The organism is Enterobacter sp. R-25 (genome assembly GCF_049913205.1).
Lineage (GTDB): Bacteria > Pseudomonadota > Gammaproteobacteria > Enterobacterales > Enterobacteriaceae > Enterobacter > Enterobacter ludwigii.
The window spans coordinates 228393-343735 of the sequence record NZ_CP183982.1 but is presented as its reverse complement, the minus strand read 5'-3'; the positions used below and the strand labels follow the sequence as shown (position 1 = coordinate 343735).

At 55.8% G+C, this 115343-nt stretch carries 105 protein-coding genes, 1 tRNA gene, 3 rRNA genes, 1 pseudogene and 1 riboswitch (2 of these 111 cut by a window edge); of the genes and pseudogenes, 52 read left to right on the top strand and 58 right to left on the bottom strand.

What is annotated here, in order from left to right; genetic code table 11:
- The 16 genes from ACN9MQ_RS01635 to phnP form a co-directional block, all read left to right on the top strand.
- On the top strand, positions 1-263 hold the 3' portion of the coding sequence (locus ACN9MQ_RS01635; RefSeq protein WP_020882810.1) for a zinc ribbon domain-containing protein YjdM. The gene continues 73 nt to the left of window position 1, outside the view; only the last 263 of its 336 coding nucleotides appear in the window; its start codon lies beyond the left edge, outside the window; the stop codon is at positions 261-263.
- 80 nt (positions 264-343) lie between these two features.
- Positions 344-781 (top strand): VOC family metalloprotein YjdN, encoded by a 438-nt coding sequence (gene yjdN, locus ACN9MQ_RS01630; RefSeq protein ID WP_014168269.1) that lies wholly within the window; start codon positions 344-346, stop codon positions 779-781.
- A gap of 136 nt (positions 782-917) precedes the next feature.
- Positions 918-1706 (top strand): phosphonate ABC transporter ATP-binding protein, encoded by a 789-nt coding sequence (gene phnC, locus ACN9MQ_RS01625; RefSeq protein WP_014168268.1) that lies wholly within the window; start codon positions 918-920, stop codon positions 1704-1706.
- Positions 1707-1730: 24 nt separating this feature from the next.
- Positions 1731-2747 (top strand): phosphonate ABC transporter substrate-binding protein, encoded by a 1017-nt coding sequence (gene phnD / locus ACN9MQ_RS01620; protein WP_014168267.1) that lies wholly within the window; start codon positions 1731-1733, stop codon positions 2745-2747.
- A gap of 52 nt (positions 2748-2799) precedes the next feature.
- Positions 2800-3579: a phosphonate ABC transporter, permease protein PhnE gene (gene phnE / locus ACN9MQ_RS01615; protein ID WP_025206369.1), complete on the top strand. Its 780-nt coding sequence runs from the start codon at positions 2800-2802 to the stop codon at positions 3577-3579.
- 20 nt (positions 3580-3599) lie between these two features.
- Positions 3600-4325, top strand: a complete 726-nt coding sequence (gene phnF, locus ACN9MQ_RS01610) for a phosphonate metabolism transcriptional regulator PhnF (RefSeq protein ID WP_020882813.1) — start codon at positions 3600-3602, stop codon at positions 4323-4325.
- A complete protein-coding gene (gene phnG / locus ACN9MQ_RS01605) occupies positions 4326-4778 on the top strand; it encodes a phosphonate C-P lyase system protein PhnG (RefSeq protein ID WP_020882814.1) in 453 nt (150 codons plus the stop codon).
- Positions 4775-5359 (top strand): phosphonate C-P lyase system protein PhnH, encoded by a 585-nt coding sequence (gene phnH / locus ACN9MQ_RS01600; RefSeq protein WP_014168263.1) that lies wholly within the window; start codon positions 4775-4777, stop codon positions 5357-5359. The genes phnG and phnH overlap by 4 nt, the downstream gene beginning before the upstream one ends.
- Positions 5359-6423, top strand: a complete 1065-nt coding sequence (locus ACN9MQ_RS01595; RefSeq protein WP_244047600.1) for a carbon-phosphorus lyase complex subunit PhnI — start codon at positions 5359-5361, stop codon at positions 6421-6423. Before phnH ends, ACN9MQ_RS01595 begins: the two co-directional genes overlap by 1 nt.
- The gene (gene phnJ, locus ACN9MQ_RS01590; RefSeq protein WP_244047599.1) at positions 6416-7261 is read left to right on the top strand and encodes an alpha-D-ribose 1-methylphosphonate 5-phosphate C-P-lyase PhnJ; all 846 of its coding nucleotides are present in this window, start codon (positions 6416-6418) and stop codon (positions 7259-7261) included. Before ACN9MQ_RS01595 ends, phnJ begins: the two co-directional genes overlap by 8 nt.
- Positions 7258-8013, top strand: coding sequence for a phosphonate C-P lyase system protein PhnK (gene phnK, locus ACN9MQ_RS01585; protein ID WP_426021610.1), 756 nt, complete (start codon positions 7258-7260; stop codon positions 8011-8013). The genes phnJ and phnK overlap by 4 nt, the downstream gene beginning before the upstream one ends.
- A gap of 9 nt (positions 8014-8022) precedes the next feature.
- Positions 8023-8703 carry a phosphonate C-P lyase system protein PhnL gene (gene phnL, locus ACN9MQ_RS01580; protein ID WP_020882817.1) on the top strand — a complete coding sequence of 227 codons (681 nt, stop codon included), beginning with the start codon at positions 8023-8025 and terminating at the stop codon, positions 8701-8703.
- Positions 8700-9836, top strand: coding sequence for an alpha-D-ribose 1-methylphosphonate 5-triphosphate diphosphatase (gene phnM / locus ACN9MQ_RS01575; protein WP_014168258.1), 1137 nt, complete (start codon positions 8700-8702; stop codon positions 9834-9836). Before phnL ends, phnM begins: the two co-directional genes overlap by 4 nt.
- Entirely contained in the window at positions 9833-10384 is a 552-nt protein-coding gene (gene phnN, locus ACN9MQ_RS01570) for a ribose 1,5-bisphosphokinase (protein WP_040018699.1), read from the top strand. The genes phnM and phnN overlap by 4 nt, the downstream gene beginning before the upstream one ends.
- Positions 10377-10811: an aminoalkylphosphonate N-acetyltransferase gene (gene phnO / locus ACN9MQ_RS01565; protein WP_014168256.1), complete on the top strand. Its 435-nt coding sequence runs from the start codon at positions 10377-10379 to the stop codon at positions 10809-10811. The genes phnN and phnO overlap by 8 nt, the downstream gene beginning before the upstream one ends.
- Positions 10812-10820: 9 nt before the next feature.
- Positions 10821-11579 carry a phosphonate metabolism protein PhnP gene (gene phnP / locus ACN9MQ_RS01560; RefSeq protein WP_040018698.1) on the top strand — a complete coding sequence of 253 codons (759 nt, stop codon included), beginning with the start codon at positions 10821-10823 and terminating at the stop codon, positions 11577-11579.
- A gap of 55 nt (positions 11580-11634) precedes the next feature.
- Here phnP and yjdP read toward each other — a convergent pair whose 3' ends face one another.
- Both yjdP and ACN9MQ_RS01550 read right to left on the bottom strand, forming a co-directional pair.
- Positions 11635-11958 (bottom strand): DDRRRQL repeat protein YjdP, encoded by a 324-nt coding sequence (yjdP, locus tag ACN9MQ_RS01555; RefSeq protein ID WP_014168254.1) that lies wholly within the window; start codon positions 11956-11958, stop codon positions 11635-11637.
- A gap of 69 nt (positions 11959-12027) precedes the next feature.
- Complete coding sequence (locus ACN9MQ_RS01550; RefSeq protein WP_426021609.1) at positions 12028-14310, bottom strand: ATP-binding protein; 2283 nt, start codon at positions 14308-14310, stop codon at positions 12028-12030.
- Positions 14311-14491: 181 nt separating this feature from the next.
- On the opposite strand from ACN9MQ_RS01550, the gene ACN9MQ_RS01545 reads away from it, so the two are divergent.
- From ACN9MQ_RS01545 to ACN9MQ_RS01520, 6 genes are all read left to right on the top strand, one after another.
- Positions 14492-16012 carry a sugar ABC transporter ATP-binding protein gene (locus tag ACN9MQ_RS01545; protein ID WP_020882824.1) on the top strand — a complete coding sequence of 507 codons (1521 nt, stop codon included), beginning with the start codon at positions 14492-14494 and terminating at the stop codon, positions 16010-16012.
- Positions 16009-17004 (top strand): ABC transporter permease subunit, encoded by a 996-nt coding sequence (locus ACN9MQ_RS01540; protein WP_014168244.1) that lies wholly within the window; start codon positions 16009-16011, stop codon positions 17002-17004. Before ACN9MQ_RS01545 ends, ACN9MQ_RS01540 begins: the two co-directional genes overlap by 4 nt.
- A gap of 30 nt (positions 17005-17034) precedes the next feature.
- The gene (locus ACN9MQ_RS01535; RefSeq protein WP_014168243.1) at positions 17035-17976 is read left to right on the top strand and encodes an ABC transporter substrate-binding protein; all 942 of its coding nucleotides are present in this window, start codon (positions 17035-17037) and stop codon (positions 17974-17976) included.
- A gap of 86 nt (positions 17977-18062) precedes the next feature.
- Positions 18063-18749 carry a D-lyxose/D-mannose family sugar isomerase gene (locus ACN9MQ_RS01530; protein ID WP_059306578.1) on the top strand — a complete coding sequence of 229 codons (687 nt, stop codon included), beginning with the start codon at positions 18063-18065 and terminating at the stop codon, positions 18747-18749.
- 10 nt (positions 18750-18759) lie between these two features.
- Positions 18760-19620 (top strand): ketose 1,6-bisphosphate aldolase, encoded by an 861-nt coding sequence (locus tag ACN9MQ_RS01525; protein ID WP_044857685.1) that lies wholly within the window; start codon positions 18760-18762, stop codon positions 19618-19620.
- The gene (locus ACN9MQ_RS01520; RefSeq protein ID WP_086462941.1) at positions 19617-20624 is read left to right on the top strand and encodes a carbohydrate kinase family protein; all 1008 of its coding nucleotides are present in this window, start codon (positions 19617-19619) and stop codon (positions 20622-20624) included. Before ACN9MQ_RS01525 ends, ACN9MQ_RS01520 begins: the two co-directional genes overlap by 4 nt.
- Here ACN9MQ_RS01520 and ACN9MQ_RS01515 read toward each other — a convergent pair.
- Positions 20621-21352, bottom strand: a complete 732-nt coding sequence (locus ACN9MQ_RS01515; RefSeq protein ID WP_426021608.1) for a response regulator — start codon at positions 21350-21352, stop codon at positions 20621-20623. The genes ACN9MQ_RS01520 and ACN9MQ_RS01515 overlap by 4 nt on opposite strands.
- Before the next feature lie 255 nt (positions 21353-21607).
- Between ACN9MQ_RS01515 and fdhF the strand changes: the two genes are divergently transcribed.
- Positions 21608-23755 carry a formate dehydrogenase subunit alpha gene (fdhF, locus tag ACN9MQ_RS01510; protein WP_078774721.1) on the top strand — a complete coding sequence of 716 codons (2148 nt, stop codon included), beginning with the start codon at positions 21608-21610 and terminating at the stop codon, positions 23753-23755.
- A 324-nt stretch (positions 23756-24079) separates the two neighbouring features.
- Positions 24080-24754: a tetratricopeptide repeat protein gene (locus ACN9MQ_RS01505; protein ID WP_014168236.1), complete on the top strand. Its 675-nt coding sequence runs from the start codon at positions 24080-24082 to the stop codon at positions 24752-24754.
- A gap of 74 nt (positions 24755-24828) precedes the next feature.
- Here the strand turns inward: ACN9MQ_RS01505 and gltP are convergent, their stop codons facing one another.
- The gene (gene gltP, locus ACN9MQ_RS01500) at positions 24829-26142 is read right to left on the bottom strand and encodes a glutamate/aspartate:proton symporter GltP (protein ID WP_013095082.1); all 1314 of its coding nucleotides are present in this window, start codon (positions 26140-26142) and stop codon (positions 24829-24831) included.
- A gap of 423 nt (positions 26143-26565) precedes the next feature.
- Between gltP and acs the strand changes: the two genes are divergently transcribed.
- The 3 genes from acs (at position 26566) to actP (ending at position 30556) form a co-directional block, all read left to right on the top strand.
- Positions 26566-28524, top strand: coding sequence for an acetate--CoA ligase (acs, locus tag ACN9MQ_RS01495; RefSeq protein WP_346590245.1), 1959 nt, complete (start codon positions 26566-26568; stop codon positions 28522-28524).
- A 71-nt stretch (positions 28525-28595) separates the two neighbouring features.
- On the top strand, positions 28596-28910 hold the full coding sequence (locus ACN9MQ_RS01490; RefSeq protein ID WP_014168233.1) for a DUF485 domain-containing protein: 315 nt from the start codon (positions 28596-28598) through the stop codon (positions 28908-28910).
- Positions 28907-30556 (top strand): cation/acetate symporter ActP, encoded by a 1650-nt coding sequence (actP, locus tag ACN9MQ_RS01485; RefSeq protein ID WP_014168232.1) that lies wholly within the window; start codon positions 28907-28909, stop codon positions 30554-30556. The genes ACN9MQ_RS01490 and actP overlap by 4 nt, the downstream gene beginning before the upstream one ends.
- Positions 30557-30588: 32 nt before the next feature.
- Here actP and ACN9MQ_RS01480 read toward each other — a convergent pair whose 3' ends face one another.
- A complete protein-coding gene (locus ACN9MQ_RS01480; protein ID WP_032679394.1) occupies positions 30589-31278 on the bottom strand; it encodes an LrgB family protein in 690 nt (229 codons plus the stop codon).
- Positions 31271-31681: a CidA/LrgA family protein gene (locus ACN9MQ_RS01475; RefSeq protein WP_032679393.1), complete on the bottom strand. Its 411-nt coding sequence runs from the start codon at positions 31679-31681 to the stop codon at positions 31271-31273. The genes ACN9MQ_RS01480 and ACN9MQ_RS01475 overlap by 8 nt, the downstream gene beginning before the upstream one ends.
- A 102-nt stretch (positions 31682-31783) precedes the next feature.
- Between ACN9MQ_RS01475 and ACN9MQ_RS01470 the strand changes: the two genes are divergently transcribed.
- Entirely contained in the window at positions 31784-32665 is an 882-nt protein-coding gene (locus tag ACN9MQ_RS01470) for a LysR family transcriptional regulator (protein WP_025206385.1), read from the top strand.
- A 48-nt stretch (positions 32666-32713) separates the two neighbouring features.
- On the opposite strand, the gene ACN9MQ_RS01465 is transcribed toward ACN9MQ_RS01470, so the two are convergent.
- The 4 genes from ACN9MQ_RS01465 to soxR all read right to left on the bottom strand — a co-directional run bounded on the left by ACN9MQ_RS01465 (position 32714) and on the right by soxR (position 37591).
- Positions 32714-34360: a Na+/H+ antiporter gene (locus tag ACN9MQ_RS01465; protein WP_014168228.1), complete on the bottom strand. Its 1647-nt coding sequence runs from the start codon at positions 34358-34360 to the stop codon at positions 32714-32716.
- A 152-nt stretch (positions 34361-34512) separates the two neighbouring features.
- Positions 34513-35862, bottom strand: coding sequence for a guanine/hypoxanthine transporter GhxP (gene ghxP / locus ACN9MQ_RS01460; protein ID WP_020882835.1), 1350 nt, complete (start codon positions 35860-35862; stop codon positions 34513-34515).
- A gap of 296 nt (positions 35863-36158) precedes the next feature.
- Entirely contained in the window at positions 36159-36830 is a 672-nt protein-coding gene (locus ACN9MQ_RS01455; protein WP_025206386.1) for a glutathione S-transferase family protein, read from the bottom strand.
- 302 nt (positions 36831-37132) lie between these two features.
- Positions 37133-37591, bottom strand: a complete 459-nt coding sequence (soxR, locus tag ACN9MQ_RS01450) for a redox-sensitive transcriptional activator SoxR (RefSeq protein WP_014168225.1) — start codon at positions 37589-37591, stop codon at positions 37133-37135.
- Between the two features lie 98 nt (positions 37592-37689).
- Here soxR and soxS point away from each other — a divergent pair, with 98 nt between their 5' ends.
- On the top strand, positions 37690-38016 hold the full coding sequence (gene soxS, locus ACN9MQ_RS01445; protein WP_013095071.1) for a superoxide response transcriptional regulator SoxS: 327 nt from the start codon (positions 37690-37692) through the stop codon (positions 38014-38016).
- Between the two features lie 6 nt (positions 38017-38022).
- On the opposite strand, the gene ACN9MQ_RS01440 is transcribed toward soxS, so the two are convergent.
- Together ACN9MQ_RS01440 and ACN9MQ_RS01435 are read right to left on the bottom strand one after the other, a co-directional pair.
- Positions 38023-39588, bottom strand: coding sequence for an EAL domain-containing protein (locus ACN9MQ_RS01440; protein ID WP_025206387.1), 1566 nt, complete (start codon positions 39586-39588; stop codon positions 38023-38025).
- Positions 39589-39927: 339 nt separating this feature from the next.
- Entirely contained in the window at positions 39928-41328 is a 1401-nt protein-coding gene (locus tag ACN9MQ_RS01435; RefSeq protein ID WP_244047595.1) for a sensor domain-containing diguanylate cyclase, read from the bottom strand.
- Positions 41329-41817: 489 nt separating this feature from the next.
- On the opposite strand from ACN9MQ_RS01435, the gene ACN9MQ_RS01430 reads away from it, so the two are divergent.
- Positions 41818-42099 (top strand): YjcB family protein, encoded by a 282-nt coding sequence (locus ACN9MQ_RS01430; protein ID WP_020882839.1) that lies wholly within the window; start codon positions 41818-41820, stop codon positions 42097-42099.
- 63 nt (positions 42100-42162) lie between these two features.
- Here the strand turns inward: ACN9MQ_RS01430 and ssb1 are convergent, their stop codons facing one another.
- Complete coding sequence (gene ssb1, locus ACN9MQ_RS01425) at positions 42163-42690, bottom strand: single-stranded DNA-binding protein SSB1 (protein WP_020882840.1); 528 nt, start codon at positions 42688-42690, stop codon at positions 42163-42165.
- A gap of 251 nt (positions 42691-42941) precedes the next feature.
- Between ssb1 and uvrA the strand changes: the two genes are divergently transcribed.
- A complete protein-coding gene (uvrA, locus tag ACN9MQ_RS01420; protein ID WP_014168220.1) occupies positions 42942-45764 on the top strand; it encodes an excinuclease ABC subunit UvrA in 2823 nt (940 codons plus the stop codon).
- A 3-nt stretch (positions 45765-45767) separates the two neighbouring features.
- Here the strand turns inward: uvrA and ACN9MQ_RS01415 are convergent, their stop codons facing one another.
- The 8 genes from ACN9MQ_RS01415 to dnaB all read right to left on the bottom strand — a co-directional run bounded on the left by ACN9MQ_RS01415 (position 45768) and on the right by dnaB (position 52985).
- Complete coding sequence (locus ACN9MQ_RS01415) at positions 45768-46121, bottom strand: MmcQ/YjbR family DNA-binding protein (protein ID WP_426021606.1); 354 nt, start codon at positions 46119-46121, stop codon at positions 45768-45770.
- 2 nt (positions 46122-46123) lie between these two features.
- Positions 46124-46540 (bottom strand): secondary thiamine-phosphate synthase enzyme YjbQ, encoded by a 417-nt coding sequence (locus ACN9MQ_RS01410; RefSeq protein WP_014168218.1) that lies wholly within the window; start codon positions 46538-46540, stop codon positions 46124-46126.
- Between the two features lie 113 nt (positions 46541-46653).
- Entirely contained in the window at positions 46654-47367 is a 714-nt protein-coding gene (gene aphA, locus ACN9MQ_RS01405) for an acid phosphatase AphA (protein ID WP_426021605.1), read from the bottom strand.
- A 253-nt stretch (positions 47368-47620) separates the two neighbouring features.
- A complete protein-coding gene (tyrB, locus tag ACN9MQ_RS01400; RefSeq protein ID WP_032679391.1) occupies positions 47621-48814 on the bottom strand; it encodes an aromatic amino acid transaminase in 1194 nt (397 codons plus the stop codon).
- Between the two features lie 75 nt (positions 48815-48889).
- On the bottom strand, positions 48890-49900 hold the full coding sequence (locus ACN9MQ_RS01395; protein WP_014168214.1) for an AAA family ATPase: 1011 nt from the start codon (positions 49898-49900) through the stop codon (positions 48890-48892).
- Positions 49897-50454, bottom strand: coding sequence for a nicotinamide riboside transporter PnuC (pnuC, locus tag ACN9MQ_RS01390; protein ID WP_426021604.1), 558 nt, complete (start codon positions 50452-50454; stop codon positions 49897-49899). The genes ACN9MQ_RS01395 and pnuC overlap by 4 nt, the downstream gene beginning before the upstream one ends.
- A 22-nt stretch (positions 50455-50476) precedes the next feature.
- A complete protein-coding gene (gene alr, locus ACN9MQ_RS01385) occupies positions 50477-51556 on the bottom strand; it encodes an alanine racemase (RefSeq protein ID WP_426021603.1) in 1080 nt (359 codons plus the stop codon).
- Positions 51557-51572: 16 nt separating this feature from the next.
- Positions 51573-52985, bottom strand: coding sequence for a replicative DNA helicase (gene dnaB / locus ACN9MQ_RS01380; protein ID WP_008503375.1), 1413 nt, complete (start codon positions 52983-52985; stop codon positions 51573-51575).
- A 66-nt stretch (positions 52986-53051) separates the two neighbouring features.
- On the opposite strand from dnaB, the gene ACN9MQ_RS01375 reads away from it, so the two are divergent.
- A complete protein-coding gene (locus tag ACN9MQ_RS01375; protein WP_014168211.1) occupies positions 53052-54035 on the top strand; it encodes a quinone oxidoreductase in 984 nt (327 codons plus the stop codon).
- 185 nt (positions 54036-54220) lie between these two features.
- Here the strand turns inward: ACN9MQ_RS01375 and pspG are convergent, their stop codons facing one another.
- From pspG to ACN9MQ_RS01355, 4 genes are all read right to left on the bottom strand, one after another.
- Positions 54221-54463, bottom strand: a complete 243-nt coding sequence (pspG, locus tag ACN9MQ_RS01370; RefSeq protein WP_020882842.1) for an envelope stress response protein PspG — start codon at positions 54461-54463, stop codon at positions 54221-54223.
- Between the two features lie 136 nt (positions 54464-54599).
- Complete coding sequence (dusA, locus tag ACN9MQ_RS01365) at positions 54600-55595, bottom strand: tRNA dihydrouridine(20/20a) synthase DusA (protein WP_104440757.1); 996 nt, start codon at positions 55593-55595, stop codon at positions 54600-54602.
- Between the two features lie 82 nt (positions 55596-55677).
- Positions 55678-56937 (bottom strand): conjugal transfer protein TraF, encoded by a 1260-nt coding sequence (traF, locus tag ACN9MQ_RS01360; protein WP_426021613.1) that lies wholly within the window; start codon positions 56935-56937, stop codon positions 55678-55680.
- A 221-nt stretch (positions 56938-57158) separates the two neighbouring features.
- The gene (locus ACN9MQ_RS01355) at positions 57159-57647 is read right to left on the bottom strand and encodes a cupin domain-containing protein (protein WP_032679386.1); all 489 of its coding nucleotides are present in this window, start codon (positions 57645-57647) and stop codon (positions 57159-57161) included.
- Between the two features lie 115 nt (positions 57648-57762).
- Between ACN9MQ_RS01355 and zur the strand changes: the two genes are divergently transcribed.
- Positions 57763-58275, top strand: a complete 513-nt coding sequence (gene zur, locus ACN9MQ_RS01350) for a zinc uptake transcriptional repressor Zur (RefSeq protein ID WP_014168206.1) — start codon at positions 57763-57765, stop codon at positions 58273-58275.
- 48 nt (positions 58276-58323) lie between these two features.
- Here zur and ACN9MQ_RS01345 read toward each other — a convergent pair whose 3' ends face one another.
- The 4 genes from ACN9MQ_RS01345 to ACN9MQ_RS01330 form a co-directional block, all read right to left on the bottom strand.
- On the bottom strand, positions 58324-58533 hold the full coding sequence (locus tag ACN9MQ_RS01345; protein ID WP_014168205.1) for a CsbD family protein: 210 nt from the start codon (positions 58531-58533) through the stop codon (positions 58324-58326).
- Between the two features lie 119 nt (positions 58534-58652).
- Positions 58653-59990 (bottom strand): MATE family efflux transporter DinF, encoded by a 1338-nt coding sequence (gene dinF, locus ACN9MQ_RS01340; protein WP_063925901.1) that lies wholly within the window; start codon positions 59988-59990, stop codon positions 58653-58655.
- A gap of 63 nt (positions 59991-60053) precedes the next feature.
- Positions 60054-60662 carry a transcriptional repressor LexA gene (gene lexA, locus ACN9MQ_RS01335; RefSeq protein ID WP_014168203.1) on the bottom strand — a complete coding sequence of 203 codons (609 nt, stop codon included), beginning with the start codon at positions 60660-60662 and terminating at the stop codon, positions 60054-60056.
- A gap of 108 nt (positions 60663-60770) precedes the next feature.
- Positions 60771-61139, bottom strand: coding sequence for a diacylglycerol kinase (locus ACN9MQ_RS01330; RefSeq protein ID WP_014168202.1), 369 nt, complete (start codon positions 61137-61139; stop codon positions 60771-60773).
- A gap of 154 nt (positions 61140-61293) precedes the next feature.
- Here ACN9MQ_RS01330 and plsB point away from each other — a divergent pair, with 154 nt between their 5' ends.
- Entirely contained in the window at positions 61294-63714 is a 2421-nt protein-coding gene (gene plsB / locus ACN9MQ_RS01325; protein ID WP_228176271.1) for a glycerol-3-phosphate 1-O-acyltransferase PlsB, read from the top strand.
- A 64-nt stretch (positions 63715-63778) separates the two neighbouring features.
- Here plsB and ubiA read toward each other — a convergent pair whose 3' ends face one another.
- From ubiA to malK, 5 genes are all read right to left on the bottom strand, one after another.
- Positions 63779-64648, bottom strand: coding sequence for a 4-hydroxybenzoate octaprenyltransferase (ubiA, locus tag ACN9MQ_RS01320; RefSeq protein WP_025206398.1), 870 nt, complete (start codon positions 64646-64648; stop codon positions 63779-63781).
- Positions 64649-64660: 12 nt separating this feature from the next.
- The gene (gene ubiC / locus ACN9MQ_RS01315; protein WP_014168199.1) at positions 64661-65158 is read right to left on the bottom strand and encodes a chorismate lyase; all 498 of its coding nucleotides are present in this window, start codon (positions 65156-65158) and stop codon (positions 64661-64663) included.
- A gap of 180 nt (positions 65159-65338) precedes the next feature.
- A complete protein-coding gene (gene malM, locus ACN9MQ_RS01310) occupies positions 65339-66292 on the bottom strand; it encodes a maltose operon protein MalM (protein ID WP_032681924.1) in 954 nt (317 codons plus the stop codon).
- A gap of 114 nt (positions 66293-66406) precedes the next feature.
- Positions 66407-67717: a maltoporin gene (locus tag ACN9MQ_RS01305; RefSeq protein WP_020882848.1), complete on the bottom strand. Its 1311-nt coding sequence runs from the start codon at positions 67715-67717 to the stop codon at positions 66407-66409.
- Between the two features lie 42 nt (positions 67718-67759).
- Positions 67760-68869, bottom strand: a complete 1110-nt coding sequence (gene malK / locus ACN9MQ_RS01300; protein WP_014168196.1) for a maltose/maltodextrin ABC transporter ATP-binding protein MalK — start codon at positions 68867-68869, stop codon at positions 67760-67762.
- Positions 68870-69241: 372 nt separating this feature from the next.
- Here malK and malE point away from each other — a divergent pair, with 372 nt between their 5' ends.
- From malE to malG, 3 genes are all read left to right on the top strand, one after another.
- On the top strand, positions 69242-70432 hold the full coding sequence (gene malE, locus ACN9MQ_RS01295; protein WP_020882849.1) for a maltose/maltodextrin ABC transporter substrate-binding protein MalE: 1191 nt from the start codon (positions 69242-69244) through the stop codon (positions 70430-70432).
- 66 nt (positions 70433-70498) lie between these two features.
- Positions 70499-72043, top strand: coding sequence for a maltose ABC transporter permease MalF (malF, locus tag ACN9MQ_RS01290; protein WP_020882850.1), 1545 nt, complete (start codon positions 70499-70501; stop codon positions 72041-72043).
- A 14-nt stretch (positions 72044-72057) separates the two neighbouring features.
- A complete protein-coding gene (gene malG, locus ACN9MQ_RS01285; RefSeq protein WP_014168193.1) occupies positions 72058-72948 on the top strand; it encodes a maltose ABC transporter permease MalG in 891 nt (296 codons plus the stop codon).
- Between the two features lie 96 nt (positions 72949-73044).
- On the opposite strand, the gene psiE is transcribed toward malG, so the two are convergent.
- Complete coding sequence (psiE, locus tag ACN9MQ_RS01280; RefSeq protein WP_020882851.1) at positions 73045-73455, bottom strand: phosphate-starvation-inducible protein PsiE; 411 nt, start codon at positions 73453-73455, stop codon at positions 73045-73047.
- A 129-nt stretch (positions 73456-73584) separates the two neighbouring features.
- Here psiE and ACN9MQ_RS01275 point away from each other — a divergent pair, with 129 nt between their 5' ends.
- Both ACN9MQ_RS01275 and ACN9MQ_RS01270 read left to right on the top strand, forming a co-directional pair.
- Positions 73585-74100, top strand: a complete 516-nt coding sequence (locus ACN9MQ_RS01275) for a GNAT family N-acetyltransferase (protein WP_063925897.1) — start codon at positions 73585-73587, stop codon at positions 74098-74100.
- An 8-nt stretch (positions 74101-74108) separates the two neighbouring features.
- Entirely contained in the window at positions 74109-74564 is a 456-nt protein-coding gene (locus tag ACN9MQ_RS01270) for an acyltransferase (protein ID WP_020882853.1), read from the top strand.
- A gap of 38 nt (positions 74565-74602) precedes the next feature.
- Here ACN9MQ_RS01270 and ACN9MQ_RS01265 read toward each other — a convergent pair whose 3' ends face one another.
- The 5 genes from ACN9MQ_RS01265 to pgi form a co-directional block, all read right to left on the bottom strand.
- A complete protein-coding gene (locus tag ACN9MQ_RS01265; RefSeq protein ID WP_014168189.1) occupies positions 74603-76699 on the bottom strand; it encodes a YjbH domain-containing protein in 2097 nt (698 codons plus the stop codon).
- Positions 76699-77436: a capsule biosynthesis GfcC D2 domain-containing protein gene (locus ACN9MQ_RS01260; protein WP_047954910.1), complete on the bottom strand. Its 738-nt coding sequence runs from the start codon at positions 77434-77436 to the stop codon at positions 76699-76701. The genes ACN9MQ_RS01265 and ACN9MQ_RS01260 overlap by 1 nt, the downstream gene beginning before the upstream one ends.
- Positions 77433-78071, bottom strand: a complete 639-nt coding sequence (locus ACN9MQ_RS01255; protein ID WP_025206403.1) for a YjbF family lipoprotein — start codon at positions 78069-78071, stop codon at positions 77433-77435. Before ACN9MQ_RS01255 ends, ACN9MQ_RS01260 begins: the two co-directional genes overlap by 4 nt.
- Before the next feature lie 118 nt (positions 78072-78189).
- Complete coding sequence (yjbE, locus tag ACN9MQ_RS01250) at positions 78190-78432, bottom strand: exopolysaccharide production protein YjbE (RefSeq protein WP_014168186.1); 243 nt, start codon at positions 78430-78432, stop codon at positions 78190-78192.
- A 367-nt stretch (positions 78433-78799) separates the two neighbouring features.
- A complete protein-coding gene (gene pgi, locus ACN9MQ_RS01245) occupies positions 78800-80449 on the bottom strand; it encodes a glucose-6-phosphate isomerase (RefSeq protein ID WP_151887084.1) in 1650 nt (549 codons plus the stop codon).
- Positions 80450-80824: 375 nt separating this feature from the next.
- Between pgi and lysC the strand changes: the two genes are divergently transcribed.
- The 3 genes from lysC (at position 80825) to ACN9MQ_RS01230 (ending at position 83534) form a co-directional block, all read left to right on the top strand.
- Positions 80825-82174 (top strand): lysine-sensitive aspartokinase 3, encoded by a 1350-nt coding sequence (gene lysC / locus ACN9MQ_RS01240; RefSeq protein WP_014168184.1) that lies wholly within the window; start codon positions 80825-80827, stop codon positions 82172-82174.
- A 92-nt stretch (positions 82175-82266) separates the two neighbouring features.
- The gene (gene panS, locus ACN9MQ_RS01235; protein ID WP_014168183.1) at positions 82267-83211 is read left to right on the top strand and encodes a ketopantoate/pantoate/pantothenate transporter PanS; all 945 of its coding nucleotides are present in this window, start codon (positions 82267-82269) and stop codon (positions 83209-83211) included.
- Positions 83212-83261: 50 nt separating this feature from the next.
- The gene (locus tag ACN9MQ_RS01230) at positions 83262-83534 is read left to right on the top strand and encodes a DUF3811 domain-containing protein (RefSeq protein WP_014168182.1); all 273 of its coding nucleotides are present in this window, start codon (positions 83262-83264) and stop codon (positions 83532-83534) included.
- Here the strand turns inward: ACN9MQ_RS01230 and rluF are convergent, their stop codons facing one another.
- From rluF to metH, 3 genes are all read right to left on the bottom strand, one after another.
- Positions 83535-84404, bottom strand: a complete 870-nt coding sequence (gene rluF, locus ACN9MQ_RS01225) for a 23S rRNA pseudouridine(2604) synthase RluF (RefSeq protein WP_086462946.1) — start codon at positions 84402-84404, stop codon at positions 83535-83537.
- Positions 84405-84538: 134 nt separating this feature from the next.
- A complete protein-coding gene (locus ACN9MQ_RS01220) occupies positions 84539-86170 on the bottom strand; it encodes a Na/Pi cotransporter family protein (protein WP_014168180.1) in 1632 nt (543 codons plus the stop codon).
- A 114-nt stretch (positions 86171-86284) separates the two neighbouring features.
- Positions 86285-89968 carry a methionine synthase gene (metH, locus tag ACN9MQ_RS01215; RefSeq protein ID WP_426021601.1) on the bottom strand — a complete coding sequence of 1228 codons (3684 nt, stop codon included), beginning with the start codon at positions 89966-89968 and terminating at the stop codon, positions 86285-86287.
- A 194-nt stretch (positions 89969-90162) separates the two neighbouring features.
- On the opposite strand from metH, the gene iclR reads away from it, so the two are divergent.
- Positions 90163-90990, top strand: coding sequence for a glyoxylate bypass operon transcriptional repressor IclR (iclR, locus tag ACN9MQ_RS01210; RefSeq protein ID WP_020882862.1), 828 nt, complete (start codon positions 90163-90165; stop codon positions 90988-90990).
- 43 nt (positions 90991-91033) lie between these two features.
- On the opposite strand, the gene aceK is transcribed toward iclR, so the two are convergent.
- From aceK to ACN9MQ_RS01165, 9 genes are all read right to left on the bottom strand, one after another.
- The gene (gene aceK / locus ACN9MQ_RS01205) at positions 91034-92761 is read right to left on the bottom strand and encodes a bifunctional isocitrate dehydrogenase kinase/phosphatase (RefSeq protein ID WP_410389148.1); all 1728 of its coding nucleotides are present in this window, start codon (positions 92759-92761) and stop codon (positions 91034-91036) included.
- Between the two features lie 88 nt (positions 92762-92849).
- On the bottom strand, positions 92850-94154 hold the full coding sequence (aceA, locus tag ACN9MQ_RS01200; RefSeq protein WP_040018675.1) for an isocitrate lyase: 1305 nt from the start codon (positions 94152-94154) through the stop codon (positions 92850-92852).
- A 31-nt stretch (positions 94155-94185) separates the two neighbouring features.
- On the bottom strand, positions 94186-95787 hold the full coding sequence (gene aceB, locus ACN9MQ_RS01195) for a malate synthase A (protein ID WP_032681929.1): 1602 nt from the start codon (positions 95785-95787) through the stop codon (positions 94186-94188).
- 270 nt (positions 95788-96057) lie between these two features.
- Positions 96058-96987, bottom strand: a complete 930-nt coding sequence (gene metA / locus ACN9MQ_RS01190) for a homoserine O-acetyltransferase MetA (RefSeq protein ID WP_014168174.1) — start codon at positions 96985-96987, stop codon at positions 96058-96060.
- Between the two features lie 208 nt (positions 96988-97195).
- Positions 97196-97630: an IS200/IS605 family transposase gene (tnpA, locus tag ACN9MQ_RS01185; protein WP_041162689.1), complete on the bottom strand. Its 435-nt coding sequence runs from the start codon at positions 97628-97630 to the stop codon at positions 97196-97198.
- A 165-nt stretch (positions 97631-97795) separates the two neighbouring features.
- A 5S ribosomal RNA gene (rrf, locus tag ACN9MQ_RS01180) occupies positions 97796-97911 on the bottom strand.
- A 63-nt stretch (positions 97912-97974) separates the two neighbouring features.
- Positions 97975-100879 (bottom strand): 23S ribosomal RNA (locus ACN9MQ_RS01175).
- 192 nt (positions 100880-101071) lie between these two features.
- A tRNA-Glu gene (locus tag ACN9MQ_RS01170) sits at positions 101072-101147 on the bottom strand.
- A gap of 85 nt (positions 101148-101232) precedes the next feature.
- A 16S ribosomal RNA gene (locus ACN9MQ_RS01165) occupies positions 101233-102772 on the bottom strand.
- Together the 16S, 23S and 5S rRNA genes with 1 tRNA gene alongside form the textbook arrangement of a ribosomal RNA operon.
- A 562-nt stretch (positions 102773-103334) precedes the next feature.
- Here ACN9MQ_RS01165 and purH point away from each other — a divergent pair.
- Positions 103335-104924 (top strand): bifunctional phosphoribosylaminoimidazolecarboxamide formyltransferase/IMP cyclohydrolase, encoded by a 1590-nt coding sequence (purH, locus tag ACN9MQ_RS01160; protein ID WP_032679371.1) that lies wholly within the window; start codon positions 103335-103337, stop codon positions 104922-104924.
- 15 nt (positions 104925-104939) lie between these two features.
- Positions 104940-106232 carry a phosphoribosylamine--glycine ligase gene (gene purD / locus ACN9MQ_RS01155; RefSeq protein WP_020882989.1) on the top strand — a complete coding sequence of 431 codons (1293 nt, stop codon included), beginning with the start codon at positions 104940-104942 and terminating at the stop codon, positions 106230-106232.
- A 43-nt stretch (positions 106233-106275) separates the two neighbouring features.
- On the opposite strand, the gene ACN9MQ_RS01150 is transcribed toward purD, so the two are convergent.
- From ACN9MQ_RS01150 to hemE, 5 genes are all read right to left on the bottom strand, one after another.
- Entirely contained in the window at positions 106276-106968 is a 693-nt protein-coding gene (locus ACN9MQ_RS01150) for a DUF1481 domain-containing protein (protein WP_279260802.1), read from the bottom strand.
- An 11-nt stretch (positions 106969-106979) separates the two neighbouring features.
- A complete protein-coding gene (hupA, locus tag ACN9MQ_RS01145; RefSeq protein WP_002445246.1) occupies positions 106980-107252 on the bottom strand; it encodes a nucleoid-associated protein HU-alpha in 273 nt (90 codons plus the stop codon).
- A gap of 186 nt (positions 107253-107438) precedes the next feature.
- Positions 107439-108029, bottom strand: a complete 591-nt coding sequence (locus ACN9MQ_RS01140) for a YjaG family protein (protein ID WP_014168169.1) — start codon at positions 108027-108029, stop codon at positions 107439-107441.
- Between the two features lie 44 nt (positions 108030-108073).
- On the bottom strand, positions 108074-108742 hold the full coding sequence (gene nfi, locus ACN9MQ_RS01135) for a deoxyribonuclease V (RefSeq protein WP_025206412.1): 669 nt from the start codon (positions 108740-108742) through the stop codon (positions 108074-108076).
- 9 nt (positions 108743-108751) lie between these two features.
- Positions 108752-109816 (bottom strand): uroporphyrinogen decarboxylase, encoded by a 1065-nt coding sequence (gene hemE, locus ACN9MQ_RS01130; RefSeq protein WP_020882986.1) that lies wholly within the window; start codon positions 109814-109816, stop codon positions 108752-108754.
- A 1-nt stretch (position 109817) separates the two neighbouring features.
- Between hemE and ACN9MQ_RS01125 the strand changes: the two genes are divergently transcribed.
- Complete coding sequence (locus tag ACN9MQ_RS01125; RefSeq protein WP_373457285.1) at positions 109818-109988, top strand: LEPR-XLL domain-containing protein; 171 nt, start codon at positions 109818-109820, stop codon at positions 109986-109988.
- Here the strand turns inward: ACN9MQ_RS01125 and nudC are convergent.
- Positions 109924-110628: pseudogene (nudC, locus tag ACN9MQ_RS01120) on the bottom strand (NAD(+) diphosphatase); the annotation flags it as partial. The gene ACN9MQ_RS01125 and the pseudogene nudC sit on opposite strands and share 65 nt — an antisense overlap.
- A 95-nt stretch (positions 110629-110723) precedes the next feature.
- On the opposite strand from nudC, the gene ACN9MQ_RS01115 reads away from it, so the two are divergent.
- The 6 genes from ACN9MQ_RS01115 to thiG form a co-directional block, all read left to right on the top strand.
- Positions 110724-111221 carry an Rsd/AlgQ family anti-sigma factor gene (locus tag ACN9MQ_RS01115; RefSeq protein ID WP_014168165.1) on the top strand — a complete coding sequence of 166 codons (498 nt, stop codon included), beginning with the start codon at positions 110724-110726 and terminating at the stop codon, positions 111219-111221.
- Positions 111222-111319: 98 nt separating this feature from the next.
- A riboswitch (TPP riboswitch) is annotated at positions 111320-111429 on the top strand.
- 77 nt (positions 111430-111506) lie between these two features.
- Positions 111507-113402 (top strand): phosphomethylpyrimidine synthase ThiC, encoded by a 1896-nt coding sequence (gene thiC, locus ACN9MQ_RS01110; RefSeq protein ID WP_149376851.1) that lies wholly within the window; start codon positions 111507-111509, stop codon positions 113400-113402.
- Positions 113402-114037, top strand: coding sequence for a thiamine phosphate synthase (gene thiE, locus ACN9MQ_RS01105; RefSeq protein WP_219372595.1), 636 nt, complete (start codon positions 113402-113404; stop codon positions 114035-114037). The genes thiC and thiE overlap by 1 nt, the downstream gene beginning before the upstream one ends.
- Positions 114030-114785, top strand: a complete 756-nt coding sequence (locus ACN9MQ_RS01100; protein ID WP_032679364.1) for a HesA/MoeB/ThiF family protein — start codon at positions 114030-114032, stop codon at positions 114783-114785. The genes thiE and ACN9MQ_RS01100 overlap by 8 nt, the downstream gene beginning before the upstream one ends.
- Complete coding sequence (gene thiS, locus ACN9MQ_RS01095) at positions 114769-114969, top strand: sulfur carrier protein ThiS (protein WP_014168161.1); 201 nt, start codon at positions 114769-114771, stop codon at positions 114967-114969. Before ACN9MQ_RS01100 ends, thiS begins: the two co-directional genes overlap by 17 nt.
- A 1-nt stretch (position 114970) precedes the next feature.
- Positions 114971-115343: the beginning of a thiazole synthase gene (gene thiG / locus ACN9MQ_RS01090; RefSeq protein ID WP_014168160.1), read on the top strand. 398 nt of this gene lie beyond the right edge of the window; 373 of the gene's 771 nt are visible here — the first part of the coding sequence; it begins with the start codon at positions 114971-114973; its stop codon lies off the right edge, out of view.

Genomic DNA, 115343 nt, shown 5'->3' with positions numbered 1-115343 from the left:
AATGCGCTCACGAATGGAATGACGCCGAACCGTCGCACGATACTGATACGCTTGTTGTAAAAGATGCGAACGGTAATCTGCTGGCTGATGGCGACAGCGTCACCGTGATTAAAGATTTGAAGGTTAAAGGCAGCTCTTCCATGCTGAAGATCGGCACTAAAGTGAAGAATATCCGTCTGGTAGAAGGCGACCATAATATTGACTGCAAAATTGACGGCTTTGGCCCGATGAAACTGAAATCAGAGTTTGTGAAAAAGAACTGATTTACCCGCCCGGTGGCGCTTCGCTTACCGGGCTGGCGAGAACTACACTTAACGGGCTCTTCTTACGTGAGGTATAGATTATGCCGTTAAGTCCCTACATCTCTTTCGCCGGTAACTGTGCCGAGGCCTCCGCCTTTTATCAGCACGCCGTCGGCGCAGAGCTCCTCTATAAAATCACCTTCGGTGAAATGCCAAAAGGCGACAGCAGCGAAGAAGGCTGTCCGTCTGGCATGCAGTTTCCGGATTCGGCGATCGCCCACTCGAATGTTCGCATTGCGGGCAGCGATATCATGATGAGTGATGGGCAGCCGCCCGGCAGCAAAGCGCAGTATGCCGGGTTCACGCTGGTGCTGGACACCCAGGACGTGGCAGAAGGCAAACGCTGGTTCGACAATCTGGCCGCGGAAGGCCATATCGAAATGGCCTGGCAGGAGACCTTCTGGGCGCACGGTTTCGGTAAAGTCACCGACAAATACGGCGTGCCGTGGATGATTAACGTCGTTAAGCAACAGCAGTGATCTTCTGGCGGTGGGCAGTCTGCCCCCGCCTGTCATCAAACTCCCCTCAACTCTTCAAACTCCCGCAACCGAGACTTAACCCAAATGTCATATTGATGCGCCAGCATGAGGCCACATTTATTGTGAGGCCCAGCATATGCAAACTGTTATCCGCGTCGAGAAACTGAGCAAGACCTTTCATCACAACAAGGCCCTGCATGCCGTTGATCTGACCGTCCAGCAGGGCGAAATGGTGGCGCTCCTGGGGCCATCCGGCTCTGGTAAATCCACCCTTATGCGTCATTTAAGCGGCCTTATCACCTGTGATAAGACCTCAGAAAGCCACGTCGAGCTGCTGGGCAACACCGTGCAGCGTGCAGGACGCCTGGCGCGGGATATCCGCAAAAGCCGCGCCCAGACGGGCTATATCTTCCAGCAGTTCAACCTGGTCAATCGCCTGACGGTACTGGAGAACGTGCTGATTGGCGCGCTCGGCAGCACCCCGTTCTGGCGTACCTGTCTGCGCTGGTTCTCCCCCTCTCAAAAGCAGGAAGCGTTGCAGGCGCTGACCCGCGTCGGAATGGCGCATTTCGCCCACCAGCGCGTCTCCACACTTTCCGGTGGACAGCAGCAGCGCGTGGCTATCGCCCGAGCCCTGATGCAAAAAGCGCAAATCATTCTTGCCGATGAACCCATCGCCTCGCTGGACCCGGAATCGGCTCGCATCGTGATGGAAACCCTGCGCGACATCAACCTCAACGACGGCATCACCGTGGTGGTGACGCTGCACCAGGTGGATTACGCCCTGCGCTATTGCGAGCGCATCGTCGCGTTGCGTCAGGGGCATGTGTTCTTTGATGGCCCAAGCCATCAGTTTGATAACGACCGTTTCGACCATCTCTACCGCAGCATTAACCGCGTCGAAGAGAACGCGCAGGCTGCTTAATTAAAACCGATCCGAGGAAAGTACATGAGCTACAAAGCCGTTGCCGCGCTGGCGTTTACCAGCATGTTCAGCATAAGCACTCTGTTAAGCCCTGCGTACGCCCAGGAGCAGGAAAAAGCGCTGAACTTTGGCATTATTTCGACGGAATCACAGCAGAACCTGAAACCTCAGTGGGAACCGTTCCTGAAAGATATGGAAACCAAACTGGGGATCAAAGTGAACGCCTTCTTCGCCCCGGACTATGCGGGCATCATCCAGGGGATGCGCTTTAACAAAGTCGACATCGCCTGGTACGGCAACCTCTCCGCCATGGAAGCGGTGGATCGCGCGAACGGCCAGGTCTTTGCCCAGACCGTTGCCGCGGATGGCTCCCCGGGTTACTGGAGCGTGCTGATCGTCAATAAAGACAGCCCCATTAACAACCTGAACGACATGCTCGCCAAACGTAAAGAGCTGACGTTTGGTAACGGCGATCCCAACTCCACCTCTGGTTTCCTGGTGCCGGGCTATTACGTCTTTGCAAAAAACAACGCCTCTGCCAGCGAGTTTAAGCGCACCGTGAACGCCAGCCATGAAACCAACGCGCTGGCCGTGGCCAATAAGCAGGTGGATGTCGCCACGAACAACACCGAGAACCTCGACAAGCTGAAAACCTCGGCACCGGACAAGCTGAAAGCGCTGAAGGTTATCTGGAAATCCCCTCTGATCCCGGGCGACCCCATCGTCTGGCGCAAAAACCTGTCTGAGACCACCAAAGACAAGGTGTACGACTTCTTTATGAATTACGGCAAAACGCCGGAAGAAAAAACGGTTCTGGAACGCCTGGGCTGGGCACCTTTCCGCCCGTCAAGCGACCTGCAGCTGGTCCCGATTCGCCAGCTGGCGCTGTTTAAAGAGATGCAGGGCGTGAAGGACAACAAGGGCCTGAAGGAGGAGGAGAAGAGCAGCAAAGTGGCTGCGATTCAGGCTCAGCTCGAAGACCTTGACCGCCTGACCGCCGCGCTCGGCGCCATGAGCAGCGTGAATAAAGCGGTGCAATAACGCTTACCGCCCTCTCCCGGTGGGAGAGGGAATTCAGACCAAAGGGGCACACATGCAAACCATCACCCTCCCACCGCCGAAACGCAGCTGGTTCTCGCTTTTTAGCTGGGCCATTTTGCTTGCGGTGCTCGTTATCTCCTGGCAGGGCGCGGAAATGGATCCGCTGCTGCTGTTTAAAGATGCCGGCAATATGGCCACTTTTGCCGCCGACTTCTTCCCGCCTGATTTCAGCCAGTGGCAGGATTACCTCAGCGAAATGGCGGTCACTCTGCAAATCGCCGTCTGGGGCACCGCCCTGGCCGTCATCCTTTCTGTTCCGTTCGGCCTGATGAGCGCCGAGAACATCGTTCCGTGGTGGATTTACCAGCCGATGCGTCGCCTGATGGACGCCTGCCGCGCCATCAACGAAATGGTCTTTGCCATGCTGTTCGTGGTGGCCGTCGGCCTGGGTCCGTTCGCCGGGGTGATGGCGCTGTTTATTCATACCACCGGCGTGCTCTCCAAGCTGCTCTCCGAGGCGGTGGAAGCTATTGAGCCGGGCCCGGTCGAAGGGATCCGCGCAACGGGCGCCAACAAAATTGAAGAGATTCTCTTCGGCGTACTGCCCCAGGTGATGCCGCTGCTGATCTCCTACTCCCTGTACCGTTTCGAATCCAACGTTCGTTCCGCCACCGTCGTCGGCATGGTGGGCGCAGGCGGTATTGGCGTCACGCTGTGGGAAGCGATTCGCGGGTTCCAGTTCCAGCAAACCTGCGCCCTGATGGTGCTCATTATCATCACCGTCAGCCTGCTGGATTTTATGTCTCAACGTTTGCGTAAGCACTTCATCTGAGAAGCGAGGCTTTGATTTGTATGCACTTATCCAGACATCCGACCAGTTACCCCACCCGCTGGCAAGAGATAGCGGCAAAGCTCGAGGTGGAACTTCGCACCCACTACCGCTGCGGAGACTACCTGCCTGCCGAGCAGCAGCTTGCCGACCGCTATGAAGTGAACCGACACACGCTGCGCCGCGCCATTGATCAGCTGGTCGAGCGCGGCTGGGTGCAGCGCCGTCAGGGCGTCGGCGTGCTGGTGTTGATGCGTCCGTTTGACTATCCGCTCAATGCGCAGGCGCGTTTTAGCCAGAACCTGCTGGATCAGGGCAGCCACCCGACCAGCGAAAAACTGCTGTCGGTGCTGCGCCCGGCCTCAAGCCACGTTGCGGACGCGCTGGGCATTCAGGAGGGCGACAATGTCATCCACCTGCGTACCCTGCGTCGGGTCAACGGCGTGGCGGTGTGCCAGATAGACCACTACTTCGCCGACCTGGCGCTGTGGCCGGTGCTGCAAAATTTCTCCAGCGGCTCGCTGCATGATTTTCTTCAGGATGCCACGGGCATCGCGCTTAAACGTACCCAGACGCGCATCAGCGCCCGCCGCGCGCAGGCCAAAGAGAGCAAAGTGCTGGAGATCCCCAACATGGCTCCGCTGCTCTGCGTTCGCACCCTCAACCACCGTGACGGCGAGATCGACGCGACGGAATACTCCGTCAGCCTGACCCGCGCCGACATGATCGAATTCACTATGGAGCACTGAATGCATTTCGACACCTCCACCCGCCAGCGCTGGATGGGCGTTCTGGCGCACAGCCAGCCCGCAGCGCTTTCGGATCGCATGCAGGCGCTGAATCTGACGCCGGAATATGACCTCATCCGCGCGCCGGAAATCGGTCTGGTGCAGATTCAGGCGCGTATGGGCGGTACCGGTGAGCGCTTCTTCGCCGGCGATGCCACCCTCACCCGCGCAGTGATCCGCCTGAACAGCGGCACGCTGGGCTACAGCTACGTGCTCGGGCGCGACAAACCACACGCCGAACGCTGCGCGGTGATTGACGCCCTGTTACAGGAACAACCTCATTTCCAGACCCTGATGGAAACCCTTATTGCCCCGCTGGAAGCCGACCGTGCCGCACTGATTGCCGCCCGCCAGGCCCAGATAAACACCAGCCGGGTCGACTTCTTTACGCTCGTTCGCGGAGATAACGCATGACGCTTCAACCCGCTTTTACCCTGGCCGTCCAGGATGCCCAACAAAGTTTTCGTCGCCTGCTGAAAGCCATGAGCGAGCCGGGCGTCATCGTCTCGCTGCATCAGCTCTCTCAGGGCTGGCTGCCGCTGAATCTGGCGACCACCAGCGTACTGCTGACGCTCGCCGACAACGACACCCCGGTGTGGCTCTCTGGCGCGTTATCGAATGATATCGCCAGCCAGAACCTACGCTTTCACACCAACGCCCCGCTGGTTGAACAACCCCGGCAGGCGGTGTTTGCCGTGGCCGACGAGCAAATCAGCCACGAGCAGCTTAATGCCCTGAGCGAAGGAAGCGCGGTGGCACCGGAGACCAGCGCCACGCTGATTTTGCAGGTATCAAGCCTGAGCGGTGGCCGCATGCTGCGCCTCACGGGGGCGGGTATTGCCGAAGAGCGCATGGTCGCGCCACAGCTACCGGAGTGCATCATTCATGAACTGACCGAACGCCCGCACCCGTTCCCGCTCGGTATTGACCTGATCCTCACCTGCGGAGAACGCCTGTTGGCCATCCCTCGTACCACTCATGTGGAGGTGTGCTGATGTACGTTGCCGTCAAAGGGGGCGAGAAGGCTATCGCCGCCGCCCATGCCTTGCAGGCGCACAGACGACGGGGTGATGACGCGCTTCCCGAGCTCAGCGTCACCCAGATTGAGCAGCAGCTCAATCTGGCCGTCGACCGGGTAATGACTGAAGGCGGCGTCGCTGACCGCGAACTGGCGGCGCTGGCGCTGAAACAGGCCAGCGGCGACAACGTCGAAGCCATTTTCCTGCTGCGCGCTTATCGCACCACGCTGGCGAAACTGGCGGTGAGCGAACCGATCAATACGGCAGAAATGCGTCTGGAACGTCGTATTTCGGCGGTCTATAAAGACATCCCCGGTGGTCAGCTGCTTGGGCCCACCTATGACTACACCCACCGTCTGCTGGATTTCACCCTGCTGGCGAACGGCGAAACGCCCCAGCCGAGCACCACGGATGCAGAGCAGGTTCCCTCCCCGCACGTTTTTAGCCTGCTGGCGAAACAGGGTCTGGCGAAGGCCGAAGACGATACTGGCGCGCAACCTGACGACATCACCCGCACGCCGCCGGTTTACCCCTGTTCACGCTCGTCGCGCCTGCAGCAGCTGATGCGCGGCGACGAGGGGTATTTACTGGCGCTGGCCTACTCCACCCAGCGTGGCTACGGCCGCAACCATCCGTTCGCGGCGGAAATTCGTAGCGGCTACCTTAACGTCGAGATCGTGCCCGAAGAGCTGGGTTTTGTGGTGAACGTCGGCGAACTGCTCATGACCGAATGCGAAATGGTGAATGGATTTGTCGCCCCCGAGAACGAGGCCCCGCATTTTACCCGCGGTTATGGGCTGGTGTTCGGCATGAGTGAGCGCAAGGCAATGGCGATGGCGCTGGTCGACCGTGCCCTGCAGGCACCGGACTACGGCGAAGTGGTCTCCGGCCCGGCGCAGGACGAGGAGTTCGTGCTGGCCCATGCGGATAACGTCGAGGCCGCGGGCTTCGTTTCCCACCTCAAGCTGCCGCACTACGTCGATTTCCAGGCCGAACTGGAACTGCTGAAACGCCTGCAACGGGAGCGCGCACATGACTAACTTAAGCGGCTACAACTTTGCTTATCTGGATGAACAAACCAAACGCATGATCCGCCGCGCCATTTTGAAAGCGGTGGCTATCCCCGGTTATCAGGTGCCGTTCGGCGGCCGCGAAATGCCCATGCCTTACGGCTGGGGTACCGGCGGCATTCAGCTGACCGCCAGCGTCATTGGCGAGTCGGACGTGCTGAAGGTCATCGACCAGGGGGCTGATGACACCACCAACGCCGTGTCGATTCGCCAGTTCTTTCAACGCGTGACGGGCGTCAATACCACCGAAAAAACCGAAGATGCGACGCTGATCCAGACCCGTCACCGCATTCCGGAAACGCCACTGACGGAAGATCAGATTTTGATTTTTCAGGTGCCTATTCCGGAGCCCCTGCGCTTTATCGAGCCGCGTGAAACGGAAACCCGCACCATGCACGCCCTGGAAGAGTACGGCGTCATGCAGGTGAAGTTGTATGAGGATATCGCCCGCTTCGGCCATATCGCCACAACCTACGCCTATCCGGTCAAGGTCAATGGACGCTACGTGATGGACCCGTCCCCCATCCCCAAATTCGACAACCCGAAGATGGACATGATGCCTGCCCTGCAGCTGTTTGGTGCCGGGCGTGAAAAACGCATCTACGCCGTACCGCCTTACACCCGCGTGGAGAGTCTCGATTTCGACGACCACCCGTTTACGGTGCAGGAGTGGGACGAGCCGTGCGTCATTTGCGGCTCAAAACACAGCTATCTGGACGAAGTGGTGCTGGATGACACGGGCAAACGGATGTTTGTCTGCTCCGACACCGACTTCTGCCGCCAACAGAGCGAGGCGAAAAGCGAATGAAACCGCTGCTTTCGGTTAATAACCTGACCCACCTTTACGCGCCGGGCAAAGGCTTCAGCGACGTCTCGTTTGAGCTGTGGCCGGGCGAGGTGCTGGGCATTGTCGGCGAGTCCGGCTCGGGCAAAACCACCCTGCTGAAATCTATCTCTGCACGACTGACGCCGCAAAAGGGCGACATTTTATATGAGGGCCGGTCGCTGTACGGCATGAGCGAGGCCGAACGCCGTCGCCTGCTGCGCACCGAATGGGGCGTGGTGCATCAACATCCCATGGACGGCCTGCGCCGCCAGGTCTCGGCCGGAGGCAATATCGGTGAAAGGCTGATGGCCACCGGCGCACGCCATTACGGCAACATCCGCGCCACGGCACAGCAATGGCTGAGCGATGTGGAGATCCCCACCTCGCGCATTGATGACCTGCCCACCACCTTCTCCGGCGGTATGCAGCAGCGCCTGCAGATTGCCCGCAATCTCGTCACTCACCCGAAGCTGGTGTTTATGGATGAACCCACCGGTGGGTTAGACGTCTCCGTTCAGGCGCGTCTGCTCGACCTGCTGCGCGGCCTGGTGGTGGAACTGAACCTGGCCGTGGTGATTGTCACCCATGATTTAGGCGTTGCCCGCCTGCTGGCGGACCGTCTTCTGGTGATGAAGCAGGGCCAGGTGGTGGAAAGTGGGTTGACCGACCACGTACTCGACGATCCCCACCATCCGTACACCCAGCTGCTGGTGTCATCGGTATTGCAGAATTAAGAGGCCCCCATGATCCGCGTAGAAAATGTCAGTAAGACCTTTGTGCTCCACCAGCAAAACGGCGTGCGCCTGCCGGTCCTGCACAGCGCCTCTCTGGAGGTTAGCAAGGGTGAATGCGTGGTGTTGCACGGCCATTCCGGCAGCGGCAAATCGACGCTGCTGCGCTCCCTGTACGCCAACTATCTGCCGGACGAAGGCCACATCTATATTCGTCATGGCAATGAATGGGTCGATCTGGTGCAGGCGCCGGCGCGTAAGGTGCTGGACGTGCGCCGCTCGACGATCGGCTGGGTCAGCCAGTTTTTGCGGGTGATCCCACGGATCTCCGCCCTGGACGTGGTCATGCAGCCGTTGCTGGACCTGGGCGTTCCGCGCGAGACCTGCGCCGCGAAAGCCGCCGGCCTGCTCACGCGCCTGAACGTGCCGGAACACCTCTGGCACCTTGCCCCATCGACCTTTTCCGGTGGCGAGCAGCAGCGGGTGAATATCGCCCGCGGGTTTATCGTCGACTACCCGATTTTACTGCTTGATGAACCCACTGCCTCGCTCGACAGTAAGAACAGCGCGGCGGTGGTTGAACTGATCGAACAGGCCAAAGCACGCGGCGCGGCGATCGTGGGGATCTTCCACGACGACACCGTTCGCTCCCGCGTCGCAGACAGGCTGCACCCGATGGGGACGCTCGCATGATCGTGAATAACGTAAAGCTGGTGCTGGAAAATGAAGTCGTTGATGGCTCGATTGAGATCCAGGCCGGAGAGATCCGCGCCTTTGCGGAAACCCAGAGCCGCGCCCCGGAAGCGATGGACGGTGAAGGAGGCTGGCTGCTGCCGGGCCTTATCGAACTGCACACCGATAATCTGGATAAATTCTTTACCCCGCGTCCGAAAGTCGACTGGCCAGCTCATTCCGCAATGAGCAGCCATGACGCGCTGATGGTCGCCAGCGGCATCACTACCGTGCTGGACGCCGTAGCGATTGGCGACGTGCGCGACGGCGGCGACCGTCTGGAAAACCTCGAGAAGATGATCAACGCCGTGGAAGAGACGCAAAAACGCGGCCTTAACCGCGCCGAGCATCGTTTGCACCTGCGGTGTGAACTCCCGCATCACACCACTCTGCCGCTGTTTGAAAAGCTGGTGGACCGCGAGCCGGTCTCACTGGTCTCGTTGATGGACCACTCGCCGGGGCAGCGTCAGTTCGCCAGAATAGAGAAATACCGCGAGTACTATCAGGGAAAATACGCGCTGACCAACGAGGAAATGGCGCGTTATGAAGAGGAACAGCGACAGCTTGCTGCCCAGTGGTCTCAACCAAACCGGCTCTCCATTGCCGCCATGTGTCGGGATCGCAACATTGCCTTAGCCAGCCATGATGATGCGACGCATGAACATGTGCGCGAATCGCACCAGCTTGGCAGCGTAATCGCTGAATTTCCCACCACGTTTGAAGCAGCAGAAGCCTCACGCACCCACGGCATGAACGTCCTGATGGGGGCGCCGAATATAGTGCGCGGCGGCTCCCACTCCGGCAACGTGGCGGCAAGCGCGCTCGCGTCGCTAGGTCTGCTGGATATCCTCTCGTCCGACTACTACCCCGCCAGCCTGCTGGACGCCGCCTTCCGGGTCGCGGCTGACGAAAACAATCGCTTTACGCTGCCGCAGGCGATTCGTCTGGTAACGAAAAACCCGGCAACGGCACTTAATCTTCACGATCGTGGAGAGATAGCTGAAGGTAAACGGGCGGATCTGGTGCTGGTTCACCGTAAGGGCGAGCACATCCATATCGACCACGTCTGGCGTCAGGGAAAACGGGTGTTCTGATGGGAAGACTAATCTGGCTAATGGGGCCGTCAGGCTCTGGTAAGGACAGCCTGCTGTCCGCGTTACGGCAGCGGGAACATCCCCAGCTTCTGGTTGCGCACCGCTATATTACTCGTGCGGCAAATGCCGGGAGTGAGAACCATATCGCCCTGAGCGAGCCGGAATTTTTCACGCGCGCCGGGCAAAATCTGCTGGCGCTCAGCTGGCACGCCAACGGTTATTACTACGGGATAGGCATCGAGACAGACCTGTGGCTGCACGCCGGGTTCGACGTGCTGGTCAACGGCTCACGCGCACACCTTCAACAAGCGCGCGCCCGCTATGAAGCAGCGCTGTTGCCGGTCTGTCTGCAGGTCTCGCCTGATGTGCTGCGCAGCCGGTTGCAGAGCCGGGGTCGCGAAAACGCCAAAGAGATCGAGCAGCGGCTTGAACGTGCGGCGCGCTATACCCCATCGAACTGTCATATCCTCAATAACGACGGAAGTTTGCTACAGTCAGTCGATAACTTTTTAACGCTTATCCGTCAGAAGGAGAAACAGCATGCCTGACTGCCAGCTTCGCCCCGCCACTGCCGACGATGCGCAGATTGTTTACGCGCTGATTTGCGAACTCAAGCAGAGTGAGTTTGATCATCAGGCGTTCCACGCCGGGTATCTTGCCAATCTGCAGGACCACAATATGCGCTACCAGCTGGCTGAATTAAACGGCCAGGTGGTGGGCATGATTGGCCTGCATATGCAGTTTCACCTGCACCACGCCAGATGGATTGGCGAGATCCAGGAGCTGGTGGTCATGCCGCAGGCGCGCGGTCTCAGGGTGGGCAGCCAGCTGTTGGCCTGGGCGGAGAACGTGGCGCGGCAGGCGGGCGCTGAACTGACAGAGCTATCCACCAGCGTGAAGCGCCTGGACGCTCACCGTTTTTATGCGCGTGAAGGGTATACGCAGAGCCATTTTCGTTTCACCAAACTGTTGTAGAGGTGCACGATGAGTCTGACGATTACGTTAACGGGAACCGGTAGCGCTCAGCTGGTGCCGGTGTTTGGCTGCGACTGCGCCGCGTGTCGCCGGGCGCGTCTGCAGGATAACCATCGCCGTCGCCCCTGTAGCGCGGTAGTCAAATTCAACGATGCGGTAACGCTGCTGGACGCCGGTATCCCGCACCTGATGGACGACTGGCCGGCAGGCAGCTTTCAGCAGTTTTTACTGACCCACTACCATATGGATCACGTCCAGGGGCTGTTCCCCCTGCGCTGGGGCGTCGGTGCCCCTGTTCCGGTGTACGGCCCACCAGACGAGGCGGGGTGTGACGACCTGTTTAAACACCCGGGGATTCTGGATTTCAGCCATACGGTAGAGCCGTTTGTGGTGTTTGAACTGCAGGGCCTGCGGGTCACACCGTTGCCGCTGAATCACTCGAAAATCACCTTTGGCTACCTGCTGGAGTCCGCCCACAGCCGTGTGGCCTGGCTTTCCGACACCGCCGGATTACCCGATAAAACGGTAAAATTCCTGCTCAATAACCGGCCGCAGGCGATGATCATCGACTGCAGCCACGAGCCGCGTGACGAAACGCCGCGCAACCATTGCGATCTGAATACGGTTATTGCCTTAAATGAGATCATCGGCTGTCCACAGGTGATCCTGACCCATATCAGTCATCAGTTCGACGTATGGATGATGGATAACCCGCTACCCGACGGGTTCGAGGCGGGATATGACGGAATGACGTTGTTGCTGGATTAGGTTCTCCCCCTCTCTGGATGAGAGGGCGAGGCGTATGGATGCTAAACCGCGCGTATCAGCGATCGTAATCGTCTTCTAACCGGCGCTCATCTTCTTCTAACTGACGTCTGTCATCATCCAGCTGGCGTTGACGCTCATCCAGACGGCGACGGCGATCCTCCAGTTGCCTGCGGCGATCGTCATACTGACGGCTGTCGGTCTGGCGGCTGCGATCGTAGCGATCGTCGTCGTCATCGCTACTGCGACTGCTGCTGGGGTTATAGGCATCGTTGATCGCCTGCTGAATATTGCCAATGGCCTCATCAATAACATCGGCGTGAGCCAGTTGGCTGGTAAGTGACAGCAGACCAAATAACAGAGCGGTAGAGTAACGTTTCATAAGGCCAGACTCGCAGGTGGACTGGCCTTACGGTAATGAACAACAGCTGGCTGGGGTAGCGGAGGAATCTCAAATTACCATCACCTTGCGCAACGCATGCGCCAGCTGTACACGGGTAAAAGGCTTACGCAGTAACGCCACGTCCGGCAGTTGCGGGTTATGCGTCGGACGCAGATCCTGGCCGCTGATCAGCAACACCGGAAGCTGCGGATAATGGCTGCGCACATGGTTGATCACCTCAGCACCGCTGAGGTTGCCGGGCAGCATTAAATCGCTAATAAACATGCCAATATCCGGTGACGCGTCCAGCATCTTCAGGGCCTGTTCGCCGTTGTCCGCTTCAAGCGTCAGATAGCCCAGCTGATGCAGTTGCTCGCACAGGGTCTGGCGGACATCGGCTTCATCTTCCAGCACCAGTACCAGACGTTCATTTTCAACGGCAGCCGCGGCGGCCTGGGTCTCATCAGCAGAACGAACAGGCAGCGTCGAGCGTGGCAGATGCAGCCGCACGGTGGTCCCCTGCCCTGGCGCGCTTTCAATCTCCACGCGCCCACCGGACTGGCGCACAAAACCGTAGACCATCGACAGGCCTAATCCGCTACCGCTTCCGGTTTGCTTGGTCGTAAAGAACGGTTCGAAGACCCGGGATTTGACCTCCTGCGACATTCCACTTCCCCGGTCAATAACCTCCAGCGCCACCATATCCTGCCTGCGTCCGTCACTGCGGGTCACGCGCTGATTCCACGTGCGGATCTTAATAACCCCCGTCTGTCCCTCCATCGCATCGCGGGCATTCATCACCAGGTTAATAATGGCGTTTTCCAGCTGGCTGACGTCTATCCACGCCGGCCACGCCGGTGATTGCGCTTCAATTTCCAGCGTCAGGGTGGCCGGCAGCGAGTGGTACATCAACTCCCGCAGGTTCTCGAGCAGCGGTTTCATCTCTACCGCGTGCGGGGTCAGGGATTGCTTGCGGGAAAACGCCAGCAGGCGCTGGGTCAGCACCGCACCACGCTCGGCGGCCTTGAGTGCCCGGGTGATACGCGGGGCGTCATGTGAGTCAGGATCGGTGAGTTCCAGACTGCCAATGATCACCGCCAGCAGGTTGTTAAAGTCATGCGCCAGACCGCCCGTCAGCTGCCCGACGGCCTTCATCTTCTGGCTGTGCACCAACGCCTCTTCCAGCCCCTGACGCTCGATGCGGTCGATCTCCATCTGCGTGGTTTTTTCTTTCAGCAGGCGGGTGGTGTGGACAAGCGAGGCGGTGTTGCGGGCAAAAACGTTAAACGCTCGCGCCAGCTCACCCAGCTCATCACGACGCTGCAGCCCGGGGACGGAAACATCCTGCTCGCCGTGGGCAAGGCGCGACATCGCCCGGGAGATGGCCGTCAGGTTGGAGGCCAGATTACGGTAGATATACCAACAGGCGCACCCGGTGATGATCAGCGCCAGCACGGCGAACACGCTGATAAATACGCTGATGGAGCGCAGCTCCTGGTGACTCTGGGCAGTGCGCAGCCGGGAGGCCTGCGCCACCTGTTCAACGTACTGATTGATGTCGCTGTTTAATATCGCCACCAGCGCCTTGATGTGGAACATATACCAGCTGATCGCCAGATCGCTCTCCTCCAGCTGCGTCGAGAGCGGAACAAGCTTGTGAAGCTCGGCATTAAAATCGGGCAGGATAGCGTTCACCACGGGCTGCGTCACGCTCCGGGGCAGCGTTGCCGTCACGGCATCCAACTGCTGAACCGTGGCGCGCGGCGAGGGCGTTTCAATAGCGGCGATGATTAGCCTGTCCATTTCCATAAGCTGTTGCGCATCCGGGACGTTGCTGGCGTAACGGCGGTTGATGTCCTGCAGATGGCGCAAATAGCTCTGGCTTTGATAGAGCGCGCTGAGAAGCGCATTACGCTCCAGATGACGCCGCTGCCCGCGCTCAAGCATGCCCGTCACGCTCTGCTGTAACTCATTACTTCTCTGAATAATTCGCGCCACCAGCGCGGGCTCCTGTTGCGCCAGTGGCGCATCGGCAAGCTGTTCCAGCGAGTGACGCAGCGCCATCTGCGTCTGCTTCAGGCGCTCGGCTTCGCCCTTGTATTCCAGCGCGCCTACAACTTGCGAGAGCCGCACCGCCGCCGTTGCCACATTGGCGGTATCGCGGGCGAGGTTCATGCTGCCGGTCATGTCATCCAGCGTCTGCTGCTGCACCTGTTCCTGGATCTGGCTGGCATGACGAAAGCCGAGCACCGCCACGCCGCTGACCATCAGCGTCACCGCCACCACCAGCAGATTAAAAATCAGCAGGCGACCACGGGCGCTGGCAAAGAAGGGCGGACGGTGTGATGGCATACGGTAAGCTCCGGTGCAATGTGATGCCCTCACCCTGGCCCTCTCCTGCTGAGAGGGAAAAAGCGGGGAATTGTGATGTAAGTTAACTATTCATAACTATGACAAATATGAACGGCTTCTGACATTTTGCATTTACCAACCTGTGATGAAGTGCGGATATCGACATTCAAGGAGATCCGCCATGAGCAGAACCCCGGTACTGGAGATGCGCAACATTGCCAAAACGTTTGGCCATTTCCACGCGCTCAAGGGTGTGGATTTGACGGTATACCCCGGTGAGATCCACGCGCTGATGGGGGAAAACGGCGCAGGAAAGAGTACCCTGATGAAGATCCTCGCGGGGGCCTATACCGCCACCAGCGGCGAGATCCTGATTGACGGACAGCCGTTTCACATCAAAGGGCCAAAGGATGCGCTGGCCGCGGGTATCACCCTCATTTATCAGGAGATGCAGCTTGCCCCCAATCTGACCGTCGCTGAAAACATTTTCCTGGGTAGCGAGCTGTCGCGCGCGGGGCTGGTACAGCGCAAAGAGATGGCCGCACAGGCGCAGGCGGTGATTGACCGTCTGGGCGCGCACTTCAAGGCGACCGACCTGGTAATGAGGCTGACCATCGCCGAGCAGCAGCAGGTTGAAATTGCCCGCGCGCTGCACCGCAACAGCCGCATTCTGGTGATGGATGAACCCACCGCCGCCCTCTCCTCACGTGAAACCCATCGCCTGTTCGAGCTGATACTGCGCCTGCGAGAGGAAGGAATGGCGATTATCTATATCAGCCACCGCATGGCGGAAGTGTATGAACTCTCCGATCGCGTCAGCGTTCTGCGTGACGGGCAGTACGTCGGTAGCCTGACGCGCGACAAACTGAACGCCTCTGAGCTGGTGAAGATGATGGTCGGCCGTCCGCTAAGCGATCTGTTTAACAAAGAGCGCGATATCCCGCTCGGCAGCCCGCGTCTTAACGTGCATCACCTTACCGACGGCAAGAAAGTGCTCCCCTGCAGTCTGCAGGTGCGTTCCGGAGAAATTGTCGGGCTGGCAGGTCTGGTGGGCGCCGGACGTTCCGAACTGGCGCAGCTGATCTTCGGCGCGCGCAAAGCCACGGGCGGCATGATTGAGGTCGACGGCGAACCGGTGGTGATCCACTCCCCGCGTGCCGCCATCGACAACGGGATCGGTTTTCTCACCGAGAACCGCAAAGAACAAGGGCTGTTCCTCGAGCTGGCCGCCCAGGAGAACATCACCATGGCGACGCTGGAGCGCGACGCCACCTTCGGCATGCTGAACCGCAAAAAAGCGCAGACCATTTCTGACGATGCAATCGCCCTGCTTAACATCCGCGTGCCGCATTCACAGGTCCGCGCGGGCGGCCTGTCCGGGGGCAATCAGCAAAAGCTGCTTATCTCCCGCTGGGTGGCCATCGGCCCACGCATTCTGATTCTGGACGAACCGACGCGCGGCGTCGACGTCGGGGCGAAAAGTGAAATCTACCGCATCATGAACCAGATGGCGCGCAAAGGCGTGGCGATCCTGATGATCTCCAGCGAGCTGCCGGAAATCGTCGGCATGAGCGACCGCGTCTATGTCATGCGTGAAGGCAGCATTGCAGGTGAACTTCACGGAGCAGAAATTTCTCAGGAAAACATCATGACGCTGGCGACCGGCGTGAACGACTCTCATCATCAGGCGGTGCAACTATGACAAATTCAACCCATCCGCAGCAGGTGGCGAAGTCCGCCTCTGCCAAAAAAATGCTGATGAGCGATCTGATGCAGACGGTCGGCATTTTGCCCATCTTGATCCTGATTGTGGCGGTATTTGGTTTTATCGCGCCTAACTTCTTTACCGAAAGTAATCTGCTCAATATCACCCGCCAGGCGTCGATCAACATCGTGCTGGCCGCAGGGATGACCTTCATCATTCTGACCGGCGGGATCGACCTCTCTGTCGGCTCCATTCTGGGCACCACGGCCGTGGCGGCGATGGTGGTGTCGTTAATACCTGAGTTCGCCATGCTTTCTATTCCGGCAGCGCTCATGCTCGGCCTGGTGCTGGGTTTGTTCAACGGCGCGCTGGTGGCTTTTGCCGGGCTGCCGCCGTTTATCGTGACGCTTGGTACCTACACGGCACTGCGCGGTGCGGCTTACCTGCTGGCGGACGGTACGACCGTCATTAACTCCAACATTAACTTTGAGTGGATCGGCAATAACTACCTCGGCCCCATTCCGTGGCTGGTGGTGATCGCGCTGGCGGTAATTGTGCTGTGCTGGTTTATTCTGCGCCGCACCACGCTTGGCGTTCACATTTATGCGGTTGGCGGCAACATGCAGGCGGCGCGTCTGACAGGCATTAAGGTCTGGCTGGTGCTGTTGTTTGTGTACGGCATGAGCGGACTGCTCTCGGGCCTGGGCGGCGTGATGAGCGCCTCGCGTCTCTACAGCGCCAACGGCAACCTGGGCATGGGCTACGAGCTGGATGCGATTGCGGCGGTGATCCTCGGCGGCACCAGCTTTGTCGGCGGGATCGGCACGATCACCGGCACGCTGGTGGGGGCGCTGATCATCGCCACGCTTAACAACGGTATGACGCTGATGGGCGTCTCCTACTTCTGGCAACTGGTGATCAAAGGGGCGGTGATCATCATAGCGGTGCTGATCGACAAATACCGTACCCGACACCATCAAAGTGCATAACAACAATACCCTACAAGCGAGGAAGAGAAGATGCGTTTGAAACCGTTAGTGACCGCGCTCTGTGCTGGCGCGCTGCTTGCCGCAACGCCGTTTGCGCAGGCGAAAGATCTGAAGTCCATCGGCGTGACGGTGGGCGACCTGGCCAACCCATTCTTCGTGCAGATCACCAAAGGTGCCGAGCTGGAAGCGCGCAAACTGGCGGGGGATAACGTCAAAGTGACGCTGGTCTCCAGCGGTTACGATCTCGGCCAGCAGGTGGCACAGATTGACAACTTTATTGCGGCCAAAGTGGACATGATCATCCTTAACGCTGCGGATTCCAAAGGGATCGGCCCGGCGGTTAAACGCGCGAAAGAGGCCGGGATCGTGGTTGTCGCGGTTGACGTCGCGGCGGAAGGGGCGGATGCCACCATCACCTCCGATAACACCCAGGCGGGGGAAATGGCTTGTAAATACATTACTGATCGCCTGAAAGGCAAAGGCAACGTGGTCATCATCAACGGGCCGCCAGTGTCCGCGGTGCAAAACCGCGTCGAAGGCTGCCAGACCGAGTTCAAAAAACATCCGGATATCAAGGTGCTCTCTGATAACCAGAACGCCAAAGGTAGCCGTGAAGGCGGTCTGGAAGTGATGACCTCACTGCTGGCGGCCAATCCGAAGATCGACGGCGTGTTCGCGATTAACGATCCGACGGCGATCGGTGCCGATCTGGCAGCAAAACAGGCCCAACGCAATGAATTCTTTATCGTTGGCGTAGACGGCAGCCCGGACGGCGAGGAAGCGCTTAAGCGTGAAAACTCCCTGTTTGTCGCAACGCCGGCTCAGGATCCGCAGGTAATGGCAGCAAAAGCGGTTGAGATCGGCTATGACATTCTGCAGGGCAAACCTGCGCCTAAAGAGCCTGTGCTGATCCCGGTGACGATGATCGATAAAAAGAACGTCGGATCCTATAAAGGGTGGACAGTTAAGTGATGTAGTGCGGTTTGATGCCCTCACCCTGATCTTCTCTTCGCGCGAGAGAGTTGGGGTGAGGCCTGACATAGCGTCCAGGGGGCCCGATGAAACGCTCCGAAATCAATGAAATCCTTGGCCACACGCGGCAGTTCTTCTCCATGCACGATGTGCATCTCCCTCCCTTTGCCAGTTTTCCGCCAACGAAATGGCAGCAGCTTGATCCGGCCGCCTGGCAGGAAGTGTTTGATCTCAGGCTTGGCTGGGACGTAACGGCATTCGGCGGCGACCATTTTGCCGCACAGGGGCTAACGCTCTTTACCCTGCGCAATGGCTCACCGAACGGCGTGCCCTATGAAAAGTGCTATGCCGAAAAAATCATGCACGTCCGGGATGGTCAGGTAACGCCCATGCATTTTCACTGGCGTAAACGGGAAGACATCATCAACCGTGGCGGCGGAAACCTGATCGTCGAGTTATGGAATGCCGATGCACATCAAGAACCTGAAAATACCGACGTGACCGTTACCCTCGACGGCTGTCTGCAAACCCACGCGCCCGGCAGTCAGTTACGCCTGCAACCCGGGGACAGCATCTGCCTCACCCCCGGTCTGTACCACAGTTTCTGGGGCGAACGCGGTTTTGGCGACGTACTGGTGGGGGAAGTGTCATCGGTGAATGACGATGAACACGATAACCATTTTTTACAGCCCATTGCCCGCTATAACAATATCGAAGAAGACGAACCGGCGGTGCTGGTGTTGTGCAACGAGTACAACCTGTTTCGGAAATAAGGAGTAAATAATGCCATTGATTTCTCTTGCCGACGGTCTTGAGCACGCCAGGAAACACCGCTACGCGCTCGGCGCGTTTAACGTTCTCGACTCCCATTTTTTGCGCGCGCTGTTTGCTGCCGCGAAACAGGAACGCTCGCCGTTTATCATTAATATTGCGGAAGTCCACTTTAAGTATGTCTCCCTGGAGTCGCTGGTCGAAGCGGTCAGGTTTGAAGCCGCCCGTCATGATATTCCGGTGGTGCTCAACCTCGATCACGGCCTGCATTTCGAGGCGGTGGTACGTGCGCTGCGCGTAGGCTTCAGCTCCGTGATGTTTGATGGCTCCACCCTGAGCTACGAAGAAAACATTCGCCAGACGCGGGAGGTGGTGAAGATGTGCCACGCGGTTGGCGTATCGGTAGAAGCGGAACTGGGTGCGGTAGGCGGTGACGAAGGTGGCGCGTTGTATGGCCAGGCGGATGAAGCGTTGTTTACGGACCCGCTGCGGGCGCGCGAGTTTGTCGATGCCACCGGCATTGATGCGCTGGCGGTCGCCATTGGCAACGCGCACGGTAAATACAAAGGCGAGCCAAAACTCGATTTCCCTCGTCTGGACGCCATTCGCCAGCAGACCGGCCTGCCGTTGGTCTTACACGGCGGCTCCGGCATCAGCGATGCCGATTTTCGTCGCGCCATCGAACTGGGGATCCATAAAATCAACTTTTATACCGGCATGTCACAGGCCGCGCTCTCCGCCGTTGAGCAACGGATGGCAAAACGTCAGCCTCTGTACGATGAATTTGCAGAACTGCTGCTGGGTATAGAAGAGGCGATTACCGATACGGTCGCCGCGCAAATGCGCATCTTTGGCAGCGCGGGGCAGGCATAATGGAACGTAAAGGGATTATCGCAGCCGGCAATATGCTGGTGGATCACGTCCACCAGATTGTGCAATGGCCGGAGCGCGGCTGGCTGGCGGAGATTACCCACAGCGAACGTTCAACCGGCGGTGCGCCGCTGAACGTCCTGCTGACGCTGGCCAAAATGCACGTTGGCCTCCCGCTGCAGGCCGTCGGCCTGATTGGCGAAGATAGCGACGGCGATTACATCCTGGCGATGCTCGACCAGTATCACGTCAACCGCCAGCGGGTGCAGCGCACGACCTTTGCGCCAACCTCTATGTCGCAGGTTATGACCGACCCCAGCGGGCAGCGCACTTTTTTCCACTCCCCGGGCGCCAACCGTCTTCTGGATCTGCCCGCCTTCGACCGCCTCGACGGCGCGATGAAGATTTTCCACCTCGGCTACCTGTTACTGCTCGACAGCCTGGATATGCCCGATGACGAGTACGGCACCCGCAGCGCACGGCTGCTGGCCCAGATGCGCGATCAGGGGTATGAAACCTCGCTCGATCTGGTCTCGCGAAAGGGTGACCCGCGCTACCAGCCGCTGGTCCTCCCTGCCCTGCGCCATCTTGATTATCTGGTCATCAACGAACTGGAAGCCGGCGAGTTTAGCGGGCTGGAAATGCGCGACGAGAACGATGCCCCGCACATTGCCCATATCGCGGAAGCCGCCTCACAGCTTCTGGCGGCTGGCGTGCGTCAGCGGGTGGTGATCCACTGTCCGGAAGGGGCGTGGGGGTTAACACCGGACGATGAAGGGCGCTGGATCCCCTCCTGGTTGCTGGAGCGGGAAGAGATTATCGGCAGCGTCGGGGCGGGTGATGCCTTCTGCGCAGGCTTCTTATACGGCTGCCATGAAGCGTTGCCGCTGGTCGAGAGTATTTATCTGGCCCATGCCTGCGCGCGGGCAAGCCTGCTGGCTGCGAACGCCATTGATGGGGCAAAAACGCTGGCCGAGTTGCAGCTGTTTATTAAAGAGAATATTTAAGCCGCTTTCTCGCTGTGAGACACATCGGCAGCAAAGACGTAGCCCAGCCCCCGGACGGTTTTAATGAGTGCGGGCTGATGCGGGTTGGCTTCTATTTTACGGCGCAGGCGCATGATCAACACATCGATTGTGCGGTCGAACACCTCGGCACTTTCGCTGTGCGTCAGCTCGAGCAGTTGTTCCCGGCTGAGCACCCGCCGGGCGTTCTGGGTGAGCGCCAGCAGCAGACCATATTCTCCCTGGGTCAACGGTACGGGATTACGTTGCGGATCGCTGAGTTCACAGCGGGAGGTATCCAGCGTCCAGCCATTGAACGTCACGCCCGCCACGCGTGGCACCGGGGTGTCTGCGGCCAGCGCCCCGGTCCGGCGAAGCACGGCTTTAACCCGGGCAACCACCACGCGCGGGTTAAACGGTTTGCCAATATAATCGTCGGCCCCCATCTCCAGCCCCACCACCACGTCTGACTCACTGCCCAGCCCGGTCAGCATCACCACCGGCAGCTCCGGACGTTGCTTTTGCAGGTGCAGTAATACCTGCAGGCCGTTGATATCCGGCAGCATCATATCCAGCAGGACAAGGGTGATGTGTGGCTCATGCTGAACCAGACTCAGCGCGTCCTGGCCGTTATGGCAGACGAGCACGCTAAAGACGTGCTCACTCAGCACATCCTGCAGCAGCTCGCAGACTGCGGTATCGTCATCAACCACCAGAATCGCCGGTTTCATCGCATGCTTCCATCAGGGGATTATGTTAAGTCTGAACTATTCTGCCGTCGGCTCCAGCCAATTTGACTTTTACATGACGGAATTACAACCCATGTCACATCCACTGCCCATTCGACACGTCAATTTTGACGATTGGCTGTTTTTCGTCAGGGTTTTGCCCCTCTTTTGGCCGTAAAGTCTGCTGATACCCACAATAAAAAAATGGCATAGAAGCTGCATAGTGGGGCGTAAGCATTGATTAACTGGAGCAGACTGATGAAAAAAGTCGTCACGGTTTGCCCTTATTGTGCCTCGGGTTGCAAGATCAACCTGGTGGTCGATAACGGCAAAATCGTCCGGGCGGAGGCCGCCCAGGGGAAAACCAACCAGGGCACGCTGTGCCTGAAAGGCTACTACGGCTGGGATTTTATTAACGATACCCAAATCCTTACCCCACGCCTGAAAACCCCTATGATCCGCCGCGAGCGCGGTGGCAAGCTGGAAGCCGTCTCCTGGAGCGAGGCGCTGGATTATGTCGCCACGCGCCTGAGCGCCATCAAAGCCAAGTATGGCCCGGATGCGATCCAGACTACCGGCTCTTCACGCGGTACCGGTAATGAAACCAACTATGTAATGCAAAAATTCGCGCGCGCCGTTATTGGTACCAATAACGTCGACTGCTGCGCTCGCGTCTGACACGGCCCATCGGTTGCAGGTCTGCACCAGTCGGTCGGTAACGGCGCTATGAGTAATGCGATCAACGAGATAGATAACACCGATCTCGTGTTTATTTTTGGCTATAACCCGGCGGATTCTCACCCTATCGTCGCGAACCACGTGATTCGCGCCAAACAGAATGGGGCGAAAATCATCGTCTGCGATCCGCGCAAAATTGAAACGGCACGTATTGCGGATATGCACATTGCACTGAAAAACGGCTCGAATATCGCGCTGTTGAATGCGATGGGCCACGTCATTATCGAGGAGAATCTGTACGACCAGGCGTTCGTCGCGACCCGTACGGAAGGGTTTGACGAGTATCGGAAAATTGTCGAAGGCTACACGCCGGAGTCCGTTGAAGCGATAACCGGCGTAAGCGCGCAAGAGATCCGTCAGGCAGCGCGGATGTACGCCGGGGCGAAAACCGCGGCCATTTTGTGGGGCATGGGCGTAACCCAGTTCTATCAGGGCGTGGAAACCGTACGCTCCCTGACAAGCCTCGCGATGCTGACCGGAAATCTGGGCAAACCGCATGTGGGCGTGAACCCGGTACGTGGTCAGAATAACGTGCAGGGTGCGTGTGACATGGGCGCACTGCCGGATACCTATCCGGGCTATCAGTACGTTAAGTTCCCGGAAAATCGTGAGAAATTCGCGAAGGCCTGGGGCGTGGAGAGCCTGCCGGAACATACCGGGTATCGCATCAGCGAGCTGCCGCACCGTGCGGCGCACGGTGAAGTGCGTGCCGCCTACATTATGGGTGAAGATCCGCTGCAAACCGACGCCGAGCTGTCAGCGGTGCGTAAAGGCTTTGAGGATCTCGAACTGGTGATTGTCCAGGATATCTTTATGACCAAAACCGCGGCGGCGGCGGATGTGATTTTACCGTCAACGTCATGGGGCGAGCATGAAGGTGTTTACACGGCGGCAGACCGCGGCTTCCAGCGCTTCTTCAAAGCGGTGGAGCCGAAGTGGGATCTGAAAACCGACTGGCAGATCATCAGCGAAATCGCCACCCGCATGGGTTATCCGATGCATTACAACAACACCCAGGAAATCTGGGACGAGTTGCGCAAACTGTGTCCGGACTTCACCGGTGCCACCTATGAGAAAATGGGTGAGCTGGGGTATATCCAGTGGCCGTGCCGCGATGAGTCAGAGGCCGATCAGGGCACGTCGTATCTCTTTAAAGAGAAGTTCGACACCCCGAACGGACTGGCGCAGTTCTTCACCTGCGACTGGGTCGCGCCAATCGATAAACTCACCGATGAGTATCCGATGGTGCTCTCTACCGTGCGTGAAGTGGGCCACTACTCCTGTCGCTCTATGACCGGTAACTGTGCTGCGCTGGCGGCACTGGCGGATGAACCGGGCTATGCGCAGATCAACACCGCTGACGCAGAGCGTCTGGGTATTGAAGATGAAGCCCTGATCTGGGTGCACTCGCGTAAAGGACGCATCATTACCCGTGCGCAGGTCAGCGACCGACCTAACAAAGGGGCGGTCTATATGACCTACCAGTGGTGGATTGGTGCCTGCAACGAACTGGTGACGGAGAACTTAAGCCCGATAACCAAAACGCCGGAGTATAAGTACTGCGCCGTACGCGTGGAGCCGATTGCTGACCAGCACGCCGCGGAACAGTATGTGATTGACGAATATAGCAAGCTGAAAGCCAGACTGCGTGAAAGCGCGTTGGGTTAATGCTGTTAATTAATCGATGAATAAAAGGGGGTGACTTATTCACCCCTTTTTTATTTCTTAATAAGCTATTTATATTATCAATATATATTGTGCACGCTGCCCCGCAGCAATAATGTCATTAGCACCGAAATAAATACCCGGCTTTGTATTTTAATTCAGTGAGAGAATCTCTCCCGCGAGCGTCTAATGCCCTCTTTCACAAGTATTATTGTGAGACGAAACGCGGCGGACGCCTGGAAATGTTCATTCACCTTTACCGCGCCCGTTTTTTTCTTCTGCGACGACGATTATACTGCGCGGCGTGTACCCAGATGATAAGAATCCATGAAATCAATTTTTCTGATGTTGTTATTTTTTACGTCACTCGTCCACGCGGATGAGATTGGCAGCCAGTACAAGCAACAGGCGGAAGCGGGTGACGCCCGCGCCCAGTATTACCTTGCCGATACCTACTTCAGTTCCGGCGACAGCAAGCAGGCCGCGCAGTGGGCAGAGAAAGCAGCAAAAGGGGGCGATGTCGACGCCATGGCGTTGTTATCGCAAATCCAGTTTACACAGGGCGATTACGCGCAGGCCAAAGCGCTGGCGCAGCAGGCCACTATCGCCGGCAGTAAACGTGGCGCAATTATGCTGGCACGCGTGCTGGTCAACACCCAGGCAGGGAAAACTGACTACCCACAGGCCATCGCACTGCTGCAAACGGCAACCGAAGATATCGACAACGACTCCGCGGTGGATGCGCAAATGCTGCTGGGGATGATTTATGCCAACGGCGTTGAGGTGGCGCAGGACGACGTCAAAGCCGCGTCGTGGTTCAAACGCAGCTCCTCCCTTTCGCGTACGGGTTACGCGGAGTACTGGGCCGGAATGCTGTTCCAGCAGGGCGAGAAAGGCTTTATAACGCCGAATAAGCAGAAAGCGCTCTACTGGCTGAACCTGAGCTGTACCGAAGGGTTTGATACGGGATGTGAAGAATTTGACGCGTTGAGTGGGGAGTAAAGCCTCTTACACGGCCCTCTCTTTTGGACAGAGAGGGAATGCGAAAAGGCCGGGTTAACCCCGGCCTTTTTATTTTACTGGTCTGCGGTCTTATCAAAACGACCCAGCACTTCGCGTTCATACGCCAGCGCTTTTTTACGGTCGAATTTGTGCTCCCACTTAGCGATAACCAGCACCGCCAGGGCGTTACCCACCACGTTCAGCGCCGTACGCGCCATGTCGAGGATACGGTCGACACCGGCGATAAACGCCAGACCTTCCAGCGGGATCCCTACGCTGCCCAGGGTGGCCAGCAGGACGACAAAGGAGACGCCAGGTACGCCTGCGATGCCTTTTGAGGTCACCATCAGGGTCAGCACCAGCACGATCTCCTGCCACAGAGACAGGTCAATGCCGTACAGCTGAGCAATAAAGATAGCCGCAATACTCTGGTACAGCGTTGAGCCGTCCAGGTTAAAGGAGTAGCCGGTTGGCACCACAAAGCTGGTAATCGACGCCGGCGCGCCGTAGGCCTCCATCTTCTCGATAATACGCGGCAGTACGCTTTCAGAGCTTGCCGTGGAGTACGCCAGAATCAACTCATCTTTGAGAATACGGATCAGGATCCAGATGCTCAGCCCACACAGGCGCGCCACAATTCCCAGCACCACCAGCGCGAAGAACAGGATGGCGAAGTGAACCAGAATCACCAGCTTCGCCAGCGGCCACAGGGAGGCGAAACCGAAGTTCGCCACGGTTACCGCGATAAGCGCAAACACCCCAACCGGCGCGTAGCGCATCACCATGTGAGTCACTTTGAACATGGTTTCAGAAATTGAGCGGAACACGGTGACCAGCGGTTCACGGTGCGTGGCAGGCAGGGAGGAGAGGCCCAGACCAAACAACACCGAGAAGAAGATGATCGGCAGCATCTCGCCCTTCGCCATGGAAGCCACGATGTTGGTCGGCACCAGCGAAAGGATGGTTCCCATCAGGCCATGCGCGTGGCTCTGTACTTCAGCGGTAGTGCTTTGATATTTCGAAATATCCACCGTCGCCAGCTGCGACATATCGATCCCGGACCCTGGCTGGAACACGTTCGCCAGTGTGATGCCCAGAATGATGGCAATCGTCGTGATCACTTCGAAATAAAGAATTGTCTTCGCGCCGATACGGCCTAACTGTTTTGCATCCCCCACACCGGCAATGCCGACGACCAGCGTTGAGATAACAATTGGTACGACAATCATCTTGATCAGATGAATAAAGATATCCCCTGCCGGGGAGAGCAGGTTCGCAATCAGCCACTCGCGGCTGTCGCTGTGATAATGCAGGTAGCTACCCAGCAGGATACCCAGCACAAGGGCTAGCAAGATTTGCCAGGCCAGGCTGACTTTAACGTTTTTCATAGAAACTGACTTCCTCAATGAAGCGCCCTATTCACATAAACTGCATGAATATGGATACATACTGAAAGGGTATGAATTGTGTTGCGTTGGTTTATGGGATTTTTTAACGCGGCGTATGAGTATCATTTGCGCGGCATGTTGCGCAAGCCTTAAAGAACGGCACATTTCGCTGCAAAAAGCGGTCATGACGTGAGTTTGTCACAATTCCCATCAATAACTTTTTGTTATAAAAAGGCTTTTTTAATGGAAATTGTGAATAATCGGTACGGTGAATTATTTTCCTTCAAAGTTTCATTCGCTCATTTTTCATACTCTTCAAACAATGCGTGATCTGTAGCCCAAATAATAAACAAAGCTTGTAAAGCCCCTACTATTAACGTTTTTGCGACATATTATTAACATCTTACAAGGAGAAAAAAAGCCATGAGCCAAGTACATAAACACGACATTCCCGCAAACATTGCGGACCGTTGCCTGATAAACCCGGAGCAGTACCACGAGAAGTATCAGCAATCCGTCTCCAGCCCGGACGTCTTCTGGGGTGAGCAGGGCCATATTCTTGACTGGATTAAACCTTATCAGAAGGTGAAGAACACCTCCTTTGCGCCCGGCAACGTCTCCATTAAATGGTACGAAGACGGCACGCTGAACCTGGCAGCAAACTGTCTTGACCGCCACCTTGCCGAACGCGGTAATGAAACGGCCATTATCTGGGAGGGCGACGACGCCTCTCAAAGCAAACACATTACTTATAAAGAACTGCACCGCGATGTGTGCCGCTTTGCCAACGTTCTGCTGGAAAGGGGCATTAAAAAAGGCGACGTGGTGGCTATCTATATGCCAATGGTGCCTGAAGCGGCGGTAGCCATGCTGGCCTGCGCGCGCATCGGTGCGATTCACTCGGTGATTTTTGGCGGCTTCTCACCGGAAGCGGTAGCCGGACGTATTGTCGATTCCAGCTCGAAACTGGTGATCACGGCCGATGAAGGCGTGCGCGCTGGCCGTGGCATTCCCCTGAAGAAAAACGTCGATGAAGCGCTGAAAAATCCGAACGTGAAAACCGTCAGCAACGTCATCGTTCTCAAGCGTACCGGCGGCAAGATCGACTGGAATGAAGGACGCGACCTGTGGTGGAGCGATCTGATTGAAAAAGCCAGCGACCAACATCAGCCGGAAGAGATGAACGCGGAAGACCCGCTGTTTATTCTTTACACCTCCGGCTCAACCGGCAAACCGAAAGGCGTGTTGCACACCACCGGCGGCTATCTGGTCTATGCCGCTACCACCTTCAAGTACGTATTCGACTACCATCCGGGCGACATTTACTGGTGTACTGCCGACGTAGGCTGGGTCACCGGTCACAGCTACCTGCTTTACGGCCCGCTGGCCTGTGGTGCCACTACGCTGATGTTTGAAGGCGTACCGAACTGGCCAACGCCGGCACGCATGTGTCAGGTGGTCGACAAACACAAGGTCAATATTCTCTATACCGCCCCAACGGCGATCCGCGCATTAATGGCGGAAGGCGATAAGGCCATTGAAGGCACTGACCGCTCTTCGCTGCGCATCCTTGGTTCCGTTGGCGAGCCCATCAACCCGGAAGCCTGGGAGTGGTACTGGAAGAAAATCGGCAACGAAAAATGCCCGGTGATGGACACCTGGTGGCAGACCGAAACCGGCGGCTTTATGATCACCCCTATGCCGGGTGCGACGCAGTTAAAAGCCGGTTCAGCAACTCACCCGTTCTTCGGCGTACAACCTGCGCTGGTGGATAACGAAGGCAATCCGCTGGACGGGGCCACCGAAGGCAATCTGGTGATCACCGATTCCTGGCCGGGCCAGGCGCGTACCCTGTTCGGCGACCACGAGCGCTTTGAGCAGACCTACTTCTCGACCTTTAAAAACATGTACTTTAGCGGTGACGGCGCCCGGCGTGACGAGGACGGTTATTACTGGATAACCGGGCGCGTGGACGACGTGCTGAACGTCTCCGGCCACCGTCTGGGTACCGCGGAGATTGAATCCGCGCTGGTATCTCATCCGAAGATCGCCGAAGCCGCCGTCGTTGGGATCCCACACAACATTAAAGGCCAGGCGATTTACGCCTACGTCACGCTGAATCATGGCGAAGAGCCGTCACCAGAGCTGTATGCCGAGGTGCGCAACTGGGTACGTAAAGAGATTGGCCCGCTTGCCACGCCGGACGTGCTGCACTGGACCGACTCTCTGCCGAAAACCCGCTCAGGCAAAATTATGCGCCGCATATTGCGCAAAATCGCAGCCGGTGACACCAGCAACCTCGGTGATACCTCAACGCTTGCCGATCCTGGCGTGGTGGAAAAACTGCTCGAAGAGAAGCAGTCCATCGCAATGCCATCGTAACGCGATCTCCCCTCTCCCCCCGGGAGAGGGAATAAAAAAACCTCCCCTATAAATACTTCTGGAGACCTCTGATGAATAACGATATTTGTCAGCAGATAGAGAATAGTGCGCACTACAGGGAGCTCGTGGATAAACGGCAACGGTTTGCCTTCTTACTTTCCATCATCATGCTGATTATTTACGTCGGCTTTATTCTGCTGATTGCCTTTGCCCCACACTGGCTCGGTACGCCGCTGCACGCGGGCACCAGCGTCACGCGCGGAATTCCGATTGGGATTGGCGTGATAATCATTTCGTTTGTGCTGACCGGCGTGTACGTCTGGCGCGCCAATGGCGAATTCGATCGTCTTAACAGAGCAGTCCTGGCAGAGGTAAAAGCATCATGAAGAGAGTCCTGACGGCGCTTGCCGCCACACTTCCCTTTGCCGCCAACGCCGCTGATGCCATCACCGGCGAGGTACAGCGCCAGCCAACCAACTGGCAGGCGATTATCATGTTCCTGATTTTCGTGCTGCTGACGCTGTACATCACGTACTGGGCCTCGAAACGCGTGCGCTCCCGTAATGATTACTACACCGCAGGCGGCAACATTACCGGTTTTCAGAACGGGCTGGCAATTGCAGGCGACTTTATGTCCGCCGCCTCCTTCCTCGGCATCTCTGCGCTGGTGTACACCTCCGGCTACGATGGTCTGATTTACTCCCTCGGCTTCCTCGTGGGCTGGCCGATTATTTTGTTCCTGATCGCAGAACGCTTGCGCAACCTGGGCCGCTATACCTTCGCAGACGTGGCCTCCTACCGGCTGAAGCAGGGGCCGATTCGTACCCTCTCCGCCTGCGGCTCGCTGGTGGTGGTCGCGCTGTATCTGATTGCGCAGATGGTCGGCGCGGGTAAATTGATCGAACTGTTGTTCGGCCTGAACTACCACATCGCGGTGGTGCTGGTGGGTGTGCTGATGGTGATGTACGTCCTGTTCGGCGGCATGCTGGCCACGACCTGGGTGCAAATCATCAAAGCGGTCCTGCTGCTGTTCGGCGCCAGCTTTATGGCCTTTATGGTCATGAAACATGTCGGGTTCAGCTTCAATAATCTGTTCACTGAAGCGATGGCGGTACACCCGAAAGGGGAAGCGATCATGAGCCCTGGCGGGCTGGTGAAAGACCCTATTTCTGCGCTTTCGCTCGGTCTGGGTCTGATGTTTGGTACGGCTGGCTTGCCACACATCCTGATGCGTTTCTTCACCGTGAGCGATGCGCGTGAAGCGCGCAAAAGCGTCTTCTACGCCACGGGCTTTATGGGTTACTTCTACATCCTGACCTTTATCATTGGTTTTGGCGCCATCATGCTGGTGGGGGCGAATCCGGCGTTTAAAGACGCGGCGGGCGGGCTGATTGGCGGTAACAACATGGCGGCAGTGCATCTGGCCGACGCGGTAGGCGGTAATCTGTTCCTTGGCTTTATCTCGGCCGTGGCCTTCGCCACCATACTCGCGGTGGTTGCCGGGCTGACGCTGGCGGGCGCGTCTGCGGTATCGCACGACCTCTATGCCAACGTTATCCGCAAAGGGGCAAGCGAACGTGATGAGCTGAAAGTCTCGAAAATCACCGTGCTGGTGCTGGGCGTGGTCGCTATTCTGCTGGGGATCTTGTTCGAGAAGCAGAACATCGCCTTTATGGTGGGGCTGGCCTTCTCCATTGCGGCAAGCTGTAACTTCCCTATCATCCTGCTCTCCATGTACTGGTCAAAACTGACCACCCGTGGGGCGATGATTGGCGGCTGGCTGGGGCTTTTGACGGCCGTGATTCTGATGGTCCTTGGCCCGACGATCTGGGTACAGATCCTCGGTCACGAAAGCGCTATCTTCCCGTATGAATACCCGGCGCTGTTCTCCATTGCCGTGGCGTTTATTGGTATCTGGGTCTTCTCCGCGACCGATAACTCGCCGGAAGGTAACCTGGAGCGTGAGAAATTCCGCGCCCAGTTTATCCGCTCACAAACGGGTCTGGGCGTCGAGCAAGGCCGCGCGCACTAACCTCGTCTCCCCGGCCTTACCGGCCGGGGAAATCAGAACATCACCCACGCCACCAGCGGTGCAATCAATACCATCACCACGCCCGAGAGCATCATCACCAGGCTTGCCACCACCCCTTCCTGCTGCCCGAGTTCATACGAACGTGCCGTTCCCGCACCGTGCGATGCCGCGCCAAATCCCGCCCCTTTCGCCATTCCTTCACGGATCGACAGCCGCAAAAAAAGCATGTCGCCAACCGCCATCCCGAAGACGCCCGTCACGACCACAAATAACGCGACCAGATCCGGCTGTCCGCCGAGCGGCTTGGCCGCGGCCAGCGCAAACGGGGTGGTGACCGAACGGACGGCCAGGCTGCGCTGAATTTCATCGGGCAGCGTAAACAGCCGGGCCAGCCAGACGGAACTGCAGACCGCCACCACCGTGGCCGTGATCACGCCAGCGCTGAGCGACATCCAGTGGCGTTTGATGATCGCCAGGTTGTCATACACCGGTACCGCAAAGGCAATGGTCGCAGGCCCCAGTAGCCACAGCAGCCAGTGGGATTCCCCAATGTAGTTCTGCCAGGAGATATGCCCGAAGACCAGCATCAGGACCAGCATGATCGGCGTGAAGACCAGCGGCATCAGCGGCAGCGCGTGAAAACGGCGATACAGCCGTTTATTGGCAAAGTAGATCGCCAGAGTGGCAATCAGGCACAACACGCTTATCTGGAAGTTAGTCATGCTTTTGCCTGCTGATTTCAAACCGATACACTTTATCAACCACCCAGGCGGTGGCCCCCAGCACCATCAGCGTGCTCAGCGCAATGACCGCGAAGATGCGCCAGCCATCTACCCTCAGCAGTTGCGCATAGTTCACCACCGCGACCACGGCAGGCACAAAGAACAGCAGCATTTCCGCCAGCAGCCAGCGCGCGCCGGCGCGTACCCAGTTGAGGGGGATAACGCGGCAGAGGATAAGCGTCAGCATCAGCACCATTCCGACCAGGTTGGCAGGCAACGGCAGATGCAACCAGTTGACAAGATATTCCGCGAAAACAAACAGTCCCGCATAAAGCAGTACCTGAACCGGTACCTGAAGTCGTTGCACAACGGCAGGCGTAACACGGCTTAACGCCACGGCCATGGGGGTTTTCCTCAAAAATGAGACGAGGCGCCAGTATAGTGAGCGCACGTAATGGACTGAAATGAATTAAAATCATCAAAGGTATAGTTCCGAGGAATAATCATGGACATAAGAACGCTGCGCTATTTTGTCGAAGTGGTTCGTCAGCAAAGTTTTACCCGCGCAGCGGAGAAGTTGTTTGTCACCCAACCCACCATCAGCAAGATGCTGAAAAACCTCGAAGATGAACTGAACTGCACCCTGCTTATCCGCGATGGACGCAAGCTGCTGCTGACCGATACCGGGCGGGTCGTCTTTGAACGCGGGCTGGCGATCCTGGCGGAGTTCCGCCAGCTGGAAGCGGAGCTTGGCGATATCAATCACCTGACAAAAGGGCTGCTGCGCCTCGGCATCCCACCGATGGTTGGGATGATGATGGCCGGCCCCATCAGCCTGTTTCGCCAGCGTTATCCCGGCGTTGAGCTGAAAATTTCCGAGTTTGGCGGCTTAACGGTTCAACAGGCAGTCACCAACGGCGAGCTGGATGTCGCCATGACCGCCCTTCCTGTGGAGGAAGAGAGCGGTCTGGCGACGCTGCCGCTCTTTAGCCACCCGCTGTGCGTGCTGGTACCCCGCTCTGGTGACTGGCTGAAGGTCGACACGGTGAAACCCGAACGGCTTGGTGAACACCCGCTGCTGATTTACAACGAAGATTTCGCCCTCAGCCGCCAGCTGATGGCGCTGTTTAATCAACACAACGTGAAGCCGCGCATTGCGGTGCGCAGCGGGCAGTGGGATTTCCTGGCCGCGATGGTGCAGGCTGGCGTCGGCATTGCGATATTGCCACAGCCGATTTGCGAACGGCTCGATAAAAACACCCTGCGCTGGATCCCGCTGGAAAGCGATTTACACTGGCAGTTAGGGATGATTTGGCGCGAAGGGGTTTATTTATCGCACAGCGCGCAGGCGTGGCTGAAATGCTGTGAAGGATTTTGGGTTCCCTGACCCTCTCCGGGTGGAGAGGATCAGGGTGAGGGCATCAGCCCGCACGGACTACTGATTCTCTATCAGCAAGGCTTCCAGCAAATCCAGATCGTGCAGCAGTTTTTGCAGCGTCTCATTGCTGATTTGCCGCGTGGCGCGCAGGTGGTACAGCTCCGCACGCTCTGAGCGCAGCGCCGCCAGACGGAACCGGCGCTCCAGGTTCTCCTCCTGCAGCGAACTTTCCACATCGTTGCGGCCATCGGCACGACGACGCAGGTTACCAATCACGCGCGAGCTCACTTCAGTCAGCAGCTGGTTGTCGATGTTCTCTTCCGTGTCCGCCGCAAGACGTTCTTCCATCTTTTGAATGGCCACAATCGCCACTTCAGCGGTCGCCGCGCGGGCAATACGCTCCTCTTTATGCTGCTGAGTCGAGTCACCCGTCTCAATATGCTGCAGCAGAAGAGGCAGCATTATCACGCCGACAAACAGTGAGAACAGAATCACCCCTGCCGCCAGGAAAACCAGTTCATAGCGCGCCGGGAAGACATCGCCCGTGGGCAGCAGCAGCGGAATGGACAGCACACCGGCAAGCGTAATTGCCCCGCGAACGCCAGCAAAAGAAGCGATCAGCAGCTCCCGCGTGGTCCACGAGCCGAACTCCATCGGTTTTTTCGTCAGGAAGCGCATGCTGAATTTTTTCATCGTCCACAGCCAGCCGAAACGCACCAGCATCAGCGCCATGTAGATCAGCACGATATCGGTGAACAACATCCACGTTTCGACGTTCGGGTCGGCCTCGGCCGCCACCAGCGAGGATTCCATGATGCCCGGCAACTGCAGGCCCAGGAGCAGGAACACCATACCGTTAAAGACAAATTCCAGCATCGCCCAGGTGCTGTTCGCACGCAGGCGCATGGCCAGCGGCGCGCGGCGCATTACGCCGGAGCGGGTGATGGTCATCCCTGCCGCCACCGCCGCCAGAATGCCCGACACGCCGATATGCTCGGCAATCAGGTAAGAGGCAAACGGCAGAAGGAACAGCAGCACAATCTGTGTCGCCGGTTCATCGCCGCCCCAGCGGCTGAGGAAGCGCAGCGAACGACCATACAGCCAGCTCACCACAAACCCGGCCAGGATACCGCCAATCGCCACCTTGAAGAATTCCAGGGTCGCGCCGCCTACGGTAAAGATCATCGTGCCCATCGCGACGGCCACGGCAAATTTCAGGGCAACCAGGCCAGAGGCGTCATTCATCAGCGCCTCACCCTGTAAAATTCCCATGATTTTCTTCGGAATACGGCCTTCACCGACAATGCCGGACAACGCCACGGCATCGGTTGGTGACAGCACCGCGGCCAGCGCAAAGGCCGGAATTAACGGAATGCCCGGTACCGCCCAGTAGATCAGGAAGCCAATCCCGACCACCGTGACCACCACGAGCGCCAGCGCCAGACCTAATATCTCTCGCCCGTGCTCAAGGAATTCACGCGTGGGCGTTTTCCAGCCATCGGCAAACAGCAGCGGCGGAATAAACAGCACGAGGAACAGTTCGGGGTCGAACTCCACGTGCAGGCCAAACGTCGGCCACGCCAGCAGCGCGCCGATGGCAATTTGCATTAATGGCAGGGGGACCTGAAAGGGCAGTACGCGTGTGACTACCCCGGATAGCGAGACCACAAGAGTCATGATGAGTATTGTGAAGAAGATTTCCATGCGTTCCCTGTTTGCTGTGTTTCTTAAAAGCCAAACCTAAGGCGTCGTGCCTGTTATTCTATCTTCCCCAGAGTAACGCAAAAGACAACGGGATGAGTCCTGAAAATAAAAACGGGCGGCCTGAGCCACCCGTTTTCGCATCAATGGACAACTTAGATTGCCCAGCCGCCCGCGTAGAACGCCACCAGCGCGACGGCAATCACAACGGTGCCGATGTTCAGCTTGCGCCACTCGCCGGAGACCAGACGCCCAATCACCAGCGACGCGAAACCGATCATGATGCCGGTAACGATATTACAGGTCAGCACGATAAAGACCGCCGTGATGAGGCCTGACATCGCATCCACAAAATCAGCAAAATCGATTTTCGCCACGTTGCTCAGCATCAGCAGACCAACGTACATCAGCGCAGGTGCGGTCGCGTAGGCCGGCACCAGGTAGGAGAGCGGAGAGAGGAACAGGATCAGCAGGAACAGCACGCCAACGGTAATGGCCGTCAGGCCAGTTTTACCGCCTGCCGCCGTACCCGCAGCGGACTCGATATACACCGCAGCCGGAGCCGCGCCCACCAGACCCGAGAAGACGCTGCTCAGGGAGTCGGTGGTCAGCGCTTTGCCGCCATCGATAATCTGACCGTCTTTATCCAGCAGGTTCGCCTGACCCGCGACGGCACGGATGGTACCCGTTGCATCAAACACCGCGGTCATCACCAGCGCCAGCACGCTTGGCAGGATCACCGGGTTCAACGCCCCCATGATATCCAGACTGCCAATCAGAGAGTTGCCTTTATCATCGCTCAGCGACGGCATGGCGAAAATCCCGGAGAAGTGAACGTTAGGATCGAAAATCAGGCCAACAATGGACACCCCGATAATGGTCAGCAAAATGCCGCCCGGGACTTTCAGTTTTTCCAGACCAATAATCACCGCCAGACCGATCAGGGACATAATGACCGGGAAGCTCGCGAAGTGCCCCAACGCCACCGGCAGACCGTCCAGCGGGTTCTTGATCACCAGGCCGACGCCGTTTGCGGCAATCAGCAGCAGGAACAGCCCGATACCAATGCCGGTGCCATGCGCCACGCCCTGAGGCAGGTTGCGCAAAATCCAGCTACGGATGCCGGTGGCGGAGATAACAGTAAACAGTACCCCCATCAGGAACACGGCACCGAGCGCAACCGGTACGCTGATGTGCTGACCCAGAACCAGGCTGAAAGCGGTAAAGGCGGTCAACGAGATTGCACAACCGATCGCCAGCGGCAGGTTCGCCCACAGGCCCATCACGATGGAGCCAACGCCCGCCACGAGACAGGTAGCAACAAAGACGGCAGCCGGCGGGAAGCCTGCTTTACCCAGCATACCCGGAACGACAATGACGGAGTAAACCATCGCCAGAAACGTGGTCAGACCGGCAACGATTTCCTGGCGCACGGTGCTGCCGCGAGCCGAAATTTTAAAGATGGCGTCAAGCGAACCGCCGGTACGCGCAGATGGCGTAGACATAGAAAACATCCCCTGAGAGTTTTTATAGAAAGTCCGTAAGCGTGGTGGAGACGCCACTGCCAGCTAAACGTCAAATCCGTGTTTTGCATTTGCGACGAAAGGGGCGTCACAGAAAAAGCAAACGTTTAGCTCCGCGCTTACAAACGGGTGGTCAAATTAAGGCAAACGATTATCTAGCCTAATCCCCGCCCTTTTCAACTGAACTTTATCGTTTTTCGCTAAAATTCCCTTATGACGCTGAAGAAATAAACAGAGGATGCGCAAACGTTATCGTCTGTGCGCAATTTGTTTACATTTCACTCCCCACCCGGAATCGATAACGGGCCACCTTGCTCCAGCGTTTTTTGCCAGCCAGGGCTGCTCTCCACCTTTTTCTTCCAGGCCTGGGTATGCGGGAGGTTATCGATGCCACCGCGCGCCAGCAGGGCAAAAATCGGGAAGCTCATCTGAATATCCGCCATGCTGAGCGCGTCGCCGGCAAACCAGCTGTTTTCGGCAAGATGCGACTCAATAAAGCGTGCATGGGTTTCAAGCTGGCGGTTGAGATACGCTTTTTGCACTCCCTGCCCCAGCGCTTTACCCAACGTGCGGATACCAAACGGCACGGGCGGCTTACCGAGGCTACTGAAAACCAGCTTCATCAACAGCAGCGGCATTAGCGAACCTTCGGCATAGTGCAACCAGAAGCGGTATTGCACCTTATGCGCAGGATCCAGAGGTTTAAGCCGCGACTCAGGATCGTAGGTTTCCTGAAGATATTCGAGGATGGCCCCCGACTCGGCGAGGATCAGGCCGTTATCTTCAATAACCGGCGATTTGCCCAACGGGTGCACTTTTTTGAGCGACTCAGGCGCCAGCATGCTCTTTTCGCGCTGGTAACGAACAATCTCATAGGGCAGGGAAAGTTCTTCCAGCGCCCAGATCACACGGTGTGAGCGGGACTGGTTCAGGTGGTGTACCGTGAGCATTGTGTTCTCCTTTTATTCATACTTTTTAACTATAGAAAATCGAACAACACCGCGAAAAAAATTCGCCTAAAAAACGGCCTGACCGACTGGCGAAAAGACGGGTCTTGCATAGAATTAAAGTGTCAGCACAATCCGGAACCTCCCCAACACGCTCGACATGAGGGGTGCTGATGTCGGGGGAAACCCTCCCGTGAACCAGCGGGATAGAGTGAAAGACAAAGACCGGGAAAAACTAAAGCGCCCTTTTGTGGCGCTTTAGTTCTTTATGAGGTGCGGTATGAGGTGCGGTTTTCTGCCGCATCTCAGTCTTCCTCCAGCAACCGCGCCCCTGTCCCCTGCTCACCCAGCCTGTCGCCCGGGTTACGCAACGGACAATCACTGCGCGACAAACAGCCGCAGCCAATACATCCGTCCAGTTCATCACGCAGCGCTACCAGCGTGTGAATGCGTCGATCCAGCTCTTCACGCCACTGAGAGGAAAGCTCTTTCCACTCTTTCGGGCTGAGAGAGTGCCCTTCCGGCAGCACGCCGAACGCATCGCCGATGGTGGCCAGGGGGATTCCGATTCGTTGGGCAATTTTGATAATCGCGACATAACGGAGCACGTCACGCGTGTAGCGTCGCTGGTTTCCGGCGTTTCGGATGCTTTTAATTAACCCTTTGCTTTCATAGAAGTGGAGCGCCGACACCGCAACACCGCTTCGCTTCGCCACTTCGCCGGGGGTTAACAACGCTTTAATTCGCGGCAATCTCTTTTCCATAAAACCTCTTTACCTCAAGTTAACTTGAGGAATTATACTCGCCCGCAGAGAAAACGACGAATCAACCAGGGCAGTTGTATCTACAGAGGGGCAACCTTATGTCGCATCAGCAAATTATTCAGACACTTATTGAATGGATTGATGAACATATCGACCAACCGTTGAACATTGATGTGGTCGCTAAAAAATCCGGCTATTCGAAATGGTATTTACAGAGAATGTTCCGTACCGTTATGCACCAGACGCTGGGTGAGTACATTCGTCAGCGCAGACTGCTGCTGGCGGCGCAGGCCTTACGCTCAACGCAGCGGCCCATTTTTGATATCGCGATGGATCTGGGTTATGTGTCGCAACAAACCTTTTCCCGCGTGTTTCGCCGCGAGTTTGACCGCACACCGAGCGACTATCGCCACCAGTTGAATTAATGGCTCTCAATGCAAAGGTTGCTGCTGCCAGGTCATAAACTCCTGGGGCGGCATCGCTTTCGCGAAGTGCCATCCCTGACAGAACTGAACGCCACGCTTCAACAACCAGCTCACCTGCTCTGCTGTTTCCACCCCTTCCGCAATGGTTTTAAGCCGCAGGCTTTGTGCCATCTCAATAATATGCTCGGCGATAAGGTGGCTGGTGCTGTTAGTTGTTAGGGTGTCGATAAAGGATTTGTCGATTTTCAGAATATCGACATTCAGCGAATAAAGGTTGTGCAGATTAGAGTAACCCGTTCCAAAATCATCAATCGCCACTTCGTAACCCGCCTGACGGAACGCCTGAATAACCGGAGTGGTTTTAGGGACATCAATAAAACCGCGCTCCGTGACTTCAATTTTAATTTGCTGCGCACGTACGGCATAGTGTCGGGCCTTGTCCGAAATCATGGCGATCAGCCGTGAAGAGTGGAAATCCGTGGCCGACAGGTTAATCGAAATATAGAGATGCGGATGCGTTGCCAGGAATGTGCCCAGATCGCTGAATACCTCTTCGACAACATAATCCGTAATTCGCTCGCTCATGCCCTCTTTTTCCGCCAGCGGAATAAATTCAGCCGGACTCATGACCGGCCCGTTAAAGCCAGGCCAGCGTAATAACGCCTCGGCTCCCACGCACTGGTTGTTCTTGATATCAATAATCGGCTGATAGTGGACACAAAGCTGACGTTTATTGAGCGCTCGCTGCAGTAACCGCCCGGGAGAATTGAGTTCACGATGGGTGCGAGACCACACCAGCAAAATAATTATGCTGCAGATCATCCCGAGCGGTAGCGTCAACGTCGCCTGGTGATAAAGCATTTCATAAAAACGTTTATTCGACGTCGACACGATAGCGGCAATAGGCCGTTTTGGGGATTTGACGACCGTATAAAAACGGTTATCTTTTTGAAATACCGATTCCTTATCCCGAATCATCGAACTTAATAAAGAAACATTCGCGCGCTGACTAACGGAAAAGAATGCATTCGTTACCGTGTCGTATACCCCCCACGAAAGGGAATGATCTGTCGACATTACTTCGCTGTAGGAAAGCGGATTGACCACCACAACATAATTTCCGCGCTGCATATATGTCATTTTATAGCCAGTAAAAAATGGCGTATCGCGATAATAATAGATAGCAACGTCAGGTTTACGTGTGTAATTAGCAGTGGATATCAGATAAGGATTGGCGGGTGTAAAAACGGTCGAACAAAGAAAATTCTGACCTTCTGCATAAATTAAATCCGCAACAAACAGACGACCGCGAACAACGTTCAACATATATTGGCGATGTTCTGGTGTACAACGTTCACCCTGATATTTTTCAGCCTCGTCGCGGGCCAGATCAACCTGTTGAATTACCAGTTCTGTTTTGTCTAACGCCAGTTCAGCAAAGGTACGTAGCTGGGCGCTTGTTTCCGACACGGCTCTTATCTGGGCAAACCATAGCGCAAGCATCACCGGCAGCATAACTACCATGATGATCCCTACCACCCTGAGCATCTTGCGCCGCGCGCTACGATTCATTTCCCGCCCTATATCCCTGCATGTTGTACGCCTGTAGTAATGAAGGCCGGATGCTTTGTTTAACAGGTGATTACGTTGCATGAATCATGCGAAGTTAGCAACTGACTTTTAGTATTAAAAATCTTAATTTTCGTTATGACGATAATATTTTCCCGTAAGCTAAACTGTAAGTATTCGTTCCGTTTCAATTAAGGAAAATAATTATCCAGCGGGTACGGGAGGTTTTAAGATAACACAACAGAGGATCGTTGATTAAGCCAAACTTCTGGCAGTGTGAAAAAACAACAACGGCAACATGACATTTTATGCTATTTACTCGCGCGTATTTTGTTTTTTGATTTATAAATAATCAGCAGCCACCACCGTTTTCCCCCGACCCGTACGCTTGGCGTCATATAATGCTTTATCGGCACGCATCAGTAATCCTGAAGTATCGCGTTGGCCCTGGCAGACCTCCACCGCCCCGGCGCTGAATGACAGCACCAGCTTTTTCTCTCCCACCACGAGCGGGTTGGTTTTGAGGGCAGTACGTAGCCTCGCCGAAAAAAGGGCGCCCGCGTTGCCGTCGGTTCGTGCCAGCAGGAGTAAAAACTCCTCGCCGCCCACACGGCCAAGCGCAGCGTTCTCGGGGCTTAACTCACGGATAGCCTGGCAAAAGTGGATAAGCGCCCGATCGCCCACCTGATGCCCCCACCGATCGTTGATCTGTTTGAAAAAATCAAGGTCAAACATGAGCACGCAAAAATGGCTGTCAGCATCCTGCCTGGCATTTGCCGCCAGCGCGGATTCCAGCTGCTGTAAAATGGTTGAACGGTTAAAACACCCGGTAAGATCGTCCGTGGTGGCTTTCACTTCCAGTTGCTGTTCGGCTTTTTTACGCTCGGTAATATCAAGCCCGATATTCAGGACTGAGCTGTCCGGCAGCAGAATGTTTGACCACAAAACCGTCAACGGCGTACCGTCTTTACGCAGTGGATGCCACTCGTACATATCCTTTAGCGGCGAGACATTTACCGACTCCCTGACCCGTCGCCGCTCTTCCGGGTCGGGGTAAAACAGTGAGAGCGGATCGGCATGGGCGCTGATCTCCGCCATTGTCCAGCCAAACACTTTTTCACACTCAGCATTCCACAGCACGCAGCGGTTAAATTTATCGAATGAGTTCATTAAAACAGGCGCTCGTTCAAACAGGGTTTTATATTGGGTCACCACACGCTGCATTTCCTGCGCTGTTTTTTCACGAACGATAATTTCTGAAAAATAGTCTTTTAATTTTTCGACCAGCACCGCAACAATACTTTTCAGGATGGCCAGAGAATATAACGGCTCAGCAAACGCCAGAAAGAAATAGCCGCTGCCTTGTCCGTTATGGGTTGAAAGCTTGCATAACACCCCGCTTTGCAATTGCGAATAGCCAGGATGATGAGCGGAGAATAATGCGCGGCCGATATTCTCTTTCCAGTAGACGACCCGCCACGCACGGTGATGCTTCTCCAGCAGGGTACCGGCAAGAAAATCGGCCACCTCAAATGAGTGACAGGTCACTTCCCCCGCACAGACCACGCGCTGTAGCCCGTCAGTATAAACGCTAATCCAGGCCAGGCTTGCCCCAAAGGCCCGGTTGATCGTCTCAAGCATCTCGCCCAGCGAACAATGGGCGTGAAGCTGGGGCATCAGATCTGCCAGCGCATGCAACGCCCGCAGGCTGTCATTAACAATCTCACGTCGTTTTTCTTTCATTTTTTTCGCAGATTATTAAGCGTTAAATCGGACGCAACTTTCTTCAGATTCAAAAATCGGCGAGCCAGAGCAGGATGCTGAATATCAACACAGCTGGAGTGCGAGACGTTGTGTGTAATTAAAAACGTACAAAGAGAAAAAAACCAATAAAATTCAAAAACCTGAATTATAGAATGCGAGTAAATTTATTTATCCACTCAAGCATAATCCAAAGGGTTGTTGCTGTAAACGTTCTACAGCACACCTCAATTTGCAGAGGTTTTGTTATCTCAATGAATTTATTACCTGGAAGCGATAAAAGGGGGTCATTAGCGTGCAAAGATATATTTTCCCCTCAATCCTCGTGCGACGCCTGGCTGTGATAATTCCTGCTTTTTTCACCCGTCTGAGGCTGGCGAATAAATCAACAAATGTGATATAGTTCACACATATTGTGTAACGAGAAACACTGTTTCATTCAGTTCGTCTGTTTTGTTGAGGATGGGTTTTATGGCAACCATTACTACCAGCATGGTTCTCCTGCGCTGGCCTTTGTTAAGTGCGGTGCTGATGTTCCTGGCCAGCACGCTAAACATTCAGTTTCGTAAATCTGACTATGCTGGCCTTGCTGTCATCAGCACCCTGTTGGGGTTGGGCGCAGCATGCTGGTTCGCAACGGGCCTGCTTGGCATCACCCTGCTGGATCTCGCTGCCGTCTGGGAAAATATTAAAGTGGTCATGGTGGAAGCCATGAGCCATACCCCGCCAGACTGGCCGATGGTGATTACCTGATCCCTGAGATGAATAAAAAAACCCAGACCGAGGTCTGGGTTTTTTGTTTTAAACCGTCGGATATCAGAACGGAATATCGTCGTCGAAGTCCATTGGGGGTTCGTTAGACGGTGCTGGCGCGGACTGCTGCTGTGGGCGAGACTGCGCGCCACCGCTGAACTGGTTGCCGCCCTGTGGCTGCTGAGGCTGACCCCAACCGCCCTGCTGCTGCTGACCGCCACCTGCTGGTGCGCCACCGCCCTGACGGCCACCGAGCATCTGCATGGTGCCACCCACGTTGACCACAACTTCCGTGGTGTACTTCTCAGCGCCGGCTTGATCGGTCCATTTGCGGGTACGCAGTTGGCCTTCAATATAAACCTGAGAACCTTTACGCAGATACTCACCAGCCACTTCCGCCAGTTTGCCAAACAGCACAACGCGGTGCCATTCGGTCTGCTCTTTCATCTCACCGGTCGCTTTATCACGCCAGGATTCGGAAGTAGCCAGCGTAATGTTGGCAACTGCGCCACCACTCGGCATGTAGCGTACTTCCGGGTCCTGGCCCAGATTACCGACGAGAATCACCTTGTTTACGCCTCTGCTGGCCATGTTCGTGTCTCCTGAATACGTTTCTTAATAGTGTAAACGCGCGAGTGTACCATTTCCACGCTGCAATTTGCATAGTTGCGTAGTCGGTTCCGAAATCTCTCGCGAACTCGACATTGTTACACAGTGAATCAGAAAATGCATTCCAATACTGTATATTCAAACAGGTCATTTTGTGTCATAATTAGCCGTTTCTGACAGCCGTTTGTCCTTCAAACAAACCAGGCAATCCGTGTTCCAACCGGGAAAGGTGAATGGATAAGATCGAAGTTCGGGGCGCCCGCACCCACAATCTCAAGAATATCAACCTCATAATCCCTCGCGACAAACTCATCGTCGTGACCGGGCTTTCGGGGTCTGGCAAATCCTCACTGGCTTTCGACACTTTATATGCCGAAGGACAGCGTCGTTACGTGGAGTCACTTTCTGCATACGCACGTCAGTTCCTGTCACTGATGGAAAAACCGGATGTAGACCATATTGAAGGGTTATCACCTGCTATCTCCATTGAGCAGAAATCCACCTCGCATAACCCGCGTTCAACGGTTGGTACGATTACCGAAATTCATGACTACCTGCGTCTGCTGTATGCACGCGTGGGTGAGCCGCGCTGCCCGGATCACGACGTCCCGCTGGCCGCGCAGACCGTAAGCCAGATGGTGGATAACGTGCTGTCGCAGCCGGAAGGTAAACGCCTGATGCTGCTGGCGCCCATCATTAAAGAACGTAAGGGCGAGCACACTAAAACGCTGGAGAACCTGGCAAGCCAGGGCTATATCCGCGCCCGTATCGACGGCGAAGTGTGTGACCTGTCGGATCCGCCTAAGCTGGAGCTGCAGAAGAAGCACACCATCGAAGTGGTGATTGACCGTTTCAAAGTCCGTGACGATCTGGCGACCCGCCTGGCCGAATCCTTCGAAACCGCGCTGGAACTCTCTGGCGGTACGGCCGTGGTCTCCGATATGGATAACCCGAAAGCGGAAGAGCTGCTCTTCTCCGCCAACTTTGCCTGTCCGATTTGTGGTTACAGCATGCGCGAGCTGGAGCCGCGTCTGTTCTCGTTCAACAACCCGGCGGGCGCCTGTCCGACGTGTGACGGGCTGGGCGTACAGCAATATTTTGACCCGGACCGCGTGATCCAAAACCCGGAGCTGTCGCTGGCTGGCGGTGCGATCCGCGGATGGGATCGCCGCAACTTCTACTATTTCCAGATGCTGAAGTCGCTGGCAGAGCACTATAAATTCGACGTCGAAGCCCCGTGGGCCAGCCTGAACCCGAACGTGCACAAAGTGGTGCTGTTCGGTTCCGGCAAAGAGAACATCGAGTTCAAGTACATGAACGATCGCGGTGATACCTCCGTGCGCCGTCACCCGTTTGAAGGGGTGCTGCACAATATGGAGCGCCGCTACAAAGAGACCGAATCCAGCGCGGTTCGCGAGGAGCTGGCGAAGTTTATCAGCAACCGTTCCTGTGCGACCTGTGAAGGTACGCGTCTGCGCCGTGAAGCTCGCCATGTGTTTGTTGAAAACACGGCGCTGCCGACCATCTCAGACATGAGCATCGGTCACGCGATGGACTTCTTCAACAACCTGAAGCTCTCCGGCCAGCGCGCGAAAATCGCGGAAAAAGTGCTGAAAGAGATCGGCGATCGTCTGAAGTTCCTGGTGAACGTCGGCCTGAATTACCTGACGCTTTCCCGCTCCGCAGAGACCCTCTCCGGTGGCGAAGCTCAGCGTATCCGCCTCGCGAGCCAGATTGGCGCAGGCCTGGTCGGCGTGATGTATGTGCTGGATGAACCCTCAATCGGCCTGCACCAGCGTGACAACGAGCGTCTGCTCGGCACGCTTGTCCACCTGCGTAATCTCGGTAACACGGTGATTGTGGTTGAGCACGATGAAGACGCGATCCGCGCCGCTGACCACGTTATCGATATCGGCCCGGGCGCTGGCGTACACGGCGGTCAGGTGGTCGCGGAAGGAACGTTGAAAGATATTATGGCGGTGCCGGAGTCATTGACCGGCCAGTACATGAGCGGCAAGCGCAAGATTGAAGTGCCGAAACAGCGTGTACCGGCGAACCCGGAAAAAGTGCTGAAGCTGACCGGCGCCCGCGGCAATAACCTGAAAGATGTGACGCTGACGCTGCCGGTTGGGCTGTTTACCTGTATCACCGGCGTATCCGGTTCCGGTAAGTCGACGCTGATCAACGATACGCTGTTCCCGATTGCGCAGACGCAGCTGAACGGCGCGACGCTGGCCGAACCGGCGCCGTACCGTGACATCCAGGGGCTGGAGCATTTCGATAAAGTGATCGATATCGATCAGAGTCCAATCGGGCGGACTCCGCGTTCCAACCCTGCCACCTATACGGGCGTGTTCACACCCGTACGTGAACTGTTTGCAGGTGTGCCGGAAGCGCGTTCACGCGGGTATACGCCAGGACGTTTCAGCTTTAACGTGCGCGGCGGACGCTGTGAGGCGTGCCAGGGCGACGGGGTTATCAAGGTTGAGATGCACTTCCTGCCGGATATTTACGTGCCGTGCGACCAGTGCAAAGGCAAACGCTATAACCGCGAAACGCTGGAGATTAAGTACAAAGGCAAAACCATCCACGAAGTGCTGGATATGACCATCGAAGAGGCGCGTGAGTTCTTTGACGCGGTCCCTGCGCTGGCGCGTAAGCTGCAGACGCTGATGGATGTGGGCCTGACCTATATTCGTCTGGGGCAGTCTGCCACCACGCTGTCTGGCGGTGAAGCACAGCGCGTGAAGCTGGCGCGTGAGCTCTCCAAACGCGGTACCGGCCAGACGCTGTACATTCTCGATGAGCCGACCACCGGTCTGCACTTTGCCGATATCCAGCAGCTGCTTGATGTTCTGCATCAGCTTCGCGATCAGGGCAACACGATTGTGGTCATTGAACACAACCTGGACGTGATTAAAACCGCGGACTGGATTGTCGATCTCGGCCCGGAAGGCGGCAGCGGCGGCGGTGAAATCCTCGTCTCCGGTACGCCAGAGACCGTTGCAGAGTGCGAAGCCTCGCACACCGCGCGCTTCCTCAAACCGTTGCTGTAATTGTCACACGGAGAGTTGCTGTCGGGTCGCTTCCGGCAGCAGCTCTACCGCCTGCTGATAAGACGCGTCCACCAGATAGTAAATTTGCGAACCCGGCAGTGAACCGTCGAGATAAACGGTGCTCCAGTGCGCTTTGTTGAGATGCTTGCTTGGCCGGACGTCATGGTGCTGCTGGCGTAACAGCTCCGCCAGTTCCGGGCTGGTTTTCAGTGACGCCGCCGGGCGACCCTCAACCTCTTTCACCATCGCAAACAGAATATCCCCCACTTTAATCTGCGTGGCTTTCCAGTCGCTGTGAACGCTCTGCTCCGCGCCAGGTTTACTCATGCAGTACTGAATTAGCTCCGAAATTGTCATCTTTATTCCCCTTGTAGCGTTGCGATAATTTTACGCGAACCACCGTGAATACGATGTTCTCCCAGCCAGATCCCTTGCCACGTTCCCAGCAGTAACCGACCATTGTGCACCGGCAGCATCAGCGATACGCCCAGCAGAGAGGATTTGATATGCGACGGCATGTCATCTGCTCCCTCATAGTCGTGTTCATAAGGGGCGTTGTCCGGAACGGTTTTGAGAAAATGCTGCTCCATGTCAGACCGGACGGTGGGATCGCAATTTTCATTAAGCGTGAGAGAGGCTGACGTGTGCTGAAGCAGCAGATGCAGTAACCCCGTCCTGATGCGCGAGAGGTCGCGAATTTGCCCAATGACTTCATCAGTCACCAGATGAAATCCACGAGGTTTCGCGCTTAAGGTCAGGGTCTGTTGATACCACATGTGCTGCTCCGTTATGAAAGATGAATCTTTCTAAGTGTGCAGCAAGAAAGCGAAAGGTAAAACCCACAGCGACGAGATTTGATTAAAAAAGAGGCAACCTCGCCGCCCGGCGGTTAATACTCAGAATTAACAATCACTTCTTCGCCAAACTTTCCGGCCATGGGCAACGGTCGATACGTAGAGTTTGAGGCGCGTAACACCCTGATCCCTCTGGCTCCGACGTCATACGCGGCGGTGATATCGTTATCTGAATCGCCATAGAAGACTTTGATGTTCTTCTGTTCCAGCCATTGGGTTTTGGTGTTTTGGCCAGGTTTGTCGCCGGCAAAAATAACCGGATTCATGCTGGAAGCCGGGATCTGAAAATCATCCTGCAGCGTTTTAGAGACGGTTTCGGTTTTGGTCTGGCTGCGTCCGGTCACAAAGTAAATGCTGTCACCGCGTTTAACGTGCATGGCGATAAGCGCGCGCGCCACCTCTTTAGGAATGCTGAACTCGTCCCAGCCGTTATTCATCTTTTCCCAGAACTCGGGGTTCTTCAGATACGCTTCGCTGTCCGGTGAGTAGGTTTTTTTGCCCCGCCAGAATCCCGGGCTGGAAAACAGGACCGTATCGTCGATATCAAAGCCTACAGCCATTGGCGGGCGCCCTAACAGGCTATTTTCGATTTGGGCTACGGATACCCAGTGAACAGGTGCTTGCTCGGCAAGCATGGCGGCTGTTGTGCCGGTGTAAAGCGGCGTCGGTGCGGAAGCGCGCGCGACGACGGCACTATTTAGCGAGAACAATAAGCAGGCGGCGCTGAGCGCCAGTGTGATCTTGCGCATGTTTTCCCCTGAATATTCAGTTTGTTATCGTTTTATTTTGAGTGAATGGTCAAAAAACTATCCGACCATAACCCCGGGGGGAGATGAAGGGAAGGAGTTTTTACTTATGAAGCTGAATAAAAAGAAGAAGATCACAAAGCGCGGATGAGGTCTGAAAGCCCGGTAGACGCAGCGCCACCGGGCAAGATTTTTGTGCGTCCTGATGCTCTCACTCGGCCCTCTCCCGCAGGGAGAGAGGGATGATAGTGAGTGCTTACATCACTGCAGCAAACGCCTGCGCAACACGATGAACGTTGCTGGCATTAAGCCCCGCCACGCACATACGGCCGCTGGAAATCAGGTAGACGCCGAACTCTTCACGCAGGCGATCGACCTGAGCCGCGCTGAGGCCGGTGTAGCTGAACATCCCGCGCTGCTTAAGCAGATAGTCAAAATTATGCCCTGGGACGGCCTCTTTCAGCACGTCGACCAGCTCCTGACGCATTGTCAGGATGCGCTTGCGCATAGATTCCACTTCGGCGAGCCACGACGCTTTCAGCCGATCGTCACCCAGCACCGTGGCGACTACCTGCGCACCAAAGTTTGGCGGGCTGGAGTAAATGCGGCGCACGGTCGCCTTCAGCTGACCGAGCACACGCCCGGCCGCTTCAGCGTCCTCACAGACCACTGACAGGCCGCCGACGCGCTCACCGTACAGGGAGAAGATTTTTGAGAACGAGTTGCTGACCAGCGCAGGCAGTCCGGCGCTGGCAACGGCGCGGATAGCGTAGGCATCTTCTTCCATGCCCGCGCCAAAGCCCTGATAGGCGATGTCGAGGAAGGGGATCAGGTTACGCGTCTTCAGCACGTCGATTACCGCATCCCACTGGGCATTAGTCAGGTCTGCACCGGTCGGGTTATGGCAGCACGGATGTAGCAGAACAATACTGCGCTCCGGAAGCGTATTCAGTTTTTCCAGCAGCGCGTCAACACGCACGCCGTTGGTTTCGCTGTCAAACCACGGATAGGTCTGCACCGTAAAGCCCGCGCCCTCAAAAATCGCCACGTGGTTTTCCCACGTCGGGTCACTGACCCACACGCCAGAATCCGGGAAGTATTTTTTCAGAAAGTCAGCGCCAACTTTTAATGCGCCCGAGCCACCCAGCGTCTGGATGGTCGCCACCCGTTTTTGTGTCAGCACGGCGTGATCGGCACCAAACAGCAGCGGCGCAATGGTGTTGCGGTAGCTGTTTAACCCTTCCATTGGCAGATAGAGCGAGGCTCCGTGCGGGACGGCGTTAAGACGCGCTTCCGCTTCTGCTACGGCTTGCAGCTGAGGAATAATGCCCTCCTCGTTGTAATACAAACCAATACTGAGGTTGACTTTGTCGCTGCGAGGATCTTCTTTGAAACGCTCCATTAAGGAGAGAATGGGGTCGCCGGCATAGGCGTCAACTTTCTGAAACACGCGATGATTCTCCGGAATTCGATGAGGCAGGGATTTCAACAATAAACCGGATATGACAGAAGATCGAGAGCGATATCAGATCCGTTCCTGCAGATGTCGTCGAATCTGTTCAATGCGTTCAGCAAGCGAACCAGAAACAGGCAGATAGGGGATATTTCTGTCAGTTAACGCGCGGATGTACCATGCCTGTTGTCGCTGGCGGAATGCAGCCCCCTGACGGGTACCATCCTGAACAAAAGGAAACTCATCGCCACAGAGCACCACCAGAGAATATGCGCGCCCGGCTAATTCCTCTAGCTCGCGTGGCGCGCTGCCAAACTGGTCGAGCATATAAAACAGCGTTGTTAAGGGCGAGGTATCGCAAACCAGGAAGGGAGCCGTGCTGGCCATCGCTTCACGACGCACCTGCTCGCGGGCAATATGCAGCAGATCGTCGCATCCCAGCACGCCGTTCTTCTCTTCCCAATATTCTCGGCCAAACTCGGCGACAAATGGGGCGTTGAGCGTCGTCGCCAGTGCGCGGGAAAGCGTGCTTTTTCCTGTCGATTCGCCCCCTAATAAACAAATCCGAAAGACAAAGCTACGGTAGACCTCCGGGGACATCATCGTGCGGTAGCGATGGACGTCAGAACGTATCAGGGTTCCCGAGGGCGCATCAGGCCCTTTCGGACGCTGGAGGCGGACATGCGTAACCTGCTTGCCAAAACGCTGGCTTAACACCGCCGCAAATCCGTCGCCGTAGTCTTCGGCGGTAAATACGGCCTGCGGCTGGCAGTGAAGTATTTTTTCACACAGCGTTGCCACGTAATGCCGGTGAAGATCGGCATCCGCATCATTATGCGGCAGTGGTTCAAGCGCATGGGTCGCGATGACCTCCGGCGTCAGCACAAGGTGATGACATTGCGGGAAGCGCGCGCTTAACCAGTGAAGGCGCTTGTCGGGGTCATAACCCGGGATTTCCGGACGCGAATAACTGATGATATAGACCGTCTCACACTGGGCCAGCGCAGCATTTATCAGCGCTTCATGCCCCACATGTAATGGCGCGAATTTGCCCACAACCAGACCGTCGCAATAAGGCTTCACTGGGTGCGAATCTCCTTACGCCACTGATATAAACCGTGCCAGGCATTAAACCAAAACACCAGATATAAACCCGCGGTCAAATGCAGATCTCTCATCGCATATAACGGGACCGCCAGCGTGTTTACAGCCAGCCAGACGTACCAGTTCTCCAGGCGTCGCCCCATTAACATAAACTGTGCAAGCACGCTGAATGTCAAAATAACGGAGTCCACCCAGGGGGCCCAGGCGTTAGTGTAGCGATGCAAGATCAGGCCATAAATCGCGGCCACCAGCAGGGCGCAGGCGAGCAGGATGAAGAAATGTCTGAGCCGGGTACGCCGAACGGGCAATACCTCCCCGCGATGACCTTTGAGCCAGTGCACCCAGCCGGTGATGCTGGTGATGATGAAAAAGAGCTGCAGGGTAACGTCTGCGTAAAGCTGAACCGAATAAAAGACCCAGCCATAAAGCCCACTGCCGATGATGCCTATCCACCACGTGTGAATACTGTTTCTGGCAGCCAGCCAGACCGAGAGGGCATAAGCCAGACAAGCGGCCATTTCGGATGGTGACATTACCCCTCCCTGGAAAGGTCTGTTAGTCGATGTACTTCATCGCAATCCTTGATGTCAGGCGCGTGATAAGTTCGTAAGCACTCACTTTTGTGATTTCAGCGATGCGTTCAACAGGCAAACCCTCACCCCACATCACCACGTCATCACCCGGTTTATCCTGTGCATCTGGTCCGAGGTCAATACAGATCATGTCCATCGCCACGCGGCCCACGATGTTCGCTTCACGGCCATTGACCAGCACCGGCGTGCCGGAAGGCGCGGCACGGGGATAACCGTCGCCATAGCCCATCGCCACCACGCCAAGGCGTGTGTCGCGCTCGCTGGTCCAGGTTCCGCCGTAGCCCACGGGCTCACCCGCTTTGTGATCGCGCACGGCAATCAGGTTAGACACAAGGGACATTACCGGCTGGAAACCAAAATCCGGCCCCCAGGGTCTGTTCTCCAGCGGAGAGACGCCGTAAAGAATAATGCCTGGACGCGCCCAGTCGAAGTGCGACTGCGGCCACAGCAAAATACCGCCAGACGCGGCAATGGAGCGCATTCCTGGCTTGCCTTCGCAGAAAGTATTAAAAATATCCAGCTGCTGCTCGGTCGCGCCACACTCGGGCTCATCGGCACGGGCAAAGTGGCTCACGATATTCACCGGCTGACGGACGTTTTTGCACTGACACAGACGCTGATAAAACGCGTCCGCCTTTTCCGGGCGCACGCCCAGACGGTGCATGCCGGTATCGAGCTTCATCCAGACGGTGACCGGCTCACTCAGCTCGGCGGTTTCCAGCGCCGCGAGTTGTTCTTCGTTATGTACCGCGGTGTGCAGATGCTGGTCAGCAATGGTCGGCAGATCTGCCGCTTCAAAAAAGCCTTCCAGCAGCAAAATCGGTTGAGTGATCCCACCCGCGCGCAGGCGGATGGCTTCTTCAAGACGGGCGACGCCAAAGGCGTCGGCATCGGGGAGCGTTCGCGCGGTCTCAATAAGACCGTGTCCGTAAGCGTTCGCTTTCACGACTGCAACGAGTTTACTGGCGGGAGCCAGTTCACGCAGACGTTGCAGGTTGTGTCGCAGAGCGCGGCGGTTAATGACTACAGTTGCCGCTTGCATTTGAATTCCTTAGAAATTACTCATCATCATATTGAGGACCGGCGTAGTTGTCGAAACGCGACCACTGTCCGTTAAAGGTCAGACGTACCGTACCGATAGGGCCGTTACGTTGTTTACCAATAATAATTTCGGCGATCCCTTTCAGGTCGCTGTTCTCGTGATAAACCTCATCACGGTAGATGAACATGATTAAGTCGGCATCCTGCTCGATGGAGCCCGATTCACGCAGGTCGGAGTTGACCGGGCGCTTATCAGCACGTTGTTCCAGGGAGCGGTTAAGCTGTGACAGCGCCACCACGGGCACATGCAACTCTTTGGCTAACGCCTTGAGCGAGCGGGAAATCTCCGCGATTTCCAGCGTACGGTTGTCGGACAGCGACGGCACGCGCATCAGCTGAAGGTAGTCAATCATGATAAGGCCAATGCCGCCATGTTCACGGGCGATACGGCGCGCACGGGAGCGCACTTCCGTCGGCGTCAGGCCGGAGGAGTCATCGATATAAATATTCCGTTTTTCCAGCAGGATACCCATGGTGCCGGAGATACGCGCCCAGTCCTCATCGTCGAGCTGGCCGGTACGGATACGGGTCTGATCCACGCGTGACAGCGACGCCAGAGAACGCATCATGATCTGTTCTGATGGCATCTCAAGACTGAAGATAAGAACTGGCTTGTCCTGCAGCATCGCCGCATTTTCGACGAGGTTCATCGCAAATGTCGTTTTACCCATGGAGGGACGCGCCGCGACGATAATCAAATCCGACGGCTGCAGACCCGCGGTTTTCTTATTGAGATCGTCATAGCCGGTGTTCACGCCGGTGACACCGTCGTGCGGCTGCTGGAACAGTTGCTCAATACGCGCGACGGTAGCATCAAGCACATCAGCGATATTTTTCGGGCCTTCGTCTTTATTTGCCCGGCTTTCCGCGATTTTAAAGACGCGGGACTCGGCCAGATCAAGCAGGTCTTCGCTGGTACGCCCCTGCGGATCAAAACCGGCTTCGGCGATCTCATTCGCCACCGAGATCATCTCACGAACAACCGCACGTTCGCGCACAATATCGGCATAAGCGCTGATATTCGCCGCACTTGGCGTGTTTTTTGACAGTTCCGCCAGGTAAGCAAACCCACCCACGCTGTCCAGTTGCCCCTGACGCTCCAGCGATTCCGCGAGCGTGATAAGGTCAATCGGGCTGCCCGACTCCTGCAGACGTGCCATTTCGGTAAAGATATGACGGTGCGGACGGGTATAGAAATCCTCGGACACCACGCGCTCGGCGACGTCGTCCCAGCGTTCGTTATCCAGCATTAAACCGCCCAACACCGACTGTTCCGCTTCAATCGAGTGCGGCGGGACTTTTAATCCTGCGACCTGGAAATCACGCTCGCGAGGTTCAGTCTGTTTGTTGAAGGGTTTGTTTCCTGCCATAGTGAATGGAGTTACCGAGATAAAGAGTGGGTCGAAAGATTACCATATTTTTCTGACGGAGGGAGCATGGCAACGCGCATTGAATTCCAGAAACATGGTGGGCCAGAAGTGTTAAACGCGGTGGAGTTTACCCCCGCAGCGCCTGGTGAAAACGAAGTTCAGGTTGAAAACAAAGCCATCGGCATTAACTACATCGACACCTATATTCGCGGCGGTCTCTATCCGCCTCCCTCCATGCCAAGCGGACTGGGAACGGAAGCGGCAGGCGTCGTGCTCAAAGTGGGCAGCGCCGTTAAGCATATTAAAGAGGGCGATCGCGTGGTGTACGCGCAATCCGCGCTGGGTGCCTACAGCTCCGTGCACAACGTGCCAGCCGATAAAGCCGCCCTTTTGCCAAATGCCATCTCGTTTGAACAAGCGGCCGCCTCATTCCTGAAAGGGCTCACGGTCTATTATCTGCTGCGCAAAACCTATGAGATCAAACCTGACGAGCAGTTCCTGTTTCATGCCGCGGCGGGCGGCGTGGGGCTGATCGCCTGTCAGTGGGCCAAAGCGCTCGGTGCAAAACTTATCGGCACGGTGGGCAGTGCACAAAAAGCCCAGCGCGCGCTTCAGGCCGGCGCCTGGCAGGTGATTAACTACCGTGAAGAGAGCATTGCTGAGCGCCTCAAAGAGATAACCAACGGCAAAAAGGTGCGCGTGGTTTATGACTCGGTGGGTAAAGATACCTGGGAGGCGTCGCTGGACTGTCTGCAGCGTCGCGGTCTGATGGTGAGCTTCGGCAACGCCTCGGGCGCCGTGACCGGCATTAATCTTGGCATTCTCAACCAGAAAGGGTCGCTGTATGTGACTCGCCCTTCCCTGCAGGGGTATATCACTAACCGGGAAGAGCTGATCGAGGCCAGCAACGAACTCTTTTCGCTGATCGCCAGCGGCGTGATTAAAGTGGATGTGGCGGAGGCGCAGAAATACGCGCTAACCGATGCCAGGCGTGCACATGAGGTGCTGGAGAGCAGAGCGACACAGGGTTCAAGTCTGTTAATTCCCTGACCCCTAAAAAGAAATTGGGCTTCCCGTGGGAAGCCCTTTCTTTTTTTTAGTTCGGCTGTATGTAGGGTACAGCTCGATGAATTCTTTAGCGGCAGTCATAGTGACAGATTCGATAAGTAAATCCTATTCTGTTCTAAGCAATGCTGCCGGAAAAGTTGCAGGTATGTGACGAACACCTCAATACCTTAGTAACGAAAACGGTTATTGCGCTGATAAGTGGGCAGTTTTGGTGATTTAATCGCCCGTATTACCCACACCACGGCAATGGCCAGCAGCAGCCACGGCAGGAGCTTCAGCGTCAGGGCAAATAATCCCCCGATAAACATGACCACCGTCGCCACGACGATAGCCGCCAGAATCCCGAGCAGGGAAATCCCCGTCATCATCAGCATGACAAAAAAGCCAATCACAAAAAGTAGTTCTAACATGGTGCTCTCCCATGCGTTCCCAAATGATACCGCGATCATTACAAGAATCATGCCAACCATAACCCGCTGTTCTTAAAGCAAAACGCCCCGCACGGGTGTGCGAGGCGTGGTGAATTTGACGATCTTTTAGCGAAAATTATCGCTTATCAGCGACCAGACGTAGCGCGTGTTCCAGCACCTCGATATCTGCACCGGCTTTATGCGCGTTCTCGCTAAGGTAGCGACGCCACTGGCGTGCTCCCGGGATCCCCTGGAACAGGCCCAGCATATGACGGGTGATATGACCAAGGTACGTCCCGTTACTCAGCTCACGCTCAATGTAGGGATACATGGCGCGTACCACGGCCACCGGGTCGGTATCTGCGCCTTCAACGCCAAAGATTTCCCTGTCGACCGTCGCCAGAATGCCTGGATTTTGATACGCCTCGCGCCCGACCATTACGCCATCCATATGCTCCAGGTGTGTTTTGGCCTCTTCCAGCGATTTAATGCCGCCGTTGATCGACATCGTGAGCTGCGGGAAGTCACGTTTTAGCTGGTACACGCGCGGGTAGTCCAGCGGCGGGATTTCACGGTTCTCTTTCGGGCTAAGTCCGGAGAGCCAGGCTTTACGTGCATGGATGATAAACATCTCGCACTCGCCTTTGCCGGAGACCGTATTGATAAAATCGCAGAGAAATTCGTAGCTGTCCTGGTCGTCAATGCCGATACGGGTCTTGACCGTCACCGGAATGGAAACCACATCGCGCATCGCCTTGATGCAGTCTGCCACCAGCGATGCATTGCCCATCAGACACGCGCCGAACATGCCGTTCTGCACACGATCGGACGGACAGCCAACGTTAAGGTTAATCTCGTCATAGCCGCGCGCTTCTGCAAGCTTCGCACACTGCGCCAGCGCAGCGGGATCGCTACCGCCAAGCTGCAGCGCAACCGGATGCTCTTCTTCGCTGTAGGCCAGATAGTCGCCCTTTCCGTGAATAATTGCTCCGGTGGTCACCATTTCGGTGTACAGCAACGTATGGCGGGAGAGCTGACGCAGGAAGTAGCGACAGTGTCTGTCCGTCCAGTCGAGCATCGGCGCAATGGAGAAACGGTATGCAGGGAAAGCAGTCTGTAATTCTGACGACATGGCGAAGTTTTAAGCATCTGGTGAAAAGGGGGCGCTACTATAGCACAAAGAAAAGCCGGAGGCGCAGCGCCTCCGGTGCACTTTAGAAGGTCATGCTCAGCTGGGCGCCTGCGCCCCAGGTCTCGTCTTCACCATACAGGCCCATCAGGTCGACATGGACCGTGTTAAACGGTGCAAAACCGACACCGCCAGTAAAGACATTGCTGTCGTTACCTTTCATGTCAGCACGGAAACCCGCACGCACCGCCAGCCAGTTCAGCGGCGTCACTTCGGCGCCTACGCCAACATACTGAGAAGTGTCTTCGCTTTTGAAGCCTTTGGTTTCCGTCAGATCGCCATCGGCGGTTAACGTCACCAGATCGTTATGCCAGGCGGCACCCGCGGTAACCAGAGGGCGGATCTGGTAGGTGTCTTTATAGCTCACCACCTCCCCCGTGCGCCCGTTGCGGATGCGAATGTCTTTGGTGTCGATATCGCGTGACATCAGGTTTTGTCCGCTCACGCCGACCGTCCAGTGCTCACCAAAATCGGCCGCGATACCGGCATCAACGTTAAAGCCGGTGTCGTCAGTACGGTAGCGACTGTCGTTCCACTTGTTGCTGTCATAATCGTAAATGGAGGTGGTGTAGTTATAGACCCAGGTCTTTTGCAGTTTTGGAGTCACGCCAACAGACACCGGAACACCGCCAAGCTCGAACTGACGCGCCACCGCGATACCATAGTCGGAGACAATTGCCGCCCGGCCAGACGCCGTTGAGTTGAGGTTTTTCGTGATTTGATCGGTGCCGTTCAGCGCAGCGTCCAGTGCAACGCCGGCAGCCACCGCATCGCTGCGTTGAATACCGCGCAGGTAATCAATATCTTGCTGATCAATAGAAGAACTGACGCGTCCGTGGGCATAGCCTTTAGCCATAAAGGCCACGGAAAGGACTTCGTTAGGAATACTGACGGCTATCCCCGCACCCGCCGTGGCGCGTGCCGTTTTGCCCTTGAGATAGTCCAGCTCATCGGCGAGATCTTTCGCCGCGCCCTGGAACTGGTTGATGGAACCTAACGGGTTGGTAATGATCTCAATCGGTGTAAGGTTATCAACCACGTCTTTGTAATGGTTGATTTTATCATTGATGGTATCAATCTCATCCTGAAGATTGTCTTCATCGGTTACCTGCACGCCAGCGGACGGTAAAATAACCGTCACATCGTCGTCCGGTTTCGCCTTCGCCAGTAGCGCAGGGTTGATTAACGCCCCGCTGCCATAGTTTCCGGCCGCGACACCCGTGCCCCCCATGGCGTCGCTACGTGATTCTGTCCAGGTATTGGCTGCTCCCGCCTGATTTGCCATAAACAAGGAGACAGCGATGCTAACCACCGAAAATTTAAAATGTTTTTTCACAGTATGCTCGTCTTATAGTCTGTTATTAAATAACCCCTGTCTGTTATCTCCCAAACAGGAACGAACTATTGCTGTGAATAAGTGCAAAAAGACCCGCTATTTCCTTAAGTTAAATTCCCGCCAGGCCTGTAGTTATTTGTGACGGCCCTCAATATTTATAGAAGAGGAAATTATTTTTTCCCAGGTTTTCCATCGTGCGGTCCAAAAAACTGAGGAGGGTGGTCTACCCAGCGATCGTCGCGCGTGGCGGCGTACTCCGGATTAAGCGGGTAATAGATACGGTTATGCTTCTTGTTGGCCTCACCCACCACCAGGAGCCGTACTTCTTCGTCGGTGTTGTTGATGAAGGTATGACAGACCCCGGTTCCGGCGGGAAAGCCCACGCTGTCGCCAGGTTCAAGTTTCCATAAATATCCGTTAATCCAGGCTTCAGGGTAGCCTTCAAGCACGTAGATAAACTCTTCTTCGTCGCTTTCAGCATGTGGATAAGAGGTCCGTCGGCCTGGCGGTAAACGCTCATGGTGTATACCAATGCGTCCAAGGCCGAGCTTACGCGCCAGCGGTGCGCCAATGGAAAAACGTTCACTACTGTCGGGATAGGTTGAGTCATCTGCGCCTTCTACGTCGCGCCAGTGTCGAATACAGTCAGGTCTTTTCATCGTTTATTCCCCGGATTGCGTTGCGTCAGGTATAGCACAGCCTGGCGGATCTCGGTGTTTTTAGCAGAACATGATAAAGTGGGGGTTTTCCAGCCTATAACATCCGGGGTGCTAAATGGATAAGTCCACAAAAGAGCTGTTAGCGCAGGCAGAAAAGCTGTGCGTGCAACGCAATGTGCGCCTGACTCCGCAGCGCCTTGAAGTATTACGTTTGATGAGCCTGCAGCAGGGCGCGATCAGCGCGTACGATCTGCTTGATTTGCTGCGCGAAAGCGAGCCACAGGCTAAACCGCCAACGGTGTACCGCGCGCTGGATTTCCTGCTGGAACAGGGCTTTGTGCATAAGGTTGAATCGACAAACAGCTATGTGCTGTGCCATCTGTTCGATCAGCCAACCCATACGTCGGCCATGTTTATCTGCGATCGCTGCGGCAGCGTGAAGGAAGAAGGTGCGGAAGGCGTTGAAGATATTATGCATACGCTGGCAGCCAAAATGGGCTTTGCGTTGCGTCATAACGTGATTGAAGCGCACGGCCTGTGCTCAGCCTGCGTAGAGGTAGAAGCCTGTCGTCACCAGGATGAGTGCCAGCACGACCATTCTGTACTGGTGAAGAAAAAGCCGCGTTAACGGCAAAAGAAAAGGCGGCCCGAAGCCGCCCTCAGGGGGAGTAAAGGATTACCAGCGATAATCGTTACGGGTTTCCCAGTCTTTCACTTCGTTTTCAGCACGATCTTTCTCATAGCCGTAACGTTCCTGAATTTTACCCACCAGCTGATCGCGTTTACCTTCGATGATGGTCATATCATCATCCGTCAGCTTACCCCACTGTTCTTTCGCTTTACCTTTGAACTGCTTCCAGTTGCCGCCGATTTCGTCTTTATTCATAATCGTGTCCTCGTGTTAAGCGTCTGTAAGTTTCGTCCGCTTCGTTCTTTTCTGCTGGACGTGATTATTATTGTAGTTAAGGATCCGGCAGTTGTTTTTATATTCGGAATCTTTAACCGTCACGATATATCGTGGCGGGAAGGCAGCCAGGTGTTATTTCGCCAGTGACGATGCCAGATAAAGGCCAGCGACAGGCCACGTAACGCGAGGAAAACCGCCAGAGCCAGCCACAAACCGTGGTTGCCCAGATACGGCAGCGTCAGCAACGTCAGACCAAATCCCGCCGCAGCGACCGCCATGCTATTGCGCATCTCCGCACCTCGCGTCGCGCCAATAAACATGCCGTCCAGCAGATAACACCACACGCCCACCACCGGTAAGATTGCCTGCCAGAAGAGATAGTGACTCGCCAGTTCGCGCAGCGATGGGAGGGAGGTGAGCAAAGCAACGATCTGTTCACCCAGACAGGCGTAAATGAGTGCAAACACCAGCGCCACCAGGCCTGACTGACGACAGGCGGCCCGCCACACCTCGCGGAGCTGGCCGCTTTCGCGTGCGCCATACGCTTGCCCGGAATGGGCTTCAACGGCATAGGCAAAGCCATCCAGCGCATACGCGGTAAAGGTGAGCAGCGTCATCAGGACCGCATTAACCGCGACGATCTCCGGCCCAAGTCGCGCCCCAAAGACCGTCAGCGCGCCAAAGCAGAGCTGAAGCAGTAACGAGCGCAGCATAATGTCGCGGTTAAGCGCCAGCAGCGTGCGGATATTACCGCGCCACGCGGTTTTGAGCATCGCAAGCGAGATACCGCGCAGGGCCAGCACGCGCCAGACCATCCACAGGCCGATGAAAAAGGTACCGTATTCTGCAATTGCCGTCGCCAGCGCGGCGCCCTGCACGTTCATATGCAGACCCATCACCAGCCAGACATCAAGCACGATGTTGAGAAGATTGCCTGCCACCAGCAGAATGACTGGCGCACGGGCATACTGCACGCCGAGTAACCAGCCAAGCAGGACCAGGTTCGCCAGTGATGCGGGCGCGCTGAGCCAGCGAATTTCAAGGAAGCGTCGCGCCTGCTCAAGTACCGCCTCGCTCCCGCCAACGACATGCAGCGCCAGATCAATCAGTGGCGTGCGCAACACCACGATCAGCGCACCCGCGCCCAGGGCAAGGATCAAGGGTTGTACCAGCGCTCGCGCCAGACGCAACGGATCTTTTGCGCCGTACGCCTGAGCCGTAAGCCCGGTGGTACTCATACGCAAAAAGAGCAGCAGCATAAAAAGGAAGCTGGTTGCCGTCGCGCCGATCGCGACGCCGCCCAGATAAACGGGGGAATCCAGATGACCAATAACAGCCGTGTCTACCAGACCCAGCAGAGGGACGGTGATATTGGAAAAAATCATTGGCAGTGCAAGACGCCACAATGCCTTATCTGATGTCGTCAGCAGTGACATGAAAAATACCGGCAGTGGAGATTGAATCAGGCTACGGCAGGTCCGTAGCCTGTTATGACATGATTACAGCCATTCACCGTTGCGGATAACCCCAACAGCCAGCCCTTCAATAGAGAAGTTATGTTCGCGGAGATCCACCACAATCGGGGAGAACTCGTTGTTTTCAGGCAGTAACTGGACGGTGTTACCCTGCTTTTTCAGACGCTTAACGGTAACTTCATCGTCAATACGCGCGACCACAACTTGCCCATTGCGCACGTCCTGGGTTTTATGAACTGCGAGCAGATCGCCGTCCAGAATACCGATATCTTTCATCGACATGCCGCTGACGCGCAGCAGGAAATCTGCGCTCGGTTTAAACATGCCCGGGTCAACCTGGTAGTGACCTTCAATATGCTGTTGTGCCAGCAAAGGTTCACCTGCCGCGACACGGCCCACCAGCGGAATGCCTGTCTCTTCTTCCACCAGCAGACGGATGCCACGTGAAGCGCCCGATACAATCTCAATGACGCCTTTACGCGCCAGCGCTTTCAGGTGTTCTTCGGCAGCATTCGGAGAACGGAAACCCAGACGCTGAGCGATCTCCGCACGCGTGGGTGGCATACCCGTCTGGCCGATATGATCCCGGATGAGATCAAACACCTCTTGCTGCCTGGTCGTTAACGCTTTCATTCCGCCCCCTGGGTGTATATACAGTTATGCTGTGAGTATATACAGTCAAAGGCGATTTTGGAACCAAAAACTGCACAAAAAACCAGGGACTTAATTATTTCTCGAGGCTTATCGGAAATGTGACCAAAGCAGCGTGACCCAGGTGATGACCGCAGTGATAATCGCCAGCAATACGGCAGCGGACCCCATGTCTTTCGCCCGGCCGGAGAGCTCATGGAAATCAGAGCCGATACGGTCCACCACGGCCTCAATAGCGCTATTGAGAATTTCCACTATCATCACCAACAGCACGGAGCCGATCAACAAAACGCGGGTAATCGCATCAACATCAAGGAAACAGGCGATAATCACCGCGATGATAGCGGCGACGCCCTCCTGGCGAAACGCGGCTTCATTGACCCACGCTGCACGGAAACCTTTCCATGAATAGCCGGCGGCTTTGATGATTCGGGTTAACCCAGTGGTATTATTGGCCATTAAAAGAACCTTTTAATTAAAATAGCGTCAGTAACAGTAGGCGCAGCGTGTTTCGCTGCTGCCTGAAGTATGACGGGTAACAACAGAAATTTTGCGCGCTTTCTGTTATCCTTGCGCCGCAATTGCATTATTAACCAGAGGCTTTACATCGTTTATGTCCGGCTGGCCACGAATTTACTACAAATTACTTAATTTACCATTAAGCGTCCTGGTAAAAAGCAAGTCTATCCCAGCGGAACCCGCGCTGGAATTGGGGCTCGATACGTCACGCCCAATTATGTACGTTTTGCCTTATAACTCGAAGGCAGACCTACTGACGCTTCGCGCCCAGTGTCTGGCGCATGATTTACCTGACCCGCTTGAACCCCTCGAAGTCGACGGCACTCTGCTGCCGCGCTATGTGTTCATTCACGGCGGGCCGCGCGTGTTTACCTATTACACGCCAAAGGAAGAGTCCATCAAGCTTTTCCACGACTATCTCGACCTGCACCGCAGCAATCCGGGTCTGGATGTGCAGATGGTGCCGGTATCGGTGATGTTTGGTCGTCGCCCGGGCAGAGAGAAAGGTGAAGAGAACCCACCGCTGCGCATGCTTAACGGCATTCAGAAATTCTTCGCGGTCTCCTGGCTGGGACGTGACAGCTTCGTGCGTTTCTCCCCGTCCGTTTCGCTGCGCCGTATGGCGGACGAACACGGCACCGACAAGATTATCGCGCAGAAACTGGCGCGCGTGGCGCGTATGCACTTCGCCCGTCAGCGTCTGGCTGCCGTCGGCCCGCGTCTTCCTGCACGTCAGGACCTCTTCAACAAGCTGCTGGCCTCCAAAGCGATTGCCAGGGCCGTTGAAGACGAAGCGCGCAGCAAAAAGATTTCCCATGAGAAAGCACAGCAGAACGCTATTGCGCTGATGGAAGAGATTGCCGCGAACTTCTCTTACGAGATGATTCGTCTTTCCGATCGTATCCTGGGCTTTACGTGGAACCGCCTCTATCAGGGCATCAACGTTCATAACGCCGAGCGCGTACGCCAGCTGGCCCATGATGGCCATGAGATTGTCTATGTCCCCTGCCACCGCAGCCACATGGACTATCTGCTCCTCTCCTATGTGCTCTATCACCAGGGTCTGGTACCGCCGCACATCGCTGCCGGCATTAACCTGAACTTCTGGCCAGCCGGCCCGATTTTCCGTCGCCTGGGGGCGTTCTTTATTCGTCGTACCTTTAAGGGCAACAAGCTCTACTCCACCGTATTCCGTGAATATCTTGGCGAGCTGTTCAGCCGCGGTTATTCCGTTGAATACTTCGTGGAAGGGGGTCGCTCCCGTACCGGTCGTCTGCTCGATCCTAAAACCGGCACGCTGTCGATGACCATTCAGGCGATGCTGCGCGGGGGAACCCGCCCGATCACCCTGGTACCCATCTACATTGGCTACGAACACGTGATGGAAGTGGGCACCTACGCCAAAGAGCTGCGCGGTGCGACCAAAGAGAAAGAGAGCCTGCCGCAGATGCTGCGCGGCCTGAGCAAGTTACGCAACCTTGGCCAGGGCTACGTCAACTTTGGCGAGCCGATGCCGCTGATGACCTACCTGAACAACCATGTTCCGGAGTGGCGCGAGTCTATCGATCCTATCGAAGCAATACGCCCGGCCTGGCTGACGCCTACGGTCAACAGCATCGCCTCTGAACTGATGGTGCGTATTAACAACGCCGGTGCGGCAAACGCCATGAACCTGTGCTGTACGGCGCTTCTGGCCTCACGTCAGCGTTCACTGACCCGTGAACAGCTTACGGAGCAGCTGGATTGCTATCTCGACATGATGCGCAACGTGCCGTACTCGGTGGATTCGACCGTACCGGTAAGCACGGCAAGCGAGCTTATCGAGCATGCCCTGCAGATGAACAAGTTTGAAGTCGAAAAGGACACCATCGGCGACATCATCATTCTCCCGCGCGAGCAGGCGGTGCTGATGACTTACTATCGCAACAACATCGCGCATATGCTGATGCTGCCCTCGCTCATGGCGGCCATCATCACCCAGCATCGTCGCATCTCGCGTCAGGAGCTGTTGCGTCATGTTGAAACGCTCTATCCAATGCTGAAAGCGGAGCTGTTCCTGCGCTGGGACAAGGACGAACTGGCGACTGAGCTGAATAAACTGACCGAAGAGCTGCGTCGTCAGGGGCTGATTACCGTCACGAACGACGAGCTGCATATCAATCCGTCACGGTCCCGTACCCTGCAACTGCTGGCGGCGGGCGCGCGCGAAACGCTGCAGCGCTACGCCATTACCTTCTGGTTGCTGAGCGCGAATCCGTCCATTAACCGCGGTACGCTCGAGAAAGAGAGCCGGACGCTGGCACAGCGCCTGTCTGTTCTGCACGGGATTAACGCCCCGGAATTCTTCGACAAAGCGGTCTTCAGCTCTCTGGTGCTGACGCTGCGTGATGAAGGGTTTATCAGTGATACGGGCGATGCCGAGCCTGAAGAGACGCTGAAGGTATACCAGATGCTGGCCGAACTGATCACGTCTGATGTGCGTTTAACGATTGAAAGTGCGACGCAAGGCGAATGAAGCGTGCAGCGGTCTGATGACCTGCGATGAAAACAAAAACGGCAGCCTCCTGGCTGCCGTTTTTTTACGAAAAGTAGCTCATCGCCAGCCCTAAAAACAGCACCAGACCGACATAGTTGTTATTCATAAACGCCTTGAAGCAGGCTTCACGCTCCCGTTTGGCAATCAGCTTCTGCTGGTAGACAAACAGCATTCCCGCCACCAGCACGGCCCAGTAAAACGCCCAGTTGAGCCCGTTCAGGTAACCCATCGTCACCATCAACGCCAGCACCGCAACCTGCAGGATACCGATGATCAGCTTGTCATGACGTCCGAAGAGGATCGCCGTCGATTTAATGCCAATCTTCAGGTCATCGTCGCGGTCTACCATCGCGTATTGCGTGTCGTATGCCACGGCCCAGAGAATGTTCGCCAGGAACATCAGCCAGCAGCTTAACGGGACGGACTCACTCACCGCCGCAAACGCCATCGGGATCGACCAGCCAAACGCCGCGCCCAGCACCACCTGAGGCAGGTGGGTGTAGCGCTTCATGAACGGATAAACCCAGGCCAGAGCCAGGGCCGCAACTGAAAGCAGAATGGTCATGGTGTTCAGGGTCAACACCAGCAGGAAAGAGAGCAGAACCAGTACGATAAACAGCGTACGGGCCTCTTTCTCGGTCACTTGCCCGCTGGGCAACGGACGATGGGCCGTACGTTTTACGTGCCCGTCGAATTTACGATCCGCATAGTCATTGACCACGCAGCCCGCCGCACGCATCAGCCAGACGCCTGCAATGAACACCCCCAGGATCCACAGCGGCGGTACCCCTGGTGTTGCTACCCATAGCGCCCAAAGGGTCGGCCACAGCAGCAGCAGCGCGCCGATGGGTTTATCTGTACGCATCAAGCGGTGATAAGCCAACAGCTTATTCTGCGTCAGGCTCCACTCCATTTTTTCTTCCTCTTAGTACAACGGCGATGCCGGTAAAAAAAGCTCCGTCAGTATTAACGGTTTACCGCTCAGGCGAAGGCGGGAACGACGCCCCCACAGTTCGGCATCGCGCCCAATCTCAATAAAATCCCGGGTAAGCTCGGACGACGTGAAAAGATAACGCCCCAGCGGCGTATTCCCCAGCCGTTGTAGCGCCAGTTCTGGCCCGGAAAGGGTAGACTCGGGAACGACCGTTCGTCCGGCAAGCCATGGCTCACCGTCTGCACAGAGTAAAATTTCGCGCAGCCAGTAGCGTTCTTCCTGCGGCAACAGCGGCAGCTCAGAGGCGATCTCAGCGCAAGAGACAAACCCTTCCTGAACCAGGGTCACCGTAACGGTTTTGCCCTGCTGCTCGAAACGTTTAGTCATGGAATCTTCCAGCAGCAGCCAGTCCAGTTGCTCCGGGTCAAGCGCAGGTATTTGGTCGAAATAGCGCAGCGCACGCAGTTGCGTTAGCGCGGGGTGTGACATGCCAGACTCTCCGATACATAACGTAATGGCATTGTATCGCAGAAAAGTGGATTGAGGGGGGCCAAACGTTATTTAACGATCACGATCGCAACAAGAGCGCAACAGCCCGTGTGACACCAAAAAAAGTGCGCCCACTCAGGCGCACTAAACTACTAACAAATCAGCACTGTGGGGAAACGGTTACCCCTTGCCTTTTACACTGCTGATAAAGGTGGAACGGGCAGTGGTTGAACCTAAACGTTCGGCTTCATCAAGCAGTTTCAGCGCTTTGTCGACATCGCCGCGCTTCACCGCCTGCTTAATGGCGTTATTGAAGTATTCTTCGGTGTCGTTCAGTACCGGCTCGGCTTTCTTCGCCGGAGCTGGGGCTGCGGTTGCAGCCGGAGCCGCCGCCGTAGCAACGGGTGCGGCATACACAGGCGCAGCAGTGTTCCCCACCGTGACCGGACCTGTACCGGATGAACCAAACAGAGGGCCAACCAGTACGCTGGAAGCACTGTTTGTTGAGACTTTCAGCTTCAGCAACCCGTCGGTGACATGACGCGCTAACGGATCCGGGATATCCGGAACAGAGTTACCGGTTCCTTTGGCATAGGCTTTTGCCGGGTCGGTGAGCTTAGTGGTCTGCTGCAAATCTTTGTCCGTGGTGAAGACCAGGACATAAATCTTCTGCTGTCCCAGAGCAGGCGTCAGGCGCATTTTGCCTTCGAGGCGGTCAGCGCTCATGACGCCAGGTTCCTGGTAGCCAAAATAGTCGCTCGGGAAGAAGGCAGATGGCGTCAGGTTTTGGTCCAGAATCAGGACGTTAGGCGCAAATACGCTGGTCTGCTTGCTTACTTCGCTGGTCAGCGTCAGGGTCAGCTCACCAATATTGGCCGGGACGCTGAAAGCGGCAACCGGACCGGCAATCCCCGGCACGTTAAGCTGTTGGCCTGCCGCAGAAAGTTGGGTTGACTGGGTTTTGGATTGGTCAACCGGCGTCCAGGTCAGTTGCTGGAGCGCCGCCGCCGGGATGGCAGGCGCAGCGCTGGTATTTTGTGGCACGAAATTGACATCTGCGAAGGTGATCGCCGGAACACAGGCCAGCAGCCCCGCAGAGAGGCACAGCGCGACGAGACTTTTCTTCATTTTCATTGTTATTACCTCTGATAGCGTGAGCACTGCGGTGGCCAGGCAATAGCGCGCAGCACCCTAAGGATAGAGGGGCTTACGCCCCTCTTTTTAGGTCATTACGTCAGGTCTACCGAATTACCACCAGATTTCCATCTGGGCACCGAAGGTCCACTCGTCGGAGTCGCCACGGCTGAAGGTTTTCGCGGAAGTGTCGCTATACGCTACGCCAGAGGTGTAACCTGCGCCTGAGTCGTTGTTCGCATAGCCCCATTTCTCATCCCACTTCGCGTAGGTTGCGAAGACACGGATAGCCGGGCGAGACCAGATGCTGTCGCCTGCCTGCCATTGCTGTGCCAGGGTGATTTTGTATTGGCTGTTTTTCTCGTCAGTTTTCTGAGACTTAACGTTGTCGTAGCCCACTTCAAGCAGGGTGCTCATGATTGGCGTCCATTTGAACATTGGACGCACGCCGACAGTCCACCACTCTGTACCATTGTTGTTGTCACGATCGATATTCTGGTACATACCGACGTACATCAGGTCCCAACGGTCTGCCAGGGTGATTGCACCGTGGTCCAGCACACGCCACATGGAACCGTCGTTATCAATGCTACCGCCCTGCGGAATACCTTTGCCGTTAGAGGTCATGGAGTCCGTACCGTACTGCAGCACGAACTTGTTGAAGCCTTTCAACATGCTCTGGGTGTGTTCAGCGGTGAACAGCCAGCCATCTTTAGAGGCGCCAGGCTGCAGATAGTAGTCGTCAGGAATGTTGGTGTGACCATAGTCAACACCCAGTTCCAGTGTACCACCCGGGTTGGTTTCCAGGCCGGCCAGACGGACGTCGAAGACATCGTTTGGTACTACGTTGTCATAAATACGGTCACCGTTCGCATCACGATCGGCGAAGGTTGCAGAACCGCCGGACTCAGAAGAACGGGTCGCGGCCAGAGACAGTTTACCGAAGCCCAGATCGATGTTTTCGATACCCGCACCAGGACCAGAGATATCCCAGTAGTAGAAGTCGATCATGTGGACGTCATGACGCTGATAGAAACGCTTACCGGCCCAGATGGTGGAGCCTGGCAGCCATTCAATCAGGTTTTTACCCTGCACGTTTGCTTCACGGAAGGCCGGGCTGGTGGATTCCCAGTCATTCTGCTGAGAAACGGAATACGCAACGTTAGTGTCGAAATAGAAGCTCTTATCGCCCTCTTTCCACACTTCCTGACCCAGTTTCAGTTCGGCGTAGGTTTCACATTCGTTACCAAGACGGTATTTACTTTGTGCACCGGTTGCCTGGAAACATTGTTGTTCACCGCCACTCCCGGTCCAGCCAATGCCAGAACGAGCATAACCTTTAAAGTCCACGGCACCCGCGTGTGCAGACAAAATGCCTGCCGTCACGGCGATTGCCAGAGGAAGTTTGCGCAGAGTAATCATCATTCTATCTCCTGAGATCATTGCTTTTCTTTGTAATTGGAATGCTTAAACGCCTGGCTCTTTGTGCAACCGACGACATGCGGTGCCATCCTCACGGAACAGATGGCAACGCTCTGGCGGCAAACCGATAGCGAATGTGGCACCCTCTTCTACCAACACCACGTCATTCTGGCGGTAGACCAGGTTCTGACGGATGGCGGGGATCTGGATATGAATCTGTGTTTCGTGACCAAGTTGTTCGACGACCTGAACGTCACCTTCCAGCGTCACATCGGCGATGTGGCTCGGCAGTAAATGCTCAGGACGAATACCGAGGGACATATTGGCCCCCACCTGTACGTTGGCGCTGTCGACCGGCAGCCACACTTGCTGACGGTTTGGCAGCTCCACCTGTACCTGTTCAATGGCTGTCGCGGTCACTTTGACGGGCAGGAAGTTCATCTTTGGCGAGCCAATAAAGCCCGCAACAAAGCGGTCTGCCGGGTAGTGATAAAGCTCCAGCGGTTTACCCACCTGCGCCACGCGACCGGCGTCCAGCACCACAATTTTGTCGGCCAGCGTCATCGCTTCGACCTGATCGTGGGTGACGTAAATCATCGTGCGGCCAAGACGTTTGTGCAGACGGGAGATTTCGATACGCATCTGGACGCGCAGGGCGGCATCCAGGTTAGAAAGCGGTTCATCGAGCAGGAACACACGCGGTTCGGCGACCAGCGTACGGCCAATTGCCACACGCTGACGCTGACCACCGGAAAGGGCTTTTGGTTTACGCTCAAGCAGGTGTGCCAGCTGTAACACTTCCGCCACCTGCGTGACGCGCTGGTTAATCACCTCTTTTTTCGCGCCCGCCAGCTTCAGACCGAAGGACATGTTCTCGGCTACGGAAAGGTGGGGATAGAGTGCATAAGACTGGAAAACCATGCCGACGCCACGTTCGGCAGGCGGAATGTCATTCATTCGGGTATCACCAATCAGCAAATCGCCGCTGGTGATGGTTTCAAGACCGGCAATCATACGCAGCAGAGTTGATTTACCGCAGCCAGATGGGCCGACAAATACCACGAATTCACCTTCGTGGATGTCCAGATTGATGTCTTTCGACACCACAACGTCACCCCAGGCTTTCGTTACATTACGCAGCTGTACGCTCGCCATGCCCTTCTCCCTTCGTTACAACCTGTCACCGACAGAAACATTCAAGATAAGTTCACTATGGGGTATCCATTACTTTCGTGAATCCTCCACCCCCCGGCTTTTTTATGGGGGAGGAGGCGGGAGGATGAGAGAGCAGGCTCTGCGACCGCCGCTGGAGGGCTGAGGCGAAATTCGTGAAGCCACCTGCAAAATTCACTGTGTTTTTATGTGCGCCAGCACTCATAACTTAAATTTATGTAACGGAGATCACACAAACGGGGGGTGGGGCGTAGGGGTTGGGAGGATGGAAAGAGGATGTCAAATAAGGAGACTGAGTCACGTTGAACCACCTCAGTGTATCCACGAGCACATCACCAAAAAAGGATGGCAGATATGAAGATCAAGACTGGCGCACGCGTTTTCGCATTGTCCGCCCTTGCAGCAATGATGATTTCCGCACCGGCTCTCGCCAAAATTGAAGAAGGTAAGCTGGTTATCTGGATTAACGGCGATAAAGGCTATAACGGCCTGGCCGAAGTGGGCAAGAAATTCGAGAAAGACACCGGTATCAAAGTTACCATTGAACACCCGGACAAACTGGAAGAGAAATTCCCGCAGGTGGCTGCAACGGGTGACGGTCCGGACATCATCTTCTGGGCACATGACCGTTTCGGTGGCTACGCCCAGTCGGGTCTGCTGGCTGAAGTGACGCCGGACAAAGCTTTCCAGGACAAACTGTACCCGTTCACCTGGGATGCCGTTCGCTATAACGGCAAGATCATCGCTTACCCAATCGCGGTAGAAGCGCTGTCTCTGATTTACAACAAAGACCTGGTACCCAACCCACCGAAAACCTGGGAAGAGATCCCGAAACTGGATAAAGAGCTGAAGGCGAAAGGTAAGAGCGCGCTGATGTTCAACCTGCAGGAACCGTACTTCACCTGGCCGCTGATTGCTGCCGACGGCGGTTACGCGTTCAAATTTGAAAACGGCAAATATGACGTGAAAGACGTGGGCGTGGACAACGCTGGCGCGAAAGCAGGCCTGACCTTCCTGGTTGACCTCATTAAGAACAAACACATGAACGCGGATACCGACTACTCCATCGCAGAAGCGGCGTTCAACAAAGGCGAAACCGCGATGACCATCAACGGTCCGTGGGCCTGGACCAACATCGACAAGAGCAAAATCAACTACGGCGTAACCCTGCTGCCAACCTTTAAAGGCAAGCCGTCTAAACCGTTCGTTGGCGTGCTGAGCGCAGGTATTAACGCTGCCAGCCCGAACAAAGAGCTGGCGAAAGAGTTCCTGGAAAACTACCTGCTGACCGATCAGGGTCTGGATGAAGTGAACAAGGACAAACCGCTGGGCGCGGTTGCGCTGAAATCCTTCCAGGATCAGCTGGCGAAAGACCCACGTATCGCGGCAACCATGGATAACGCCCAGAAAGGCGAAATCATGCCGAACATCCCACAAATGGCAGCGTTCTGGTACGCCACCCGTACCGCCGTCATCAACGCAGCAAGCGGTCGTCAGACGGTTGATGCTGCGCTGAAAGATGCTCAGGGTCGTATCACGAAGTAAGGCTTTTATCCCCTCTCTCCCCTGCGGAGAGAGGGAGAACAAAATGTGTTGTAGAGGAAGAACCCCATGGATGTCATTAAAAAGAAACACTGGTGGCAAAGCTCTGCCCTGAAGTGGTCTGTAATGGGTCTGCTGTGTCTGCTGGTGGGTTACCTTGTTGTTTTAATGTACGTACAAGGGGAATATCTGTTCGCCATCATGACGCTGATTTTAAGCTCTGCTGGCCTGTATATTTTCGCCAACCGTAAAGCCTATGCCTGGCGATATGTTTACCCGGGCGTGGCCGGGATGGGCCTGTTTGTCCTGTTCCCGCTGATTTGTACCATTGCTATCGCGTTCACCAACTACAGCAGCACCAACCAGCTTGCGCAGGAACGCGCCCAACAGGTGCTGATGGACCGCTCTTATCAGGCGGGCAAAACCTTTAACTTCGGCCTGTATCCTGCGGGCAGCGAGTGGAAGTTAGCACTCACTGACGAAGAAACCGGCAAAAATTATGTCTCTGACGCTTTCAAATTTGGCGGCGAGCAGAAGCTGGCCTTAAAAGAGGCTGCGGCCCTGCCGGAAGGCGAACGCGCTAACCTGCGCATCATTACGCAGAACCGTCAGGCGCTGACGCAGCTTACCGCCCAACTGCCGGACGAAAGCAAAGTGACCATGAGTTCACTGCGCCAGTTCTCCGGGACACAACCGCTCTATACGCTGGCGGACGACGGCACGCTGACCAACAACCAGAGCGGCGTGAAGTACCGTCCAAACAACGACATTGGTTTCTACCAGTCCATTACGGCTGATGGCAAATGGGGTGATGACAAGCTCAGCCCGGGCTACACCGTGACGATAGGCTGGGACAACTTCACCCGCGTCTTCACCGATGAAGGGATCCAGAAACCGTTCTTCGCCATCTTTGTCTGGACCGTAGTGTTCTCCATACTGACGGTGATCCTGACCGTTGCCGTGGGCATGGTGCTGGCGTGTCTGGTGCAGTGGGAATCTCTGAAAGGGAAAGCCATTTACCGCGTGCTGCTTATTCTGCCGTATGCCGTCCCGTCGTTTATCTCGATTCTGATTTTCAAAGGGCTGTTTAACCAGAGCTTCGGTGAAATCAACATGATGCTGAGCGCGCTGTTCGGCATCAAACCGGCCTGGTTCAGCGACCCAATCACCGCCCGCTCGATGATTATCATCGTGAACACCTGGCTCGGTTATCCGTACATGATGATCCTGTGCATGGGCCTGCTGAAGGCGATTCCGGACGATTTGTACGAAGCCTCGGCAATGGATGGCGCGGGTCCGTTCCAGAATTTCTTTAAGATTACGCTGCCGCTGCTCATTAAGCCGCTGACGCCGCTGATGATTGCCAGCTTTGCCTTCAACTTTAACAACTTCGTGCTGATTCAGCTGTTGACCAACGGTGGGCCTGACCGTCTTGGCACCACCACGCCGGCAGGCTATACCGACCTGCTCGTCAGCTACACCTACCGTATCGCCTTCGAAGGCGGCGGCGGTCAGGACTTCGGTCTGGCGGCAGCGATTGCCACCCTGATCTTCCTGCTGGTTGGCGCTCTGGCGATTGTGAACCTGAAAGCAACACGCATGAAATTCGACTAAGGAGGGCACAGAATATGTCTATGGTCCAACCCAAATCTCAGAAACTGCGCCTCTTCGCGACGCATTTAGGGCTGCTGATTTTTATCGCGGCAATCATGTTCCCGCTGCTGATGGTCATCGCCATCTCCCTGCGTGCCGGTAACTTCGCGACCGGGAGCCTGATCCCGGATGAAATCTCCTGGGAGCACTGGAAGTTAGCGCTGGGCTTCAGCGTTGAACACGCGGATGGCCGCGTCACGCCACCGCCGTTCCCGGTGCTGTTATGGCTGTGGAACTCGGTGAAAATTGCCGGGATTACCGCGATTGGTATTGTCGCACTCTCCACGACCTGTGCTTACGCCTTTGCCCGTATGCGTTTCCCGGGTAAAGCCACGCTGCTGAAAGGGATGCTGATTTTCCAGATGTTCCCGGCGGTACTGTCACTGGTGGCGTTGTATGCCTTGTTTGACCGACTGGGCCAGTATGTGCCGTTTATCGGCCTGAACACCCACGGTGGCGTCATCTTCGCCTATCTTGGCGGTATCGCGCTGCATGTGTGGACCATCAAAGGGTATTTCGAAACCATTGACGGCTCGCTGGAAGAAGCGGCGGCGCTGGATGGCGCGACCCCGTGGCAGGCATTCCGTCTGGTGCTTCTGCCGCTGTCGGTGCCGATCCTGGCGGTGGTCTTTATCCTGTCGTTTATCGCAGCCATCACCGAAGTGCCGGTCGCTTCCCTGTTACTGCGTGATGTCAACAGCTATACGCTGGCCGTCGGTATGCAGCAATACCTCAATCCGCAGAACTATTTGTGGGGCGACTTTGCTGCGGCGGCTGTACTCTCCGCCATCCCTATCACTGTCGTGTTCCTGCTGGCGCAGCGCTGGCTGGTGAATGGCCTGACGGCGGGCGGTGTGAAAGGTTAAGTTTCATTTGTTATGCCACTGCAACCCTCAACTTTAGACGTATTGTATTGACCCAACTTGTGACTGTTGTTAGGCGGCCTCCGGGCCGCCATTTTTTTATTCCCGTTTCAGCCGTTTCGAATTGCACAGCCAGAGCGTGATCACCAGCAGCAGGATCGCCGCCGAATAGATCAGTACGTCGAGCGGGGAGGTATGATCCACGATGATCAGCCGCACAATCGCGGTGATCCCGATGTAAACAAAATAGCGTAGCGGGAAGTGAAAGCCCGACTGGAAATACTTCACAATCAGCGCGATAAATTCAAAGTAGAGAAAGTAAACCACCAGGCCTTCCACCAGCTCATATTTGCTGGTTTGTTCAGGGGCGAACAGCACATCCGCCAGATGCACCGTCTCTTTGCCTAAAAAGACGACCAGTATCAGGCCAAGGCTCAGCAGACCGAGGTTCAGCACGGTCTGGAGGATTGTTGAGATAAACTCAACGCGCGGGCGAGTCAGGGATGTCATAGAGCACCTCATTCTCCAGGGCGAGGTTCCTGTATAACGCAAAAATGTGACGGTGATCTATATTTTTTGTTTATATTATGTTCAGCGCTGTGGCATGTTGCACTGTGACACGCTTATTTCGACGAAGGGATGATGAAATTAACCATTCAACGCGCCACCGTGGATGATGCAAAACAGCTGAGTGAAATGGGGTATGCCAGCTACCGGCATCACTTTGGGCATCTATGGGAAAGCCAGACAGAGCTTGCCGCCTTTCTTGAGCAGGAATACGCGCCGCAGGCGATAGCAGACAGCCTGATGCAGCCGGGCACTTACTGGCTCATTGCCAGCGCACAGACACCCGTCGGTTTCGCAAAATTCTCAACCCAGCAGACCATCGAGCCCGAGGGGCTGTCGGGTACGCTCCTGCATAAACTCTATTTATTGCCGGATGCCACGGGACACCGCTACGGCGAGCAACTCCTTGCGGAAGTGATTCGCCAGGCAAAAGCCTGTTCGGAAAATCTGCTGTGGCTGGAAGTCCTCGAAAAGAACCCTCGCGCACGCCGGTTTTACGAAGCGCAGGGGCTGAAACATGTCAAAGACACCCTCTTCGTCACTGCGGCACAAACCAGCACCCTCCATATTATGTCGATGCCAGTCTAAGGAGATGTATGCCAGAGCAACGCCAGGCGGCTATTCGTCATGTTGTCTGCGGCGAAAACGTCGTCATTTACGAACCCGCGAATCTTTATGAATGTTCGCTGGGCGATAACGTCTTTATCGGCCCGTTTGTTGAAATCCAGGCTAACTCGCACATCGGTGCTGATAGCAAAATTCAGTCCCATACCTTCATCTGCGAGTATGTCACCGTCGGCGAGCGCTGTTTCATTGGCCATGGGGTGATGTTCGCCAACGATATGTTCCGCGACGGTAAACCCAATGCCGACCGGCGCAGCTGGGGACACATTCGCGTGGGCAACGACGTTTCAATCGGCAGCGGGGCCACCATTCTGGCTGTCTCAATTTGCGATGGGGCGGTGATTGGGGCGGGAAGCGTGGTGACAAAGTCCATCACCGAGAAAGGGGTTTACGCCGGGAACCCGGCGAGACTGTTGCGGCGTTTGTAAGGTGCCCGGCAGGCGTAACGCTACCGGGCACTCACGCATCATCTGAAGTTGATGTTCTTATCGCTGGTCATGTCGTACAGCTGGAATTTACGCCCCAGCTGCTGACCACCGTCACGCGTCAGCGGCGTCCAGCCAATTGCCGCACGGCTGCGGGTTGGGCCTGACGAGAACAGATCCAGCGGAATGGAGACGTACACGCCTTTGGTGAAGTCCCCTTCCCCGTACTCGTCCGGCGAGACGTTAGTGATCGTGGCATAGCCACCGACCACCACACCGCTGTCGAAGTGTTTAGAGATATCCAGCGTGCCGCCTTTATCCCCCGCCAGATACTGACCAACGCTGGCTTTCACCAGTACGTCGGGGGCAAACGACGGCGTCCAGTAGGCCGTCAGATGGCCGGTTTTAACGCTGTAGTCGGTGAACTTCATCATGTCCTGCGCGCTGCGCCAGTCACGCTGTTTCACGTAGTTGGCATCAAGACCAAACGCCCAGTTGCTGTCTACCGGACGGTAGAGCACTTCAGCCCCCGCGCCGCCAAACATCGTTTCAAGATAACCGCCGTAAACCTGGCCGTAGAAACCGTTACCAAAGTACTGGAAGTAGTTGGCCTGCAGGTTGTTTACGTAAGCGTCGTTCTGCACATATTCACGTACGCGAGTACGCACGCGCGGCAGCTTCGAGTCGTTCGGCGGGTTGGTATAGTTGAACTTGTCGTAGTTGTTGGCAAGGTTACCGAACAGGCTGCCGGTGGTCAGCAGGTGGTCGGTGACCCACAGATCCGCCGTCGCCATGACGCCCAACTGATACATGTAGAAGTTTTCTGGCCCACCAACAGACTGGTTCAGTACCGGATCGATATGGAAATCAAAGCGCGACTTATCGATATACCAGCCCTGCTCGGTGGTGTCTGGCACCACTGGCTCAACGCGTTTTTGCACCAGCTCGGTTTCATGCCCAAGCGGTTCGCCTTCCAGATGGCGCTTAAGGCTGGCGACATCCGTTTCCGTCGTGACCTGCGGCATGTTCAGACGGTTTTCGGTCACGCGGATCGTGCTGATCCCGTCCGGCAGATCGTTCATGATAATCCGGTTGGCGCGCTCGATCCCTTCCCGCGAGTCGCGGTATTTCACCTGCTCGCCGGTCACGTACAGCGTATCGCCTTTCACCTGAATCTTCGGATCCGCCAGGCCGGCGTTGTATTTCAGCAGGGTCAGTTGGTTCGCCACGACGGAGTGCTGCAGAATGGCATCCTGCGGCTCCGGCTGGTAGGCAGGCCGCGCGTTGTCGTTGTAGTGTGGCCGCATATCGTTAAAGTTGGTACGCAGCGTCACGCCAAACATCACGGTATTGCCACGCTCATAGCTGAGGTTAACGTCAGCCCAGTCAGCCACACGGTAAATGGCACCGACGTTAAATTTGCTCTTCTGCTCAATCTTGCCGGCGAAATCCTGTGAATAATCATTCCCTTCGTATTCCAGCTTCAGGCGCAGCGGCTGCCAGGGCGTCTGGTACTCTACGCCGCCAAACAGCGAGGCCGGGCCGTGGAACATCTGGTCGCCGTTGATGGAGCCCGCTTTCTGATAGCTGTTATCGCGATAGCAATATTTGTCGCTGTAGGAGCAGAACGGGTTTTTCACGTTGCCGCTGGTCCCCAGATACCCCCAGCCGAGACCGAGTGAGAAATCAAACGGTCCCCAGGCTTTGCTGGCCACCACGTATTCCGCATCAAACAGACCGGTACCGCCGATATCCCGTGCGCCAACAGAGACCTGCGGCATCCAGTAACTCTCTTCCCACAGACGCAGCTTCACGTCGAACGCTTTATCTTTGTAGGTCTGATCGCCGGAGAAGGACTCGACGCTGCTGTACCGTTTGGTGCGCACATCAGTGTAGCGCAGCGTGGTTTCGAGCCACGGAAACAGCTGTACAGCGGCGGAGTAGTAGCGATACTGATCGTTATCGCGGTAGTTGAGGCTGATTTCCCCTTCCCGCGCCATGCGCGCGGTAGGCGTTTGCAGTAAACCGACGCCGCCGAAATCTGACTGAGACGGGCCAATGGGTGCCGGATACGTTTCTGCATGGCAGGCGGCACTCACGCACAACGCCAGCATGCTATAGAGATAGGTTCTTTTCATTATTCCGGTATCCGCTGTTTCAGGGAGTGAAGGATATCGGCGTTCAGCCCGTCATATGCCTTCGTCCAGAAATGGTCGGCAAAACCGACAAAAATGACGCTGCCTGGCATCGGTTCGATATGGCGTTTATTCCAGTAGGCTACCGGTGCTTTTTGCGTTTGGCCGTCCGGGTACACCACCCATGCGTAGCTCTTATCAGCACCGCTCAACAGATGTTGTTCATCGAGATAGCTCGCCACATCGCGACCCGGCATAAACGGCTTGTCACCCGGACTGCTGACAAGCCCGAACACGGTAATGGTAGAAGGCTGAACAGGTAGCCAGAGCGTGTACTCGCCTTCCAGTGACGGGTTAGCCGTTTCCGCGACGCGAACGTGGTCCGGATCGAGATTGACCGGCAACCGTCCGGTGACCTTCAGCGCCTTAAGCTGCTGGCGAAGGCTGTTAATGGCCGCCGCGTCGTCACCCTCTTCCTGCTCCGCCAGCCCTGTCAGCCTGGCGAGCAGCGCGTTATGTTGTTGCTCCGCCACCACCGTCGCCTGTCGTTCACTGATGACCGCACCCGGCCACCAGCTGTTCGCCAGCCTTGGCTGGCCGACGAGATCGATCAAGTGTCCGGCGTTGGTCAATGTTTTAGGCTTCGTATTGTCCTGCGTATAGACTTTTACCGTCCCGGCAGACCATGCGAGCGGCGTAGCAAAGCTTGCGATCAGCGCCACGCGAATTAGTGTTTTCATGATTTCGCGGCCTTGATCAGCGTGGTTTTGACCGGGAAGAATCCGGCACCAAGATACTGTAACGACTGGCGTATCTGGCCGTCATCGTCCACCCAGAAGCGGTTATGCCAGGTTGCCTGATCGGTAGTGACCTCTTCATCCAGCACGCGAACCCGGGTTTCGTCGCTGCCCACATTGACGCTGTCCGTGCCATCCCAGCGGAAGGTGGAGCGGGCGGTGGCATAGCGAACCTGCTTGTGTTCGGTCCAGCCCATCGTGCGGGTCCAGCTTGCCCCGTCGGTTATCTGGTTCGGCTTGTTCAGCGGATCGGCGGCGAGATTGTTGACTTCAAGCAGGTTGTCGCCCCCGAGCAGGGTTTTCACGATACGGCTATGCTGCGTTACGATGGTGGCCTGATCCTGCGTCACCCATTTCTGCTGCCCGTTTTCATCGAAAGCGAGCACCACAAACAGCTGTGGGCCATCGTTGAGCTGCATGTACTGACTGGCATAGGGCATGTTCTGAAGTTCGTCATCGGTCAGATGCACGCCCGGCGTACCGAACATGCTTTCCCACAGTGAATGGCCCAGCCCTTTGGTGGTGGCCGAGCATGCCTGCAAAAGCAGACAAATCAGGATGATCCCAGGTCGCTTCACGACTCTTCTCCGCATTATTGCCGGGTGATGCTGCGCTTACCCGGTCTACAGGTCCCGAAGGCTACTGAAAAGCCAGAATAACCACACCGAAGTGTGGTTATGATTAAAACACCCGTTATTACTGGGTGCTGGTGGTCGTGGTGGTCGTGGTTCCGGTATTGGAGCCATCACCGCCACCGGTTGCCGCCAGGGCGACACCCACGGCTGAACTTACGGTGCTGGCGCTGGACGCGGTAGAAATCCCCGCAGACGCAGACGTCGCAGCCGAACCTGCCGCTTCTCCGACCTGAACCGGAGCCGCATTAACAGATGTCGCCGCAAGCGCAGATATGGCGAAAATGCCATACAGTACTTTCTTCATAAGAATTTCCCTTCATTTAATGAATGGAGATTTGCCCAAAAAGAATTTCAGGCGGATTCGAGTATACACAACTAAAGGAGAGGGTTTGCCGTAGGGGTAAATAGAAGAAGGGTTTTCGGACAATTGGATAAAATGGAAACAAAAGGACGATTAGATAATAATATAAATTATATAAATCAATGAAATAGAATTAGATCCCGTGACGGTAATTATCCGTATTTTCCTAAAATAAACCGCAGCAATTAACAGGTTAACGGCTATTTTCAGATTAAACTCACTGCCGGAATTTGAGTTTAATAACAGACATCAGGAATTATCCGATAAAAAAATGCCGGCATTTCGCCGGCACTTTTTCATGACACTTTAATTACGCGCGCCATGCTTTATAACGGTTGATCAAACCATTTGTGGAGCTGTCGTGGCTGTTAATCGCGTTATCGTCACCCAGTTCAGGCAGGATACGGTTTGCCAGCTGTTTACCCAGCTCAACGCCCCACTGATCAAAGGTGAAGATGTTCAGGATAGCGCCCTGAGTGAAGATCTTATGCTCGTACAGGGCAATCAGCGCACCCAGGCTGAACGGCGTAATTTCGCGCAGCAGGATGGAGTTGGTTGGACGGTTGCCTTCGAACACTTTGAACGGCACAACGTGGTCCAGCGTGGCCGGATCTTTACCCTGGTCGCGGTATTCCTGCTCAACCACGTCACGAGACTTACCGAACGCCAGCGCTTCAGTCTGTGCGAAGAAGTTAGACAGCAGCTTCGGATGGTGGTCTGACAGCGGGTTATGGGTAATGGCCGGGGCGATGAAATCGCACGGAACCATTTTGGTGCCCTGGTGGATCAGCTGATAGAACGCATGCTGGCCGTTAGTGCCTGGCTCGCCCCAGATGATTGGGCCAGTCTGGTAATCCACGGCGTTACCGTTACGGTCAACGTATTTACCATTGGATTCCATGTTGCCCTGCTGGAAGTAGGCCGCAAAACGGTGCATGTACTGGTCGTATGGCAGAATCGCTTCGGTTTCAGCCCCGAAGAAGTTGTTGTACCAGATACCAATCAGCGCCAGCAGCACAGGCAGGTTTTTCTCAGGTGCGGTGGTGGAGAAGTGTTTATCCATCGCATGCGCGCCGGAGAGCAGCTCAACAAAGTTGTCGAAGCCGACGGAGAGGACGATCGACAGGCCGATAGCGGACCACAGAGAGTAACGACCCCCCACCCAGTCCCAGAACTCGAACATGTTCGCAGTGTCGATACCGAACTCGCTAACGGCTTTCCCGTTGGTCGACAGCGCGGCGAAGTGTTTCGCCACGTGCTTGTTGTCGCCTGCGGTTTTCAGGAACCAGTCGCGCGCGCTGTGGGCGTTGGTCATGGTTTCCTGAGTGGTGAAGGTTTTAGACGCGACCAGGAACAGGGTCGTTTCTGGATTCACGTTCTTCAGCACCTCGGCGATGTGGGTACCATCGACGTTAGAAACAAAGTGCATGTTGAGGTGGTTTTTGTATGGGCGCAGCGCTTCGGTGACCATGAATGGGCCGAGGTCAGACCCGCCGATACCGATGTTAACGACATCCGTAATCGGTTTGCCGGTGTAGCCTTTCCAGCTTCCGGAGATGATCGCTTCAGAGAAAGCTTTCATCTTTTCCAGCACTGCGTTCACTTCCGGCATCACATCTTTGCCGTCAACGATAATCGGAGTATTGCTACGGTTACGCAGCGCCACGTGCAGCACGGCACGGTCTTCGGTGCGGTTGATCTTCTCACCGGAGAACATGGATTTGATGGCGTCGGCCAGCTCAGTCTCTTTCGCCAGATCCTGCAGCTTCGCCAGCGTTTCTTCGGTAATGCGGTTTTTGGAGAAATCCACCAGCATCAGGTCATCGAAGGTCGCGGAGAACTTATTGAAACGATCGGCATCTTTCGCGAACAGGTCCGCGATGGTGACGTCTTTCATTTCATCATAATGTTTCTGTAGTGCCTGCCAGGCAGCGGTCTGCGTTGGGTTGATGTTTTTCATTAGCAATACTCTTCTGATTTGAGAATTGTGACTGCGGTCGATTGTAGCGCCTGCAAATAAAAATTGTGATGGTTTTTATGCCATTGCCCTGGCCTGCATCAAACACAGGTGAAAAGACCCGAAAAGTATAGCTGCTGAAACGCCCTTCAGGGGCGGCGAAATGTCGGTCAAAAGGCGGTAAAAAGGAGCATAAAATATGGCCCTGTTATAAGTCCTGTTACTGAGGGGTACCCCCCCATAAAAAATCCGCATAATCCCAGCATTGACAGGACCTCCCCCACATTTTATTTATAGGGCCGTATTTTGCGCCTGCACCTGTTCTCGTTTCATTCTTGTGCCAAGGTCGCTTTATTCATTCCCTGACACGAGGTTGTTATGACGAGTTTTGTGGTCGCCAAATTTGGCGGCACCAGTGTGGCCGATTACGATGCCATGAACCGCAGCGCCGATGTGGTGCTGGCCGATCCGAATACCCGCCTGGTGGTGCTTTCCGCCTCTGCTGGCGTGACGAACCTGCTGGTTTCTCTGTCTGAAGGACTGGAAGCAACCGAACGTTTCGTTAAGCTGGACGCACTGCGCAAAATTCAGTTCAACATCCTTGAACGTCTGCAGAATCCGAACGTGATCCGTGAGGAAGTGGAACGCCTGCTGGAAAATATCACTACCCTGGCTGAAGCCGCCTCTCTGGCGACCTCCACCGCGCTGACCGATGAACTGGTCAGCCACGGCGAGCTGATGTCCACGCTGCTGTTCGTGGAGATCCTCCGCGAGCGTAACGTCCATGCTCAATGGTTTGACGTGCGTAAAGTCATGCGCACCAGCGATCGCTTTGGCCGTGCCGAGCCGGATGTTGAAATGCTGGCCGAACTGACCCAGCAGCAACTGGCTCCGCGCCTGGCAGAAGGGATGGTGATCACTCAGGGCTTTATCGGTAGCGAAGCCAAAGGCCGTACAACAACGCTTGGCCGCGGTGGCAGTGACTATACGGCAGCCCTGCTCGGCGAAGCGCTGCATGCCACCCGTGTGGATATCTGGACTGACGTGCCGGGTATTTACACCACCGACCCGCGCGTGGTCTCTGCGGCGAAACGCATTGATGTGATCGCGTTTGAAGAGGCGGCCGAAATGGCCACCTTCGGCGCGAAAGTATTGCACCCGGCGACGCTGTTGCCGGCCGTGCGCAGCGATATCCCGGTCTTCGTTGGCTCCAGTAAGGATCCCAAAGCAGGCGGTACGCTGGTGTGCAAGAAAACCGAAAACCCGCCATTGTTCCGAGCGCTGGCCCTGCGCCGCCGCCAGACGCTGGTGACGCTGCACAGCCACAATATGCTGCATTCTCGCGGTTTCCTGGCGGAAGTGTTTGGCATCCTCGCGCGCCATAATATCTCCGTGGATTTGATCACCACATCCGAAGTGAGCATCGCGCTGACGCTGGACACCACTGGCTCCACGTCAACCGGCGACACCCTGCTGACGCAGTCGTTGCTGATCGAACTCTCTGAGTTGTGCCGCGTGGAAGTGGAAGAAGATCTGGCGCTGGTTGCCATCATCGGCAACAAGCTGTCGCGTGCCTGCGGCGTGGGCAAAGAGGTCTTCGGCGTACTCGACCCGTTCAGCATTCGTATGATTTGCTACGGCGCCTCCAGCTACAACCTCTGCTTCCTGGTGCCAGCCGATCAGGCCGAGCAGGTCGTGCAAAAACTTCATCAGAATTTGTTTGAATAAAATTCGTTAGCACGATAAACAATATCTATAAGCCGGGCACAGACCCGGCTTTTTTATAACTAAACAACACGACAATACTGCAAGGACTATCTATGTTATCCGCCATCACCCGGCTGTTCCCGTTGTGGGCACTGCTGCTTTCCGTACTCGCGTATTACACTCCCACCCACTTTACGGGCATTGGCCCGTGGGTCACGACGCTGCTGATGCTGATTATGCTCGGCATGGGCGTACACCTGAAAATTGACGACTTCAAACGCGTTCTGTCGCGCCCGGCCCCCGTAGCGGCAGGGATTTTCCTGCACTATCTGGTCATGCCGCTTGCGGCCTGGCTGCTGGCCATGGCCTTTAAAATGCCGCCAGATTTATCCGCCGGTATGGTGCTGGTCGGCAGCGTGGCCAGCGGCACGGCATCCAATGTGATGATTTACCTGGCAAAAGGTGATGTGGCGCTCTCGGTGACCATCTCTTCCGTTTCAACGCTGGTGGGCGTGATTGCCACGCCGCTGTTAACGCGTCTGTATGTGGATGCGCAGATTCAGGTAGACGTCATGGGGATGCTGCTCAGTATTCTGCAGATTGTGGTGATCCCGATTGCGCTGGGCCTGGTGATTCACCATCTGTTCCCACGCGTTGTCAAAGCCGTTGAACCGTACCTGCCTGCCTTCTCGATGGTCTGTATTCTGGCTATCATCAGCGCCGTGGTTGCCGGCTCTGCATCGCACATTGCCTCAGTGGGCTTTGTGGTGATCATCGCGGTGGTGTTGCATAACACCCTTGGTCTTTTGGGCGGTTACTGGGGCGGGAAGCTGTTTGGTTTCGACGAATCCACCTGTCGTACGCTGGCAATCGAAGTGGGGATGCAAAACTCGGGGCTGGCCGCAGCACTGGGCAAGATCTACTTCTCGCCGCTGGCAGCCCTGCCGGGTGCGCTGTTCTCCGTCTGGCATAATCTGTCCGGCTCGCTGCTGGCAGGCTACTGGTCAGGCAAACCCATTAATGAGCCCGCGAAAAAAGATGCAGTGAAACAGGGTTAATTTCCTTCGCTTGCTTTACACTGGAGCCTCCCCTTCAGGAGGCTTCAGCAATGGCTACACCACGTTTGACCCAGAAAGACATGACGGAAGCTGAGCAGCGCGAACTAAAAACGCTCCTCGACCGCGCTCGTATCGCCCATGGCCGCACGCTGACTAACGCCGAAACTAATCAGGTTAAAAAAGAGTACATCGATAAATTGATGGCTCAGCGTGAAACTGAGGCGAAACAAGCCCGCAAGCTGAAAAAAGAGCAGGCTTATAAACCCGATAAAGAAGCGACCTTTTCCTGGTCAGCCAATACCTCACCCCGTGGAAGGCGCTAATTAGCGCCCTTTCTTTTTACGCCCCGGCTGGACGAAGCGTTTGCCCGCAGGCTTGCCGCGGCTTTTCTCTTCTGATGGCGGCGCTTTCACCACCGGGCGCTTAATGGCCTGGGTTTTCGGTTTGGCTTTCGTTTTTGGCTTCGCTTCAGACGATGAATTCTCGATGAGCCTGAACAGCTCAATCAGTTCGTCATCCGTTAAATCACGCCACTCGCCCAGTGGAATACCGGACAGACTCACGTTCATAATGCGCGTACGTTCGAGCTTCACCACGTCATAACCGAAGTGCTCGCACATCCGGCGGATCTGACGGTTTAAGCCCTGCACAAGGGTAATGCGGAAAGCAAACGGCGCCTCTTTCTTCACCTTGCACTTCTTCGTGACGGTCCCCAGAATCGGCACACCTGCGCCCATACCGCGGATAAAGTCGTCCGTGATCGGCTTATTGACCGTGACGATGTACTCTTTCTCGTGGTCGTTACCGGCACGCAGAATTTTGTTCACCAGATCGCCGTGGTTGGTCAGGAAAATCAGCCCCTGTGAGTCTTTATCAAGGCGGCCAATCGGGAAGATACGGCTGCTGTGGTTAACGAAATCAACAATGTTGTCCCGCTCGCCGTCTTCCGTGGTACTGACGATGCCAACCGGCTTATTCAACGCGATAAATACCAGGTCTTCCGCATCACGCGGTTCAATGAGCTGACCATTCACTTTGACCACGTCACCGGGGACGACCTGGTCACCGATGGTGGCGCGTTTGCCGTTGAGGAACACGTTACCCTGTTCAATGTAACGGTCCGCCTCGCGACGTGAGCAGATCCCGCTCTCGCTAATGTATTTGTTTAATCGTGTTGATTGAGTTGGCAGCATAGTTTCTCCTGTAAAGGCGAAATATACCTTAGGTTTGGGCTGGTAAAAAGATTAGCCGACGGTTACCGGGCATCATGCCCGGCGTAAACCTGCTGGTTTTGTGGTTAACCACCTTATCAAGGCGCTTTCAGAGATTAATATTCATCTCGATCGTCGTCTTCATCCGGCTGCTCCATGACGCTATAAGCGACCGCGCAGAATAACGAGTTGAGACGCTTCATGTCCCCCAGCAACCCCAGGTGCAGGGAGCTGGTTTCAATGCTCTGGACGTTCTGCTGGTGCAGTCGTTCAACGTGGGCGTGCGAGTAGCGCCGGTTGAGGATACGGAAGCGATGTTTGTTACGACGCAAGCGGCGTGCGCTCGGTACGTCGCTGGAGAAGAAGACCAGCATTGCCAGCTTCAGGTTGCTCAGCAACTGCTCGTGCAGCGCCTCCAGCTCCTTCAGGCCTTCAACCGAGAAGGCGCGGCGCGCGGCAAGGGATTTGTCAGCAATTTCACTTCCCATACGCTCAACGATATCCGAGGCCTGCTCGAGGTTAAGCGACATTTCGATGATTTCCGCCCAGCGGCGGGACTCTTCCTCTGCCAGTTCATCCTGCGGAATACGCGCCAGGTAGAGCTTGATAGCGGTATAGAGCACGTTGATATCGTCCGCCAGCCTGCGCAGCTCTTTCTCTTCTCGCGGCTCTCCGTGCATGACCTTTTGCAGCCCTTCAAGCATCGTTTCCATGGCATCGCCCATGCGCAGCGTCTCGCGCGCGGCATTAGCCAGCGCCAGCGCCGGGGTATCCAGCGCGGAAGTGTCCAGATGCTTAGGTTTCAGACGCGCATCCAGCTCCGGTTCATCCCGGATAAGCCGTTCGCAGAAGCGGGCCATGGGTTCAGCAAAAGGCACCATCGCCAGGCAACGCACCAGGTTGTAAAACACGTGGAAATAGATAACCAGCTCAGCCTTCGGTAACGGGAGATTGTCCATCAGGTTGGCCAGCGGATAGACAAACGGCAGAATAATCAGGCTGCCCACCAGCTTAAACAGCAGGCTTCCGAGCGCCACGCGCCGGGCAGCAGCGTTTGCAGCGCTGTTATTGAGCATCGCCAGCAGGCCAGAGCCAAGGTTGGCCCCGATCACCAGACACAGCGCGACCGGGAAAGAGATCGCCCCCGCGGCGGTTAACGTCGCCGTCAGCAGCACAGCGGCCAGGCTGGAGTAACTGACGATGGCAAATACCGCGCCGATCAACGCATCCAGCATGATGTCCCCGGTCAGCGAGGCAAAGATGACCTGAACGCCGTTGGCCTCGGTGATGGGGGTCACCGCCTGCACAATCAGCTCCAGCGCCAGCAGGATCAACCCAAGGCCAATCCCCACGCGGCCAAGCTGTCCGGCACGCGTCTGCTTACGGCCAAGGAAGAAGATGACACCGATAAAAATCAGCAGCGGCGACAGCCAGGAGAGATCGAAGGTCAGGATACGCGCCATCAGCGCGGTCCCCACGTCAGCGCCCAGCACAATGACCAGCGCGGGTGCCAGCGCCACCAGATCTTGCGCCACAAACGAGGTCACGAGCAGGGTCGTCGCATTACTGCTCTGCACCAGTGCCGTCACGCCGATGCCCGCGCAGAAGGCGAGCGGCTTCTTCTCAACGCTGCTGCTGAGAACGGTGCGTAAGCGCGCGCCAAAGACGCGCATAACGCCGGTACGGACAATATGCGTGCCCCATACCAGCAGTGCTATTGCGGAAAGCAAGTGTAACAGGGTCAGCACGGAAGGTTCTCCTCCTTATCGTTCTACGTTTTTATGATTCAGTATAAGGGTTTAAACGTAAGAAAGAGACAGGGCGCCCAATGAGCGCCCTGTTTGTTGTAAGGAAAAGTGACGTTAGTCAGCGTCGTAGCCTAAATTGGGAGCCAGCCAGCGTTCAACCTCTGAGACACTCATGCCTTTGCGCAGGGCGTAATCTTCAATCTGATCGCGCTGCAGCTGCGCGACGGCGAAGTATTTGCTGTCGGGATGGCTGAAATACCAGCCGGACACCGATGCCCCAGGCCACATGGCGAAAGACTCGGTGAGCTTCATGCCGGTATGGGCTTCTACATCCAGCAATGTCCAGATAGTGCCCTTTTCGGTGTGTTCCGGGCAGGCTGGATAGCCCGGAGCCGGACGAATCCCCTGGTAGTTTTCGCGGATCAGCTCCTCGTTGCTGAGGTTCTCATTGGCCGCGTAGCCCCAGTGTACCTTGCGCACGCGCTCGTGGAGATACTCTGCGAAGGCTTCCGCCAGACGATCGGCAATCGCTTTCACCATGATTTTATTGTAATCATCGTGCTGCGCGTCGAACGCCTCCGCCAGCGCATCTTCCTCAAGACCCCCGGTCACGGCAAACGCCCCGATATAATCCGCTTTCCCGGAAAGCTTCGGTGCAACGAAATCGGCCAGGCAGTAGTTAGCAAAGCCCACTTTCTCGGTTTGCTGGCGCAGATGGCGACTTACTGCCAGCACGTGCGTGCGGGTCTCGTCGCGATAAATTTCGATGTCGTCGCCCACACGGTTCGCCGGGAACAGGCCCACCACGCCGCGCGGGTTGAGGCTTTTCTGCGCGCTCAACTGGTCAAGCATTTCGTTGGCGTCGTTGAACAGGCGTTTGGCTTCTTCCCCGACCACCTCATCTTCAAGGATGCGGGGATATTTGCCCGCCAGTGACCAGGTCATGAAGAACGGTGTCCAGTCGATGTAGTTACGCAGCGTCTCGATGCTGGCAGTGACGTCCTGAACGCCCAGACGATGCGCCACAGGGGGCGTATAGCTGGCCCAGTCAAACGCCAGATCGTTATCGCGTGCGGCCTGGAGTGTCACCGGCGGCGTCCGCGGTTTCTTACGGCCATGCTGAATACGCACGGTCTCGTACTCTTTGCGGGTACGCGCGACAAAATCATCACGCTGGGTGGCAGACAACAATGCCGACACGACGCCCACGGTACGCGAGGCGTTTTGCACATAAACCGTCGGGCCACTGTAGTTCTGCTCGATTTTCACCGCCGTGTGCGCTTTGGACGTTGTCGCCCCGCCAATCAGCAGTGGAATGGTAAAGCCCTGACGTTCCATCTCTTTCGCCACGTTGACCATCTCGTCCAGCGACGGGGTAATCAGCCCGGAAAGTCCAATCAGGTCAGCATTCACTTCGCGCGCGGTTTTGAGGATTTTATCCGCCGGCACCATCACGCCAAGATCGATAATCTCGTAGTTATTACACTGCAGTACGACGCCCACAATGTTCTTACCGATGTCATGCACGTCGCCCTTCACGGTGGCGATCACCATTTTACCGTTGCTGGAGCCTTTCTCTTTGCTGGCTTCGATAAAGGGTTCGAGATAGGCCACCGCCTGCTTCATGACGCGTGCGGATTTCACCACCTGCGGCAGGAACATTTTGCCTTCGCCAAACAGATCGCCGACCACGTTCATGCCATCCATCAGCGGCCCTTCGATCACTTCAATCGGGCGCGTCGATTGCTGACGTGCTTCTTCGGTGTCCTGTTCAATAAACTCGGTAATCCCTTTTACGAGTGAGTATTCCAGACGTTTTTTCACGTCCCAGGCACGCCACTCCGCCTGCTGAATGTTTACCGATGCATCGGATTTACTGCCGCGGTATTTCTCGGCCAGATCCAGCATGCGCTCGGTGGCGTCATCACGCCGGTTGAGGATCACGTCTTCTACGGCATCGCGCAATTCTGCCGGCAGGTCGTCGTAAATGGCCAGCTGTCCGGCGTTAACGATCCCCATGTCCATACCGTTACGGATAGCGTAATAGAGGAACACGGCGTGGATAGCTTCACGCACCGGATCGTTACCGCGGAAGGAGAATGACACGTTCGATACGCCGCCGGAGATCAGCGCATGCGGCAGCTCGCGTTTGATGTCTTCACACGCGCCAATAAAGTCCTGCGCGTAGTTATTGTGCTCTTCAATACCGGTGGCAACCGCGAAAATGTTCGGATCGAAGATGATGTCTTCCGGCGGGAAACCCACCTCTTCGGTCAGAATTTTGTATGCGCGGCGACAAATCTCAATTTTGCGCGCACGGGTATCGGCCTGGCCCATTTCATCGAAGGCCATCACCACCACGGCGGCACCATAACGGCGCACCATCGTCGCGTGGTGGATAAAGGTATCAACGCCTTCTTTCATCGAGATGGAGTTAACAATGCCTTTACCCTGAATACACTTCAGCCCTTTCTCGATGACTTCCCACTTAGAGGAGTCAATCATGATCGGCACCCGGGCAATGTCCGGCTCACCGGCAATCAGGTTGAGGAAGCGCACCATCGCCGCTTCGGCGTCGAGCATCCCCTCATCCATATTGATGTCGATGATCTGGGCGCCGCTCTCAACCTGCTGGCGGGCCACGTCCAGCGCTTCACTGTACTTCTCTTCTTTAATCAGCCGTTTGAATTTCGCCGAACCGGTCACGTTAGTCCGCTCCCCGACGTTCACAAACAGGCTGTCGTCACCGATGGTCAACGGCTCAAGGCCGGCCAAACGGCAGGCAACCGGCAGCGTAGGCAGTTGACGCGGCGGCAGACCCGCCACCGCATTGCTCATCGCGGCAATATGCTCTGGCGTGGTACCGCAGCAACCACCGACGATATTCAGAAAACCGGATTCGGCCCACTCGCGGATTTGCGCCGCCATGGTGTCTGCATCCAGATCGTATTCACCAAAGGCGTTCGGCAGGCCGGCGTTCGGGTGTGCGGTGACATAGCATTCAGCGATGCGCGAAAGTTCCTGCACATACTGGCGCAGCTCATCGGGACCCAGCGCGCAGTTCAGGCCGAAAGAGAGCGCTTCAGCGTGACGCAGGGAGTTGTAAAAAGCTTCTGTGGTCTGGCCGGAGAGGGTACGACCAGAGGCGTCGGTGATGGTACCGGAAATCATGATCGGCAGGTCGACGCCCAGCGCCTCGAACTCCTCTTTCACCGCGTAAATCGCGGCTTTGGCATTGAGGGTATCGAATACCGTTTCAATCAGGATCAGATCGGAACCGCCTTCCACCAGCGCTTTGGTCGATTCACGATATGCCGCCACCAGCTGATCAAAGCTGATGTTACGAAAGGCCGGGTCGTTCACATCGGGTGAAATCGACGCGGTGCGGTTGGTCGGGCCAAGCACCCCGGCCACGTAGCGCGGTTTGTCCGGCGTACGGGCGGTCCATTCATCAGCGCAGGCGCGGGCCAGCTTTGCCGCGGCAAGGTTTATCTCCGCCGAGAGGGATTCCATCTGGTAATCCGCCATGGCGATGGTTGTCGAGTTAAAGGTGTTGGTTTCGACAATATCCGCACCCGCCTCGAAATACGCGTTGTGGATCGCCGAAATGACCTGCGGTTTGCTGAGCACCAGAAGGTCGTTATTACCTTTGAGGTCGCATGGCCAGTCGGCGAAACGCTCGCCGCGGAAATCGTCTTCACTCAGACGATAGCCCTGGATCATGGTACCCATGCCGCCGTCCAGCACCAGAATTCGTTTATTTAACTGCGCACGCAGTTGCTCTACTTTGCTGCTCACACTTGCTCCCGACAACGCTCAACCAGGCCAAAAGGCCAGCAGTCCATACTGGCACAATCTCGCAGGGTGTAAAAGTCACACAGCGGTAACATGAGACATGTTCACTATCACTCATCCGATCAGTCAGGATAACGGTTGCAAAATCACTAAATAAAACGAAAATGATTTCCACGATACAGAAAAAGGAGTTCGTCATGGTCACGACCGTTCCCGCTAAACGCGGCAGAAAACCTGCTGCCACCACCGCCGCCTCTCAGGGCGGACAGGTTCAATCGCTCACGCGCGGTTTGAAGCTGCTGGAATGGATAGCCGAGTCGCACAGCAGCGTGGCCCTGACAGAGCTGGCACAGCAGGCTGGCCTGCCGAACTCAACGACCCATCGACTGTTGACCACGATGCAGCAGCTGGGCTTTGTGCGCCAGGTGGGTGAGCTGGGACACTGGGCGGTGGGCGCACATGCGTTTATCGTCGGCAGCAGCTTCCTGCAGAGCCGCAACCTGCTGGCGATTGTGCACCCTATTCTGCGTAAGCTGATGGAAGATTCCGGCGAGACGGTAAACCTGGCCGTGCTCGACCAGAGCGACCATCAGGCCATTATCATCGACCAGGTACAGTGCACGCAGCTAATGCGTATGTCGGCACCGATTGGCGGCAAGCTGCCGATGCATGCCTCCGGGGCGGGGAAAGCGTTTCTGTCGCAGCTCAGCGAAGAGCAGGTCACCGGACTGCTGCACCGTAAAGGGCTGCACGCCTACACCCACGCCACGCTGGTCTCACCGGTACATCTGAAAGAAGATCTGGCCCTGACCCGCAAGCGCGGCTATTCGTTTGATGACGAGGAGCATGCGTTAGGCCTGCGCTGCATTGCGGCCTGCATCTTTGACGAGCACCGCGAGCCGTTTGCCGCCATTTCGATCTCCGGACCGATTTCCCGTATGACCGATGACCGCGTCACGGAGTTAGGTGCGCTGGTGATTAAGGCGGCGAAAGAGGTCACGCTGGCATATGGCGGGATTCGATAACATCGGGTGCACCTGAATCCCTCTCCCGTCGGGAGAGGGGGCATTACACCGCATACCGGATACAAAACCGTTGTTTGCGGCGATAGGCATACACATCTTCCACATGCCCATTCTTGATGCGCGTCTGCAGACCCCGCCAGTAGCTGGCACGAAACAGGTCATCATGCATCTCTTCAAACAGTGGCCTGATGCGCGGGTCAGCGCACAGCCAGTGGCGAAACTCCTCAGGAAAGACATCTCCCGGTGAGATGCTGTACCACGGCTCGCCGGACAGTTCATCTTCCGGATAGCGGGGCTGCGGTATATCGCGGAAATTCACCTCAGTCATATAGCAAATTTCATCGTAATCGTAGAACACCACCCGCCCGTGACGGGTGACACCGAAGTTTTTAAACAGCATGTCGCCCGGGAAGATATTCGCGGCGGCAAGCTGACGGATAGCGTTGCCGTATTCTTCTATGGCATCCCGCAGTGCCTGACCTTCGGACTGCTCCAGCCAGATATTGAGTGGGATCATGCGGCGTTCGATATAGAGATGGCTGATGGCAATTTTGTCACCCAGATCGGTGATTTTCGCCGGCGCTTCCTGCAGTAATAACGCCATTAATGCCGGATCGATCTGCTGCTTATCCAGCACAAAGTTCTCGAACTCCTGGGTGTCCGCCATTCGCCCGACGCGATCGTGCTCTTTAACCAGCTGGTAGCAGGCGCGGACGTGAGCAGCGGTCATCTCCTTCTGCGGCGCGAACGTATCTTTGATGACCTTTAACACCCGATCAAAACCCGGCAGGGTAAAGACCAGCATCACCATGCCGCGAATACCGGGGGCTTCGATAAATTGCTCATCTGCCGTGGTGACATAGCGCAGATATTCCCGATAGCTTTCCGTCTTGGCGTGTTTCTGACAGCCAATGGCCATGTACAGCTCGGCGGTGGTTTTCCCCGGCAGGATCTCGCGCAACCACTCCACCAGAGCAGCAGGCAGCGGGGCATACACCATAAAGTAGGAGCGGGCGAAACCAAAGACAATGCTGGCCTCGGCGCTGGTCGTCAGGCAGGTATCAACAAACAGTTCACCGTCATCGGTACGATGGATGGGTAACAGAAACGGCACAATGGCCGACGGTGTCATCAGTTTACCGACCAGCCAGGCAGCCTTATTACGGTAAAAAAGCTCATTGGCAACCTGCAAATGGCTTTGCCCGAGCACCTCTTCGCCGAAGGTCTCCTTGAGATGCGCAGAGATATAGCCGATATCACGGATTTTATTCTCCCAGGGCAAACGCAGCGGCAAATCCGTTAATACGCGATGCAGGAGCTTTTCCCAGCCGCGATCGGGAAAGAAATCCTTCGCCAGCGGACGCGGAATAGTGCGAAAGCGGCGTTCCGGCTGAGAGCTAAAGATAAATAACCGCTCAGGAGATAATGAGCGGTGGTCAAATAACCGGCAATAGACGGAGTTGAAAAAGCTCTCCGCAATCTCGAAGCGCGGGTAATCAGGTAACAGATGGGTGTAATGCTCCTTCACGCGCAGTAAAAACTCCGCGTCAGGGATTTTGCCGTCGGTAATGCAGCGCAACTGCTCAACCACCAGACCCACATGGTGGTCGTAAAGGTGGATTCGCTGCTTCATGGCCTGCTGAACCGCATGCCAGTCGGCGTGCTCAAAACGCTGCTGCGCGCCGGATGTGACTTCCAGGAAACGTCCGTACTGGGCATCGAAGCCCTGCAGAATAGTTTGGGCAATCAGTAATTCCAGACCACGCGACATTGTTCATGCTCCCTCACCCCGGCCCCCTCCCGACGGGAGAGGGAGTATGTTCACAGGCCCGGCAGCGTGCCACCGGGCATTACACGGCTCAGAACTGGGCTTCTTCCGTCGATCCCGTTAAGGCGGTGACGGAGGAGGTGCCCCCCTGGATGATAGTGGTTACGTTATCGAAGTAACCGGTCCCGACCTCCTGCTGATGCGAAACGAAGGTATAGCCCTCTTTACCGGCAGCAAATTCCGGCTGCTGCACCTTCTCAACGTAATGCTTCATGCCTTCACCCTGCGCGTAGGCATGCGCCAGGTCGAACATGTTGAACCACATGCTGTGAATGCCAGCCAGCGTGATGAACTGATATTTGTAGCCCATGTCGGACAGCTGCTGCTGGAAGCTGGCGATGGTTTTATCGTCCAGTTTCTTCTGCCAGTTGAAGGACGGCGAGCAGTTATAGGCCAGCAGTTTGCCCGGATATTTGGCGTGGATAGCATCGGCAAAGCGTTTTGCCAGCGCCAGGTCCGGCGTGGAGGTTTCGCACCAGACCAGGTCCGCATACGGTGCATATGCCAGCCCACGGCTGATCGCCTGTTCAATGCCAGCATGGGTACGATAGAACCCTTCGCTGGTGCGTTCACCGGTAATGAACTCGCTGTCGTAAGGATCGCAGTCAGAGGTGATCAGGTCAGCCGCATCCGCATCGGTACGGGCAATCACCAGCGTGGGTACGCCGAGCACGTCAGCCGCCAGACGCGCCGCAACCAGCTTCTGAATCGCTTCCTGGGTTGGGACAAGGACTTTCCCGCCCATGTGTCCGCATTTCTTCACTGACGCCAGCTGGTCTTCGAAGTGAACGGCCGCTGCACCGGCCTCAATCATCGATTTCATCAGCTCAAAGGCGTTCAGCACGCCGCCGAATCCCGCTTCCGCATCCGCGACGATCGGCAGGAAATAGTCAATAAAACGCGGATCGTTTGGCTCAATGCCTGCCGCCCACTGGATCTGATCCGCACGGCGGAAGGTGTTGTTGATCCGATCCACCACGGTTGGTACCGAGTTTGCCGGATAGAGCGACTGATCCGGATACATGCTGGAGGCCAGGTTGGCGTCCGCCGCAACCTGCCAGCCGGAAAGATAGATGGCTTCGATGCCGGCTTTCGCCTGCTGCAGGGCCTGGCCGCCAGTCAGCGCGCCGAGGCTATTGATGTAACCTTTTTTGGCACCGCCGTGCAGCAGCTCCCACATTTTCGCCGCGCCGCGCTGCGCCAGGGTACATTCCGGATTGACCGAGCCACGCAATTTCACCACCTCTTCCGCGCTATACGGGCGGCGGATGCCTTCCCAGCGAGGTTGGGTCCACTCTTTCTTCAATTCTTCGATTTGTTGGGTACGGGTTTTCATGTGCAGATGCTCCATATTGTTGTGGGGTGAATTACGCCAGGAAGCGGTAGCCCGGCAGGGTCAGGAAGTCGATTAAGTCATCGGATGTGGTGATTTGCTCCATCAGGCGTGCGGCGTCATCAAAACGTCCGCTGCTGAAGCGGTGTTCACCCAGTTCGTCCTGGATCACCCGCATCTCTTCGGCCAGCATCTGACGGAACAGTGATTTGGTCACCGGCTTGCCGTTGCTGAGCGTTTTTTGATGGTGGATCCACTGCCAGATTGAGGTGCGAGAGATCTCGGCGGTAGCGGCATCTTCCATCAGGCCGTAGATCGGCACGCAGCCGTTACCGGAGATCCACGCTTCAATGTACTGGACGGCTACGCGGATATTGGCGCGCATGCCCTCTTCCGTACGCTCGCCCGCACACGGTGCCAGCAGGTGTTCTTCAGCCGTTGGGGCATCCTCATCACGCGTCACAAACAGCTGGTTTTTGTTCTCACCGAGTACGCGGTTGAAGACGTCCATTGCCGTATCCGCCAGACCCGGATGCGCGATCCACGTTCCGTCATGGCCATTTCGTGCTTCAAGCTCTTTATCGGCTTTCACCTTGTTGAGCACCTGATTGTTACGTTCAGCATCTTTGCTTGGGATAAATGCCGCCATTCCCCCCATCGCAAAGGCCCCACGCTTGTGGCAGGTCTTAATCAACAGGCGTGAGTAGGCACTCAGGAACGGTTTATCCATGGTGACCACCTGGCGATCCGGCAGTACACGATCGGGATGATTTTTCAGGGTTTTGATGTAGCTGAAGATGTAATCCCAGCGTCCACAGTTCAGCCCAACAATATGGTCGCGCAGCGCATGCAGAATTTCGTTCATCTGGAACACGGCAGGCAGCGTTTCAATCAGCAGGGTGGCTTTAATGGTGCCGCGCGGCAGGTTGAAACGATCTTCCGTGAAGCTAAACACTTCACTCCACCAGGCCGCTTCCTGCCAGGCCTGTGTTTTCGGCAGATAGAAATAGGGACCGCTGCCTTTTGCCAGCAGATTCTTGTGGTTGTGGAAGAAATAGAGGGCGAAGTCAAACAGACTGCCCGGAATGGCTTCGCCACGCCAGGTGACATGCTTTTCAGGCAGATGCAGTCCACGTACGCGACAGATCAGAACCGCCGGATTGGGTTTCAGTTGATAGATTTTGCCGGCTTCGTTGGTATAGCTGATGGTGCCATTCACGGCATCGCGCAGATTGATTTGCCCGTCGATAACCTTATGCCAGTCCGGCGCCAGTGAGTCCTCAAAATCTGCCATAAAGACTTTTACGTTCGCGTTCATGGCGTTGATCACCATTTTGCGCTCCACCGGGCCGGTGATTTCGACGCGCCGATCCTGTAAATCATCCGGAATGCCGCGGATTTTCCACTCACCACGGCGAATGGAAGCGGTTTCCGAAATAAACCCAGGCAACTTGCCATCATCAATTTCCTGCTGCTGATGAATGCGTGCCGCCAGCAGCTTATTGCGCGTTGGCGTAAAGCGGGTCACCAGTTCGGTCAGGAATTCGACAGCGTCTGCTGTCAAAATTTGCTGTTCTTGCTCGCCATGCGGCTGGGTAAAGGCCAGTTCATCGACCGTCGTTGCCTGTTGAGTCATTACTCTGCTCCTCATCAAAGATCCAAAATCACGCCCCCGATGCGAACGAAAGATCGTTGTGTAGTTTTCGCTCAGCAGAATTAAGACTATCTATATTTTTTCCAAAATCAAAAACAATTTCCATTTTAATTATTAAATGAACTTAACACATTGATTAATATGAAATTAAAGTTTTATTGTTTGTTGAGTGGTATTTCGGAAATGAAAAAGGCACCCGAAGGTGCCTGATGTGAATAGCTGAAACGCTTTAGGATCGTTTAGTACAGAAGATTACTCCAGCGTTGGATTCATGTGACGCAGATCGTATGGTGTGATCTGGTAGACGTAATAGTTGAGCCAGTTCGTAAACAGCAAATTCCCGTGGCTACGCCAGGTGGCTCTCGGTTTGTTCTGTGGATCGTTTTTGGGGAAATAGTTGTACGGAACGTCCGGATTCAGACCGGCTTCAACGTCACGGAAATACTCCGACGCGAGGGTGTTCGGATCGTACTCAGGATGGCCGGTAACAAAGGCAATGCGCTTGTCTTTACTGGCAAACAGGTAAGCATCCCCGTCTTCGGTTTCGGCCAGGATATCGAGATCGGTGTAATCACGAATCAGCTGTGCCGGAAAATCGGCGTAGCGCGAGTGTGGGGCCAGGAAGGAGTCATCGAACCCGCGCGTCAACAGGGCGTGAGGTTGAACAAGGTGGTGCTCGTAAACACCTGAAAGCTTCTCAGTGCGGGTTTGTTTGGGGATCCCATAGAGGATATTCAGGGCGGCTTGCACCGCCCAACAAACAAACAGCGTGGACGTGACGTGATCTTTAGCCCACTCCAGTACCTGTTTGATCTGCGGCCAGTAGGCAACATCATTAAATTCGACCAGGCCCAGCGGTGCACCGGTCACAATCAGCCCGTCGAAGTTTTCGTCGCGAATGTCGTCGAAGTTACAGTAAAAATTATTCAGATGCTCAGAAGGCGTATTTCGCGACTCACGGGCATCGATTCGCAGCAGCTGGATATCAACCTGCAGCGGCGAGTTCGAAAGCAAACGCAGGAACTGGTTCTCTGTTTCGATCTTTTTCGGCATCAGATTGAGAATAAGCACCTTCAGTGGGCGAATTTCCTGACCTGTAGCGCGTGAAGTCGTCATCACAAAGACGTTTTCATCACGTAAGAAATTGACGGCTGGTAGCTCGTCCTGCACCCGAATCGGCATAACCTCATATCCTCACAGCATACGTATAAACGTTTAGACATCCAGACAGCTAACGATACCCAGAAACAGGCTGAATGTCGAGTCTGCAAGCGGAAGGTGAGAAAGTTTCAAGGAGGAAGTAAGAAGCCCAAAAGTAAAAGACCACCTTCTTAGAAGGTGGCTTTTGAGAATGCCCCCTGTAAGGGGGGCTACTATCACTTTCCACTAACTACTCTAACAATTCCATCTGCTGTTCATGTGTCTGTTCCGTTTTCTCCTGATGCCGCACATATCGTCTGATTATTTCTTCATTTACCCCCACCGTATCTACAAAGTATCCGCGGGACCAAAAATGATTGCCCCATAGCTTCTTTCTTATGTGCGGAAAACGATTGTAGAGCCTGATAGCGCTGCGGCCTTTCAGATGCCCCATCAGAGTGGATATAGAAATTTTCGGTGGGACAATGACAACGAGATGTACATGATCTGGCTGAACATTTAGCTCCAGAACCTCACAATCTTTGATTCCGCAGAGAATGTAGATTGTCCTGTAAAGTTCTTTACCCAGCTTATCTTTCAGGATCCTGAAACGGTACTTCGGCGTCCAGACTATGTGGTATTTGCAACGCCAATATACATGTGATGAACTCCTGTAAAGCCCCATGTCGGTTTGTCTCCTTTTACTTGTGGTGAGTAAGCAAAGATATTCCGACATGGGCATTCTTCAGGCTAGAGCCTTACAGGAACAATCACCACCTCCCCAGGAGGTGGTTTAGGGATGACAAGCAAAAAACCCCGCACCATACGGTACGGGGTTCTTTTAATTGATGCCTGGCAGTTCCCTACTCTCACATGGGGAGACCCCACACTACCATCGGCGCTACGGCGTTTCACTTCTGAGTTCGGCATGGGGTCAGGTGGGACCACCGCGCTAAAGCCGCCAGGCAAATTCTGTAATCTGTATCAGCTGAAAATCGTCTCTCATCGCCAAAACACCTTCGGCGTTGTAAGGTTAAGCCTCACGGTTCATTAGTATCGGTTAGCTCAACGCATCGCTGCGCTTACACACCCGACCTATCAACGTCGTAGTCTTCAACGTTCCTTCAGGAGACTTAAAGTCTCAGGGAGAACTCATCTCGGGGCAAGTTTCGTGCTTAGATGCTTTCAGCACTTATCTCTTCCGCATTTAGCTACCGGGCAGTGCCATTGGCATGACAACCCGAACACCAGTGATGCGTCCACTCCGGTCCTCTCGTACTAGGAGCAGCCCCCCTCAATTCTCCAGCGCCCACGGCAGATAGGGACCGAACTGTCTCACGACGTTCTAAACCCAGCTCGCGTACCACTTTAAATGGCGAACAGCCATACCCTTGGGACCTACTTCAGCCCCAGGATGTGATGAGCCGACATCGAGGTGCCAAACACCGCCGTCGATATGAACTCTTGGGCGGTATCAGCCTGTTATCCCCGGAGTACCTTTTATCCGTTGAGCGATGGCCCTTCCATTCAGAACCACCGGATCACTATGACCTGCTTTCGCACCTGCTCGAGCCGTCACTCTCGCAGTCAAGCTAGCTTATGCCATTGCACTAACCTCCTGATGTCCGACCAGGATTAGCTAACCTTCGTGCTCCTCCGTTACTCTTTGGGAGGAGACCGCCCCAGTCAAACTACCCACCAGACACTGTCCGCAACCCGGATTACGGGTCTACGTTAGAACACCAGCCATTAAAGGGTGGTATTTCAAGGTTGGCTCCACGCAGACTGGCGTCCACGCTTCAAAGCCTCCCACCTATCCTACACATCAAGGACCAGTGTTCAGTGTCAAGCTATAGTAAAGGTTCACGGGGTCTTTCCGTCTTGCCGCGGGTACACTGCATCTTCACAGCGAGTTCAATTTCACTGAGTCTCGGGTGGAGACAGCCTGGCCATCATTACGCCATTCGTGCAGGTCGGAACTTACCCGACAAGGAATTTCGCTACCTTAGGACCGTTATAGTTACGGCCGCCGTTTACCGGGGCTTCGATCAAGAGCTTCGCGTTGCCGCTAACCCCATCAATTAACCTTCCGGCACCGGGCAGGCGTCACACCGTATACGTCCACTTTCGTGTTTGCACAGTGCTGTGTTTTTAATAAACAGTTGCAGCCAGCTGGTATCTTCGACTGATTTCAGCTCCACCCGCAGGGGCTTCACCTACATATCAGCGTGCCTTCTCCCGAAGTTACGGCACCATTTTGCCTAGTTCCTTCACCCGAGTTCTCTCAAGCGCCTTGGTATTCTCTACCTGACCACCTGTGTCGGTTTGGGGTACGATTTGATGTTACCTGATGCTTAGAGGCTTTTCCTGGAAGCAGGGCATTTGTTACTTCAGCACCGTAGTGCCTCGTCATCACACCTCAGCGTTAACAAGGAACCGGATTTACCTGGAACCTCCGCCTACATGCTTAAACCGGGACAACCGTCGCCCGGCTAACATAGCCTTCTCCGTCCCCCCTTCGCAGTAACACCAAGTACAGGAATATTAACCTGTTTCCCATCGACTACGCCTTTCGGCCTCGCCTTAGGGGTCGACTCACCCTGCCCCGATTAACGTTGGACAGGAACCCTTGGTCTTCCGGCGAGCGGGCTTTTCACCCGCTTTATCGTTACTTATGTCAGCATTCGCACTTCTGATACCTCCAGCACCCCTCACAGGACACCTTCAACGGCTTACAGAACGCTCCCCTACCCAACAACACATAGTGTCGCTGCCGCAGCTTCGGTGCATGGTTTAGCCCCGTTACATCTTCCGCGCAGGCCGACTCGACCAGTGAGCTATTACGCTTTCTTTAAATGATGGCTGCTTCTAAGCCAACATCCTGGCTGTCTGTGCCTTCCCACATCGTTTCCCACTTAACCATGACTTTGGGACCTTAGCTGGCGGTCTGGGTTGTTTCCCTCTTCACGACGGACGTTAGCACCCGCCGTGTGTCTCCCGTGATAACATTCTTCGGTATTCGTAGTTTGCATCGGGTTGGTAAGCCGGGATGGCCCCCTAGCCGAAACAGTGCTCTACCCCCGAAGATGAGTTCACGAGGCGCTACCTAAATAGCTTTCGGGGAGAACCAGCTATCTCCCGGTTTGATTGGCCTTTCACCCCCAGCCACAAGTCATCCGCTAATTTTTCAACATTAGTCGGTTCGGTCCTCCAGTTAGTGTTACCCAACCTTCAACCTGCCCATGGCTAGATCACCGGGTTTCGGGTCTATACCCTGCAACTTAACGCCCAGTTAAGACTCGGTTTCCCTTCGGCTCCCCTATACGGTTAACCTTGCTACAGAATATAAGTCGCTGACCCATTATACAAAAGGTACGCAGTCACCCCATAAAGAGGCTCCCACTGCTTGTACGTACACGGTTTCAGGTTCTTTTTCACTCCCCTCGCCGGGGTTCTTTTCGCCTTTCCCTCACGGTACTGGTTCACTATCGGTCAGTCAGGAGTATTTAGCCTTGGAGGATGGTCCCCCCATATTCAGACAGGATACCACGTGTCCCGCCCTACTCTTCGAGTTCACAGCCTGTGTGCTTTCGTGTACGGGACTGTCACCCTGTACCGTGCGACTTTCCAGACGCTTCCACTAACACACAAGCTGATTCAGACTCTGGGCTGCTCCCCGTTCGCTCGCCGCTACTGGGGGAATCTCGGTTGATTTCTTTTCCTCGGGGTACTTAGATGTTTCAGTTCCCCCGGTTCGCCTCGTTAACCTATGTATTCAGTTAACGATAGTGTGTCGGAACACACTGGGTTTCCCCATTCGGACATCGCCGGGTCAAAGGTTCATATCACCTCGCCGGCGCTTTTCGCAGATTAGCACGTCCTTCATCGCCTCTGACTGCCAGGGCATCCACCGTGTACGCTTAGTCGCTTAACCTCACAACCCGAAGATGTTTCTTTCGATTCATCACCGGTTTGCGAAAATTTGAGAGACTCGAACACACATAACATGTGTGTCGTTTCAATTTTCAGCTTGATCCAGATTTTTAAAGAGCAAATATCTCAAACGTCACCCGAAGATGAGTTTTGAGATATGTCGGCAGGTGACTTTCACTCACGAACCAGCAAGTGGCGTCCCCTAGGGGATTCGAACCCCTGTTACCGCCGTGAAAGGGCGGTGTCCTGGGCCTCTAGACGAAGGGGACACTGAAGTCTCAATCGCAAGACGCCTTGCTATTTACTTTTCATCAGACAATCTGTGTGAGCACTACAAAGGCAGGTTCTTTAAGGTAAGGAGGTGATCCAACCGCAGGTTCCCCTACGGTTACCTTGTTACGACTTCACCCCAGTCATGAATCACAAAGTGGTAAGCGCCCTCCCGAAGGTTAAGCTACCTACTTCTTTTGCAACCCACTCCCATGGTGTGACGGGCGGTGTGTACAAGGCCCGGGAACGTATTCACCGTAGCATTCTGATCTACGATTACTAGCGATTCCGACTTCATGGAGTCGAGTTGCAGACTCCAATCCGGACTACGACGCACTTTATGAGGTCCGCTTGCTCTCGCGAGTTCGCTTCTCTTTGTATGCGCCATTGTAGCACGTGTGTAGCCCTACTCGTAAGGGCCATGATGACTTGACGTCATCCCCACCTTCCTCCAGTTTATCACTGGCAGTCTCCTTTGAGTTCCCGGCCGGACCGCTGGCAACAAAGGATAAGGGTTGCGCTCGTTGCGGGACTTAACCCAACATTTCACAACACGAGCTGACGACAGCCATGCAGCACCTGTCTCAGAGTTCCCGAAGGCACCAAAGCATCTCTGCTAAGTTCTCTGGATGTCAAGAGTAGGTAAGGTTCTTCGCGTTGCATCGAATTAAACCACATGCTCCACCGCTTGTGCGGGCCCCCGTCAATTCATTTGAGTTTTAACCTTGCGGCCGTACTCCCCAGGCGGTCGACTTAACGCGTTAGCTCCGGAAGCCACGCCTCAAGGGCACAACCTCCAAGTCGACATCGTTTACGGCGTGGACTACCAGGGTATCTAATCCTGTTTGCTCCCCACGCTTTCGCACCTGAGCGTCAGTCTTTGTCCAGGGGGCCGCCTTCGCCACCGGTATTCCTCCAGATCTCTACGCATTTCACCGCTACACCTGGAATTCTACCCCCCTCTACAAGACTCTAGCCTGCCAGTTTCGAATGCAGTTCCCAGGTTGAGCCCGGGGATTTCACATCCGACTTGACAGACCGCCTGCGTGCGCTTTACGCCCAGTAATTCCGATTAACGCTTGCACCCTCCGTATTACCGCGGCTGCTGGCACGGAGTTAGCCGGTGCTTCTTCTGCGGGTAACGTCAATTGCTGCGGTTATTAACCACAACACCTTCCTCCCCGCTGAAAGTACTTTACAACCCGAAGGCCTTCTTCATACACGCGGCATGGCTGCATCAGGCTTGCGCCCATTGTGCAATATTCCCCACTGCTGCCTCCCGTAGGAGTCTGGACCGTGTCTCAGTTCCAGTGTGGCTGGTCATCCTCTCAGACCAGCTAGGGATCGTCGCCTAGGTGAGCCGTTACCCCACCTACTAGCTAATCCCATCTGGGCACATCTGATGGCAAGAGGCCCGAAGGTCCCCCTCTTTGGTCTTGCGACGTTATGCGGTATTAGCTACCGTTTCCAGTAGTTATCCCCCTCCATCAGGCAGTTTCCCAGACATTACTCACCCGTCCGCCACTCGTCACCCGAGAGCAAGCTCTCTGTGCTACCGTTCGACTTGCATGTGTTAGGCCTGCCGCCAGCGTTCAATCTGAGCCATGATCAAACTCTTCAATTTAAGTTTGATGCTCGTGAATTAAACTTCGTAATGAATTACGTATGTTCACTCAGAGACTTGGTATTCATTTTTTGTCCGAAGACATTAAGAATCCATGTCACTTTGAGTGCCCACACAGATTGTCTGATAAATTGTTAAAGAGCAGTTGCGACGCGGCTTGCAGCTCACCGTCGCGAGGTGGCGTATATTACGCTTTCCTCTTTCAGAGTCAACCCTGAAGTTCAGGATTTTTTCTCTTCAACCGACCGGGTTAACTGTGAAGTGATTCACATCTGCCGTGTCGATGGAGGCGCATTATAGGGAGTTCTCAGCAGGCCGCAACCGCTAAATGACAGAAAAATGACTGACTGCTGCATTCCCCAGCAAAACCCCGCCTTATACCCTTTTACACACAGACTTATCCACAGAGATACGAAAAAGTGAAAATTCGCGAGCGTTGCGCAAACGTTTTCGTTAAAATGCTCGCGCTTAACAAGGATGCCTCGTCAGGTGTGTTAGATGAGTTTTTCGCTGGAAAATTCATCTAACGCTCTCTGTAATCGTGAAATCCAGGGGATTTACCATGCAACAACGTCGTCCAGTCCGCCGCGCTCTGCTCAGTGTTTCTGATAAAGCCGGTATCGTCGAATTCGCTCAGGCACTTTCTGCACGCGGTGTGGAGCTGCTTTCTACAGGTGGTACCGCTCGCCTGTTAGCAGAGAAAGGTCTGCCGGTAACCGAAGTGTCCGATTACACCGGTTTTCCGGAAATGATGGATGGACGCGTCAAGACCCTGCACCCGAAGGTCCACGGCGGTATTCTTGGCCGTCGCGGCCAGGACGACGGCATTATGGAAAAGCATGATATCGCGCCAATCGACATGGTCGTCGTTAACCTCTACCCGTTCGCGCAGACCGTTGCCCGCGAAGGCTGCTCTCTGGAAGACGCCGTCGAAAATATTGATATCGGCGGCCCAACCATGGTGCGCTCAGCGGCTAAGAACCATAAAGATGTTGCCATCGTGGTGAAGAGCAGCGACTACAACACCATTATTAATGAGATGGATGCCAACGAAGGGTCGCTGACGCTGGAGACGCGTTTCGACCTCGCCATCAAAGCATTCGAGCACACCGCCGCGTACGACAGCATGATCGCCAACTACTTCGGTAGCCTGGTGCCTGCTTATCATGGCGAAAGCACTGAACCTTCCGGCCGCTTCCCGCGTACACTGAACCTGAACTTCATTAAGAAGCAGGATATGCGTTACGGAGAGAACAGCCACCAGCAGGCTGCCTTCTATATAGAAGAAGAGGTAAAAGAAGCCTCTGTTGCGACCGCACAGCAGGTTCAGGGCAAGGCACTCTCCTATAACAACATCGCTGACACCGATGCAGCGCTCGAGTGCGTGAAAGCGTTCAGTGAACCCGCCTGCGTAATCGTGAAGCACGCGAACCCATGTGGCGTAGCGGTAAGCACCTCCATTCTCGACGCCTATGATCGCGCGTATAAAACCGACCCAACCTCCGCATTCGGCGGCATTATCGCCTTCAACCGCGAGCTGGACGCTGACACAGCACAGGCCATCATCTCCCGTCAGTTTGTCGAAGTGATCATCGCTCCTTCTGCATCCGACGAAGCCCTGAAAATCACCGCGGCAAAACAGAACGTGCGCGTACTGGTGTGCGGCCAGTGGGCTGAGCGCGTACCGGGTCTGGACTTCAAACGCGTGAACGGCGGTCTGCTGGTTCAGGATCGCGATCTGGGCATGGTCACCGCGGGCGATCTGCGCGTCGTGACGAAACGCCAGCCTACCGAGCAGGAACTGCGTGACGCGCTGTTCTGCTGGAAGGTTGCGAAGTTCGTGAAATCCAACGCGATTGTCTATGCAAAAGAGAACATGACCATCGGAATAGGCGCAGGCCAGATGAGCCGCGTTTACTCCGCGAAAATTGCGGGTATCAAAGCGGCCGATGAAGGTCTGGAAGTGAAAGGCTCGGCAATGGCCTCTGACGCCTTCTTCCCGTTCCGTGACGGTATCGACGCTGCTGCTGCAGTGGGCATTACCTGTGTTATCCAGCCTGGCGGCTCAATCCGTGACGACGAAGTCATTGCCGCTGCTGACGAACACGGTATTGCGATGATCTTCACCGACATGCGTCACTTCCGCCATTAATCCACGGAGCAGAAAATGAAAGTATTAGTCATTGGTAATGGTGGGCGCGAGCATGCTCTGGCGTGGAAAGCGGCTCAGTCGCCGCAGGTGAAAACCGTCTTTGTGGCACCGGGTAATGCCGGTACTGCGCTGGAACCCACGTTACAGAACGTCGCTATCGGCGTGACCGATATCCCGGCCCTGTTGAGCTTTGCTCAGCAGGAGAAAATCGATCTGACCATCGTGGGTCCGGAAGCGCCGCTGGTGATTGGCGTCGTTGACGCCTTCCGGGCTGCTGGCCTGCAAATCTTCGGCCCAACGGAAGGGGCTGCACAGCTGGAAGGTTCGAAAGCCTTCACCAAAGATTTCCTCGCACGTCATAACATCCCGACGGCGGAATATCAGAATTTCACCGAAGTAGAGCCAGCCCTGGCTTACTTACGTGAAAAAGGTGCGCCTATCGTTATCAAAGCCGACGGTCTGGCCGCCGGTAAAGGCGTTATCGTGGCGATGACGCTCGAGGAAGCCGAAGCCGCGGTTCAGGATATGCTGGCAGGCAACGCCTTTGGCGATGCGGGCCATCGCATCGTGATTGAAGAGTTCCTTGACGGTGAAGAGGCGAGCTTTATCGTGATGGTCGACGGCGAGCATGTTCTGCCGATGGCCACCAGCCAGGATCATAAACGCGTTGGCAATGCAGATACCGGGCCGAACACCGGCGGTATGGGCGCTTACTCCCCTGCCCCTGTGGTCACTGACGAAGTGCATCAGCGCACCATGGACCGCATCATCTGGCCAACCGTCAAAGGCATGGCTGCTGAAGGTAATACTTACACCGGTTTCCTCTATGCAGGCCTGATGATCGACAAACAGGGCAATCCGAAGGTGATTGAGTTCAACTGCCGCTTCGGCGATCCGGAAACGCAGCCAATCATGCTGCGCATGAAATCTGACCTGGTGGAACTGTGTCTTGCCGCCTGTGAAGGTAAGCTGGATGAGAAAACGTCTGAGTGGGATGAACGTGCTTCTCTGGGCGTGGTGATTGCTGCAGGGGGTTATCCGGGCAATTACAACACCGGTGATGAGATCCACGGTTTACCGCTGGAAGAAGTGGAAGGCGCGAAGGTATTCCACGCCGGCACGAAGCTGTCTGACGACGATCGCGTGCTGACCAATGGCGGCCGTGTACTGTGTGCGACCGCGCTGGGTCACACCGTTGCAGAAGCACAGAAGCGTGCCTATGCGCTGATGGCAGATATTCACTGGAACGGTAGCTTTAGCCGCCAGGATATCGGCTATCGCGCAATTGCGCGTGAGCAGGGCGAGTAATTCTTCAGCCAGCCCCTCTCCCGTCAGGGAGAGGGGACATCACTCAAAAACTCTTTTCTGTCGGCTGCCAGGTGCAGAAGTCTTCGTTCGCGACCAGCAGCAGTTGAGAACCTTCCGGCGCTTCCAGCCACGCCACACTCACTTCCATTGATGAATGCCGCTGACGGCGCTCAATATGTTCGGTTGCCCAGGTTTCAAGCTCAGGCTTAACGGTTTGCCCTTCGCAGGTTGTTACCGTGCCATCGGCATGCCAGCGCCCCTGGCGCAGCACAACGCGTCCCTGACGCAGCGCATCGCTGGTCTGGCGGATTTGTTCGGCACGATAACGATAGAGTGCGACTTGATCGCTGGAAAGCTGCTGTTTTTGACCGCTGACTTCCCGCTGCATAAAGCTCAGCTCGCCATGGTCATCAAAACGCACTTTCACATGTTCGGGGGTCTTGCTGTAGACATTCAGTTCTATCAGCGACAGGTCATCGCCCTGCCAGCGATACTCCGCGGTCGACGTATTGCCGTTATGCCACGGACTGAAAGCAGAAAGCAGATGCACTTCGCCGCCAGAATCTTTGCGCCAGATCCTCACCGCACCCTGGTTGTCAGCGTAGCCGCTGGCGGTAAACGGTGGCAGAGAGGTGTCGTGGCTACAGGCGGACAGAAACATCACGCCCGCCAGCGCGAAAAGACCGCGCCAGACAGACAAAAGGGGCGTTGCCGCCCCTTCGTTAAAACTGTTCACTGCCACGCGTCTTACTTAACAGCGTCTTTCAGTGCTTTACCAGAAACAAATGCCGGCACGTTAGCTGCGGCGATTTTGATTTCTTTACCGGTCTGCGGGTTGCGGCCAGTACGCTCAGCGCGGTGGTTCACTTTGAAGGTACCGAAACCAACCAGTTGTACAGCATCACCTTCTTTCAGAGACTCAGTAATAGCAGCCAGGGTAGATTCCAGAGCAGCTTTAGCCTGCACTTTAGACAGATCAGCCTTGTCCGCAATTACATCAATCAGTTGAGTCTTGTTCATAAGTTATCCTTTCAATGTGTTTATCGCTTGCTAAGCATCGAGTGCGACGAAAATGCCAAAAAAGCACTCTCCTGCATACACGCACCGATAGCCACTTTTTTTCGCCCCCCAAATGTAGACCAGACAAGGGGCGAAAGGGAAGAGTCGAGGAGCGACAAAACGAGCGTTATATCAAGTTTTGTTGTCTCATTGGTTAAAAATTATACCAATATTGCTCTCACCAGCCTCACGTAAGTCCGCACGGAGCCCTTTTATCAGCTCAATATCACGTTCTTCACACTCTGCCAGCAGGCGGAAAATTTCCCACTGGATATCCCATTCCTGCTCAACCGCGGGGTTCACTCGCAGCTCTTCGTCGGTCATTTCCCGACCTTCCTGGGTCATTTCCAGCATCGCGACGGTCGTAATGGATGCCTTGCTGACTTCGATAGCATGCTCCAGCGTTTCACCGCTCAGACGGGAATGAATCAGTTCGCTTAATGCCACGCAGGCATCAATGGCCGGATAGACACCATACAGGTCGTAGTCATCCGCCGCCGGGATCGCCTCTTCAAGCTTTTCAAGCTGAGAGTCGAAGTTCACCTTAGCGTCTTTGACCGTCAGCGTCTCCCAGATTAAATCCAGGATGCGGCGATAAATCTGCCCTTCACCAAAGCCTGTCTGCTTGCAGAACGCGGCATAGTTGGGATACATGCGCTCGCACAGGCAAGCCATAAAAGTCACGTGCTGCCAGCTTTCCAGCTTCTCAAGGCGCAGATGAATCGGGTTTTGTAGCATGATGAGGTCTCGAATCGAAAATTAGCCGCAGTTTACCTGAATCATCACTGAATTTCTTGCCAACGCGTAAAAGCCGGACGCCCTGACGCTACCGCATCAGCCCAGCGGGTGGGCTCCGGTAAGCGATACCCTTTCATGCAGCGCTGCACCCACGCCAGCGCACTGTCCGTGCTCACCCGATGCCCGGTGGCGATAAACAGGGGGTTACAACGCGCTTTACTGCGCCAGACCCACGCCAGTTGCTCACCCTTATCGATGAGAGGTGCCAGCGCGCCTGGCTCGGCGGAGAGCGGCTCAAACGCACCGCACAGGCGTTTTTTAGCCACACCAATGGTAGGGACATCCACCAGCAGCCCAAAATGGCTGGCGACGCCTAAGCGGCGCGGATGAGAGATACCATGGCCGTCGACAAACAGCAGGTCGGGTTTTTGCGAGAGTTGCTCCCACGCTGCCAGCAGCGCGGGATATTCACGGAATGAGAGAAAGCCAGGAATGTACGGCATGGTGGTGGCGATACGCGCCACCTTGTACTCCACCAGTTCCAGCGAGGGATACTTCAGCAGCACCATTGCCGCCCGCGTCACTTCACCTCCCTGCTCAAACCCCACATCTGCTCCGCCAATGTACTGCGGCGGGTCTGTGTCCAGACGATCCTCGCGGATCACGGATGAGGCCAGTTCTATCTGTTGAGCGCGTAATGACGCGAGATCCATAACCACTCCTTACTGATGATAATGTGCAGAAAGTCGGTGCACCGCCTCCACAAACGCGCCAGCGTGTTCTGGCGGTACATCCTGATGAATACCGTGCCCGAGGTTGAACACGTGTCCTTCGCCCTGGCCGAAACCAGCAAGAATGGAGGCCACCTCTTCCTCAATACGGGCAGGCTGAGCATAGAGCATAGACGGGTCCATGTTGCCCTGCAGCGCCACTTTGTCACCCACGCGACGGCGCGCATCGGCAATATCGGTTGTCCAGTCGAGACCCAACGCGTCACAGCCGGTTGCGGCCATGGCTTCCAGCCACTGCCCGCCGCCTTTGGTGAACAGCGTCACCGGCACCCGGCGACCTTCGTTTTCACGCAGCAGGCCATCGACGATTTTATGCATGTAATACAGCGAGAACTGCTGGTAATCGCGCCCGGTCAGCACGCCGCCCCAGGTATCGAAAATCATCACCGACTGCGCGCCTGCTTTAATCTGCGCGTTAAGATAGAGTGTGACGCTCTTCGCCAGCTTGTCGAGCAGCGTATGCAGCGCCTGTGGCTCCGCGTACATCATCTTTTTAATGACGGTAAAGGCTTTGCTGCTGCCACCTTCCACCATATAGGTCGCCAGCGTCCACGGGCTGCCTGAGAAGCCAATCAGCGGCACTTCGCCTTTCAGTTCACGGCGAATTGTGCGCACGGCGTTCATCACATACCCCAGCTCCTGCTCAGGATCCGGTACCGGCAGCTTATCAACGTCGGCTTTGCTTTTGATCGGGGAGGTGAAACGCGGACCTTCACCGGTTTCGAAATAGAGCCCAAGGCCCATGGCATCCGGAATGGTCAGAATGTCCGAAAAGAGAATAGCGGCATCCAGCGGGTAGCGGCGCAGCGGCTGGAGCGTCACTTCGCAGGCCAGCTCGGCATTTTTGCACAGCGACATAAAATCACCCGCCTGCGCACGCGTGGCTTTGTACTCTGGCAGATAGCGCCCCGCCTGGCGCATCATCCACACCGGGGTGACATCAACGGGCTGGCGCAGCAGCGCACGCAGATAACGATCGTTCTTCAGTTCGGTCATTTTGCAGTTCCTTATTGCGTCAGTCCGTGAGTGTAACACTACTCATACTCGGCCCGACACATTGCCACGGTATCTTCTATCAGCCGACGGGCTACCGTTCCCGGCGGGGGTAACAGTGGCAAATCGTCATAACGGTACCAGTTCGCGTCCAGCAGCTCTTTCTGGTCGATAACAATCTCACCGCTATCGTATTCGGCCATAAACGCCGTCATCAGCGACTGCGGGAACGGCCACGGCTGAGACGTTACGTAACGCAGGTTCTTCACCCGGATCCCGCTCTCTTCCATCACTTCACGCGCCACCGCCTGCTCCAGCGTTTCGCCCACTTCAACGAACCCGGCAAGAACAGTATGAATGCCGTTGCGATGGCGGGTATGTTGCGCCAGCAGGATGGAATCGTCACGCCGGATAGCGACGATAATGCACGGTGCAATCTGCGGATAATAGCGTTCACGGCAGTGGCTGCAGAGCATGGCCCACTCGGTTTTACTCGGGTGCATGATATGCCCGCAGTAGCCGCAGTATTTATGCGATCGGTAAAACTCGGCCAGCTGCACGCCACGGCCTGCCAGCTGGAACAGGCCCACATCAAGATCCAGCACCTGACGAACGGATCCCATGTCCTGGCGGCGAGGCTGCTGGATCAACCACACCGGCTCCCCTTGCCACTCGCCGATCTTCAGCGCAGGCTGACCAACGAGATCGAAACGATCGGCAGTGCCATAGGGTATTTCCCCACCGGGCAGCCATAATTTTTGTTCGTGACTGACAATCCACCAACCCAGATCTGATTTTTCAATAATACGATCCATATCTATTGCACTACCTTCGCTTCACTGACATGTTGTTAGCATTGTGGTTACATTTTGGATAAGCAGAATCAATTCTAAACCTTGCGGAGTCGAACATGTTAAACCAGCTAGAAAGCCTGACTGAGCGCGTTAGAGGAAGTAACAAACTGGTGGATCGCTGGCTACATGTGCGCAAGCATCTACTCGTGGCTTATTACAATCTGGTCGGTATTAAGCCTGGCAAAGAATCGTTTATGCGGCTGAATGAAAAAGCGCTGGATGATTTTTGTCAGAGCCTGGTCGACTACCTGTCCGACGGCCATTTCAATATTTATGAACGCATTATCCGCGAAATGGAAGGCACTAGCCCGTATTTAACGGCATCCAAACTCTACCCACTGCTGGAAGCCAATACCCAGCAGATCATGAATTACTACGATTCCACCCTCGAGAACGCCATCGATCACGACAACTACCTTGAGTTTCAACAGGCGCTGTCCGATCTCGGCGAAGCGCTGGAAGAGCGATTCTCGCTGGAGGATAAGCTGATCGCCCTCGTACTGGATAACGATTCTAAGGCCAGCAACGAAGATAACATCGCGCGGCCTGCTTGAGTTCTTAATCGTTAACGAGTAGTTTACAAACATTCGCCCCTCTCAGGAGGGGGTATTACACGAAATCATTCATGCGATAGCGTGAACGATGGCGTGTAAATTTCTTGTCGGAGTGCCCAGTGTGAAAGCACGGGCTGAGACCGTTAATTCGGGATCCGCGGAACCTGATCAGGCTAATACCTGCGAAGGGAACAAGAGTAAAACTGCTGTAGTATCGCCCCGGGCGATCTCCTCTTGCTTCATCCGTCGTCTGACAAGCCATGTCCTTCACTTTTGGAATGAGCTATGTCTACTACTAAACTGACCCGCCGCGAACAGCGCGCACACGCCCAACACTTCATCGACACCCTGGAAGGCACCGCTTTCCCGAACTCTAAGCGTATTTACATCACCGGCTCTCAGGCGGATATCCGCGTTCCGATGCGCGAAATCCAGCTTAGCCCGACGCTTCTTGGCGGCAGCAAAGAAAACCCGCAGTATGAAGACAACGAAGCCGTGCCGGTCTACGACACGTCTGGCCCGTACGGCGATCCTGATGTGGCCATTAACGTGCAGCAGGGGCTGGCAAAACTTCGCCAGCGCTGGATTGACGCGCGTAACGACTGCGAAGAACTGACGGTTCGCAGCTCTGCCTACACCAAAGAGCGTCTGGCCGACGACGGCCTGGACGAACTGCGCTTCGCGGGCCTGCTGACGCCGAAACGTGCGAAAGCGGGCAAATGCGTTACCCAGCTGCACTATGCGCGTCAGGGGATCGTCACCCCGGAGATGGAGTTTATCGCCATCCGTGAAAACATGGGCCGTGAGCGCATCCGTAGCGAAGTGCTGCGCCACCAGCATCCGGGCGAAGGTTTCGGTGCCCGCCTGCCGGAAAACATCACCCCGGAGTTTGTGCGCGATGAAGTGGCCGCTGGCCGCGCGATTATCCCCGCCAACATCAATCACCCGGAATCCGAACCGATGATTATCGGCCGCAACTTCCTGGTGAAGGTCAACGCCAATATCGGTAATTCCGCGGTCACCTCCTCCATCGAAGAAGAGGTCGAGAAGCTGGTCTGGTCAACGCGCTGGGGCGCGGACACGGTAATGGATCTCTCCACCGGGCGTTATATCCACGAAACCCGCGAGTGGATCCTGCGTAACAGCCCGGTGCCTATCGGAACGGTGCCGGTCTATCAGGCGCTGGAGAAAGTGAACGGTATCGCTGAAAACCTCACCTGGGAAGCGTTCCGCGACACGCTGCTGGAGCAGGCTGAACAGGGTGTAGACTACTTCACCATCCACGCGGGGGTGCTGCTGCGCTACGTGCCGATGACCGCGAAGCGTCTGACCGGCATTGTCTCGCGCGGGGGCTCAATCATGGCGAAGTGGTGTCTGTCTCATCATCAGGAAAACTTCCTCTACGAACACTTCCGCGAGATCTGCGAAATCTGTGCCGCTTACGACGTCTCGCTGTCGCTGGGCGACGGCCTGCGCCCTGGTTCCATTCGTGATGCCAACGACGAAGCGCAGTTTGCCGAACTGCACACGCTGGGCGAGCTGACCAAAATCGCCTGGGAGTATGACGTGCAGGTGATGATTGAAGGCCCGGGCCATGTCCCCATGCAGATGATCCGCCGCAATATGACGGAAGAACTGGAGCACTGCCATGAAGCACCATTCTATACCCTGGGGCCGTTGACCACCGATATTGCCCCGGGTTACGACCACTTCACCTCCGGAATTGGTGCGGCGATGATCGGCTGGTTCGGTTGCGCCATGCTCTGCTATGTGACGCCAAAAGAGCACCTCGGTCTGCCCAACAAAGAGGACGTGAAGCAGGGGCTTATCACCTACAAAATTGCCGCCCATGCTGCGGACCTGGCGAAAGGCCATCCAGGCGCGCAAATTCGCGATAACGCGATGTCGAAGGCCCGCTTTGAATTCCGCTGGGAAGATCAGTTTAACCTCGCGCTCGACCCGTTTACCGCCCGCGCCTATCACGACGAAACCCTGCCGCAGGAGTCCGGCAAAGTGGCCCATTTCTGCTCCATGTGTGGGCCAAAATTCTGCTCGATGAAGATCAGCCAGGAGGTGCGTGACTACGCCGCCGCGCAAACCATTGAAGTGGGCATGGCGGATATGTCAGAAACCTTCCGCGCGAAAGGCGGCGAAATCTACCTCAAAAAAGAGGAGGCGTAATGTACCAGCCCGATTTCCCACCCGTGCCCTTTCGTTTGGGGCTCTACCCGGTGGTGGACAGCGTGGAGTGGATTGCCTGCCTGCTGGAGGCAGGTGTACGCACGCTGCAGCTACGCATCAAAGATAAACGCGATGAGGAGGTGGAGAACGATGTCGCCGCCGCCATCGCGCTGGGGCGTCGGTATAACGCCCGCCTGTTTATCAACGACTACTGGCGACTGGCGATAAAGCACCAGGCCTACGGCGTGCATCTGGGTCAGGAGGACCTGGAGACCACAGACCTGAATGCCATCCGGGAAGCCGGTTTGCGCCTGGGTGTCTCGACCCATGACGATATGGAGATTGACGTGGCGCTGGCGGCTCGCCCTTCGTACATTGCGCTTGGACACGTCTTCCCGACGCAAACTAAACAGATGCCCTCCGCGCCACAAGGGCTGGCACAGCTGGCGGCTCACGTGAAGCGTCTTGCGCAATACCCGACCGTGGCCATCGGCGGGATTAGCCTTGAACGCGCTCCGGCCGTGCTGGATACCGGTGTCGGCAGTATCGCCGTCGTCAGTGCCATCACCCAGGCCGCAGACTGGCAGGCCGCCACCCGGCAGCTCTTACAACTGGCAGGAGCAGGCGATGAATGATCGTGACTTTATGCGCTATAGCCGCCAGATCCTGCTGGAGGATATCGCCATCGACGGGCAGCAAAAGCTGCTCGCCAGCCGGGTTTTGATTGTCGGGCTGGGCGGATTAGGCGCGCCTGCCGCGCTCTATCTGGCCGGAGCAGGCGTGGGCACGCTGGTACTGGCCGATGACGACGAGGTGCATCTTAGCAACCTGCAGCGTCAAATCCTCTTTACCACCGAGGATATCAACCAGCCCAAAGTACACATTACCCGCCAGCGTCTGAACCAGCTGAACCCGGATATTGAGCTCATTGCGTGTCAGGAGCGGCTCAGCGGCGACAATCTGCTCCGAGAAGTCGCCCTGGCCGACGTGGTGCTGGACTGCACCGACAATATGGCAACCCGCCAGGCGATCAACGCCGCCTGTGTCGCAAAAAATACGCCGCTTATCACCGCCAGCGCGGTGGGATTCGGCGGGCAGATGATGGTCCTGACACCGCCGTGGGCGCAGGGCTGCTATCGCTGTCTGTGGCCAGACGATGCTGAGCCAGAGCGTAACTGTCGCACCGCGGGCATTCTTGGCCCGGTTGTGGGGGTGATGGGTACCCTGCAGGCGCTCGAGGCCATTAAGCTGCTCAGCGGAATGGAGACCGAGCGCAACACGTTGCGGTTATTTGATGCCCGTTCCAGCGGCTGGCGTCATCTGGCGTTACACCGCGCCAGCCACTGCCCGGTATGTGGAGGCGGCAATGCGCATTCTGTTTAACGATGAGCCGATGAAATGCGAGGACGGGCTCACCGTTGCCGTGCTGCTCGATAAGCTTCGCCAGCTCAAGCCGGGAACGGCGCTGGCGCTCAATCAACAGATCCTGCCGCGCGAGCAGTGGGAACATCAGCAGGTCAGTGAAGGCGACCAGATCCTGCTGTTTCAGGTTATCGCAGGGGGCTGAGATGTTACGTATTGCCGATAAAGTCTTTGATTCACATCTGTTTACCGGAACCGGGAAATTCGCATCACCCCAGCTGATGGTCGATGCCATCCGTGAAAGCGGCAGCCAGCTGGTCACGCTGGCGTTAAAGCGCGTGGATCTGCGCCATCACAGTGATGCCATTCTGGCGCCTTTACTGGAAGCTGGCGTCACGCTACTGCCAAATACTTCCGGCGCGAAAACGGCCGAAGAGGCCATTTTCGCCGCTCAACTGGCGCGTGAAGCGCTCGGCACACGCTGGCTGAAGCTGGAAATTCACCCGGATGCTCGCTGGCTGTTGCCCGACCCGATCGAGACGCTGAAAGCGGCAGAAAAGCTGGTACAACAAGGGTTCA

Excerpts from the sequence above, each read along its gene's own strand:
- ACN9MQ_RS01410 (WP_014168218.1), bottom strand. The coding sequence starts at position 46,540 with ATGTGGTATCAACAGACCCTGACCTTAAGCGCGAAACCTCGTGGATTT.
- lysC (WP_014168184.1), top strand. The coding sequence starts at position 80,825 with ATGACGAGTTTTGTGGTCGCCAAATTTGGCGGCACCAGTGTGGCCGAT.
- ACN9MQ_RS01540 (WP_014168244.1), top strand. The coding sequence starts at position 16,009 with ATGACAAATTCAACCCATCCGCAGCAGGTGGCGAAGTCCGCCTCTGCC.
- ACN9MQ_RS01275 (WP_063925897.1), top strand. The coding sequence starts at position 73,585 with ATGATGAAATTAACCATTCAACGCGCCACCGTGGATGATGCAAAACAG.
- dnaB (WP_008503375.1), bottom strand. The coding sequence starts at position 52,985 with ATGGCAGGAAACAAACCCTTCAACAAACAGACTGAACCTCGCGAGCGT.
- rluF (WP_086462946.1), bottom strand. The coding sequence starts at position 84,404 with ATGCTGCCAACTCAATCAACACGATTAAACAAATACATTAGCGAGAGC.
- ssb1 (WP_020882840.1), bottom strand. The coding sequence starts at position 42,690 with ATGGCCAGCAGAGGCGTAAACAAGGTGATTCTCGTCGGTAATCTGGGC.
- phnL (WP_020882817.1), top strand. The coding sequence starts at position 8,023 with ATGATCCGCGTAGAAAATGTCAGTAAGACCTTTGTGCTCCACCAGCAA.
- purH (WP_032679371.1), top strand. The coding sequence starts at position 103,335 with ATGCAACAACGTCGTCCAGTCCGCCGCGCTCTGCTCAGTGTTTCTGAT.
- ACN9MQ_RS01265 (WP_014168189.1), bottom strand. The coding sequence starts at position 76,699 with ATGAAAAGAACCTATCTCTATAGCATGCTGGCGTTGTGCGTGAGTGCC.
- malM (WP_032681924.1), bottom strand. The coding sequence starts at position 66,292 with ATGAAAATGAAGAAAAGTCTCGTCGCGCTGTGCCTCTCTGCGGGGCTG.
- ACN9MQ_RS01525 (WP_044857685.1), top strand. The coding sequence starts at position 18,760 with ATGCCATTGATTTCTCTTGCCGACGGTCTTGAGCACGCCAGGAAACAC.
- phnD (WP_014168267.1), top strand. The coding sequence starts at position 1,731 with ATGAGCTACAAAGCCGTTGCCGCGCTGGCGTTTACCAGCATGTTCAGC.
- ACN9MQ_RS01490 (WP_014168233.1), top strand. The coding sequence starts at position 28,596 with ATGAATAACGATATTTGTCAGCAGATAGAGAATAGTGCGCACTACAGG.
- phnH (WP_014168263.1), top strand. The coding sequence starts at position 4,775 with ATGACGCTTCAACCCGCTTTTACCCTGGCCGTCCAGGATGCCCAACAA.
- ACN9MQ_RS01270 (WP_020882853.1), top strand. The coding sequence starts at position 74,109 with ATGCCAGAGCAACGCCAGGCGGCTATTCGTCATGTTGTCTGCGGCGAA.
- psiE (WP_020882851.1), bottom strand. The coding sequence starts at position 73,455 with ATGACATCCCTGACTCGCCCGCGCGTTGAGTTTATCTCAACAATCCTC.
- phnF (WP_020882813.1), top strand. The coding sequence starts at position 3,600 with ATGCACTTATCCAGACATCCGACCAGTTACCCCACCCGCTGGCAAGAG.
- yjdP (WP_014168254.1), bottom strand. The coding sequence starts at position 11,958 with ATGAAACGTTACTCTACCGCTCTGTTATTTGGTCTGCTGTCACTTACC.
- ACN9MQ_RS01100 (WP_032679364.1), top strand. The coding sequence starts at position 114,030 with ATGAATGATCGTGACTTTATGCGCTATAGCCGCCAGATCCTGCTGGAG.
- uvrA (WP_014168220.1), top strand. The coding sequence starts at position 42,942 with ATGGATAAGATCGAAGTTCGGGGCGCCCGCACCCACAATCTCAAGAAT.
- soxS (WP_013095071.1), top strand. The coding sequence starts at position 37,690 with ATGTCGCATCAGCAAATTATTCAGACACTTATTGAATGGATTGATGAA.
- phnE (WP_025206369.1), top strand. The coding sequence starts at position 2,800 with ATGCAAACCATCACCCTCCCACCGCCGAAACGCAGCTGGTTCTCGCTT.
- ACN9MQ_RS01470 (WP_025206385.1), top strand. The coding sequence starts at position 31,784 with ATGGACATAAGAACGCTGCGCTATTTTGTCGAAGTGGTTCGTCAGCAA.
- ACN9MQ_RS01550 (WP_426021609.1), bottom strand. The coding sequence starts at position 14,310 with ATGCCATCACACCGTCCGCCCTTCTTTGCCAGCGCCCGTGGTCGCCTG.
- ACN9MQ_RS01375 (WP_014168211.1), top strand. The coding sequence starts at position 53,052 with ATGGCAACGCGCATTGAATTCCAGAAACATGGTGGGCCAGAAGTGTTA.
- hemE (WP_020882986.1), bottom strand. The coding sequence starts at position 109,816 with ATGACCGAACTGAAGAACGATCGTTATCTGCGTGCGCTGCTGCGCCAG.
- pspG (WP_020882842.1), bottom strand. The coding sequence starts at position 54,463 with ATGTTAGAACTACTTTTTGTGATTGGCTTTTTTGTCATGCTGATGATG.
- thiE (WP_219372595.1), top strand. The coding sequence starts at position 113,402 with ATGTACCAGCCCGATTTCCCACCCGTGCCCTTTCGTTTGGGGCTCTAC.
- gltP (WP_013095082.1), bottom strand. The coding sequence starts at position 26,142 with ATGAAAAACGTTAAAGTCAGCCTGGCCTGGCAAATCTTGCTAGCCCTT.
- phnO (WP_014168256.1), top strand. The coding sequence starts at position 10,377 with ATGCCTGACTGCCAGCTTCGCCCCGCCACTGCCGACGATGCGCAGATT.
- ACN9MQ_RS01455 (WP_025206386.1), bottom strand. The coding sequence starts at position 36,830 with ATGCTCACGGTACACCACCTGAACCAGTCCCGCTCACACCGTGTGATC.
- ACN9MQ_RS01140 (WP_014168169.1), bottom strand. The coding sequence starts at position 108,029 with ATGCTACAAAACCCGATTCATCTGCGCCTTGAGAAGCTGGAAAGCTGG.
- ACN9MQ_RS01435 (WP_244047595.1), bottom strand. The coding sequence starts at position 41,328 with ATGAAAGAAAAACGACGTGAGATTGTTAATGACAGCCTGCGGGCGTTG.
- hupA (WP_002445246.1), bottom strand. The coding sequence starts at position 107,252 with ATGAACAAGACTCAACTGATTGATGTAATTGCGGACAAGGCTGATCTG.
- actP (WP_014168232.1), top strand. The coding sequence starts at position 28,907 with ATGAAGAGAGTCCTGACGGCGCTTGCCGCCACACTTCCCTTTGCCGCC.
- ACN9MQ_RS01115 (WP_014168165.1), top strand. The coding sequence starts at position 110,724 with ATGTTAAACCAGCTAGAAAGCCTGACTGAGCGCGTTAGAGGAAGTAAC.
- ACN9MQ_RS01515 (WP_426021608.1), bottom strand. The coding sequence starts at position 21,352 with ATGAAACCGGCGATTCTGGTGGTTGATGACGATACCGCAGTCTGCGAG.
- soxR (WP_014168225.1), bottom strand. The coding sequence starts at position 37,591 with ATGGAAAAGAGATTGCCGCGAATTAAAGCGTTGTTAACCCCCGGCGAA.
- ACN9MQ_RS01355 (WP_032679386.1), bottom strand. The coding sequence starts at position 57,647 with ATGAAAAGACCTGACTGTATTCGACACTGGCGCGACGTAGAAGGCGCA.
- dinF (WP_063925901.1), bottom strand. The coding sequence starts at position 59,990 with ATGTCACTGCTGACGACATCAGATAAGGCATTGTGGCGTCTTGCACTG.
- malF (WP_020882850.1), top strand. The coding sequence starts at position 70,499 with ATGGATGTCATTAAAAAGAAACACTGGTGGCAAAGCTCTGCCCTGAAG.
- phnC (WP_014168268.1), top strand. The coding sequence starts at position 918 with ATGCAAACTGTTATCCGCGTCGAGAAACTGAGCAAGACCTTTCATCAC.
- panS (WP_014168183.1), top strand. The coding sequence starts at position 82,267 with ATGTTATCCGCCATCACCCGGCTGTTCCCGTTGTGGGCACTGCTGCTT.
- phnJ (WP_244047599.1), top strand. The coding sequence starts at position 6,416 with ATGACTAACTTAAGCGGCTACAACTTTGCTTATCTGGATGAACAAACC.
- purD (WP_020882989.1), top strand. The coding sequence starts at position 104,940 with ATGAAAGTATTAGTCATTGGTAATGGTGGGCGCGAGCATGCTCTGGCG.
- thiC (WP_149376851.1), top strand. The coding sequence starts at position 111,507 with ATGTCTACTACTAAACTGACCCGCCGCGAACAGCGCGCACACGCCCAA.
- tnpA (WP_041162689.1), bottom strand. The coding sequence starts at position 97,630 with ATGGGGCTTTACAGGAGTTCATCACATGTATATTGGCGTTGCAAATAC.
- acs (WP_346590245.1), top strand. The coding sequence starts at position 26,566 with ATGAGCCAAGTACATAAACACGACATTCCCGCAAACATTGCGGACCGT.
- ACN9MQ_RS01465 (WP_014168228.1), bottom strand. The coding sequence starts at position 34,360 with ATGGAAATCTTCTTCACAATACTCATCATGACTCTTGTGGTCTCGCTA.
- thiS (WP_014168161.1), top strand. The coding sequence starts at position 114,769 with ATGCGCATTCTGTTTAACGATGAGCCGATGAAATGCGAGGACGGGCTC.
- phnM (WP_014168258.1), top strand. The coding sequence starts at position 8,700 with ATGATCGTGAATAACGTAAAGCTGGTGCTGGAAAATGAAGTCGTTGAT.
- metA (WP_014168174.1), bottom strand. The coding sequence starts at position 96,987 with ATGCCGATTCGGGTGCAGGACGAGCTACCAGCCGTCAATTTCTTACGT.
- iclR (WP_020882862.1), top strand. The coding sequence starts at position 90,163 with ATGGTCACGACCGTTCCCGCTAAACGCGGCAGAAAACCTGCTGCCACC.
- ACN9MQ_RS01530 (WP_059306578.1), top strand. The coding sequence starts at position 18,063 with ATGAAACGCTCCGAAATCAATGAAATCCTTGGCCACACGCGGCAGTTC.
- lexA (WP_014168203.1), bottom strand. The coding sequence starts at position 60,662 with ATGAAAGCGTTAACGACCAGGCAGCAAGAGGTGTTTGATCTCATCCGG.
- ubiA (WP_025206398.1), bottom strand. The coding sequence starts at position 64,648 with ATGGAGTGGAGCCTGACGCAGAATAAGCTGTTGGCTTATCACCGCTTG.
- ACN9MQ_RS01345 (WP_014168205.1), bottom strand. The coding sequence starts at position 58,533 with ATGAATAAAGACGAAATCGGCGGCAACTGGAAGCAGTTCAAAGGTAAA.
- plsB (WP_228176271.1), top strand. The coding sequence starts at position 61,294 with ATGTCCGGCTGGCCACGAATTTACTACAAATTACTTAATTTACCATTA.
- zur (WP_014168206.1), top strand. The coding sequence starts at position 57,763 with ATGGATAAGTCCACAAAAGAGCTGTTAGCGCAGGCAGAAAAGCTGTGC.
- ACN9MQ_RS01260 (WP_047954910.1), bottom strand. The coding sequence starts at position 77,436 with ATGAAAACACTAATTCGCGTGGCGCTGATCGCAAGCTTTGCTACGCCG.
- aceB (WP_032681929.1), bottom strand. The coding sequence starts at position 95,787 with ATGACTCAACAGGCAACGACGGTCGATGAACTGGCCTTTACCCAGCCG.
- malG (WP_014168193.1), top strand. The coding sequence starts at position 72,058 with ATGTCTATGGTCCAACCCAAATCTCAGAAACTGCGCCTCTTCGCGACG.
- aceK (WP_410389148.1), bottom strand. The coding sequence starts at position 92,761 with ATGTCGCGTGGTCTGGAATTACTGATTGCCCAAACTATTCTGCAGGGC.
- phnP (WP_040018698.1), top strand. The coding sequence starts at position 10,821 with ATGAGTCTGACGATTACGTTAACGGGAACCGGTAGCGCTCAGCTGGTG.
- ghxP (WP_020882835.1), bottom strand. The coding sequence starts at position 35,862 with ATGTCTACGCCATCTGCGCGTACCGGCGGTTCGCTTGACGCCATCTTT.
- ACN9MQ_RS01595 (WP_244047600.1), top strand. The coding sequence starts at position 5,359 with ATGTACGTTGCCGTCAAAGGGGGCGAGAAGGCTATCGCCGCCGCCCAT.
- ACN9MQ_RS01535 (WP_014168243.1), top strand. The coding sequence starts at position 17,035 with ATGCGTTTGAAACCGTTAGTGACCGCGCTCTGTGCTGGCGCGCTGCTT.
- aphA (WP_426021605.1), bottom strand. The coding sequence starts at position 47,367 with ATGCGCAAGATCACACTGGCGCTCAGCGCCGCCTGCTTATTGTTCTCG.
- ACN9MQ_RS01545 (WP_020882824.1), top strand. The coding sequence starts at position 14,492 with ATGAGCAGAACCCCGGTACTGGAGATGCGCAACATTGCCAAAACGTTT.
- aceA (WP_040018675.1), bottom strand. The coding sequence starts at position 94,154 with ATGAAAACCCGTACCCAACAAATCGAAGAATTGAAGAAAGAGTGGACC.
- nfi (WP_025206412.1), bottom strand. The coding sequence starts at position 108,742 with ATGGATCTCGCGTCATTACGCGCTCAACAGATAGAACTGGCCTCATCC.
- ACN9MQ_RS01430 (WP_020882839.1), top strand. The coding sequence starts at position 41,818 with ATGGCAACCATTACTACCAGCATGGTTCTCCTGCGCTGGCCTTTGTTA.
- pnuC (WP_426021604.1), bottom strand. The coding sequence starts at position 50,454 with ATGTCACCATCCGAAATGGCCGCTTGTCTGGCTTATGCCCTCTCGGTC.
- ACN9MQ_RS01475 (WP_032679393.1), bottom strand. The coding sequence starts at position 31,681 with ATGGCCGTGGCGTTAAGCCGTGTTACGCCTGCCGTTGTGCAACGACTT.
- malE (WP_020882849.1), top strand. The coding sequence starts at position 69,242 with ATGAAGATCAAGACTGGCGCACGCGTTTTCGCATTGTCCGCCCTTGCA.
- phnG (WP_020882814.1), top strand. The coding sequence starts at position 4,326 with ATGCATTTCGACACCTCCACCCGCCAGCGCTGGATGGGCGTTCTGGCG.
- ACN9MQ_RS01415 (WP_426021606.1), bottom strand. The coding sequence starts at position 46,121 with ATGACAATTTCGGAGCTAATTCAGTACTGCATGAGTAAACCTGGCGCG.
- ACN9MQ_RS01505 (WP_014168236.1), top strand. The coding sequence starts at position 24,080 with ATGAAATCAATTTTTCTGATGTTGTTATTTTTTACGTCACTCGTCCAC.
- ACN9MQ_RS01230 (WP_014168182.1), top strand. The coding sequence starts at position 83,262 with ATGGCTACACCACGTTTGACCCAGAAAGACATGACGGAAGCTGAGCAG.
- traF (WP_426021613.1), bottom strand. The coding sequence starts at position 56,937 with ATGGCAAATCAGGCGGGAGCAGCCAATACCTGGACAGAATCACGTAGC.
- malK (WP_014168196.1), bottom strand. The coding sequence starts at position 68,869 with ATGGCGAGCGTACAGCTGCGTAATGTAACGAAAGCCTGGGGTGACGTT.
- ubiC (WP_014168199.1), bottom strand. The coding sequence starts at position 65,158 with ATGTCACACCCCGCGCTAACGCAACTGCGTGCGCTGCGCTATTTCGAC.
- yjbE (WP_014168186.1), bottom strand. The coding sequence starts at position 78,432 with ATGAAGAAAGTACTGTATGGCATTTTCGCCATATCTGCGCTTGCGGCG.
- yjdN (WP_014168269.1), top strand. The coding sequence starts at position 344 with ATGCCGTTAAGTCCCTACATCTCTTTCGCCGGTAACTGTGCCGAGGCC.
- ACN9MQ_RS01305 (WP_020882848.1), bottom strand. The coding sequence starts at position 67,717 with ATGATGATTACTCTGCGCAAACTTCCTCTGGCAATCGCCGTGACGGCA.
- alr (WP_426021603.1), bottom strand. The coding sequence starts at position 51,556 with ATGCAAGCGGCAACTGTAGTCATTAACCGCCGCGCTCTGCGACACAAC.
- ACN9MQ_RS01440 (WP_025206387.1), bottom strand. The coding sequence starts at position 39,588 with ATGAATCGTAGCGCGCGGCGCAAGATGCTCAGGGTGGTAGGGATCATC.
- phnK (WP_426021610.1), top strand. The coding sequence starts at position 7,258 with ATGAAACCGCTGCTTTCGGTTAATAACCTGACCCACCTTTACGCGCCG.
- ACN9MQ_RS01480 (WP_032679394.1), bottom strand. The coding sequence starts at position 31,278 with ATGACTAACTTCCAGATAAGCGTGTTGTGCCTGATTGCCACTCTGGCG.
- dusA (WP_104440757.1), bottom strand. The coding sequence starts at position 55,595 with ATGTCGTCAGAATTACAGACTGCTTTCCCTGCATACCGTTTCTCCATT.
- ACN9MQ_RS01330 (WP_014168202.1), bottom strand. The coding sequence starts at position 61,139 with ATGGCCAATAATACCACTGGGTTAACCCGAATCATCAAAGCCGCCGGC.
- pgi (WP_151887084.1), bottom strand. The coding sequence starts at position 80,449 with ATGAAAAACATCAACCCAACGCAGACCGCTGCCTGGCAGGCACTACAG.